This window comes from Mesorhizobium sp. M1169 (genome assembly GCF_040318345.1).
Lineage (GTDB): Bacteria > Pseudomonadota > Alphaproteobacteria > Rhizobiales > Rhizobiaceae > Mesorhizobium.
This window is the reverse complement of record NZ_JAMYME010000006.1, coordinates 165436-253482: the sequence shown is the minus strand read 5'-3', so window position 1 is coordinate 253482 and position 88047 is coordinate 165436. Positions and strand designations below refer to the sequence as shown.

At 63.0% G+C, this 88047-nt stretch carries 87 protein-coding genes, 1 tRNA gene and 2 pseudogenes (1 of these 90 only partly in view); 48 read left to right on the top strand and 42 right to left on the bottom strand.

Annotated features, from left to right (window positions below; all coding sequences use genetic code 11):
- Window positions 1-113 precede the first annotated feature (113 nt).
- The 3 genes and pseudogenes from NKH41_RS09395 to NKH41_RS09385 form a co-directional block, all read right to left on the bottom strand.
- Window positions 114-368 (bottom strand): annotated as a pseudogene (locus NKH41_RS09395) (FAD-dependent oxidoreductase); the annotation flags it as partial.
- Window positions 369-370: 2 nt separating this feature from the next.
- The gene (locus tag NKH41_RS09390; RefSeq protein ID WP_352472320.1) at window positions 371-685 is read right to left on the bottom strand and encodes a MocE family 2Fe-2S type ferredoxin; all 315 of its coding nucleotides are present in this window, start codon (window positions 683-685) and stop codon (window positions 371-373) included.
- Between the two features lie 40 nt (window positions 686-725).
- Entirely contained in the window at window positions 726-1874 is a 1149-nt protein-coding gene (locus tag NKH41_RS09385; protein WP_502895682.1) for a fatty acid desaturase family protein, read from the bottom strand.
- Window positions 1875-1990: 116 nt separating this feature from the next.
- On the opposite strand from NKH41_RS09385, the gene NKH41_RS09380 reads away from it, so the two are divergent.
- The 7 genes from NKH41_RS09380 to NKH41_RS09350 all read left to right on the top strand — a co-directional run bounded on the left by NKH41_RS09380 (window position 1991) and on the right by NKH41_RS09350 (window position 9550).
- On the top strand, window positions 1991-3022 hold the full coding sequence (locus NKH41_RS09380) for a LacI family DNA-binding transcriptional regulator (RefSeq protein WP_023677522.1): 1032 nt from the start codon (window positions 1991-1993) through the stop codon (window positions 3020-3022).
- Between the two features lie 310 nt (window positions 3023-3332).
- Entirely contained in the window at window positions 3333-4274 is a 942-nt protein-coding gene (locus NKH41_RS09375) for a sugar ABC transporter substrate-binding protein (RefSeq protein ID WP_352451673.1), read from the top strand.
- Between the two features lie 114 nt (window positions 4275-4388).
- Complete coding sequence (locus NKH41_RS09370) at window positions 4389-5465, top strand: ABC transporter permease (protein WP_292655972.1); 1077 nt, start codon at window positions 4389-4391, stop codon at window positions 5463-5465.
- A gap of 2 nt (window positions 5466-5467) precedes the next feature.
- The gene (locus tag NKH41_RS09365; RefSeq protein ID WP_352743948.1) at window positions 5468-6235 is read left to right on the top strand and encodes an ATP-binding cassette domain-containing protein; all 768 of its coding nucleotides are present in this window, start codon (window positions 5468-5470) and stop codon (window positions 6233-6235) included.
- Window positions 6236-6299: 64 nt separating this feature from the next.
- On the top strand, window positions 6300-7301 hold the full coding sequence (gene iolG / locus NKH41_RS09360; protein WP_352769686.1) for an inositol 2-dehydrogenase: 1002 nt from the start codon (window positions 6300-6302) through the stop codon (window positions 7299-7301).
- Between the two features lie 23 nt (window positions 7302-7324).
- Window positions 7325-8119, top strand: a complete 795-nt coding sequence (locus tag NKH41_RS09355; RefSeq protein WP_352769683.1) for an SDR family oxidoreductase — start codon at window positions 7325-7327, stop codon at window positions 8117-8119.
- A gap of 339 nt (window positions 8120-8458) precedes the next feature.
- Window positions 8459-9550 (top strand): 3-deoxy-7-phosphoheptulonate synthase, encoded by a 1092-nt coding sequence (locus NKH41_RS09350; protein WP_352769680.1) that lies wholly within the window; start codon window positions 8459-8461, stop codon window positions 9548-9550.
- Between the two features lie 221 nt (window positions 9551-9771).
- On the opposite strand, the gene NKH41_RS09345 is transcribed toward NKH41_RS09350, so the two are convergent.
- Window positions 9772-10881 carry a Gfo/Idh/MocA family protein gene (locus NKH41_RS09345; protein ID WP_352769677.1) on the bottom strand — a complete coding sequence of 370 codons (1110 nt, stop codon included), beginning with the start codon at window positions 10879-10881 and terminating at the stop codon, window positions 9772-9774.
- Between the two features lie 153 nt (window positions 10882-11034).
- On the opposite strand from NKH41_RS09345, the gene NKH41_RS09340 reads away from it, so the two are divergent.
- Window positions 11035-11880: a MurR/RpiR family transcriptional regulator gene (locus NKH41_RS09340; RefSeq protein ID WP_023677514.1), complete on the top strand. Its 846-nt coding sequence runs from the start codon at window positions 11035-11037 to the stop codon at window positions 11878-11880.
- Here the strand turns inward: NKH41_RS09340 and NKH41_RS09335 are convergent.
- Window positions 11877-12767, bottom strand: a complete 891-nt coding sequence (locus NKH41_RS09335) for an AraC family transcriptional regulator (protein WP_352769675.1) — start codon at window positions 12765-12767, stop codon at window positions 11877-11879. The genes NKH41_RS09340 and NKH41_RS09335 overlap by 4 nt on opposite strands.
- A 137-nt stretch (window positions 12768-12904) precedes the next feature.
- Here NKH41_RS09335 and NKH41_RS09330 point away from each other — a divergent pair, with 137 nt between their 5' ends.
- The 9 genes from NKH41_RS09330 (at window position 12905) to phnN (ending at window position 22372) form a co-directional block, all read left to right on the top strand.
- Window positions 12905-13633: an SDR family oxidoreductase gene (locus tag NKH41_RS09330; RefSeq protein ID WP_352769672.1), complete on the top strand. Its 729-nt coding sequence runs from the start codon at window positions 12905-12907 to the stop codon at window positions 13631-13633.
- A gap of 199 nt (window positions 13634-13832) precedes the next feature.
- Complete coding sequence (locus tag NKH41_RS09325; RefSeq protein WP_352472329.1) at window positions 13833-15767, top strand: bifunctional 5-dehydro-2-deoxygluconokinase/5-dehydro-2-deoxyphosphogluconate aldolase; 1935 nt, start codon at window positions 13833-13835, stop codon at window positions 15765-15767.
- A 34-nt stretch (window positions 15768-15801) separates the two neighbouring features.
- A complete protein-coding gene (gene iolD, locus NKH41_RS09320; protein ID WP_352769670.1) occupies window positions 15802-17646 on the top strand; it encodes a 3D-(3,5/4)-trihydroxycyclohexane-1,2-dione acylhydrolase (decyclizing) in 1845 nt (614 codons plus the stop codon).
- A 46-nt stretch (window positions 17647-17692) separates the two neighbouring features.
- A complete protein-coding gene (gene iolE / locus NKH41_RS09315) occupies window positions 17693-18610 on the top strand; it encodes a myo-inosose-2 dehydratase (RefSeq protein ID WP_352769667.1) in 918 nt (305 codons plus the stop codon).
- A 27-nt stretch (window positions 18611-18637) separates the two neighbouring features.
- Entirely contained in the window at window positions 18638-18856 is a 219-nt protein-coding gene (locus NKH41_RS09310; RefSeq protein ID WP_023677508.1) for a hypothetical protein, read from the top strand.
- 2 nt (window positions 18857-18858) lie between these two features.
- Window positions 18859-19671, top strand: a complete 813-nt coding sequence (gene iolB / locus NKH41_RS09305) for a 5-deoxy-glucuronate isomerase (RefSeq protein ID WP_352769665.1) — start codon at window positions 18859-18861, stop codon at window positions 19669-19671.
- A gap of 148 nt (window positions 19672-19819) precedes the next feature.
- The gene (locus NKH41_RS09300) at window positions 19820-20527 is read left to right on the top strand and encodes a DUF1045 domain-containing protein (protein ID WP_352769538.1); all 708 of its coding nucleotides are present in this window, start codon (window positions 19820-19822) and stop codon (window positions 20525-20527) included.
- Window positions 20528-20606: 79 nt separating this feature from the next.
- The gene (locus NKH41_RS09295; protein WP_352769662.1) at window positions 20607-21746 is read left to right on the top strand and encodes an alpha-D-ribose 1-methylphosphonate 5-triphosphate diphosphatase; all 1140 of its coding nucleotides are present in this window, start codon (window positions 20607-20609) and stop codon (window positions 21744-21746) included.
- A complete protein-coding gene (gene phnN, locus NKH41_RS09290; RefSeq protein ID WP_352769659.1) occupies window positions 21743-22372 on the top strand; it encodes a phosphonate metabolism protein/1,5-bisphosphokinase (PRPP-forming) PhnN in 630 nt (209 codons plus the stop codon). Before NKH41_RS09295 ends, phnN begins: the two co-directional genes overlap by 4 nt.
- 92 nt (window positions 22373-22464) lie before the next feature.
- Here phnN and NKH41_RS09285 read toward each other — a convergent pair whose 3' ends face one another.
- From NKH41_RS09285 to NKH41_RS09270, 4 genes are all read right to left on the bottom strand, one after another.
- Complete coding sequence (locus NKH41_RS09285) at window positions 22465-22995, bottom strand: DUF2231 domain-containing protein (protein ID WP_352769656.1); 531 nt, start codon at window positions 22993-22995, stop codon at window positions 22465-22467.
- 153 nt (window positions 22996-23148) lie between these two features.
- The gene (locus tag NKH41_RS09280) at window positions 23149-24144 is read right to left on the bottom strand and encodes an ABC transporter permease (RefSeq protein ID WP_023677502.1); all 996 of its coding nucleotides are present in this window, start codon (window positions 24142-24144) and stop codon (window positions 23149-23151) included.
- A 23-nt stretch (window positions 24145-24167) separates the two neighbouring features.
- On the bottom strand, window positions 24168-25712 hold the full coding sequence (locus NKH41_RS09275; protein ID WP_352769653.1) for a sugar ABC transporter ATP-binding protein: 1545 nt from the start codon (window positions 25710-25712) through the stop codon (window positions 24168-24170).
- A gap of 112 nt (window positions 25713-25824) precedes the next feature.
- Entirely contained in the window at window positions 25825-26787 is a 963-nt protein-coding gene (locus tag NKH41_RS09270) for a sugar-binding protein (protein ID WP_352769650.1), read from the bottom strand.
- A gap of 543 nt (window positions 26788-27330) precedes the next feature.
- Here NKH41_RS09270 and NKH41_RS09265 point away from each other — a divergent pair.
- A complete protein-coding gene (locus NKH41_RS09265) occupies window positions 27331-28353 on the top strand; it encodes a LacI family DNA-binding transcriptional regulator (protein ID WP_352769797.1) in 1023 nt (340 codons plus the stop codon).
- A 69-nt stretch (window positions 28354-28422) separates the two neighbouring features.
- Entirely contained in the window at window positions 28423-29565 is a 1143-nt protein-coding gene (locus NKH41_RS09260) for an alpha-hydroxy acid oxidase (RefSeq protein ID WP_352769648.1), read from the top strand.
- A gap of 46 nt (window positions 29566-29611) precedes the next feature.
- Here the strand turns inward: NKH41_RS09260 and NKH41_RS09255 are convergent, their stop codons facing one another.
- The 3 genes from NKH41_RS09255 to NKH41_RS09245 all read right to left on the bottom strand — a co-directional run bounded on the left by NKH41_RS09255 (window position 29612) and on the right by NKH41_RS09245 (window position 32463).
- The gene (locus NKH41_RS09255) at window positions 29612-29821 is read right to left on the bottom strand and encodes a hypothetical protein (RefSeq protein WP_352769645.1); all 210 of its coding nucleotides are present in this window, start codon (window positions 29819-29821) and stop codon (window positions 29612-29614) included.
- 753 nt (window positions 29822-30574) lie between these two features.
- Window positions 30575-30651 (bottom strand) — tRNA-Arg (locus NKH41_RS09250).
- Between the two features lie 324 nt (window positions 30652-30975).
- Complete coding sequence (locus NKH41_RS09245) at window positions 30976-32463, bottom strand: ATP-binding protein (RefSeq protein WP_352769643.1); 1488 nt, start codon at window positions 32461-32463, stop codon at window positions 30976-30978.
- A gap of 334 nt (window positions 32464-32797) precedes the next feature.
- On the opposite strand from NKH41_RS09245, the gene rpmH reads away from it, so the two are divergent.
- The 5 genes from rpmH (at window position 32798) to yihA (ending at window position 36585) form a co-directional block, all read left to right on the top strand.
- Window positions 32798-32932, top strand: a complete 135-nt coding sequence (rpmH, locus tag NKH41_RS09240) for a 50S ribosomal protein L34 (RefSeq protein WP_008833937.1) — start codon at window positions 32798-32800, stop codon at window positions 32930-32932.
- 23 nt (window positions 32933-32955) lie between these two features.
- Window positions 32956-33309, top strand: coding sequence for a ribonuclease P protein component (gene rnpA / locus NKH41_RS09235; RefSeq protein ID WP_352769640.1), 354 nt, complete (start codon window positions 32956-32958; stop codon window positions 33307-33309).
- Window positions 33310-33322: 13 nt separating this feature from the next.
- Entirely contained in the window at window positions 33323-35146 is a 1824-nt protein-coding gene (gene yidC, locus NKH41_RS09230) for a membrane protein insertase YidC (protein WP_352539959.1), read from the top strand.
- 144 nt (window positions 35147-35290) lie between these two features.
- The gene (locus NKH41_RS09225; protein ID WP_023677492.1) at window positions 35291-35929 is read left to right on the top strand and encodes a CatB-related O-acetyltransferase; all 639 of its coding nucleotides are present in this window, start codon (window positions 35291-35293) and stop codon (window positions 35927-35929) included.
- A complete protein-coding gene (yihA, locus tag NKH41_RS09220) occupies window positions 35926-36585 on the top strand; it encodes a ribosome biogenesis GTP-binding protein YihA/YsxC (protein ID WP_352472343.1) in 660 nt (219 codons plus the stop codon). Before NKH41_RS09225 ends, yihA begins: the two co-directional genes overlap by 4 nt.
- A 21-nt stretch (window positions 36586-36606) precedes the next feature.
- Here yihA and NKH41_RS09215 read toward each other — a convergent pair whose 3' ends face one another.
- Window positions 36607-37356, bottom strand: a complete 750-nt coding sequence (locus NKH41_RS09215) for a TetR/AcrR family transcriptional regulator (RefSeq protein ID WP_352539958.1) — start codon at window positions 37354-37356, stop codon at window positions 36607-36609.
- A 143-nt stretch (window positions 37357-37499) separates the two neighbouring features.
- Between NKH41_RS09215 and NKH41_RS09210 the strand changes: the two genes are divergently transcribed.
- Both NKH41_RS09210 and NKH41_RS09205 read left to right on the top strand, forming a co-directional pair.
- Window positions 37500-38678, top strand: coding sequence for an HlyD family secretion protein (locus NKH41_RS09210; protein WP_352769635.1), 1179 nt, complete (start codon window positions 37500-37502; stop codon window positions 38676-38678).
- Window positions 38679-38745: 67 nt separating this feature from the next.
- A complete protein-coding gene (locus NKH41_RS09205) occupies window positions 38746-40299 on the top strand; it encodes a DHA2 family efflux MFS transporter permease subunit (RefSeq protein WP_245274730.1) in 1554 nt (517 codons plus the stop codon).
- Window positions 40300-40425: 126 nt separating this feature from the next.
- Here NKH41_RS09205 and msrB read toward each other — a convergent pair whose 3' ends face one another.
- The 4 genes from msrB to NKH41_RS09185 form a co-directional block, all read right to left on the bottom strand.
- Window positions 40426-40926, bottom strand: a complete 501-nt coding sequence (gene msrB, locus NKH41_RS09200; protein WP_023677487.1) for a peptide-methionine (R)-S-oxide reductase MsrB — start codon at window positions 40924-40926, stop codon at window positions 40426-40428.
- 174 nt (window positions 40927-41100) lie between these two features.
- Window positions 41101-41658: a fasciclin domain-containing protein gene (locus NKH41_RS09195; protein WP_023677486.1), complete on the bottom strand. Its 558-nt coding sequence runs from the start codon at window positions 41656-41658 to the stop codon at window positions 41101-41103.
- A gap of 205 nt (window positions 41659-41863) precedes the next feature.
- Window positions 41864-42568: an anti-sigma factor gene (locus tag NKH41_RS09190; protein WP_352769632.1), complete on the bottom strand. Its 705-nt coding sequence runs from the start codon at window positions 42566-42568 to the stop codon at window positions 41864-41866.
- The gene (locus NKH41_RS09185; RefSeq protein WP_352769629.1) at window positions 42565-43104 is read right to left on the bottom strand and encodes a sigma-70 family RNA polymerase sigma factor; all 540 of its coding nucleotides are present in this window, start codon (window positions 43102-43104) and stop codon (window positions 42565-42567) included. Before NKH41_RS09185 ends, NKH41_RS09190 begins: the two co-directional genes overlap by 4 nt.
- 126 nt (window positions 43105-43230) lie before the next feature.
- On the opposite strand from NKH41_RS09185, the gene NKH41_RS09180 reads away from it, so the two are divergent.
- Both NKH41_RS09180 and argB read left to right on the top strand, forming a co-directional pair.
- Window positions 43231-44727, top strand: coding sequence for an amidase (locus NKH41_RS09180; protein ID WP_352769626.1), 1497 nt, complete (start codon window positions 43231-43233; stop codon window positions 44725-44727).
- A gap of 96 nt (window positions 44728-44823) precedes the next feature.
- Complete coding sequence (gene argB, locus NKH41_RS09175; RefSeq protein ID WP_352769623.1) at window positions 44824-45717, top strand: acetylglutamate kinase; 894 nt, start codon at window positions 44824-44826, stop codon at window positions 45715-45717.
- A 19-nt stretch (window positions 45718-45736) separates the two neighbouring features.
- Here argB and bchE read toward each other — a convergent pair whose 3' ends face one another.
- Both bchE and NKH41_RS09165 read right to left on the bottom strand, forming a co-directional pair.
- Window positions 45737-47275 (bottom strand): magnesium-protoporphyrin IX monomethyl ester anaerobic oxidative cyclase, encoded by a 1539-nt coding sequence (gene bchE / locus NKH41_RS09170; RefSeq protein WP_352769620.1) that lies wholly within the window; start codon window positions 47273-47275, stop codon window positions 45737-45739.
- Window positions 47276-47377: 102 nt separating this feature from the next.
- On the bottom strand, window positions 47378-47854 hold the full coding sequence (locus NKH41_RS09165; protein ID WP_352769617.1) for an Lrp/AsnC family transcriptional regulator: 477 nt from the start codon (window positions 47852-47854) through the stop codon (window positions 47378-47380).
- Between the two features lie 140 nt (window positions 47855-47994).
- Between NKH41_RS09165 and phhA the strand changes: the two genes are divergently transcribed.
- The gene (gene phhA, locus NKH41_RS09160) at window positions 47995-48828 is read left to right on the top strand and encodes a phenylalanine 4-monooxygenase (protein WP_352472351.1); all 834 of its coding nucleotides are present in this window, start codon (window positions 47995-47997) and stop codon (window positions 48826-48828) included.
- Between the two features lie 8 nt (window positions 48829-48836).
- Here the strand turns inward: phhA and NKH41_RS09155 are convergent, their stop codons facing one another.
- Window positions 48837-49322, bottom strand: a complete 486-nt coding sequence (locus NKH41_RS09155) for a MarR family winged helix-turn-helix transcriptional regulator (RefSeq protein ID WP_352455980.1) — start codon at window positions 49320-49322, stop codon at window positions 48837-48839.
- Between the two features lie 93 nt (window positions 49323-49415).
- Here NKH41_RS09155 and NKH41_RS09150 point away from each other — a divergent pair, with 93 nt between their 5' ends.
- On the top strand, window positions 49416-49583 hold the full coding sequence (locus NKH41_RS09150) for a hypothetical protein (protein WP_352455979.1): 168 nt from the start codon (window positions 49416-49418) through the stop codon (window positions 49581-49583).
- A 49-nt stretch (window positions 49584-49632) separates the two neighbouring features.
- On the opposite strand, the gene NKH41_RS09145 is transcribed toward NKH41_RS09150, so the two are convergent.
- Window positions 49633-50394, bottom strand: coding sequence for a GGDEF domain-containing protein (locus NKH41_RS09145; protein WP_023677477.1), 762 nt, complete (start codon window positions 50392-50394; stop codon window positions 49633-49635).
- A 161-nt stretch (window positions 50395-50555) separates the two neighbouring features.
- On the opposite strand from NKH41_RS09145, the gene NKH41_RS09140 reads away from it, so the two are divergent.
- Window positions 50556-51263 (top strand): pyrimidine 5'-nucleotidase, encoded by a 708-nt coding sequence (locus NKH41_RS09140; protein WP_352455977.1) that lies wholly within the window; start codon window positions 50556-50558, stop codon window positions 51261-51263.
- A 34-nt stretch (window positions 51264-51297) separates the two neighbouring features.
- On the opposite strand, the gene NKH41_RS09135 is transcribed toward NKH41_RS09140, so the two are convergent.
- Complete coding sequence (locus tag NKH41_RS09135; RefSeq protein WP_023718198.1) at window positions 51298-52137, bottom strand: LOG family protein; 840 nt, start codon at window positions 52135-52137, stop codon at window positions 51298-51300.
- 145 nt (window positions 52138-52282) lie between these two features.
- Between NKH41_RS09135 and dapD the strand changes: the two genes are divergently transcribed.
- From dapD to NKH41_RS09115, 4 genes are all read left to right on the top strand, one after another.
- A complete protein-coding gene (gene dapD, locus NKH41_RS09130) occupies window positions 52283-53137 on the top strand; it encodes a 2,3,4,5-tetrahydropyridine-2,6-dicarboxylate N-succinyltransferase (protein ID WP_023677474.1) in 855 nt (284 codons plus the stop codon).
- 30 nt (window positions 53138-53167) lie between these two features.
- Window positions 53168-53545 (top strand): DUF805 domain-containing protein, encoded by a 378-nt coding sequence (locus NKH41_RS09125; protein ID WP_352539950.1) that lies wholly within the window; start codon window positions 53168-53170, stop codon window positions 53543-53545.
- A gap of 21 nt (window positions 53546-53566) precedes the next feature.
- Window positions 53567-54355: a hypothetical protein gene (locus NKH41_RS09120; RefSeq protein ID WP_352769612.1), complete on the top strand. Its 789-nt coding sequence runs from the start codon at window positions 53567-53569 to the stop codon at window positions 54353-54355.
- Between the two features lie 334 nt (window positions 54356-54689).
- Window positions 54690-55790, top strand: coding sequence for a GGDEF domain-containing protein (locus NKH41_RS09115; RefSeq protein WP_352769610.1), 1101 nt, complete (start codon window positions 54690-54692; stop codon window positions 55788-55790).
- On the opposite strand, the gene NKH41_RS09110 is transcribed toward NKH41_RS09115, so the two are convergent.
- Window positions 55780-56811, bottom strand: a complete 1032-nt coding sequence (locus tag NKH41_RS09110; protein WP_352769607.1) for a 2-dehydropantoate 2-reductase — start codon at window positions 56809-56811, stop codon at window positions 55780-55782. The genes NKH41_RS09115 and NKH41_RS09110 overlap by 11 nt on opposite strands.
- Before the next feature lie 130 nt (window positions 56812-56941).
- Here NKH41_RS09110 and dapE point away from each other — a divergent pair, with 130 nt between their 5' ends.
- Window positions 56942-58141, top strand: coding sequence for a succinyl-diaminopimelate desuccinylase (gene dapE, locus NKH41_RS09105; RefSeq protein WP_352769604.1), 1200 nt, complete (start codon window positions 56942-56944; stop codon window positions 58139-58141).
- Between the two features lie 2 nt (window positions 58142-58143).
- Window positions 58144-58752 carry a transporter gene (locus NKH41_RS09100; protein WP_352455970.1) on the top strand — a complete coding sequence of 203 codons (609 nt, stop codon included), beginning with the start codon at window positions 58144-58146 and terminating at the stop codon, window positions 58750-58752.
- Here NKH41_RS09100 and truA read toward each other — a convergent pair.
- The 4 genes from truA to def are packed head-to-tail and all read right to left on the bottom strand — an operon-like array spanning window position 58734 to window position 61490.
- Window positions 58734-59489 carry a tRNA pseudouridine(38-40) synthase TruA gene (truA, locus tag NKH41_RS09095; RefSeq protein WP_352539947.1) on the bottom strand — a complete coding sequence of 252 codons (756 nt, stop codon included), beginning with the start codon at window positions 59487-59489 and terminating at the stop codon, window positions 58734-58736. The two genes, NKH41_RS09100 and truA, sit on opposite strands and share 19 nt — an antisense overlap.
- A gap of 18 nt (window positions 59490-59507) precedes the next feature.
- The gene (locus tag NKH41_RS09090; protein WP_352539946.1) at window positions 59508-60017 is read right to left on the bottom strand and encodes a GNAT family N-acetyltransferase; all 510 of its coding nucleotides are present in this window, start codon (window positions 60015-60017) and stop codon (window positions 59508-59510) included.
- Window positions 60014-60943 carry a methionyl-tRNA formyltransferase gene (gene fmt, locus NKH41_RS09085; RefSeq protein WP_352769676.1) on the bottom strand — a complete coding sequence of 310 codons (930 nt, stop codon included), beginning with the start codon at window positions 60941-60943 and terminating at the stop codon, window positions 60014-60016. Before fmt ends, NKH41_RS09090 begins: the two co-directional genes overlap by 4 nt.
- Window positions 60944-60959: 16 nt before the next feature.
- Window positions 60960-61490 (bottom strand): peptide deformylase, encoded by a 531-nt coding sequence (def, locus tag NKH41_RS09080; RefSeq protein ID WP_352455964.1) that lies wholly within the window; start codon window positions 61488-61490, stop codon window positions 60960-60962.
- Between the two features lie 103 nt (window positions 61491-61593).
- On the opposite strand from def, the gene NKH41_RS09075 reads away from it, so the two are divergent.
- A complete protein-coding gene (locus NKH41_RS09075; RefSeq protein ID WP_352769600.1) occupies window positions 61594-62856 on the top strand; it encodes a DNA recombination protein RmuC in 1263 nt (420 codons plus the stop codon).
- 39 nt (window positions 62857-62895) lie between these two features.
- Here NKH41_RS09075 and NKH41_RS09070 read toward each other — a convergent pair whose 3' ends face one another.
- The 3 genes from NKH41_RS09070 to NKH41_RS09060 all read right to left on the bottom strand — a co-directional run bounded on the left by NKH41_RS09070 (window position 62896) and on the right by NKH41_RS09060 (window position 65263).
- A complete protein-coding gene (locus NKH41_RS09070; protein WP_352769472.1) occupies window positions 62896-63300 on the bottom strand; it encodes a GFA family protein in 405 nt (134 codons plus the stop codon).
- Window positions 63301-63367: 67 nt separating this feature from the next.
- On the bottom strand, window positions 63368-64330 hold the full coding sequence (locus NKH41_RS09065; protein WP_352769597.1) for a cation diffusion facilitator family transporter: 963 nt from the start codon (window positions 64328-64330) through the stop codon (window positions 63368-63370).
- Window positions 64331-64453: 123 nt separating this feature from the next.
- Entirely contained in the window at window positions 64454-65263 is an 810-nt protein-coding gene (locus NKH41_RS09060) for a transglutaminase-like domain-containing protein (protein WP_352769594.1), read from the bottom strand.
- Window positions 65264-65478: 215 nt separating this feature from the next.
- Here NKH41_RS09060 and NKH41_RS09055 point away from each other — a divergent pair, with 215 nt between their 5' ends.
- Complete coding sequence (locus NKH41_RS09055) at window positions 65479-65604, top strand: hypothetical protein (RefSeq protein WP_013528464.1); 126 nt, start codon at window positions 65479-65481, stop codon at window positions 65602-65604.
- A gap of 148 nt (window positions 65605-65752) precedes the next feature.
- A pseudogene (locus tag NKH41_RS09050) lies at window positions 65753-66066 on the top strand (DMT family transporter).
- An 82-nt stretch (window positions 66067-66148) separates the two neighbouring features.
- On the opposite strand, the gene NKH41_RS09045 reads toward NKH41_RS09050, so the two are convergent.
- Window positions 66149-66577, bottom strand: a complete 429-nt coding sequence (locus NKH41_RS09045) for a DUF6481 family protein (RefSeq protein WP_023718183.1) — start codon at window positions 66575-66577, stop codon at window positions 66149-66151.
- Window positions 66578-66805: 228 nt separating this feature from the next.
- Here NKH41_RS09045 and NKH41_RS09040 point away from each other — a divergent pair, with 228 nt between their 5' ends.
- The 3 genes from NKH41_RS09040 to NKH41_RS09030 all read left to right on the top strand — a co-directional run bounded on the left by NKH41_RS09040 (window position 66806) and on the right by NKH41_RS09030 (window position 70319).
- Complete coding sequence (locus tag NKH41_RS09040) at window positions 66806-67867, top strand: LLM class flavin-dependent oxidoreductase (RefSeq protein ID WP_352682292.1); 1062 nt, start codon at window positions 66806-66808, stop codon at window positions 67865-67867.
- Window positions 67868-68000: 133 nt separating this feature from the next.
- Window positions 68001-69161 (top strand): AI-2E family transporter, encoded by a 1161-nt coding sequence (locus NKH41_RS09035; RefSeq protein WP_352472364.1) that lies wholly within the window; start codon window positions 68001-68003, stop codon window positions 69159-69161.
- Window positions 69162-69317: 156 nt separating this feature from the next.
- On the top strand, window positions 69318-70319 hold the full coding sequence (locus NKH41_RS09030) for an LLM class flavin-dependent oxidoreductase (protein WP_352615037.1): 1002 nt from the start codon (window positions 69318-69320) through the stop codon (window positions 70317-70319).
- Window positions 70320-70475: 156 nt separating this feature from the next.
- On the opposite strand, the gene NKH41_RS09025 is transcribed toward NKH41_RS09030, so the two are convergent.
- Together NKH41_RS09025 and NKH41_RS09020 are read right to left on the bottom strand one after the other, a co-directional pair.
- A complete protein-coding gene (locus NKH41_RS09025) occupies window positions 70476-71099 on the bottom strand; it encodes a L,D-transpeptidase (RefSeq protein ID WP_352769591.1) in 624 nt (207 codons plus the stop codon).
- A gap of 252 nt (window positions 71100-71351) precedes the next feature.
- Window positions 71352-72371: a LacI family DNA-binding transcriptional regulator gene (locus tag NKH41_RS09020; protein WP_352449454.1), complete on the bottom strand. Its 1020-nt coding sequence runs from the start codon at window positions 72369-72371 to the stop codon at window positions 71352-71354.
- A 217-nt stretch (window positions 72372-72588) separates the two neighbouring features.
- Here NKH41_RS09020 and NKH41_RS09015 point away from each other — a divergent pair, with 217 nt between their 5' ends.
- The 3 genes from NKH41_RS09015 to NKH41_RS09005 are packed head-to-tail and all read left to right on the top strand — an operon-like array spanning window position 72589 to window position 76444.
- Window positions 72589-74172, top strand: a complete 1584-nt coding sequence (locus NKH41_RS09015) for a sugar ABC transporter ATP-binding protein (protein ID WP_352769588.1) — start codon at window positions 72589-72591, stop codon at window positions 74170-74172.
- Entirely contained in the window at window positions 74169-75482 is a 1314-nt protein-coding gene (locus tag NKH41_RS09010) for an ABC transporter permease (protein WP_023676963.1), read from the top strand. The genes NKH41_RS09015 and NKH41_RS09010 overlap by 4 nt, the downstream gene beginning before the upstream one ends.
- Window positions 75479-76444 carry a substrate-binding domain-containing protein gene (locus NKH41_RS09005; RefSeq protein WP_254815861.1) on the top strand — a complete coding sequence of 322 codons (966 nt, stop codon included), beginning with the start codon at window positions 75479-75481 and terminating at the stop codon, window positions 76442-76444. The genes NKH41_RS09010 and NKH41_RS09005 overlap by 4 nt, the downstream gene beginning before the upstream one ends.
- 68 nt (window positions 76445-76512) lie before the next feature.
- Here NKH41_RS09005 and NKH41_RS09000 read toward each other — a convergent pair whose 3' ends face one another.
- From NKH41_RS09000 to NKH41_RS08975, 6 genes are read right to left on the bottom strand one after another with little or no spacing between them, the layout of a single operon-like run.
- Complete coding sequence (locus tag NKH41_RS09000) at window positions 76513-76974, bottom strand: MarR family winged helix-turn-helix transcriptional regulator (protein ID WP_352540033.1); 462 nt, start codon at window positions 76972-76974, stop codon at window positions 76513-76515.
- Window positions 76971-77555, bottom strand: a complete 585-nt coding sequence (locus NKH41_RS08995) for an amino acid synthesis family protein (protein WP_023676966.1) — start codon at window positions 77553-77555, stop codon at window positions 76971-76973. Before NKH41_RS08995 ends, NKH41_RS09000 begins: the two co-directional genes overlap by 4 nt.
- On the bottom strand, window positions 77548-78423 hold the full coding sequence (locus NKH41_RS08990) for a UPF0280 family protein (RefSeq protein WP_352769585.1): 876 nt from the start codon (window positions 78421-78423) through the stop codon (window positions 77548-77550). Before NKH41_RS08990 ends, NKH41_RS08995 begins: the two co-directional genes overlap by 8 nt.
- Window positions 78420-79964 (bottom strand): 6-hydroxynicotinate reductase, encoded by a 1545-nt coding sequence (locus tag NKH41_RS08985; protein ID WP_352769583.1) that lies wholly within the window; start codon window positions 79962-79964, stop codon window positions 78420-78422. Before NKH41_RS08985 ends, NKH41_RS08990 begins: the two co-directional genes overlap by 4 nt.
- Entirely contained in the window at window positions 79961-82717 is a 2757-nt protein-coding gene (locus tag NKH41_RS08980) for a molybdopterin-dependent oxidoreductase (RefSeq protein ID WP_352769580.1), read from the bottom strand. Before NKH41_RS08980 ends, NKH41_RS08985 begins: the two co-directional genes overlap by 4 nt.
- A complete protein-coding gene (locus NKH41_RS08975) occupies window positions 82717-83577 on the bottom strand; it encodes an FAD binding domain-containing protein (protein WP_352539932.1) in 861 nt (286 codons plus the stop codon). The genes NKH41_RS08980 and NKH41_RS08975 overlap by 1 nt, the downstream gene beginning before the upstream one ends.
- A 272-nt stretch (window positions 83578-83849) precedes the next feature.
- On the opposite strand from NKH41_RS08975, the gene pncA reads away from it, so the two are divergent.
- A complete protein-coding gene (gene pncA / locus NKH41_RS08970) occupies window positions 83850-84449 on the top strand; it encodes a bifunctional nicotinamidase/pyrazinamidase (RefSeq protein ID WP_023676971.1) in 600 nt (199 codons plus the stop codon).
- Window positions 84450-84489: 40 nt separating this feature from the next.
- A complete protein-coding gene (locus NKH41_RS08965) occupies window positions 84490-85917 on the top strand; it encodes a sodium:proton antiporter (RefSeq protein WP_352539931.1) in 1428 nt (475 codons plus the stop codon).
- Here the strand turns inward: NKH41_RS08965 and NKH41_RS08960 are convergent, their stop codons facing one another.
- The 3 genes in view from NKH41_RS08960 to NKH41_RS08950 are tightly spaced (each overlapping or abutting the next) and all read right to left on the bottom strand, a layout consistent with a single transcriptional unit that may run on beyond the window.
- Window positions 85918-86637: an ABC transporter ATP-binding protein gene (locus NKH41_RS08960; RefSeq protein WP_352472376.1), complete on the bottom strand. Its 720-nt coding sequence runs from the start codon at window positions 86635-86637 to the stop codon at window positions 85918-85920. It lies immediately after the preceding gene.
- Entirely contained in the window at window positions 86630-87358 is a 729-nt protein-coding gene (locus NKH41_RS08955) for an ABC transporter ATP-binding protein (protein ID WP_352736693.1), read from the bottom strand. Before NKH41_RS08955 ends, NKH41_RS08960 begins: the two co-directional genes overlap by 8 nt.
- A protein-coding gene (locus tag NKH41_RS08950; protein ID WP_352769578.1) for a branched-chain amino acid ABC transporter permease crosses the window boundary here: on the bottom strand, window positions 87355-88047 show its 3' portion. The gene runs 270 nt beyond the window's last position; the window shows 693 of its 963 coding nt (coding positions 271-963); its start codon lies off the right edge, out of view; the stop codon is at window positions 87355-87357. Before NKH41_RS08950 ends, NKH41_RS08955 begins: the two co-directional genes overlap by 4 nt.

The window sequence follows — 88047 nt, the reverse complement described above, 5'->3', positions numbered from 1 at the left end:
CCCCCCCCCCCCCCTAAAAACAAACATCAATCCCGTCCGCTGCTTGTGTTGTATATCCACCCCTGGCGCGCCCCCGGGCCCCCCCGGCCCCCGCCCCCCACCACCGGCCCGCCGCGCACGATCGCCACCGCCTGGACCGAATGGATATGCCTGATCGATCTTTCGGCCAGAACCGCCTCACTGGCGATCGCCTTGATCAGGGGCGCGTCGGCAACCATCGCGTCTTTCGACAGCGGCGGGCGCTCATAGGGCAGATGCGGCTCGTCGCCGACCAGCGTCACCGGGCCATCATAGCCGAGCTCGCGCAGCGCAAGGGCGGCGCGCCCGCCGCATTCGCCGGCGCCGATGATGACCATTCCCTTCGTCATCATCAACCGATCCGGACAAGGACTTTGCCGGCGTCGACTTTGACCGGATAAGTTCTTAGATCGACGCAGACCGGCGCGCCCCTGGCAGCCCCTGTCTTGTAGTTGAAGCGGCCATTATGCTTCGGGCACTCGATGACGTCGTCCATGACCAGCCCGTCCGCCAGATGCACCTTCTCATGCGTGCAAAGCCCGTCGGTGGCGAAATACCCGTCGTCGGGGCTGCGATAGATGGCAAAGGTGCGGCCGCCATGGTCGAAGCGCATCACGTCTTCTTCGTCGATGTCCTCGGCGTCACAGGCCTCGACCCAGTCGCTCATTTACGGGTCCCTCGATGTTTGGTGCGTTGGCATGGGCTTGTCATTCAGCAGCCACCGCAACAGCAGCGTTATCGCTGTGGAAATCCTCCCGATAGGGCCGCGCCGTCGGCGGCAGTTCGCGCTTGATGAAATAATCCTCATTGCGCAGCTGGCGCAGGAAAGCCGGTATCATCTCGCGGTAGCCGGCCAGGATGGATGGTGTCGGCGCCGGCAGATCGTGCTTGATCAGTTCGTGCAGCCTGGGCAGCGCGTGATAGGGCACCATGGGAAACATGTGATGCTCGACGTGGTAGTTCATGTTCCAGTAGATGAAGCGGCTTATCGGGTTCATGTAGACGGTGCGGCTGTTGAGCCGGTGATCGGTGACGTTTTCAGCCAGGCCGCCATGCTGCAGCAGGCCGACCATGACATGGTGCCAGGCACCGTAAAGCCTGGGCAGACCGACCAGCATCAGCGGCAGGAACGAGCCGGTATAGAGCGCCAGCGCAATGGTCGCGGCATAGATTGTCGTCCAGATGCGGGCAATGCGAATTGCCTTCGGCTGCTCCTGGTCGGGAATGAAGGTTCTTTCGGCCGGACTGACGATACCGGCTGCATTGCGCAGCATGTCGCTCATCGCATGCCAGGCGTCGAGAATGCCGACGAAGTTGAGCACCACGCGCAGCAGATCGGGCGGATGCATCACCGAGATCTCCGGATCGCGGCCGACTATGATGGTATCGGTATGATGTCGCGTGTGGCTCCAGCGCCAGGTCACCGGGTTGCGCATGATCATGAAGCAGGCGACCTGATAGACCACGTCGTTCATCCACTGCGTCCTGAAAGCGGTGCCGTGGCCGCATTCGTGCCAGCGTGAGTCGGTGGAGGAACCGTAGAGGACGCCGTAGACGAAGAAGAACGGCACGCACCACCAGCTGCCCCAGAACCAGGCGGCGCCGGCGCCGCTGAGGATCATGGTGCCGAGCCAGATGATGGTGTCGCGGATCGCCGGGCCGTCGGAGCGCTGCATCAGCTCCTTCATCTGCTTGCGCGGCACGTCGGTGTGATACCACTCGGCCGCCGCCAGCCCGCTCTCGACGGCAAGCTTCGCGTCGCGGCCGATCAGGCTGTAGTCGCGTCGGGACGCTGCTGCGGAGCTCGTATTCCCGGTTCGGAGTCCAATATCCACCATGGCGGAGGCCTCGATCATATTCGGTCAGCGTTCAAAATAACGCCGAGCCCTGATAGGCTCAATATCACAAAGATAGTTTCTATCATTTTCCATCAGAATGGTGTAAAAGGGCCAAACAGTGGAATGAGGCAGCGATGGCGAAACGGCCGACGATCACCGACCTGGCGCGCATTTCGGGGGTCAGCGTTGCCACCGTCGACCGGGTGCTGAACAACCGCTTGCCGGTGCGCGAGGAAACCGCGCGCCGCGTCTATGAGGCCGCGACCAGCATCGGCTATCACGCAGCCGGATTGATCAAGCAGCGGATGCGCCATGAATTGCCCGAATACCGGCTCGGGTTCCTGCTGTTGAGGCGGGAGGACGTCTTCTACAGCGAATTTGCCCGCGAGCTTGAACTGGCGGTATCGCAGTCGCCGCGCTTTCGCGGCGTGGCCACCATCGACTTCGCCGCTTCGCTGGCGCCGGACGAGATCGTCGAGCGGATGCGCAAGCTGGCCGCCAAATCCAGGGCCGTCGCCCTGGTCGGGCCTGATCACCCGACGCTGACGGTCGCCGTCGAGGCTCTCAAAGCCAATGGCGTACCGGTGTTCTCCCTGCTTTCCGACTTTGCGTCCGGTATTCGCGAGGGCTATGTTGGCCTGGACAATCGCAAGGTCGGCCGCACCGCTGCCTGGATGATCTCGAAGGCCGCGAAGAGACCTGGCAAGGTTGCCCTCTTCGTCGGCAGCCATCGCTTCCATGGCCATGAGCTTCGCGAGATCGGTTTTCGCTCCTTCTTTCGAGAGCAGGCGCCGGAATTCACTCTCCTCGAGACGTTGGTCAATCTGGAAGCGAACCAGATCACGCATGATGCAATGATCGAGCTTCTGGCCCGCCACCCTGATCTCGCCGGTTGCTATGTCGCCGGTGGCGGCATGGAAGGCGCGATCTCGGCGCTGAGGGAGGCAAAGCCGGCTGAGATGCCGGCGGTCGTCTGCAACGAGATCACGCCCGACTCCCGCGCGGCGCTGGCGGATAATTTCCTGACCATGGTGATCTCGACGCCACTGGCGGCGCTTTGCCGCGAGCTTGTCGGGCTGATGGCGCATGCCATTGAGACCGGCGCTGCGAATGCGCCGGGCCAGACCTTTCTGCCCTTCGACATTTATCTGCCAGAAAACATCTGATGTCGCGGTCATCGGCGGCAGACATGATGTAATCTATCAGAATGCTTTCAGGCCTCGCTTGCCTGAGCGTCCGTCCAAAAGCGCTCGAAATGCCGAAAATCCATTCCTCATGGCGAAATCTCGCTTGACGCCCACGTGAAATGGAATAAATATTTCACCATCTGAGCATTTTGGTTCTTTCGTTCCGGAAGATCTGTTTCAGGCAAATGCCTCTGGAACCAAAAAATGGCAATCGGGAGAGAATTCCCTGCGAGATCGGGGATTCCGGGTAGATCGGTGCAGCCGGACACCAATGTGGAGGAGAAATAAAATGAAAAAACTGCTTTTGGGCGTCGCGTTCGCGGCGCTGATGAGTTCGTCCGCCTTTGCCGCCAAGATCGGCGTGTCGATGGCGTTGTTCGACGACAATTTTCTCACCGTGCTGCGCAACGGCATGATTGAACAGGCCAAGGGCATGGACGGCGTCGAGCTGCAGGTGGAGGATGCGCAGAACGACGTCGCCAAGCAACTCGACCAGATCAAGAACTTCGCCGCCTCAGGCGTCGACGCCATCATCGTCAACCCGGTCGACACCTCGGCGACCCAGGCAATGTCGGACGCAGCCGCCGCTGCCAAGATTCCACTGGTCTATGTCAATCGCGAGCCGGTCAACGTCGACACGCTGCCCGAAAACCAGGCCTTCGTCGCCTCGAACGAAGCCGATTCCGGCACGCTCGAGACCAAGGAGGTCTGCCGCCTCTTCAAGGAGGCCGGCAAGACTGAAGCCAATGTCTATGTGATCATGGGCGAGCTGTCGAACCAGGCAGCGGTGCAGCGCACCAAGGACATTGATGACGTGATCGCCACACCGGAGTGCAGCTTCATCAAGATCATCGACAAGCAGACGTCGAACTGGAAGCGCGAAGAAGCGCAGAACCTGATGACCAACTGGCTGTCGACCGGCAAGCCGTTCGACGGCGTCATCGCCAATAATGACGAAAGCGCCATCGGCGCCATCCAGGCGATGAAGGCCGCCAACATCGACATGAAGTCGGTTGTCGTCGGCGGGGTCGACGCTACCCAGGATGCGCTTGCCGCGATGCAGGCGGGCGACCTCGATGCGACGGTGTTCCAGGACGCGGCCGGCCAGGGTGCCGGCGCGCTTGACGCAGCGCTCAAGCTGGCGAAGGGCGAGAAGGTCGAGCACAAGGTCTACATCCCGTTCCAGCTGGTCACGCCGGCGAATATCGACAAGTTCCTGAAGAAGAACTGAGGCGGACCTGTCCGATACGGAGCGGCGCGCCAAAGTAAGACAGCGCCGCTCCGCTTTTTCCCTCTCGGCCTGAACAGCGCCGAGTGGAGACCGTGGCTGACGGAGGAAGCACGATTGGCACAGACATCTCACGGCGTCGGCGGGCTCAGCTATGATGCGAAGCGGCGCGCATGGCCGGCCGAATTCAACGTCTTCCTGGCGCTCGTCATCCTGGTCGGCGCTTTCGAGCTGATCGGCCGGGTCTTCCTGGGCGACAGCTTCCTTTTCAATACCCGCGACAATATCGATGCGATCTTCAACGAAGCGCGCCTGCAGATCATCATCCTGCAGGTGTCGATCGTCGGCATTATTGCCATCGGCGTGACGCAGGTGATCATTACCGGCGGCATCGACCTGTCCTCAGGTTCGATCGTCGGCGCCACGGCGATGATAGCCATGAGCTTCGCCCAGGTAGCGACGGTCAACGGCAACCCGAACCCCAAGGCGATGTTCATCGCCCAGGGCTGGACCGACCTGCCGGTGATCGTGCCCGTGCTGGTCGCGATCGGCTGCGGCCTGCTGGCCGGCCTGGTCAACGGCGCTTTGATCGCCTACACGCGCATCCCACCGTTCATCGCCACGCTCGGCATGATGGTCACCGCGCGCGGCATCGCCAAATGGTGGTCAAAGGGGCAGCCGATCTCGTTTCCGACCGAGAGTTTCGCCGCCATCGGCAAGGGGCTGATGCCGGTCATCATTTTCATATCGCTCGCAGTGCTGTTCCAGCTGATCCTGAGTTACACCAAATATGGCAAGCACTGCTATGCGATCGGCTCCAATGAGGACGCCGCGCGCATGTCCGGCATCAACATCGCCAACCACAAGATCCTCGTCTACGTCATTGCCGGCGTCCTCGCCGCGCTCGCCGCCGTGGTGCTGAGCTCCAAGAATCTCACCGCCCAGGCCGGCATGGGTGTAATGTACGAGCTCGACGCGATCGCCATGGCGGTTATCGGCGGCGTCTCTCTGTCGGGCGGCCGCGGTTCGATTATTGGGACGGTGATAGGCTCGCTGATCTTCGGCGTGATCATCTCCGGTTTCACCTTTCTGCGCCTCGACGCCTATTATCAGGAGATGGTCAAAGGCGTGATCATCGTCGGCGCAGTCGTTCTCGACCAGTGGCGCCAACGCCTGCGGGCAATGAGGGCTTGATCATGTCGGACATCGTCCTGAGGACCGAAAACCTGACCAAGTATTATGGCGGCGTCCATGCGCTGGAGGGTGCCAACTTCGAGCTGCGCAAGGGCGAGCATGTCGCCATCATGGGCGACAACGGCGCCGGCAAATCGACCTTCGTACGCCAGATCACCGGCGTCGAGCAGCGCACCAGCGGCAGGATGTGGTTCGACGGCAAGGAAGTGAATTTTGCCGGCCCCATCGAAGCCCGCGAGGCGGGCATCGAGACGGTGTTCCAGAACCTCGCGCTCGCCGACGACCTCGACGTGCCGTCGAACCTGTTCCTCGGCCGCGAGCGGGTGCTGTTCAATCTAGGGCCCTTCTCGATCCTCGATCGCAAGTTCATGCGCAAGGCGACCGAGGCAGCCTTGGTCCGCACGGCGGTCAAGATCCCCAATCTTTCCAATACTATCCGCCATATGTCGGGCGGCCAGCGCCAGTGCGTGGCAATTGCCAGAACAGCAACCTTTGCTTCCAAGCTCATCATCATGGATGAGCCGACGGCGGCACTCGGCGTGCAGGAGACGATGCAGGTCGAAAACATCGTCCGCACGCTGAAGGAAAATGGCGAACCGCTGATCCTGATCTCTCACAACATGCGCCAGGTGTTCGACCTGGTCGACCGCATCGTCGTTTTCCGGCGCGGCCGCATCGTCGCCAATTTGCGCAAGCAGGACACCGACGGCAACGATATCGTCTCCTACATCACCGGCGCCAAGACCGGGCAGGCGGAACTTGCGGCGTAACGGCCAACGCCGAGCCACAGGTGCTGACGCCCCCCTCCGAACCATCTTTAAAGGAAAATTCTTCATGCCTCTTCGCTTTGCTCTTCTCGGTGCCGGCCGTATCGGCAAGGTCCATGCTCGCGCCGTTGGTTCCAATCCGCAGGCCAGGCTGGTTGCGGTTGCCGACGCCTTCGAGAAGGCGGCGACCGATCTGGCCTCTGCCTATGACGCCGAAGTGCGCAGCATCGATGCCATCGAGAAGGCCGGCGATATCGACGCGGTCGTCATCTGCACGCCGACCGACACTCATGCCGACCTGATCGAACGCTTCGCCAAGGCGGGCAAGGCGATTTTCTGCGAAAAGCCGATCGATCTCGACGCCGGCAGAGTGGAACAATGCCTGGCCGTCGTCGACAAGGCCGGCGCCACCCTGATGGTCGGCTTCAACCGCCGCTTCGATCCGCATTTTGCCGCCGTGCGCAAGGCGATCGACGACGGCGCCATCGGCACTGTCGAAATGGTGACAATCACCTCGCGCGATCCCGGCCCGCCGCCGCTCGACTATATCGGCCGCTCGGGCGGCATCTTCCGCGACATGACCATTCATGATTTCGACATGGCGCGCTTCCTGCTCGGCGAGGAGCCGGTGGCGGTCAGCGCGCATGCTTCGGTGCTGGTCGACAAGAAGATCGGCGAGGCCGGCGACTTCGACAGCGTCAGCGTCATCCTCGAAACTGCTTCCGGCAAGCAATGCGTTATCTCCAACTCACGCCGCGCCACCTACGGTTACGACCAGCGCATCGAGGTGCATGGCTCGAAAGGCATGATTGCGGCCGAGAACCAGCGGCCGGTGTCGATCGAACTGGCCAATGAGAAGGGCTATACGCGGCCGCCGCTGCACGATTTCTTCATGACCCGTTATCTCGACGCTTATGCCAACGAGATCGCTGCCTTCATCGCGGCAGCGACGTCAGGCAAGAAGGCGACGCCGAGCGGCAAGGACGGGCTGGTGGCGCTCAGGCTGGCGGATGCGGCGCTGAAATCGGCCAAGGAAGGCAAGACCGTCCGCCTCGACAAAACAATCTGACTATCAAGCACAGGAGCAAGGCGATGAACGGTTCAGCCGGTCGCAATTCCGAAACACGCGCCATCGTCACCGGCGGCGCACAAGGCATCGGCTTTGCCGTCGCCGAAGCGCTGGCCGATGAGGGCTGCCGGGCGCTGGCGCTGATCGGCCGCTCGCAGGAGAAGGGCGACAAGGCTGTCGCCATCCTCAAGGGGGCAGGCGTCGATGCCATCTTCATCAGCGCCGACGTCTCAAAAGTGGCCGACTGCAAGCGTGCGGTCGAAACGGCGATTGGCCATTTTGGTACCGTCAACGCGCTGGTCAACGCCGCTGCCACCTCGGCCCGCGGCTCGCTGGTCGAGACCTCCGAGGATCTGTTCGACCAGATATTCCAGACCAATGTGCGGGGCCCGTTTTTCCTGATGCAGGGCGTGGTGGCGCATTTGCTGGCGCGCCAGGCACCGGGCTCGATCGTCAACGTGCTGTCGATGTCGGCGCATTGCGGCCAGTCGTTCCTGGCGCCTTATTCGTCAAGCAAGGGAGCGCTGGCGACACTCACCAAGAATGTCGCCAATGCCTATCGCGGCAATCGCATCCGCTGCAACGCGGTGCTGCCCGGCTGGATGGACACCGAGGGCGAGGCGATCGTGCAGAAGAAATGGCACGACGCGCCGGACGACTGGCTGGAAAGGGCCGAGGCCGCGCAGCCGATGGGTCAATTGGTGAAGCCGGCACAGCTTGCCCGGTTGATCAGCTATATGATCAGCCCGCAGTCCGGCGTCATGACCGGGTCGCTGGTCGATTACGACCAGAGCGTCGCCGGGTCGTCGCCGGAATAACGCCGGCAAGTCTAGCGGAACGCTTCGTCATCCACGGGCGGAGCAAGGAGCGCAGCGACGCGGCGCAGACCCGAGGATGACGAAGTTCGGGGGGCTTCAGCCAATCGCGAATGGGCTGGAGTAAACCTCCTCCTCACCAGGCACGTGACAAGCGCATCCGCATCGACTATATCAGCCCTCATGATCAACCTGACCGCCACATATTGGTACTTTATGAGCTCGCTGGCGGCGGGAGGATTGCGCTCGATCTGAAGATTGCAGCAACAATATCCGAACAGCCGCCAGACCTGGCGGCTTTTTTGTTTCAGCCGGCAGGTCTCCCAATCAGGAGCATAAGCCGTGTTGACGACCACAGACGATCTTCGGGTCAAAGAAATAAGGGAATTGAGCACGCCGGACGAGGTGATGCGGGAGATACCGCGCACGCTGACGGCGACGCGCACCGTTGCCGCGTCACGCAATGCGATCCACGCGGTGCTGACCGGCACCGACGATCGGCTGGTGGTCGTCGTCGGCCCCTGTTCAATCCACGACCCGGCCGCCGCCGTAGACTATGCCAGCCGTTTGGCATCGCTGCGTGAAAACCTGTCGGACCGGCTGGAGATCGTGATGCGGGTTTATTTCGAGAAGCCGCGCACGACGGTCGGCTGGAAGGGCCTGATCAACGATCCCGACCTCGACGGCAGCTTCAACATTGACAAGGGCCTGAGGATGGCACGCAACGTGCTCTCCGCCGTCAACAATCTCGGCCTGCCGGCGGCGACGGAATTCCTCGACATGGCCACCCCGCAATATATTGCCGACCTCGTCGCCTGGGGAGCGATCGGCGCGCGCACGACCGAGAGCCAGATCCACCGCGAACTCGCATCAGGCCTGTCCTGCCCGGTCGGCTTCAAGAACGGCACCGACGGCAATTTGCGGATCGCGGCCGAGGCCGTGAAATCCGCCGCCCAGCCGCACCATTTCATGGCGGTGACGAAAGGTGGGCGCAGCGCCATCGCGACGACCACCGGCAACGAGGACTGCCACGTCATCCTGCGCGGCGGCATTGTGCCCAACTACGACGCGGCAAGCATAGCTGCTGCCTCCACTGAGCTCGGCCGGATCGGCGTGGCACCTCGGCTGATGATCGATGTCAGTCATGCCAACAGCAACAAGAAGCCGGAAAACCAGCCGCTGGTGGCGGCTGACGTGGCGGGCCAGATCGCGGCAGGCGACGAGCGCATCATCGGCATCATGATCGAGAGCAACCTCGTCGCCGGCCGGCAGGACGTCGTGCCCGGCAAGCCGCTCGTCTATGGCCAGAGCATCACCGACGGCTGTATCGACTGGGAAACCACCGAAACGGTGCTGCACGGCCTTGCCGACGCCGTCGAGCAGCGCCGGTCGGCGCGACGCGCCATGATCGCCGGCCGGCCAGGAGCCGCCTGAGGCAGCCAATGCCGGCCCTGACCCTTCTCCCCTTGTGGGAGAAGATGGATCGGCGCGCAGCGCCGAGCCGAATGAGGGGTGCTGGAAGAAACTCGGCGCAAAAATATTGAGGCATTTTAAGCGTTTATTGCTTCGCTGTAGCGATCCGTCCAACACCCCTCATCCGACCGAGCTTCGCTCGGTCTCCCCTTCTCCCAGAAGGGGAGACCAGCGCGGGCTTACTACCGCACCTCCATCCAGCGCTGTTCCGCGAACGAGCGCGCCATCGCGTGCACCGTGCGCTCGATCTCCAGGCCTTCGTCGAAATCGATGATCCGCGCCGGCTTGCCGGCAAGTCGCGTCAACAGTTCCCGGCATTCGATAATCTTGAGGTCATTAAAGCCAAGGCCGTGGCCGGGCGCCGGCAGGAAGGCGTCATAAGGCTTATGATGCGGCGCCACCAGGATGGTGCGATAGCCTTGCTCGGTCGGCCGGTCGGCCGTCAGATAGAGTTGGAACTCATTCATCCGCTCCTGGTCGTACAGGATCGAGCCCTTCGAGCCAAAAATCTGGATGGCGATCCGGCCTTTGCGGCCCCAGGCCGAACGGTTGACCAGCAGCGTGCCGGCGATGCCGTTTTCGAGATGCATCAGGATGCTCGCGATGTCGTAGGTCTCGACCGCGCGGCGCCCGCCCGAGGCGACGCGGCGGTCGGCATAGGGTCTGGCCATGTCGCACATGACGCGGGCAACGCGGCCGAACAGTACGGCGATGAGCGACAGCGGATGCACGGCGAAATCGTCGAGCGCGCCGTAACCGGACGCCGCCTCGTGCTTCCAGAAGAACAGCGCCTCCGGATCGGCCATGAAGTCCTCGTCCATCTCGATACGCAGATGGTTGACCTCGCCGATGATCTTCTCGTCGAGCAGCGCGCCGATATGGCGGATCGCTGGATTCTGAATATAGTTATAGCCGAGCGCGGCCACCTTGCCGGACTTTTGGGCCGCCGCAGCCATTGCTTGCGCCTCCGCAAAACTTGGCGCCATCGGTTTTTCACACCACAGATGCTTGCCGGCTTCGAGGATGGCGATGGCCATTTCCGGGTGGAACTGGTTCGGCGTGGTCAGCGAGATGACATCGACATCCGGGTCGTCGACGACGGCGCGCCAGTCACCGGAGGCCTTGGCGAAGCCGAATTCGCTGGCACGGCGTTTGGCAAGATCCTCGTTGACCTCGCCCAGATGGACCAGCCTTGGCTTGGCAACTTCGGGAAAGACGGTGCCGACCGCGTTCCAGGCAATGGCGTGGCACTTGCCCATGAAACCCGTGCCGATAAGACCTACCCCGACCATCCGCTTGCCTCCCTGTGTGCAAAATTTGTGTGGATGAATTAGTCCATTTTGTCTGCAGATGGAACGCTTGTCTCATTTTTTATGGTGTTCTTGCACAGGCCCGCTATGATGGGGCACAGAGGGAACCAGACGATGAGCCTGGGCGGAGCGACGATGGACGAACGGGTGCCGCGCGATTTCGAGACGCTGCGGGCGACGATCCTGGAGCGGCGCCACAGCTTGCCGAAACGTATCGCCCAGATCGCCGCCTATGCGCTCGACAACCCAGACGATATCGCCTTCGGCACCGCTGCCAGCATCGCCGCTTCCGCCGGTGTCCAGCCTTCGACCCTGATCCGCTTTGCCCAGCAGCTTGGTTTTGATGGTTTCACCAGCCTGCAGTTGGTGTTTCGCGAGCGCCTGCGCGAGCGCAACTCATCCTATGATGAAAGGCTGGCGGCATTGCGCGCCAAGGCCGAGGAAGGCGCCGGCCACCGCGCGATTTTCGACGGTTTTGTTGCCGCAGCCAGTACCTCGCTCAACGACATTTCGCGCACGCTGAATGAAGACCATTTCGAAGATGCGATCACTGTGTTGGCCAAGGCCGAAACCATTTACGTGCTGGCTAAGCGGCGCTCCTACCCGGTCGCCTCCTATATCGCCTATGCATTGGGCAAGCTCAAGATCCGCAACCAGCTGATCGAATCGGCCGCCGGCCTCAATGCAGAGATGATCGGCTTTGCCTCTCCAAGGGACGCCGTGATCGCCATCAGCTTTTCGCCCTATGCCCCGGCCACCATCGAGGAGGCGCGCGTCATTTCGGAGCAAGGCGTGCCGATCGTGGCGATTACCGACAGCTCCTTTTCGCCACTCGCCCAATTCGCCAGGGTCTGGTTCGAGGTCGCCGAGGCCGATTTCGCCGGCTTCCGCTCGCTGTCGGCGACGATGGCTTTGGCTATGGCGCTGACCGTCGCGGTCGGCGAGAAGCGGCGCGATACTGGCAAGAAGCGCAAGCCTTAGATCACCTCTATTGCCGTTTCGCCTTCTGCCGAAAGCCGCGCTGCGTCGCGGGCAGGCGGCGACCCGAACTGGCGGGCATACTCCCGGCTGAACTGGGAAGCACTCTCATAGCCGACGGCGAAGGCGACACGTGCGACGTTGCCCGGCTGGGCAATCAGCAGATGGCGGGCTTCCAGCAAGCGGATTTGCTTTTGATACTGAATTGGGCTCATGGCCGTCGCCGCCTTGAAGTGACGATAAAACGCAGCACTGCTCATACGGGCAATCTCGGCCAGATCGCCGACCCGGACCGGCTGATGGGGATGCGAACGGATCCAGGCGATCGCCCGGCCAATCCGGGACAGATGGCCATCGGCGCGCGCAAGTTCACGAAGCTTTCCGCCTTGGGGGCCTTGCAGGAGCCGAAACAGCATCTCTCGCTCGATCATGGTCGCGAGCACGGGAATCTCCGCTGGCCGGTCAAGCAGCCGCATCATTCGACGCAACGCGTCGAGCAGGTCGTCATCAGCGGGAGAGGTGGAGAAACTGTCGCCACTGAGGGCCGGCGCGTGCTCGACGAGGAGCGCGGCGACGGCCTGCAGGTCAAGGGTCAAGCCAATGGCCAGGTAAGGACGCGCCGCGCTCGCTTCGATTATCTGGCTGATGGTGGGCGTCTCGACAGTATAGATGAAATAGCTGGCCGGATTGTAACGAAGAGCCCGGTCGCCGATCAGAACCGTCTTCGCGCCCTGCAGTACGAATAAGATCCCCGACCCCCACACCCCTGGTATTGGCGCCGTGGCGACTTCGCTGCGGCCGATCGAAACGCGGGGAATCGCCGTTCTTGTTCTTCGCCCGCGCGCATGGCGGCCGGCGATCTCGATCAACTCCTGCAGCGCTTCGCTCATTGCGCCAGCATCGCGCATTCGCACCAGCTGCGCAACAGCGTGAGAGGATTAGGCAAGAACCGGAGAATTTCCGGCGCGCGGCGCCCGCTGTCTCGCGCCATTTGTGGGTCTTCCACAGCAAACATGGAGACACCGATATGACGACATCGAAAAGCGCGCTGGTGACCGGCGCCAACAAGGGTATAGGCCGTGAAATCGCCCGGCAACTGGCGACCAAGGGCTTCAAGGTCTGGCTCGGCGCCAGGAGCGCCGAACGCGGCATGGCGGCGGCGCAGGCATTGCGCGCCGAAGGCCTCGACGTGGAGTGGCTTGAGCTGGACGTCACGCGGGATGACAGTGTGAAGGCGGCAGCCGAGGCATTCAGGCAGGCCAGCCCCTGCCTCGACGTGCTGGTGAACAACGCCGGCGTCGCCATCAATTACGACCTGCCGCCGAGCCAGCAGCGGATCGCCGACATCCAGGCCACCTACGACGTCAATGTCTTCGGCCCGATCCGCGTGACCCAGGCATTCCTGCCGCTGCTGCTAGCAGCACCTGCTGCCCGGATCGTGATGGTGAGCAGCTCCACCGGGTCCATCGGCCGGGCGCTCGATCCCGCCACTGCGAACCACGCCGTTAACATGATGGGCTACGGCAGCTCCAAGACGGCCTTGAACGCCATCACCGTGGCCTTCGCCAGGGAGCTCGCGCCGCAAGACATCAAGGTCAACGCCGCGGCGCCCGGCTACACTGCCACCGATCTCAACGGGTATAAAGGTCACCGCACGGTGCAGCAGGCGGCCGAGATCGTCATTCACCTGGCGACCTTGGACGCCGATGGCCCGACCGCCGGGTACTTCAACGATGATGGCCCGCTTCCTTGGTAAATCAGCTGGTTTCAGTGGTAGACACTTGACGTTCGTCTGACTTCAAAGTTTCTGAACGCGCGAGCCTTGCACAGCACTTTTCAGCCTTGGGAATGCTCGTTCCATATTGACTATGGATTGGAATTATTATTTCATATTGCCGGCGCCACGCTGCCGCTCGCGCGTGTTACCCAATACAACAAGCCGATGGGAGGTTCGAATGGGCGAAGCCGTGGAAGCGAGACATGCGCCGCTCGACATCATCACCATCGGCCGCGCTTCCGTCGATCTCTACGGCCAGCAGATCGGCTCGCGCCTCGAGGACATTACTTCCTTTGCCAAGTCGGTCGGCGGCTGTCCGGCCAATATCGCGGTCGGTACTGCCAGGCTCGGCCTGCGCTCGGCGCTGCTCACCCGCGTCGGCAATGAGCAGATGGGCCGCTTCATCCGCGAGCAGCTGACCCGCGAGGGCGTTTCGGTCCAAGGTCTCAAGACCGATCCAGAGCGGCTGACCGCCCTGGTGCTGCTGTCGGTCGAGGATGAAGGCGTCTCGCCGATGATCTTCTATCGCAGCGATTGCGCCGACATGGCGCTTTCGAAAGACGATATCGATGAGGCGTTTATCGCTTCGGCACGCGCGGTCGTCGTCACCGGCACGCATTTTTCACGGCCCAACAGCGACGCCGCCCAGCGCAAGGCGATCCGTGTCATGAAAGCCAAGGGCGGCAAGGTGGTGTTCGACATCGACTACCGCCCCAACCTCTGGGGTCTCGCCGGCCACGCCGAAGGCTTCGAGCGCTATGTGAAATCCGACCGCGTCTCGGCGCAGTTGAAGACGGTGCTGCCCGATTGCGATCTCATCGTCGGCACCGAAGAGGAAATCATGATCGCCTCGGGCGCAGACGATTGCCTGAGCGCGCTGAAAACCATCCGCTCGCTGTCGGCGGCAACCATCGTGCTGAAACGCGGCGCCATGGGCTGCATCGTCTATGACGGGCCGATCAGCGACGACCTCGAGGACGGTATCGTCGGCAAGGGATTTCCAATCGAAGTCTACAATGTGCTCGGCGCCGGCGACGCCTTCATGTCGGGCTTCCTGCGCGGCTGGCTCGGCGAGGAAGGCTTGGCGACGGCGGCGACCTGGGCCAATGCCTGCGGCGCCTTTGCCGTGTCGCGGCTCCTCTGCGCACCGGAATACCCGACTTTCGAGGAATTGCAGTTCTTCCTGAAAAACGGCAGCAAGCATCTGGCGCTGCGCAAGGACGAGGCGATCAATCACATCCATTGGGCGACCACGCGCCGGCGCGACATCCCCTCGCTGATGGCGTTCGCCTGCGACCACCGCGTCCAGCTGGAGGATGTCGCGGCAAAAGCCGGCGCCGATCCGTCGCGAATCCCGGCTTTCAAGGTGCTGACGGTCAAGGCTGCGGCCAAGGTCGCGGCTGGCCGCGCCGGCTACGGCATGCTGCTCGACGAAAAATACGGACGCGAGGCGATGTTCGAATTCGCCCACCATTCCTTCGCCTGGCTCGGCCGGCCGGTCGAGTTGCCGGGTTCGCGGCCGCTTCGCTTCGAGTTCTCGCAAGACATAGGTTCGCAACTGACCGAATGGCCGGTCGACCACTGCATCAAGTGCCTGTGCTTCTATCATCCCGACGATCCCGCGGCGCTGAAGAGCGAACAGCAGCAGAAACTGCGCGCTTTGTTCGAGGCCGCGCGGAAAATGGGCAGAGAACTTCTGGTCGAGATCATCGCCGGCAAGCACGGCAGGCTCGACGACATGACCATCCCGCGCGCGCTCGAGGAACTCTACGCACTCGGCATCAAGCCCGATTGGTGGAAGCTCGAACCGCAGGCATCGGCCGGCGCATGGGCAAAGATCGAAGCGGTGATCCTGAAGCACGATCCGTGGTGCCGTGGAATTGTGCTGCTTGGCCTGGAAGCGCCGCAGGACGAGCTGGAAGCGGCCTTCGCCGCCACCGCCAAGGCGCCTATCGTCAAAGGCTTCGCTGTCGGCCGCACCATCTTCATTAACGCGGCCGAACAATGGCTTGCCGGCAAGATGTCGGACGAGGAGGCGGTGGCCGACATGGCATCGCGTTTCGAAAAACTGACCGAGGCATGGCTTGCGGCGCGCGGTCGCAAAGCAGCATAAGAAGGCGCGACATAAGCACTGCGGAGGAACCGACATGACCAAGACAATCCGCCTGACGATGGCGCAGGCGCTGACCCGCTTTCTTGCCCGACAGATGACCGAGATGCACGGCAAGAAAGTGCCGATCTTCGGCGGAGTCTGGGCGATCTTCGGCCACGGCAATGTCGCCGGCGTCGGCGAGGCGCTCTACCAGGTTCGCGACGAACTGCCGACCTTCCGTGCCCATAACGAGCAGGCAATGGCGCATGCGGCGATCGCCTACGCCAAGGCCAATTTCCGCCGCCGCTTCATGGCCGCGACCAGTTCGATCGGCCCCGGCGCGCTCAACATGGTGACCGCTGCGGCACTTGCGCATGTAAACAGGTTGCCTGTCCTGTTTCTGCCTGGCGACGTCTTCGCCAATCGCATTCCCGATCCCGTCCTGCAGCAGGCCGAGGATTTTTCCGATGGCACGGCGACGGTCAATGACTGCCTCCGCCCGGTGTCGCGCTATTTCGACCGCATCACGCGGCCGGAGCAGATCATGCCGGCGCTCAACCGCGCCATGCAGGTGCTGACCGATCCCGCCGAATGCGGCCCGGTGACGCTGGCGCTGTGCCAGGACGTGCAGGCCGAGGCCTATGACTACCCCGAGAGTTTCTTTGCCGAGCGACTCTGGACGCCGCGACGGCAGCGCCCGGACCGCAACGAACTGGCGGCCGCAGTCGCGGTACTCAAAGCAGCGAAAAAGCCGCTGGTGATCGCGGGCGGCGGCGCACTCTATTCGCAGGCGTCCGAGGAGCTGGCAAAACTGGTGCAAGGCGCCGGCATTCCAGTTTGTGAGACGCAAGGCGGCAAATCCTCGCTCCCGGACGATCATCCGTTGAACATGGGCGCGGTCGGCGTTACCGGCACTTCGGCGGCCAACAGGCTGGCCGAAGAGGCCGACGTCGTGCTTGCCGTCGGCACCAGACTGCAGGATTTCACCACCGGCTCCTGGGCATTGTTCAAGCATGCCGGCAGGACCATCATCGGGCTCAACGTGCAGCCTTTTGACGCCGGAAAGCACCAGGCGCTGCCGCTGGTCGCCGATGCGGCGGAAGGGCTCGCCGAACTCGCTGCGGCGCTGAAAGGCTGGAAAGCCCCTTCAGGCTGGACCGACAATGCGATCGCGGGCAAGAAGAACTGGCAAGCGGATGCCGACAAGGTGACGGCGTCGACCAATGCCGCCTATCCGTCCGACGCGCAAGTGATCGGCGCAGTACAGCGCGCCATGGGCTCCGGCGTGGTACTGCTTCATGCCGCCGGCGGCTTGCCCGGCGAATTGCACAAGCTATGGCAGGCGGGCGCGCCCGGCTCCTATCACGCAGAATACGGCTTCTCGACAATGGGCTATGAAATCGCCGGCGGGCTTGGCGTCAAGATGGCCAAGCCGGACGAAGAGGTCGTGGTGATGATCGGCGACGGCTCTTACCTGATGCTCAATTCCGAGATCGCGACCTCGGTGATGCTCGGGCTCAAGCTGACCATCGTGCTGCTCGACAACCGCGGCTATGGCTGCATCAACCGGCTGCAGATGGCGACCGGCGGCGCCAACTTCAACAATCTGCTGAAGGACGCCCGTCACGAAACCTTGCCCGAGATCGACTTCGCCGCGCATGCTGCGAGCATGGGTGCGATTGCCGAAAAAGTGCCATCGATCGCCGGGCTGGAAACGGCGTTGGTGCAAGCGAAGAAGAACACGCGAACGACGGTGCTGGTCATCGACACCGACCCGCTGGTTTCGACCGAGGCCGGTGGAAGCTGGTGGGATGTCGCAGTGCCGGAAGTCTCGGCACGGCCGCAAGTGAATGCGGCGCGCAAGAAATATGAGGAAGCGCTGAGCGGGCGGCGGTTTTAACGCGCCCGCCAACGCCGCCTCGAATGTCAGAAACTGGAGTGACGACTTGAAAGCCAAACTGGGCATGTCCCCCATTGCATGGTGGAACGACGATCTTGCGGAACTCAGCGATGATGTGTCGCTGGAGGAGTGCCTGCGCCAGTCGCGTTCGGCTGGCTTTACCGGCATGGAAATGGGCCGCCGCTTTCCCAACGATCCGGAGATCATGCTGCCGATCCTGAAAGAGGCCGACGTGACGCTTTGCGGCGGCTGGTTCTCGGGGACGCTGGTCGACGAAGACATGGCGAAGAACAAGGATCGTATCCAGCCGATGATCGACCTGTTCAAGGCGGTGAACGCACCATGCATCGTCTATGGTGAAGTCGGCCGCTCCATCCAGGGCGACCGCTCGAAGCCGCTCGCCAGCAAGCCCAGGCTTTCGGACGAGGAAATGAAAGCCTACGCCCGGCGGCTCACGCAGTTCGGCGAATGGTGTGCAGAGCAAGGCATGCCGCTCTCCTACCATCATCATATGGCGGCAGTAGTTGAGACCGAGCCAGAGCTGGATGCCTTCATGCGCTATTCGGGAGAAGGCATTCCATTGCTGCTCGACGCGGGTCACCTGGCCTTTGCCGGCGGCGATGTGCTGCGCGCTATTGATAACCACCACCGGCGCATCAACCACGTGCATGTGAAAGACGTACGCATGGAGGTGATCAACAAGCTGGATCGTAGCAGGCAATCCTTTCTCGATGCGGTGGCGCTTGGTGCCTTCACCGTGCCGGGAGATGGCTCGCTGGATTTTGGCGCGATCGTCCAGAGGCTCGCCGACCATGGCTATGAAGGCTGGTTCGTGGTCGAGGCCGAGCAGGATCCGAAGAAGAACCCGCCGCTCAAGATGGCGCAGGTCGGCTACAAGGAATTGATGCGGGCTATGACGGCGGCCGGCTATACGGTGGAGACACAGGGCTTTCCCAATGCTTGAGAGTTCGCGAGGAAAGGTGTTGATCCGATGAAAGACTCCGAGCACCCGTTTTTCCGGCCGCTGTGGCGGCGCGTCGCCGTTGTCGCGGTCTGCCTGGTCTGGTCGGTAATCGAATTCGCCACCGGCACGCCGTTCTGGGGCGTGATCGCGCTCGGCTTCGCCGGCTATGCCGTCTGGCAGTTTTTCTACCTCTACAAGCCGGCTGACGAGGACGAGCCATCGGCAGACGCCAAACCGAAGGAATGACCATGTCTAAGCTGCTCGTCAAAGCCAATAAGGGCCACGGCCGCATCGCTCATGTGACGCCGCAAAACGCCGGCTGGACCTATGTCGGCTTCGATCTGCATCGGCTCAGGCCCGGCGAGAGCGCTTCCGGGCAAACCGCGGATCGTGAGGTCTGCCTGGTGTTCGTCACCGGCAAGGGCAAGGCCAAGGCCGGCGGCAAGGATCTCGGCTTGCTGGGCGAACGCATGTCGCCGTTCGAAGGCAAGCCTTGGTCGGTCTATGTGCCGCAGGGGTCGGAGTGGTCGGTGAGCGCCGATACCGATCTCGAACTTGCCGTCTGTTCGGCGCCAGGACTGGGCGGCGGTCTGCAGGTCCGTGTCATCGCGCCCGACGATCTCGGCCAGGAGGTTCGCGGCAAAGGCACCAACACGCGCTATGTCACCAACATCCTGCCGGAGGGCAAGCCGGCCGATTCCTTGCTGGTGGTCGAGGTCATCACACCCGGCGGCCACACATCGAGCTATCCGCCGCACAAGCACGACCAGGACAATCTGCCGGCTGAATCCTATCTCGAGGAGACCTATTACCACCGTCTCAACCCGCCACAGGGCTTTGCTTTCCAGCGCGTCTACACCGATGCCGACGAGAACGGTGCTCGTTCGCTCGACGAGGCGATGGCGATCGAGGACGGCGACGTCGTGCTGGTCCCCAAGGGTTATCACCCCTGCGCCGCCTGCCACGGCTATGATCTCTATTATCTCAACGTCATGGCCGGACCGAAGCGGACGTGGAAATTCCACAACGCGCCCGAGCACGAATGGCTGATGAAGGCCTAACCACTTCCCCTTCCCCCCAACCGCTGGTCCAAGCGAAAAATCGTCGGCTAACGACCCGGCTGTGTGGTTTTGTTACCGAAAACGCCGCAAAGCTTCGTCAATTCGTCATGGAAATCACCTATGGCAGCGGGGCTGACGAGGACTTTCGATGCGCTACGCGATCTATTTCACCCCCCGACAAGACGAACCGCTGGCACGGATCGCCGCCAACTGGCTCGGCCGCGACCCATTCGGTGCCGCCACAAAGCCGGTCGAGGCTGCGGGCGAGTTGTCGGCGGCAGAAGTTGCCTTCCATACCGCCTCGGCGCGCCGCTATGGCTTTCATGCGACACTGAAGGCGCCCTTCAGACTGGCCTCCAACGAGACGGAAACGTCGCTTCGTGCAGCACTCGACGATTTTGCCGAGGCGACGCCGGTGGTTACGATCCCGCGCCTCGTCGTCAGCCAGATCGACGGCTTCTTCGCGCTGTTGCCGGAAGCACCGCTGCCGGCGCTCAACCGCTTCGCCGATGACGTGGTGCGCGACTTCGACCGCTTCCGCGCGCCGTTGACGGAAGCCGAGATCGAACGGCGCAGCCCCGATTCGCTGAAGCCCGACGAGTTCCGCAATCTCTGCCAGTGGGGCTATCCCTATGTCTTCGAGACGTTTCGCTTCCATATGACGCTGTCCGGCCGGGTGTCGTCACAGGAAAGCCCTCGTCTTCGCCTAGCAATCGACAGCCTGTTTGCGGACGTGCTGCAACGGCCGGTGGCGGTGGACGCGTTGACGCTGTTTGTGGAAACTGAACCGGGCGCTCCGTTCATGGTGCTGTCGCATCACGCGCTCGGGCGCCGCCCGGCCAGAAGAACCGCCTAAATGACTATTTGCTTTAACCGCATGGTGCGACGCCAATTCATTTTCAATTGGCTGCAAAATGCTGCAAGGACTGCCTGAAATGACTGCCGAGACCGTTCTTGACAATGCCCGTATTGTGCTGGCCGACCAGATCGTCGAAGGGTCGATCGTGCTGCGCGACGGCATGATCGCCGCCATCGATCCCGGCGCTGGCCGCAGCGGCGAGGACATGGGCGGCGACTTCATCATCCCTGGCCTGGTCGAGCTCCATACCGACCATCTCGAAGGCCATTACGCGCCGCGGCCGAAAGTGCGCTGGAACCCGATCGCAGCCGTGCTCGCGCATGACGCCCAGGTGGCGACCGCCGGCATTACCACCGTGCTCGACGCCTTGCGTGTCGGCATGGACGAGGATGCCGACCTGACGGCCGCCGACATACGCAAGCTGGCCGACGCGATCGAGGACAGCGTACAGCAGGACCGGCTCAGGGCCGACCATTTCCTCCATCTGCGTTGCGAGGTTTCGGCGACGGACTGCCTCACGGCCTTCGCCAATTTCGACGGCGACGAGCGGGTCAGGCTGGCGTCGCTGATGGACCATGCGCCCGGACAGCGCCAGTTCGTCAATTTGGAAACCTACGCCTATTACTACCAGCGCAAGCTGAAGCTGACCGATCGCGATTTCCAGAAATTCTGCGAAAAGCGGATGGCGGAATCGGCGAGGAATTCGAGCCCGAACCGCAGCTTCATCGCCGCGGCTTGTCATGAGCGCAGCATCGTGCTCGCCAGCCATGACGACGCGACCGTCGGCCATGTCGACGAAGCGATCGAGCAAGGTGTGCGCGTCGCCGAGTTCCCGACCACCGAGGAGGCAGCACGGGCTTCGAAAAAGGCAGGGCTCGGCGTATTGATGGGCGCGCCGAACGTCATGCGCGGCGCGTCGCATTCGGGCAATGTCTCGGCCCGCACGCTGGCCGGCGATGGCCTGCTCGATATCCTGTCGTCGGACTACATTCCCTTCAGTCTGATCCAGTCAGCCTTCTTCCTCGGCGACGTGGTCGAGGGCATTTCCTTGCCACAGGCGGTGGCGATGGTCTCGAAGAACCCGGCCGAGGCGGTCGGCCTCACCGATCGCGGTGTCATCGAGCCCGGCCGGCGCGCCGATCTGGTTCGCGTGCGCGTCGACGACCATGTCCCGGTCGTCCGCACGGTCTGGCGGCAGGGACGCCGGGTCGCATGATGGTGTCGGCATCGGTCGAGCGTGAATTGTCCGCTATCGGATTTCCGATCCGCGACGGTGTCTTCGTCGCCGTCGTCGGACCGAGCGGTGCCGGCAAGGACACGGTGATCGGCTATGCGCGCGCCGTGTTTGCCGACGAGAGCCGGCTGGAGTTCGTGCGCCGGGTGATCACCCGGCCGAGCGATGCGGCCACCGAGGATCACGATACGCTCGCCGATGCTGCCTTCGTCGAGGCCGAAGCGGATGGTGCCTTCGCCATTTCCTGGGAGGCGCATGGCCTGCGCTACGGCATCCCGGCCGAAGTCGACTGGTCAGTCTCCAACGGCCGTGTCGCGATCGCCAACGTCTCGCGCGCGATCATCCCGGCGCTGCGGGAGCGCTACGCCAATCTGGCTATCGTCGAGATCACGGCTACACCGGAGATCCTGGCCGAGCGGCTGGCATTGCGCGGTCGCGAGTCGCGCGGCGAAGTGCTGGCACGGCTGGCGCGCAGTGCCAATGTGGCGCTGTCCGGACCGGGTGTCACCTCGATCGACAATAGCGGTCTTCGTGAAGCCGCCGGCGAGCGCTTCGCCGAAGTGCTGCGCAAGGCCATGGCCTTCTCCGACATGTCGGGCCTTATCTAAGGCGCGCCCATCCCGATGCATTCGGAATGCGCGCTACTTGTCTAACCGATATCTTTTTTAGAAACCGGTATCCACTTCTCGGGATTATGGCCTCATGCGGCGTGCCGGTCCCGACCAGCGTGACGAGAATCCGTGGCAGTGGTTGTCGACGGCTTCGCTGGCGCATCCGCTGGTGTATCCAGAACTGCAACGTGGTGCCGATACACCATCTCCCAGCCCTTCCAGCCGGTGAACAGCAGTATGCAGACCACTATGAACGACAAGAGCGCACCCCATGGGCGGACCGCGGCTTCGGCGCCTTGCGCATAGCGCAGGTAGAAATTTATCAGTGCCACAACGACCGCGGTCAAGTTGCCCAGCATGTGGTACCAGGCGTCGGACAAGGCGCGAATGCGCGGCTCGTTGAGGAAGTCGATAAAACCGGCTGTCGCAGCGAGAAGGGCCATTACGATGGCTGCCCCGATCAGCCACATCGATGCCCGTGCCCAGAAGGCATCGGCAGTCCCCCAGAAAACCAGGTCGGTGACAAACGCACCGACAAGAAACGCGACAGGAAAAGGTATCAGCATCGGGTGGAGGGGGTGAGTTCCTACTTTGGCGGTACTAACTGGATTCGTGGGCATGGAACGCCTCCGCGTAGCAAAGCTTAAACAAACGCTCAGATACGGGTTTCGTTCCAAATAGAGACCGACCTGAACTGCTGTCGCGAAGTTCCGGCTGACTCTTTCACGCCACCTGCCATGGCAGTCGGCGAATTTCATCCAGCTATTTTTGCGTCACTCAGCGGCAGCACCCGCCACGCCCTTGCGTGTGGCTTCCAGCATCCGCCGCCGCGCCCTGAACACGCCCCATTGCTGGTCGACCAGCACGCCGATGAGGATCACCCCGCCCATGACGGCGAAGTTGAGCGAGGACGGGATGCCGAGCAGGTTGACGAGGTTCTGCAGCTCCTGCAGCAGCACCGTGCCGAGCAGGACGCCGATCAGCGAGCCTTCGCCGCCACGCAGCGAGAAGCCGCCGAGCACCGCTGCCGCGATGGCGTAGAGTTCGTAGAACTGGCCGTGGCTCGCCGGCGAGATCGAGCGTGTGTACATGGCGAAATAGATAGCCGACAGCGCCGTCAGCACGCCGCAGATGACATAGGCGGCCATGACGATGCGGCCGGTGCGGATGCCGGAATATTTTGCCGCTTCCTCGTTCTTGCCGATGGCATAGAGATAGCGACCGAACACCGACCGGTGCAGCACCACCCACATGACGACGGCGATGACGATCAGCGCGATGAAGCTGTTCGGCACGCCCCAGGACCGCCCCGCCGTCAGGAACTCGAGTTCCGGGAAGTTCTGTCCGAAGGCAAAGCCGGCGGTGCCGTCGGCGGTGTAGAAGCGCGCCACGCCGCGATAGATCAACAGGCCGCACAAAGTCACCACGAAAGGCTGCAATTTGAGCCGGGTGATCAGCCAGCCATGCGCCAGCCCGATGATGCCGCCGAGCACCAGGATCAGCGGCAGGGCGACCGGCCAGGCCATGCCGCGCGTGGCGATGAAGTCGATGAACAGCACGCCGAGCAGCGCAACCACCGAGCCGACCGACAATTCGATGCCACCGGTGATGATGACGAAGGCTTGGCCAATCGACAGGATGCCGAACAACCCGATCAGGTTCGAGGTGTTGGCGAGATTGATCGGCAGCAGGAAGCGTGGGTTGATGATTGCCACCACCGCGCCGACCACCAGGATCAGGATCAGCAGGCCGAGATCTTTCTTGCTCATCGTCTTCTCCCAGTGCCTGCGAACTACTTCGGCTGCTTGCCGACCGCCAGCAGCAGCACGTTCTCCTGGCTGAACCGGTCCTTGTCGAGAATGCCCGAGATCTGGCCTTCATGCATGACGGCAATGCGGTCGGAAACGCCGATCACCTCCTCCATGTCGCTGGAGATCATCAGCACGGCGACGCCGGCATCGGCCAGCGCCCGCATCAGCCCGTAGATCTCGGCCTTGGCGCCGATGTCGATACCGCGGGTCGGTTCGTCGAGAATCATCACCTTCGGCTTCATCGCCAGCCATTTGGCCAGCACGACCTTTTGCTGGTTGCCGCCCGACAGCGTACCGGTGCGCGTCTGGACGGAGGGCGCCCTGATGCCGAGATCGGTCTTCTGCTTCTCGGCGGTGGCGGATTCCGCGCCGGCCGAGACCAGCGAGCGCCGCGAATGCGCCGGCAGATTGGGCAGCGAAATGTTCTGGGCAATCGACAGGTCGAGCAGGATGCCGGTCAGCTTGCGATCCTCGGGGACGAGGAAAATACCGTTGGCCACTGCGTCCGCGGCCGAACCAAGAACCAGATCTTTTCCGTCAAGCTGGAACGAGCCGCCAAAGCTTCTGTCGATGCCGAACAGGACGCGCGCCAGCTCCGTCCGGCCGGAGCCGACGAGACCGGCGAGGCCGAGGATCTCGCCATGCCTGACATCGAGGTCGACGGGCCGGTCGGGATAGGCAGCGGTGCGAATGGCCTTGACCGACAGCGCGACAGAGCCCGGTGGGCGCGCCGATTCCGCGGCCTTCTCGCGCTCCTTCAGCATGCGGCCGATCATCAGCTTGACCATCTGGTCGTGATTGATGGCGCTCTTCGGCAAGGTTCCGGCGAGCATGCCGTCCCTGAGCACGACGACGCGGTCGGCGACGCGCTCGACCTCGTGCAGGCGGTGCGAGATGAAAATGACGCTGATGCCGTCTGCCTTCAGCGCCTTGATGACACCGAGCAGCTTGTCGGTTTCGGCGATCGGCAGGCTCGATGTCGGTTCGTCGAGGATGACCAGCCGCGCCTTGATCGACAGCGCCTTGGCGATCTCGACCATTTGCTGCTGGGCCAGCGACAGCGCCGACACCGGCGTATCGGCCGAGAAATTGGCGCCGACGCGTTTGAGCAGCGGCGCCGCCTGCGCTCGCAGCCTGGCGCGGTCGACGAGCTTGAGCGGCCCGGCGCGCAGCGGTTCGCGGCCAAAGAAGATATTGGCGGCCACGTCGAGGTTTTCGAACAGGTTGAGTTCCTGGTGGACGAAAGCGATGCCCGAGCCGATGCTTGCCTCGACAGTCAGCCCGTCATGGGCGACGCCATCGACGGTGATGGTGCCGGTGTCCGGCCTGGTCACGCCCCCGAGAATCTTCATCAGCGTCGATTTGCCGGCGCCGTTTTCGCCGACCAGGCCGATGACCTCGCCGGGCCTTACGTCCATCGAGAATCCGTCCAGCGCGACGACACCGGGATAGGTCTTGCGCACACCGTCGAGGCTCAGGAACGGAGCGGCCGTGGATGCAACGATGGAGGGGTCGGAATAATTCATCACGCCTGACAGCAGCCGGTGAGCCGTTTGGTCTCAGACTGACGGGCCTCGCGAGGCCCGTCAATAGAACGCCGGCTCAAGGCGAACCTTGAGCCGGCGCAACCTAATTTGCTCAGTTTCCAGACATCGCCTTGAGGCTGGCGGCGTAGGCGTCGACATCGTCCTTGCCGATGATCTTGGTCGGGATGATGATCAGGCCATCGGCGGGAATGCCCGACTTATCGCCCTCGAGATAGGCAGCCATCAGCTTCATGCCCTGATATGCCCATTCGAAGGGCTGCTGCACGACGGTGGCGGCGACGGTGCCTTCCTTGACGCCGCCCAGCGTGATCGGATCGTCGTCGAAGCCGACGACGGTGATCTGGCCGAGCTTGCCGGCATCGCGCAGCGCTTCATAGATGCGCGGCGTGTTGTAGGAATAGAAGCCGACCATGCAGGTGACGTCGGGGCTGGCGACCAGCGCGTCCTCGACGTTCTTCTTGGCGCGAGCCTGATCGATGTCGTCGCCACGCACGTCGACCAATTCGATCTTGGTGCCCGCGAGACCGTCCTTCATGCCCTGGATACGTTCCTTGGCATTGTCGGCGCCGAGCAGGCCGACGAAGCCGAGGCACTTGCCGCCGTCAGGCATTGCCTTCTTGGCGATCTCTGCCGCCTGCTTGCCGGCATCGACATTGGAAGAGCCGATATAGGCGACACGCTTGGTCTGCGGTGCGTCGCTGTCGGTGGTGAACAACGCCGTTTCCGAGGCGATCTTGTTCAGCCCGTCGGTCGACGTCTTGGGATCGACGGCCGAGACCATGATCGCCTTCACGCCGGCCGTCACCAGATCGTCCATCAGGCGCTGCTGGATGGCGACCGAGGACTGCTCCGGATATTTGAGCTCCAGATTGTAATTGGGCAGTTCGCCTTGAGCCTTCTTGACGCCGGCTTCGGCCGCCTTCCAGAAATCGGAAGCGCCGTTGACGACGAAGGCCAGAGTCGGCTTGTCGTCGGCCCGCGCAATTGCGCTGGCGGAAAGGCCGAGCAGCAGGGCCGCAGCGGCGACGGACGCATTTCGTATCGCAGATTTCATATTCAACCTCCCATTTTGACTCAGTAATTTTCGCTGATGATGAACGTGCCGGCGCGGCTTGGACGCCCTCCTCCTCAAGGGTTTCCGGCAACGAAGAACGACGCCATTCCAGCCGCTATCGTCGACTTTAGAGACTCATTCGCCGTTCGTAAATAGTCCGATTTGTCTGACATTTCCCGGAGCGGCAGGCAAGCTTCGACTGACGGGAACCGTCCGATACCAGGCTGACTTGCGTTCCGAACATGCGCGGTCTGACGTCGTCCGGGCATGATGGATTGACGTTATAGGGATGCCAGATATTAGTAAAGAGTATTAGTTTGGTCGGGATTCTCGCCACAAACGAGAGAGGCCTCCCCAGTCGCAACCGTTTTGGATCGGGGACTAAATCGCCTAAGAGAGTCGATTATATCTATTAGTATCGCTTCGCCCTATAAATGCGAGATTCGCGGGACCAATGACATGAACGAACCACTGCGTGATCCCGTCCTTGAGGGTACCAGGCGGCGCAAGCTGTCCGGGAAAAACCCCAAGGGCCGCGTTACCATGACCGACATCGCAAGGGCGGCAGGCTGTTCGCAGGCGACGGTTTCGTTCGTGCTCAACAACACGCCGGGCATCAGGCTGTCGCAGCAAACCCGAGAGCGAGTGATTGAGACCGCACGAACGCTGGGCTATTCGCCGCCCGTGTTTTCTGCCTTGCGAGCCCCGGTTGCCGCATTCGACGGGCTGGATGGCGTGATCGGCTTCGCCGTCGACCAGTTGGCGACCAGCCCGGAGGCGGTCGTCGCCATTGAAGGGGCGCGGCAAGCCTCGTGGAACGCCGGCAATGTGCTTTTGGTGGCGCAGACCATGGGCGACGAGGTGATGGAGCCCCGCGCCATCGCGGCACTGACCAAGCGGGGCATTTCGGCGCTGATCTACATGACCATTTTCACCCGCGAGATCGTCGCGCCGGACTATCTCTACGGCCTCGACATTCCGGTCATCCTGCTCAACTGCTACACCGCCGACTATGCCTTCCCCGCCGTGGTGCCGAGCGAGATCGCCGGCGGCCAGAGCTCGACCCGGCACCTGATCAGCCATGGGCACAGACGTATCGCCACCATCACCGGCGAGCCCTGGATGCAAGCGGCGCAGGACCGCCTGAAGGGCTACCGCCGGGCGCTGGCGACGGCCGACATTCCGTTCGACCCGGCGCTGGTCGTCGAAGGCGACTGGTCGGCGAGCGCCGGCTATGCCGCGACCGTCAAGCTCTTGGCGCTGAAGGACCGGCCGACCGCGATCTTCTGCCAGAACGACCGCACCGCAATCGGCTGCTACGAGGCGCTGAAGGAGGCCGGCCTGCACATCCCCCGGGATATTTCGGTGATCGGTTATGACGACGAGGAGATCGCGCGGCATCTGTTCCCGCCGCTGACGACGTCGATCCTGCCGCATATGGCGATGGGACAATGGGCGATCGAGCAGCTCGAAGTCCCCGCTGCTCCCGGTCGTGGCCGCTATCCCATCACAAAGCTTGAATGCCCGCTGGTGGAGCGGGAGTCGGTTGGCGCTCTGGCGGGCTGAGGCGAGAGCGCCGGCGATCGACAATGGCACAGGCTTGACATCGGGCCCGGCATATACCCGATTGATTTCATGAGATTGCAAAGCTGCTATAATTTTCAGGACTTCCGCCGGCTGGCAAAACAGCGCCTGCCGGGTCCGATCTTCAATTATATCGATGGCGGCGCGGACGACGAGACGACGCTGCGGCGCAACACGGCGGCGTTCGAGGACTGCGATCTCGTCCCCAACGTCCTTGCCGGCGTTGGACAGATCGACATGTCGGTCACCGTCATGGGCCAGAAGCTGGCGATGCCGGTCTATTGTTCGCCGACGGCTCTCCAGCGGCTGTTTCACCATAGCGGCGAGCGCGCCGTCGCCGCGGCGGCGGAGAAGTTCGGCACGATGTTCGGCGTCTCGTCGCTCGGCACGATCAGCCTGGAGGAAGTCCGCAAGCACAGGACGCCGCAGGTCTATCAGTTCTATTTTCACAGGGATCGCGGCCTGAACCGCGCCATGATGGAGCGCGCCAAGACGTCCGGCGTCGAGGTGATGATGCTGACGGTCGACAGCGTCACCGGCGGAAACCGCGAGCGTGACCTGCGGACCGGCTTTTCCATCCCCTTTCGGCTTACGCTCGGCGGCATGATGCAGTTCGCGATCAAGCCGAGATGGGCTATCGACTATTTGACGCACGAAAAATTCAGCCTGCCGCAGTTGGACGGCCATATCGATCTCGGTGGCGGAGCGCTTTCCATCAGCCGCTATTTCACCGAGATCCTCGATCCATGGCTGGATTGGAAGGACGTCGAAGACATGGTCCGCTTCTGGAACGGCCAGTTTTGCCTGAAGGGGATCATGAGCGTCGCCGATGCCAGAAAGGCGGTAGACATCGGCTGCACCGGTATCGTTCTGTCAAATCATGGCGGCAGGCAGCTGGACGGCTCGCGCAGCCCCTTCGACCAGCTGTCGGAGATCGTTGACGCGGTGGGCGACAAGATAGACGTCATCATCGACAGCGGCGTCCAGCGCGGCACGCATGTGCTGAAAGCCCTGTCGTTGGGCGCCAAGGCCGTCGGCGTCGGGCGCTACTATCTCTTCCCGCTGGCAGCCGCCGGGCAGGCCGGCGTCGAACGGGCGCTCGGCCTGATGCGAACGGAGATCGAACGCGACATGCGGCTGATGGGATGCAGGTCGGTGGCAGAGCTTTCCAGGGGGAATGTGCGGTTTAGGTGATAGAGCCGGGAAGTGGCGCACGGCATAAGCTTTTCGAAGTGCGAAGCTATACCGACCTGCCGCTGCTGCTGCCGTCCGTTTCGAAGACAGCCTCGCCGGAAACAGCATCCGTATATCCGCCCTCAAGCTGCTGCAACGTATGCCGGAACCGATCAAGATTGCCCAGCATTTTGGGCCTGGCATCGACCATATGCTGAAAAGTGTCCCACTCTCCAATCGAGAAGAAGGCGCCATCTCCCGATTTGATGAGAGCCATTTTTCACAATCCCTCGAAATTGCGCGGAGCGCTGCCGAATAGTTCAACGAATTCGTCTTCACTACCCTGCTTGACCCGGAAGCGGACGCTGTTGAATGCCGTCATCTACGTTCCCCCGTGAAAGAACTGAAGAACCTCGAATTTGCGAAAGCCCTAAGGCACCTCAAACCCTTCGAACAGGTGTAGAGGAAAATCGGAAGGTTGGCTTCAGTCACCTCTGGCCGAAAGCTCCGTTTCTGGCGCTACTTTGCCAGGAAGAGGACGACGCTCGATCTCAATCGGAACGCCCTTCCGACCGGCAATGAAACGCACTGTTAACGCCGTTCGCGGGTGACAGGATGTTGGCCGCAGTTCGAAGGTATATTCTGCGTCTCGCTGTCAGTTGCGGAGGCGAAAATGAATTTGCTTCGGATTGCGCTCTTGTGCACGGCCATGATCGACCTTGGAATGCCGGCCGTTCGCGCTGAGGATCGGCCTGTGCCGCAGAACAATAAAGCCGCAACAGCGCAGCCGCCCGTTCATTGTGAGGGCCAAAATTGTCTCCCGCCGGCGAAAGATCCCGTGCAGGAATGCACTGGCCAGGATTGCACGCCAGGCCCGCCGACTGAACCGGGCCCGGAGATTAAGCAGGCCGACTGAGCAGCATTAGCTGACGATCCCCTTTTGGGCATGGATGGCGCTCAGCCCTCGCGACTTTCCGGCCACCGATAGTAGATTCTGTTACCAAAGTTCCCGGGGTAGGCATGAGTTTAATGGCGCGCCCGAAGAGATTCGAACTCCTGACCCCCAGATTCGTAGTCTGGTGCTCTATCCAGCTGAGCTACGGGCGCGCAACAGGCCATGCTTTGCATAGCCCCGCGATCCGATCCTGGCGACCGGCCGCGATGTGACGTGTTCCCTAGCGACTGAATTTACGAAAAGCAAGCCGATCCTGGCCAAAAGTTTTGCCGTCATGTTTTGCCGTCATGCGCCGGCCGGCGAACGCAAGATCGCGTCACGCGGCGGCCGAGCCAATAGGTCATCGTCTTGGATCAGTCATTTGCCAATCGGAACGGCCCGTAACGGAACACGCCGTTGCACGGCGGCCGAGCCGATGGCTCGTAGTCTCGGACCAACCATTTGCGAATTGAAACGGTCCGTAACGAAACGGTTCGTTACGCCGGGCGGCGCAGACCGTTGCGGGCCTGGTCGAGCCGGACCGGCTGGTCGGGAATGGTGACGGCGAATGTGGTGCGGCCGCCGATCGATTCGACCAGCTCCACCGTGCCGCCATGGGCGCGGATCAATTCATGGGCGATCGCCAGGCCAAGGCCGGTGCCGCCGCTGCGGGCCGAGCCGCGAAATGCCGCGAACAGGTTTTCTCGCGCCTTTGGCGGCAGGCCGGGGCCGGTGTCGGTGACGACGATGCGGCTGACGCTGCCGATGCGCTCGGCCGATATGGTCAAGCGGCGCACCACGGCGCTCTCCGTGTCGGCCGCCATCGCCTGCACGGCGTTGCGGCTAAGATTGGTGAGCACGCGGAACAGCTGGTCGGAATCGGCGTCGACCTCAAGCACCGGATCGACGGCGTTGACGAATTCGATGCCGCATTCGATGTCGAGCAGGCCCTGGACGTCCTCGACCAGCTGGCGCAGCCGCAGCCTGCGGCGCGACGGCGGCGGCTCCTGGGTGCGGCCATAGGCCAGCACGCCCTCCGAGTAGGACACCGCACGGTCGAGCGCGCGCAGCAGTTTTGGTGCGAAGGCCTGCACGGTCGGGTCCTTGACCTGGCGCAGGCGGTCCGACATCAGTTGCGCCGAGGCGAGGATGTTGCGCATGTCGTGGTTGATCTTCGACACGGCCAGGCCGAGATCGGCCAGATGCTTCTGCTCGGTCAGCATCTTCTGCAGCCGCTCCTGCATCTGCGACAGCTCGCGTTCGGCGACGCCGATCTCGTCGGCCCGGGCGGCGGGGTGAATGATCCGACCGGGATCGTCGGGCGCCTCGGAAAAGGACAGCATCGAGCGTGTCATCGTCCTGATCGGGCCGATCATGATCAGGTCTATCGCGGCGTAGACCAGCATGGCGGTGAACAGCGAGATCAGCAGCGAGACGAAGGCGACGTTGCGCGAATAGATCAGCATGGCATTGCGCAGGCGGTGGTCGGGCATGATCAGCTCGAATTCCTTGTCGCTGTCGCCGACCGGCCCGAAAACGCGCAGCATCCGCTTGCCGCCGAAAAACAGCGTGTCCAGCGCGCCGGTCATACCCTTGATCATGCCGACATTGGCGATATCGATATGCTCGTCGACCTGCGGCGGCATTTCGGCCACGACCAGAAGCCGCGAGACGCCGCCGTCGCGCACGGCGATCGCCTTGGCGCCGATCGCCATCAGTACGTCGTTCTGGGCGGCACGCGACAGCGAGGCAGGTTCGCCCTGCACCAGGACGATGGAAACCGCGGCGGCGGTGCTCAGCCTCTCCTTCAGCCAACTCAGCCTGTAGCTGGCGATCCAGGGCACGAAGATGAGGATTTCGGCCAAGAGCACGAAGACGATGGTGAGCAGCAGCAACTTGGTCGACAGGCCGCGCGCCAGCGGCACCCTGCGGGTGGCGGCCTTCGCCTGGGCGATGCTTTCGTCGGTTGGTGGGACTTCACTCATGCTCGTCGTCACGGCTGCCTGTCATCACGGCTGCTTGTCTTAGGGACTGCTCGTCTTCACGATCGCTTGATCGGGTGAGATTAGGCGATTGCGGCTTTTTTGCCAAATTCATCCTTGGTCGAAGCCGGACAAAGGGCCGCAAGACTTCGATGCCGGTCCGACAATGCCGGCCCGACACGCTGGATTGACTTCCAAAACCCTTCTTTCTATAAGCCCGCTCACGCTCGGGCCATTCGTCCCGGCGCGGTTTCGATCGCGCCAAAACCGGCCCGGCAAAGCTCCTGTTACAAAGTGACAGAATCAAGAAGGGCCGCACCCCGCGGTATTTAAACAAATGAAGCGTACTTACCAGCCGTCCAAACTCGTCCGCAAACGCAGGCACGGTTTCCGCGCCCGCATGGCCACCAAAGGTGGCCGCGGCGTCGTCGCAGCCCGCCGCAACCGCGGCCGCAAGCGTCTCAGCGCCTGAGCACCAAGCGAGAGACAAGATCGTTGCCCGCAACCGGCAAGCCAACGGGTGCCCATCCCAAGCGGCTTCTGAAGCGCGCGGAATTCCTGGCTGTCCGCCGCGGCGAAAAGCGCCGCGGGCGGCTTTTCCTCGTCGAGGTCCTGGGCCGCGGCGACAGCGAGGCGCCGCGCGTCGGCTACACCGTCACCAGGAAGGTCGGCAACGCCGTCGTTCGCAACCGCGTCCGGCGGCGGCTGAGAGAAGCCGTGCGCACGCATGCCGCGGATGACATGGCGCCGGGCAATGATTATGTCATCGTCGGGCGCGAAGACGTGCTTACCACTCCGTTCGGCCAGTTGAAGGCCGAACTCTCCCGCAGATTGCGTGGAACACGATAGGCCAAGGGCTTCGATGGAAAACAACCGCAACTTCTTCATCACCATCGCACTGTCGGTGCTGATCCTGGCGCTTTGGCAATATTTCTATGTGATGCCGCGCAGCGAGATGCAGCGCGAAGCCGCCCGCATCGAAGAGCAGCGCGTGGCGGAGCAGAAGAAGGCCGCCCAAGGCACCAGCCCGGGCGCCAGCGAAACACCGGTGCAGCCGGGCGCCATTCCGAACGCGCCTGGCGGCGAAGCCGTCACCGCGGCCGGCCGCGACCAGGCGATTGCCTCGACCAGCCGCGTCAAGATCGACACGCCGAGCCTCGAAGGCTCGATCAACCTCACCGGTGCGCGCCTCGACGACCTCCGGCTCAAGCACTACACGGAGACGGTCGACAAGACTTCGCCCGAGATCGCGTTGCTCAACCCGGCGTCCCTGCCGAACGGCTATTTCGCCGAGATCGGCTTTTCCGGCACGCCGGATGTGGGCAGGCTGCCCGGCCCTGACACGGTCTGGCAGACCGACGGCAATGCGACTCTGACGCCAGCGACGCCGGTCACGCTGACCTTCACCAATGACAAGGGCCTGACCTTCAAGCGCACCTTCTCTGTCGACAGCCAATATATGTTCACCGTGTCCGACACGGTCCAGAATGGGGGCTCGGCACCCGCGACGTTGTCGAACTATGGCCGCGTCACCCGTTTCGACAAGCCGGCTATCGCCAGCACTTATGTGCTGCACGAGGGCCTGATCGGTGTTACCGGCAGCGAAGGCCTACAAGAATACAAATACTCCAAGGTCGAATCGGAGAGAGAATTCAAGCCAGGCAAGTCGACCGACGGCTGGCTCGGCATCACCGATAAATACTGGGCGGTGACCCTGGTGCCGCCGAGCGGCCGCGAATTTCAGCCCAAATTCTCTTATTTCGAGTTCAAGAGCGGGCCCCATCCGCACAGCTACCAGTCCGATTTCCTGTCCGATCCGGTCACGATCGCTCCCGGGCAATCGACGACCGTGGAATCGGAGATATTCGCCGGCGCCAAGGAAGTTTCGACGATCAACGCCTATGAAAAGGACCGTCATATCCGCCAGTTCGACCTGCTGATCGACTGGGGCTGGTTCTATTTCATCACCAAGCCGATGTTCTGGCTGATCGACACGCTCTACAAATTCTTCGGCAATTTCGGCCTGGCGATCCTTGCCACCACCGTCATCGTCAAGGCGCTGTTCTTCCCGCTCGCCAACAAGTCCTATGCGTCGATGGCGAACATGAAGAAGGTGCAGCCCAAGATGCTCGAGATCCGCGAGAAATACGCGGACGACAAGATGAAGCAGCAGCAGGCGATGATGGAGCTCTACAAGACCGAGAAGATCAATCCGCTCGCCGGCTGCTGGCCGGTGGCATTGCAGATCCCGGTGTTCTTCTCGCTCTACAAGGTGCTCTACATCACCATCGAGATGCGGCACGCGCCGTTCTTCGGCTGGATCCAGGATCTGGCGGCGCCGGACCCGACATCGATTTTCAACCTGTTCGGGCTGATCCCCGTTACCTTGCCGCACATGCTGATGATCGGCGTCTGGCCGCTGATCATGGGCGTGACGATGTTCCTGCAGATGCGCATGAACCCGACGCCGCCGGACCCGACGCAGGCGGCGATCTTCACGTGGATGCCCGTGATCTTCACCTTCATGATGGCGGGTTTTCCGGCCGGCCTCGTCATCTACTGGGCCTGGAACAACACGCTGTCGATCCTGCAGCAGGGCGTGATCATGAAGCGGCAAGGCGCCAAGATCGAATTGTGGGACAATCTGGTCGCGCTGTTCCGTAAGAAACCGTCGCCGGCGGAATAGCCGGCACTCCGACGATGCGAGACCAAAAAGCCCCGGTTCGTCCGGGGCTTTTTGCACAAGCTGCCCGCCTGGATTAAGCGATTGGTACTGCCGGACGGATCGCGCTATTTTGACCTGGCTGGCAGTTGCCCGACGGAGCTCGATATGACCGGACCCAATCCATCGATCAAGCATCCGATCCCGTTGCACACGCGCGTCGGCTTTCTGAAGCCGCTGGTGACGGCGCCGAATATCGAGATCGGCGACTTCACCTATTATGACGACCCTGACGGACCCGACAAATTCGCCGAAAAATGCGTGCTGCATCATTATCCGTTCATCGGCGACAGGCTGATCATCGGCAAGTTCTGCGCCATTGCCGAAGGCGCGCGCTTCATCATGAACGGCGCCAATCACGCCATGTCCGGCTTTTCGACCTATCCGTTCAACATCTTTGGTCACGGCTGGGAGGAAGGCTTCGACCCGGCGACATGGTCGAAGGAGGTGCGTGGCGACACAATCGTCGGCAACGACGTCTGGATCGGCATGGAAGCGGTTATGCTGCCGGGCGTGAAGATCGGCGACGGCGCCATCGTCGCGGCAAAGTCGGTGGTGACGCACGATGTGCCGGCCTATGCGATCGTCGCCGGCAATCCGGCCAAAGTGGTGAAGATGCGCTTCGATGACAGGACCATCCGGCGGCTGCTGGCGCTGGCGTGGTGGCACTGGCCAGTGGAAAAGATCAGCCGCAATCTCGATGCTATTCGTGGCAGCAACATTTTTCTTCTGGAGGCGGCGGTTTGAACGCGTTGAACAAGACCACGATCGGCATCGAATTGTTCACGCGAGCCTGGATCTTCATCCGCGGCGTGCCGGCGATGAAATTCCTGCCGCCGGAGGGACCGCCCGAGATCGCCTTTGCCGGCCGCTCCAATGTCGGCAAATCGTCGCTGATCAACGCGCTGGTCAACCAGAAGGGGCTGGCGCGCACCTCCAACACACCGGGCAGGACGCAAGAGCTCAACTATTTCGTGCCTGGCGGATTTTCGGGAGAAGGCGCCGATCTGCCGCCGATGGCGCTGGTCGACATGCCAGGCTATGGCTACGCCACGGCACCGAAGGAAAAGGTCGACGAGTGGACGAAGCTCGTGTTCGACTATCTGAAGGGCCGGGTGACGCTGAAGCGCGTCTACGTGCTGATCGATGCCCGCCATGGCATCAAGGCCAAGGACGACGAGGTGCTGTCGCTGCTCGACAAGGCGGCGGTGTCGTATCAGATCGTGCTGACCAAGACCGACAAGATCAAGGCGGCGGGGGTACCGCGACTGGTCGAGGAAACGCTCCAGAAGATCAAGAAACGACCGGCGGCCTTCCCCTTCGTGCTCGCCACGTCGTCGGAAAAGAGCGAGGGTCTCGAGGAACTGCGTGCGGCGATCGTGCTCGCCGCCAATGGCGGATAGGCCACCGACCCTGGCAGCCTGTCAGGCGGGGCTGGAGGCCCGTTCCTGCTCTGCAAGCTGTTCGGTGCCGTAGGCCTTCAGGAACACATCGACGCCCGACCTGACGATGTGTTCGATCTCGGCCACACTTGGCGCCTTGGTGCGATAGGCGAAAATGCACTGGCGGAAAAGACCGGCCAGACACAGCTCGGTGAACTGATAGGCGGCAAGCTCGACGTCGTCGATCTTCAGCAGGCCGCGTTCGATAGCCATGTTGAGGAAAACGACGACCCTGTCATGGCCACGCTTCGGGCCGCGTTCGTAGAACCGGGCACCAAGCTCCGGGATGCGTTCCGACGCGCCGATCACCGTCCGCTGCGCCAGGATGACCCTCGCCGAAGTGATCTTCATGGACAGCACGATGCCGAACTTCACCAGCGTCTGGCGAAGGTCGCCGATCTGGTCGAGCACCTCATACATGTTCTTGAAAATCGTGCCGCGCTCTTCCTCGATCAGCGCTTCGAAGAGCTCTTCCTTGTTGGCGAAGTAGACATAGATGGTGCCCTTGGACACGCCGGCCTCGCGCGTAATGTCGTTCATCGACGCGGCTTCGAAGCCCTTTTCGATGAAGACACGGCGCGCACCGTCGATGATCTGGCTGCGCTTGACCGGGTCTTGACCCGCGGCCGGGCGGCCGCGCGGCAGGCTGTCCAGCAGATCGCACTGGTCCTTGCCAGCGCTGGGCAATGGGCCTGAATCAGGCAAAGGAGCGGCCTTGGGGGCTTCGGCCATAATGTCACACCTCGTAAAATAATTCGAACCATCCGGTTCGATTGCTCTTGATATGGTCCTCTTTAAGCGCTAAGTCAACGTCGAGATCGAACCGAACGGTTCAGTCTGACAAAATTCAGCGCCAGTTAATTTAGAGAGATATCATGTCCTCGAACGCGCCCACCAGTGCCGAAGTCCGCCCCTTCCCCAGTGCCAAGGTCCAGCCTGCGATCGAAGCGCCGGAAACCCCTCTCAAGCCCGCCGACGTCACCCCGCTGGCTCCCGCCAAGAAGAAGCGCTCGATGCGCTCGATGTTGTTGCCCATCATCGGCCTGGCCCTGCTGGGCGCCGGCGCCTGGTATGGCTATGATTACTGGACCAACGGGCGCTTCATGATCACGACTGACGATGCCTATGTCCAGGCCGACACCGCGTTCATCTCGCCAAAAATCTCGGGTTATGTCGATCAGGTCAAAGTGACCGAGAACCAGCAGGTGAAGGCCGGCGACCCGCTGCTGATCGTCGATGACGGTGACTACAAGATAGCCGTTGCTCAGGCCGAGGCGCAGATCGCCACGTTGAGCAAGACGCTCGACCGCATCGATGCCCAGACCGAGGCGGCGCGCGCCTCGCTCAAGCAGGCGCAGGCGCAGAAGACCGCCGACCAGGCCGCGGCCGATAATGCGAAGCGAGCTCAGGTTCGTGCCGCCCAGTTGCTCAAGACCCGCGTCGGTACCCAGGCCCAGTTGGACGATGCCCAGACGGCGGTCGAGCAAGCCAATGCCGCACTAGCCGGCGCCGACGCGCAGATCGCGGCGGCTCAGGCGAATATCGGCGTGCTCCAGGCGCAGCGGGCGGAATCGGCAAGCACGCTGGGCTCGCTGCAGCTTGCCCACGACAAGGCGGTGCGGGATCTGTCCTTCACCGTGCTGCGCGCACCCTATGACGGCGTGGTCGGCAACCGCTCGGTCGAGCAGGGCGACCTGATCAGCCCCGGACAGAAGCTCGCCGTCATCGTGCCAATGGACAAGCTCTACATCGTCGCCAACTTCAAGGAGACCCAGCTTGCCCGGCTGGTGCCTGGTGAAAAGGTCAGAGTGTCGGTCGACGCGATCGACGGTCAGGACATCGAGGGTACCGTGTCGTCGCTGGCCCCGGCTTCGGGAGCAGTGTTCTCGCTGCTGCCGCCGGAAAACGCCACAGGCAATTTCACCAAGGTGGTGCAGCGCGTTCCGGTTCGCATAGACGTGCCCGCGGATGTGTTGAAGACGGGCAAGCTGCGCGCCGGCCTGAGCGTCGTCGTCGCCGTCGACAGCCGCACCGCGCCTTCGGCATCGAAGTAAAGCGGAACCGGGAGCAAGGGTCATGGCGACCGCAACCCTAACTGCAGGATCGGCGCCGGCGCCAGCCATGCCGGTGCCGGTCGACCACATCTCGACGCGCCGCGTCATCGCCTTCCTGGCAATGGTGTTCGGCATGTTCATGGCCATCCTGGACATCCAGATCGTCTCGGCCTCGCTGGCCGAGATCCAGGCGGGCCTGAGCGCCAGTTCGGACGAGATTCCGTGGGTGCAGACGGCGTATCTGATTGCCGAGGTGGTGATGATCCCGCTGTCGGGCTTCCTCAGCCGGATGCTGTCGACGCGGGTGCTGTTCACTATCTCGGCGGCAGGTTTCACCGCGGCCAGCGCGCTGGCGGCGACCGCAACCAATATCGACCAGATGATCGTCTACCGCGCCGTGCAGGGCTTCATCGGCGGCGGCATGATCCCGAGCGTCTTTGCAGCCGCCTTCACCATCTTCCCGCCGTCGCGTCGCGCCATCGTCTCGCCGATGATCGGTCTGGTGGCGACGCTGGCGCCAACCATCGGCCCGACCGTCGGCGGCTATATCAGCCATGCCATGTCCTGGCACTGGCTGTTCCTGGTCAACGTCGTGCCCGGCATTCTGGTGACGACGGCCGCCTGGTCGCTGATCGACTTCGACAAACCCAATCTCAAGCTGTTCAGCAAGTTCGACTGGTGGGGGCTTGCCGGCATGGCCGCCTTCCTGGGCTGCATGGAATATGTGCTGGAGGAAGGTCCCAACAACGACTGGCTGCAGGATCAGGCGGTGTTCATCTGCGCCGTCATCATGACCTTCGGCGCGGTGCTGTTCTTCTGGCGCGTGTTCACCGCCGAGGAGCCGATTGTCGATCTGAGGGCTTTCAGCAATATCAATTTTGCCTTCGGCTCGTTGTTCTCCTTCGTCGTCGGCATCGGCCTCTACGGTCTGACCTATCTTTATCCGGTGTTCCTGGGGCGGATCCGCGGCTACGATTCGATGATGATCGGCGAGGCGCTGTTCGTCAGCGGCCTGGCCATGTTCTTCACTGCGCCCATCTCCGGCATCCTGTCGAACAAGATGGACCCGCGCATCATGATGATGATCGGCTTCTTCGGCTTCGCCACGGGGACCTGGTGGATGACCCATCTTACCGCCGACTGGGATTTCTATGAACTGCTTATCCCGCAGATCCTGCGCGGCTGCTCGATGATGCTTTGCATGGTGCCGATCAACAACATTGCGCTCGGAACCTTGCCGCCTGAGCGGCTGAAGAATGCGTCTGGCCTGTTCAACCTGACCCGCAATCTCGGCGGCGCCGTCGGCCTGGCAGTCATCAACACCGTGCTGATCGACCGCAATGCCTTCCACTACGCCAGGCTCTCCGAGCACGTGCAATGGGGAAGTGCCGCTGCGCAGCAGAAGCTGCAGAACATGACGCTCAACTTCGAGCAGACCGCCGGGCTCGACGCCTCCAAGGCGGCCATCTCCAAACTGTCAGGCATGGTCCAGCAGCAGGCGTCGCTGCTGTCGTTCATGGACGTATTCTTCATGCTGACGGTTTTGTTCGCGACGCTTGGGCTATTCACCCTGGTGATCCGCAAGCCAGCCGCTCAGGGCGGCGGTGGCGGAGGCCATTGAGGCGCGCTGGATCCCCCGCCTGGCGCCCTCGCGCATGACCCCGAAAAGCGATTTTCGGGGTCATGCGCAAAATCAACCATTACGAAGTCCTCTCGCGCTCCGACAAAGTCAGGGTCGCAGCCGTCCTCACGCCGTCGCCGGCTTGAAGGTCAAGGCAACGCCATTGATGCAGTGTCGCAACCCGGTCGGCGGCGGACCGTCGTCGAATACGTGGCCGAGATGGCCGCCGCAGCGGCGACAATGGACCTCCGTGCGGGTCATGCCCAAAGACCTGTCCACGGTCTTGCCGACGGAATTCGGGATTTCCTGCCAGAAGCTCGGCCAGCCTGTGCCGGAATCGAACTTGGTCTCTGACGAATAGACCGGCAGGCCGCAGCCGGCGCAAGCGAAGATGCCTTTGCGGTGCTCGTTGAGCAGCGGACTGGTGCCCGGGTATTCCGTGCCCTCCTTGCGCAGCACATTGAAGGCCGCGTCGGACAGGATGGCGCGCCACTCGGCTTCGGTCTTGGTAACCTCGAAAGTCTCAGCCGCGCGTGCATCCTGGGCTCCGCCCATGCGCAGCGCGGTGGCGCCTGCGACAACGCCAATGGCTGCCGCACCACTCAAAAGAAGCTCGCGACGGTTCATGGCCATTCCTCCTGTCATTGCTTGTGCCAAATTCGACCGCCACACGGAAATCAAAAGCCGGTGACGATCGCTGTCCTCAAAGCGGGACTCCGCGCCTATCCACATCTTGCGTGAACGGCGCGGAGCGTGCGCAGGGAGGCCCTTAGCGATATCTTCGCCGGCAGCGTGCGTTTGTTACATCTTCGGCAGGAGAACCTTGTCGACGACGTGGATGACGCCGTTGGACTGCTCGACATCGGCGATCGTCACATTGGCGACGTTGCCGTTCTCGTCGGTCACGGTGACCTTGCCGCCGTCGGCCTTGAGCGACAGTTCGCAACCACCGACCGTCTTCACCTTGTGGGTGCCGCCGTCGTTCTTGACCATCTTGGCGACGTCGGCGGCCATCGCTTTGGCGCCGATGACATGGCAAGTCAGGATCTTGACGAGCTTGTCCTTGTTTTCAGGCCTGAGCAGCGTCTCCACCGTGCCGGCTGGAAGTGCCGCAAAGGCCTCGTTGGTCGGCGCGAACACAGTGAAGGGGCCAGCGCTTTGCAGTGTATCGACCAGGCCGCCTGCCTTGACGGCAGCGACCAGCGTCGTGTGGTCCTTCGAGTTGACAGCATTTTCGACGATGTTTTTCTGGGCATACATGGCGGCGCCGCCGACCATCGGATTTTGAGCATAGGCAATGGTGGCGAGCGCGGAAATGGCGACCGTGCCGGCAAGCAAAAGGGTGGCGAATTTACGCATGATTTCAATCTCCTCTGGTTATCGTTCCCCTCATTTGGGAACGCAAGGAGATACGCGATAGAAATGCTGGAGTTTCGCCCTCTCCGCAAAAAAATATTTGCCGCTGCAATTTGCCTGGCTCGGATCGACAGCCGCCAACAAGCTTTTGCAGGCGTCTACATCGCGGGAGATAGATTTCAGGTCTGCTTCCAGAGATGAGAAGTGGTCAGATGCTCTTCAGATCGCCCGCTGCGACCACCGGTCCAGTCGGCGCGCCGGTCGGTGAACCGCCGGCAGGCTCAACGCTGACCGCAAGCACGGCGCCTTGCGCCAATTTCTCCTGGACGGCGGGCGGGATGGCCAAATGCGCGGTCGCACCGGCCGGGATGACGCCCATCGACACCGGCGCCTTCTTGCCTTCTATCATCCACAGTTCGAAGTCCTTGCCGGCGGCCCGCTCGCCGGAAACGTGAGAAAGACCGACCTCGTGACGGGCGGCATCGTAGACGACGAGATATTTGACGTCGCTGCCTTCGGCCGCCAGCGAGGCGACAAGCCGCGCCTGCGGCGGTTCGGTGGACGGGCGGAGGTAAGGCACGGCGATGTAGATCGCCAGCGCCGCAATGGCGGCGGCGGCAAGACCGCGCCAGAAGCCAAGGCTCGACCACAGGCCGGCGCGCGGCTCTGCAGCGAAAAGCCGGCGGTCCAATGCTTCCTTGACCCTGATCGGAGGCTCTGTCTCCGGATAGGCGGCGGCCATCGGCGAAAGATGCGCCTCCCAGGCATCGACAAGGCGCGCGAAGGCGGCGTCCGCATCGATGCGGCGCGACGCGATCTCGCGTTCATCGGCGGCCAGAACGCCAAGAACGTATTCGGCGGCGAACAGGTCGTCGCCCCCACGTTCCGGTCCATTGTCGTCAGCCAGCGTCATCTTTCCAGGCAACCTCTCAGTTTCAACAGGCTGCGCCGCAGCCAGGTCCGCATCGTGTTCAGCGGTACGCCATAGCGCTCCGCCAGTTCGGCATAGCTTTTGCCATCCAGATAGGCGCCCCGGACGGCCGCCGCCCGGTCCTTCTCCAATTCCTCGAGACAATGGTAGATGCGTTCGGACTCACCGCCCGCCACGGCCATGGCCTCCGGCCCCGGCGCCGGATCGGCCACGTCGAGCGCGGCATCGATATAGGCGGCAGGCTCTCGCCGCGCCCTGATCCGATCGATCGCATGATTGCGCGCAATGGCCACCAGCCAGGAGATCGGGCTCAGATCCGAAACGGCGAAACGGTCCGCCTTCGTCCATATCTTGACGAAGACCTCTTGAAGCGCCTCTTCTGCATCTCCCCGATCCTTCAATACACGAAGGCAGACGCCGAAAAGTTTCGCGCTGGTCTGCCGGTAGAGCAGATCGAACGCAGCCCGGTCCTTCATCGAAGTCCGGACAATCAGGTTGCTGATGTCCTGCGGCGTCATCCGCCGCCAAATTAGGCGATTGCAATGCATTTGCAACGACTGAAATGGTCTTGCGCACCGGCAGCGCCAGCGTCGATTGCCAATGAAATCGCCGCCCGCTAGCTTGCAATGAGCGGGAGGGCGACCATGTCGATCGAGCGGGTTCTGTGGGAGCATGACGCAACCGGCCAGGCCGCACTCGTGCACAAGGGAGAGATCACACCGCAAGATCTCGTCGATGCGGCGATCGCCCGGGCCGAGGCCACCCTGCCGGAGATCAACGCCATCGCCGAACCGCTTTTTGAGGCGGCGCGGGCGCGAGCGAAAACCGTCGACCACAAGCTGCCGCTTGCCGGAGTGCCCTTTGCGCTGAAGGACCTCGGCATCGCCATGAAAGGCGTGCCGACGCATGGCGGCAGCCGCATCCCAGCTTTCACCCCCGATTTCAGCTCGGTGATGACGGAACGCTATCTGGCCGCCGGCCTGATCCCTATCGCCACCAGCACCGCACCCGAACACGGGCTGAGGCTGGTGACCGAGTCGGTGGCTTACGGCGTCACCCGCAATCCATGGAACACCGCGCACACGACCGGCGGTTCCTCGGGCGGTGCGGCTGCGCTGGTCGCGGCCGGCGTCGTGCCGGTGGCGCATGCCTCGGATGGCGGCGGCTCGATCAGGGTGCCTGCCGCTTGCACCGGGCTGGTCGGGCTGAAAACCTCGCGCGGCCGCGTACCCTTGACGCCGCTCGTCACCGAAAGCTGGTACGGCTTCGTCGTCGACCATGCGTTGGCCCGCTCGGTGCGCGATACGGCCCTGCTGCTCGACCTGACCCACGGGCCCGACCCGCTGTCGCCCTACGCGGCACCCTCGCCGAACGGCAGTTTCACTGCGGCCGCCGGGCGCGATCCGGGCAAGCTCAAGCTCGCCTTCTATCGAAAATCGCCGCTCGGCTTGCCGATATCGGAAGAGACGTTGAAAGCTCTGGATGCGGCGATCGGGCTGGCGCGCGAAGGCGGACACAGCGTCGAGGAGATCGACCTGCCCTATATCGATCGCGATTTCATCGCCGATTTCGCCAGAACCGTCGCTGCGGCGGTGGCCGGCACGATGCGTGGCGAGGCGTTGCGCGTCGGCCGCTCCATCTCAGGCGACATCGAACGCGCCACGCGCGTGATGAGCCGGTTCGGTGAAATTCTCTCGGCCGGCGAAATCTATGCCGGCCTGCAGCGGCTGCACGCAACCTCGCGCCGGCTTATCACCGAAACCGCGCATTATGATGCAGTGCTGATGCCTGTCATCGCGCACCCGCCGCTCGCCTGCGGCACCATGGACCCGAAAGGCGCCGACGAATTCATCGAGAATGTTCTGGACAGACTGCGCCTCGCCGGCCTGCTGAAGTTCAAGCCGCTATTCGGCCAGCTGATGGACAAGAGCCTGTGGTTCACCCACTGGCCGGCGATCCAGAACGTCAGCGGGCAACCGTCGATCACGCTTCCGGTTTACGTCACCGATGCCGGCCTGCCGCTCGGCGTCCAGGCCGCCGGCCGCCCCGGCGACGAGGAAACGCTTTTGTCGTTCGCCGCGCAGATGGAAAGGATCTCGGGCTGGCTGGGCCGACGGGCGCCGCTGCAGCGGCCGGCATAGGCGGTGATTTGATCGATCGTGACAGCAAAGCCGTTTGCCCCCTCGTCCAATTCCCGCTAAGACGCCGCCGTTCATGCCAAGCTGGGAACCACGCCGATGACGGATATCGCCGCCACCGCCGAAATGCAGGCCGCGCTGCTTTCAAGGGCGCTGCCCTATATGCAGCGCTACGAGAACAAGACGGTCGTGGTGAAATATGGCGGCCACGCGATGGGCGACATCGCGCTCGGCAAGGCTTTCGCCCGCGACATCGCACTTTTGAAACAATCCGGCGTCAACCCGATCGTCGTGCATGGCGGCGGGCCGCAGATCGGCGCCATGCTCAGCAAGATGGGCATCGAATCCAAATTCGAGGGCGGCTTGCGCGTCACCGACCAGAAGACCGTCGAGATTGTCGAGATGGTGCTGGCCGGGTCGATCAACAAGGAGATCGTCGCGCTGATCAATGCCGAGGGCGAGTGGGCGATCGGCCTGTGCGGCAAGGACGGCAACATGGTGTTTGCCGAAAAGGCACGAAAGACCATGATCGATCCGGATTCCAACATCGAACGGGTGCTCGACCTGGGCTTCGTTGGTGAGCCTGTCGAGGTCGACCGCACATTGCTCGACCTCCTGGCGCGGTCCGAAATGATCCCGGTGCTGGCGCCGGTGGCGCCCGGCCGCGACGGCCATACCTACAACATCAACGCCGACACTTTTGCCGGCGCCATCGCCGGCGCCTGCCAGGCGACGCGCCTGCTGTTCCTTACCGACGTGCCCGGCGTGCTCGACAAGGACAAGAAGCTGATCGACGAGTTGACCGTGGCCGAGGCCAAGGCCCTGATCAAGGACGGCACTGTCTCGGGCGGCATGATCCCCAAAGTCGAGACCTGCATCGAGGCAATCGAGCGCGGCGTCGCAGGCGTCGTCATCCTCAACGGCAAGACGCCGCATGCGGTGCTGCTCGAGCTGTTCACCGAACACGGCGCCGGCACGCTGATCGTGCCGTGAGGCCGGGTGTCTGAGAGGCTCAAGCGTTTGGCGAAATAGCGGTCACGGACTTACGCGGCAGGCGTTCGACAACCATCGATTCCTCGTCCTCGTCTTGCGGCGCGCCCCAGAATTCGGCGAGCGTCGGGCCATTTTTGAGGCGGCGGTCGCGGACCAGAAAGCCCCAGACTTCGCGAAACCAGACGCGGCGGCCCATTCTGGTGTACCAGCGCATCGAATGTCGTTGCTCCGGATCCTTGTGGAACAGGATGCGCGCCAAGGCCTTGGGCCGCGACTGCACCGCCAGTTCGATCAGCTTGACGGCGAAGAACAGCATCCACGGCTTGAGGCGGGTCATCCGCAGGACCTGGTGCTTGTAGTCCCACAGGCGGGCGTCCAGCTGGATCACCTTGCGGTCCCTGGCAATCCTGAAGAACGGCGTCCAGCGATGCGGCGTCACATAGAGCGCCTGGATCTGGTCGGGGTCATAAGCGATCAGCTGGCGGAAGCCGCGCCAGAGGTCGCGCAAACTTTCGTCCTCGAAACCGGCCACCCAGGTCGCCATTGACAAGATACCGTTGAGGCGCAGCAGCCGTATCGCCTCGCGGTCGGACGAGGTGCTGCCGCCCTTGCGGATCAATGCAAGCGTCTGCTCGTCGGTATTTTCCATGCCAAGCAGCCAGCGGATGACGCCGGCCTGGCGATAGAGATGCAGGCTGTCGGCGTCGCGGACGATGTCATCGGCGCGGGTGGAGCCGACGATCAGCACCGGCACATTCTCGGCGATCATCGCATCGAGAAAGGCGCGCCAGGCTTTTTTGGACGACGTCGGGTTCTCGTCCGCAAGGTTGATCAGTTCGACGCCATGCTCGCGGTATAGCCAGGCAATCTCCCGCGCGAACTTCCCGGGGTCGCGGTGCCGCCAGCGCGTCCAGAAGCCGCGCTGGCCGCAATAGTTGCACAGATGCGGACAGCCTCGCGAGAACTGCATGACCACCGCGCGCTTGCCTCCCCAATAGCTGTAGCGACTGAAATCGATCAGTTCCCAGCCGATGCGGTAGTCGTCCAGGTTGGCGATCGTTCTTGCCGGCTTGGTGGCAAAGGGCTGGCGCAAATCGTCAGGAAAGGCGATGCCCGCCACATCCGACAGCGGCTTGCGTTTCTCCAGCGCTTCGGCAAGCGCCACTATGGTCGCCTCGCCCTCGCCACGACCGATGACATCGAAGGCATCCGTTTCGGCCAGTATGTCGCGCCAGTGATAGGTCGGAAACACGCCGCCATAAATCAGGATTGCCGCCGGATCGATGTGCTTGACCATGCCGGCGATCAGCAGGGCTGTCGGATGCGCAGACGTCGAGCCGGAATGGCCGATCAGAATGCAGTGGGGATGATCGCTCAACGCGTCCCGGACCAGCGTGGCAAGCGCCATCGGCCCGAATTCGGCGTCCACAAGCCGCACTTGATGTCCCGCGTCGATCAGCGGACCGCCCAGTGCCAGCAAACCGAGCGGCGGCAGATGGTCGTCCGGGACGCGGCTGCCGATAGCTGTATGTGGCGGATTGATCAGGACGATTTTCATGGCGGACCTTATGCAATGGCGGTCCGCATGTCGTAGTCGGCGATCTAGCTCTGGAGATTGGCTCGATTCAGCAGTTCGTGTGCAGCTTTTCCGCAGAAATGCCTATCGTCTGAGATGTGCAAGCGGGACATGGCCTGGCCCCTTGATGTTCTGCAGCACAAGCTGCGTGTGTACGTCGCGCACGCCTTCGAGCCGCATCAGCCGGTGCATGACGAAGGCATTGAGTTCGTCGACCGACGGCACCATGACATGCAGCAGGAAATCGTAGTCTCCAGTCATCGTCCAGCACGACGACACCTCGTCCATGCGCTGCACGGCGGCGATAAAGTTTTCGGGCGAGCCGTCGCTGTGGGTTACGAGGCGCACCTGGATGAACACCTCGACCATCAGACCGACGGCGCGGCGGCTGAGCACCGCAGCGAAGCCCTTTATGATGCCCGCCTGCTGAAGGGCGTCGAAGCGCCGCGCGCAAGGTGTCGTCGACAGGCCGATCTCCTGCGCCAATTCGGAGACCGGCTTGCGCCCGTCGCGCTGCAGGATGTCGAGCATCTTGATCTCGAATTCGTCAAACTGAGGCATTTTCACTCTCCCAAAGCTCGATCGTGCAGCCTTTTACCTCCAACCCTGCGTTTGAGCCACCATCAAAGCTGATTTGCCTCGCGCGATCCGGCTAGAATTTCCGGCAATTGGCTGGTCATGATTTCCAGGGAGAGCAAGCCATGACAATGAACGTTGCCGACTATGCCCGCGAATGCGCGGCGCGAGGCCTTCGCGGCGATTATTCGGTCTGCCGTGCCGATTTCACCGTGGCGCAGGGCTACAATTATAGCGACGAAGAACAGGCGGTGTGGCGCACGCTGTGCGACCGCCAGACGAAGCTGACCAGGAAGCTCGCCCACCATTCCTATCTCGATGGCGTTGCGGCGCTCGGCCTTCTCGACAAGATCCCGGATTTCGGTGCGGTCAGCGAGAAGCTGCGCAAGCTCACCGGCTGGGAGATCGTCGCTGTGCCGGGGCTCATCCCCGCCCAGCCGTTCTTCGACCACCTCGCCAACCGCCGCTTCCCGGTCACCAACTGGCTGCGAACCCAAAAGGAGCTCGACTACATTGTCGAGCCCGACATGTTCCACGATTTCTTCGGTCACGTGCCGATCCTGACGCAGCCGGTCTTTGCCGACTTCATGCAGATGTATGGCAAAAAGGCCGATAACGTGATTGCGCTCGGCGGCGACGAGATGATCACCAGGCTTTACTGGTACACCGTCGAATACGGGCTGATACGCGAGCCGGGCCAGCCGCTGAAGGCTTTCGGCGCCGGGCTGATGTCATCCTTCACGGAGCTTCAGTTCGCGGTCGAAGGCGGCGAGGCGCACCATGTCCCCTTCGACCTGGAAACCGTAATGCGCACCGGCTACGAGATCGACAAGTTCCAGCGTGCCTATTTCGTGCTGCCGTCGTTCGACGCCCTGCGTGATGCTTTCGAGACCGCCGATCTTGCGGCGATCGTGGCGCGCCGCAAAGGCGAGCCAGCGCTCGACCCGGCGAGCCTATAGGCTGTCGGTTATTCCAACGCCTCGGCCTTCAGCCGGGCCAGCTGGTCGCGCTGAAGGTCGAGGGACGCCGTAACGAAGCGCAGGATCGTGGCGAGCTCAGTGTCGCTGAATGTGGCGATCACCTTTTCCCCCTCCTGCGCGATCGCGCCATAATAGCGCGTCGATAGTTCTCGTGTGAGTTCCGTCGCCTCTATGACCACCTTGCGCCTGTCCTCAAGGCTGCGCGTTCGTGTCAGCAGGCCGCGTGCCTCCAGCCGGTCGATCAGCGCGGTGACCGCGGCCGGCGTCAACCCTGTTGCGGCCGCGACCTCGCCAGCCGATCGCGGGCCGCCATAGAGCAGCGCCAGGCAATGGCGTTCCGCCATACTCAGCCCAAGCCTATCGCCCACTGCCTCGTCATAAGCCTGCGTCGCGTCCTGCCAGCCCATAATGGCAAGGCTGATGGCGGTCTTCATGTCGGCCCGATTCATGCTTGACGAATTTATTTCGATCATCTAACTATCAAACTGCCTAACATTATGGCTATTATAGTAATATGCTGCATCAGGCGCAAGGTAAGGCCTGTCGCAGCCTGCAAGGAGTGAAACATGAATCAGACCCCGACGCGCGGCCCACTCACACCGGCCGAGGAGTTCAAATATGCCAAGCTGGCGATGGAGTGGTATGGCTGGGGCTCTCCCATTGGCCTTGGCATCGCTCTGGTGGCGGTGGCGGCGGCCGCCCTGCTGTTCCGCATCGCCATCTTCGGATTTTGACAGTCTGGCAGCGGCGCGGTTGAATGCAGCAGAAGGCTTAGGGCCGAGCTCAGGCGGCTTCGGAAATATCGCGGTCGATGATCGACAGATTACGGCCGCGATGCTTGGCCTCGTAGAGCCGCTGGTCGGCGGCGCGCATTAGCTCCGACACTGCGGCGTCTCTGCCGCAGGTGATGCCGCCAATACTGACTGTCAGCGGAACCGTTCGTTCGTCGACGGGCCGGAAACGGATACGCTCGACTTCACGGCGGATGCGCTCGGCGATGCGCCTGGCCTCGTGTTCGGTGGCACCAATCAGAAGGGCGCAGAATTCCTCGCCGCCGATGCGGCCAAGCACGTCGCCGCTGCGCACGCCACGCTCTATCGCGTTTGCAATCAGGAGCAGCGCATCGTCGCCGATCAGATGGCCGTAGCTGTCGTTGATGGTCTTGAAATGATCGGCATCGACGATCAGCAATGCCCCGCGATCGGATTTGCGCCGGGAGCCGTCGAGAGCGGCAAAGAAACTTTCGCGGTTGAGCATGCCGGTCATGTCGTCGCGGCTCGCCTTTTCCGCCAAGCGCCTGTGCGCGGCGGCGAGTTGGGCATGGGCGCGGGCGAGCTCGCGATGCGCGGTCTGCAACCTTTCGCCCTGCCAGAACGTATAGGCGCCGACGCTCCAGGCCAGCGCGAGCGGGCACACGGTGGATGTCAGCCAGATGGTGCGATTGATCGGAAACCCCATTGCCGGCACGACGATCAGCGTCAGCAAAAGCGAGACCGCGACGGAGGCGAAAGCGATGGCGGCAGACTTTAGAAATATGCGATTCATCGCTTGCTCCCACTGGTCCGTCTTGGTTCCAGCAAAGCGCTGAATGTCACCTTTCGGCGATGCTTAAGATTTTAATCATGGCGCCATTTTTACCACCCAGGGCGCGCATAGGTTGTGGATAAACCTCCTGATAGAAAGATCGTTTCGTGCCATAAGGACGTATGACGACACTTCCCGACCCCGCCCGCTTTGCCCATGTCACCGACTGGGTGTTCGATCTCGACAACACGCTTTATCCGCATCATTCGAATCTGTTCTCGCAGATCGATGTGAAGATGACCGCCTACGTCGGAGAATTGCTGACGCTGCCGCGCGAGGAAGCACGCAAGCTGCAAAAGGAACTCTACCGCGAATATGGCACGACGCTGAACGGATTGATGACGCGCCACGGCATCGACCCCGACGATTTTCTCGAGAAAGTGCACGACATCGATTATTCCTGGCTGGTTCCAGATCCCGTCCTAGGCACCGCCATTCGCCAGCTTCCCGGCCGTAAATTCATCTTCACCAACGGGGATCGCCGGCATGCCGAACGCACCGCGCGGCAGTTGGGCATTCTCGAGCATTTCGATGATATTTTCGATATCGTCGCAGCCGGACTGAACCCGAAGCCGGCGCGGCAATCCTATGAGAAATTTGCCGAACTCCACGCCGTTACCGGACAAAATGCGGTGATGTTCGAAGATCTTGCCCGCAACCTGTCGGTGCCGAAATCGCTGGGCATGACTACGGTGCTGGTGGTGCCGCGCAATTTCGAGCCGACCTTCTCGGAAATCTGGGAACGCGACCCGGCCAACGAGGACGATGTGGACTTCGTCACCGACGACCTCGCCAGCTTTCTCACGGCGATCGTGGAAGTCCCTGCTTGAGGCAGCCGGCGCGCTTCAAGTCCTTGCTTGCATGTCAAAGTTTATAGAAGCGGCTGACGATCCCCCAGGCCTCGTCGGCAGTGTCGACGAAATCGATGATATCCTGGTCGCCGGGCGTGATCGTGCCTTGCTCGGCGAGGAAATCGAGGTCGATCGCCCTTGCCCAGAAAGCCTTGCCGAACAGAATGACCGGCACGCGTTCCATGCGGCCGGTCTGGATCAGGGTCAGCGTTTCGAAGAACTCGTCCATCGTGCCGAAGCCGCCTGGAAACACCGCAACAGCCTTGGCACGCATGACGAAATGCATCTTGCGGACCGCGAAATAGTGGAAGTTGAAGCAGAGTTCCGGCGTCACGTAGGCGTTTGGCGCCTGCTCGTGCGGCAGCACGATGTTGAGACCGATCGATGGCGCGCCGACATCGTCGGCGCCACGATTGCCGGCCTCCATGACGCCCGGCCCGCCACCGGTCACCACGACGAATTCGCGATAGTACGAGGTGGCCGACTGCTGTGAGCAGAGGCGGGCGAATTTGCGCGCCTCCTCGTAATATTTGCTGTTTTGCTCGAGGTTCTTCTTCTGCGTCTCGTTCTTGGCCGCCCAGGCTTCGCCGCCGGGCTCGGGAATGCGCGCGCCGCCGAACAGGATGACGGTCGATTGGATGCCGCGCTCGGCCAGGATCATCTCCGGCTTCAGCAGTTCGAGTTGCAGCCTGACCGCGCGCAACTCGCGCCGCGTCATGAAATCGGGGTCGTTCCAGGCCAGCCGATATGTCTCCGCGCGCGTTTGCGGCGTGTCCGGCACGCTTTTCGATCGCTCCAGATCCTCGTCCGAATGCGGCAGCGGCGTCCATCCCGCCTTTTCCATGGGAGTCATATTTGCTTTACCCGTCCAATCATTCACCTGCGCCGTCCCGTGACGCTGCCGCGATTGACCCTCCCCAAGCCTTCACATAGGGTCCGCGCGACTTTCAAACAGGTTAAGGCGCCGGCCCTTAACAGCTTGGTAATGGAGCGAATTCATGTCGAAGCCCGATCTCGCGAGCCTCGAGGAGATCATCGAGAACGCCTTCGAGGAACGCGACACGATTTCGACCGCAACCCGCGGCGAGACGCGCGAGGCCATCCAATCGGCGCTCGACCTGCTCGACCGGGGCGTCGCCCGCGTCGCCGAGCGGCAGGCCGACGGCAAATGGCACGTCAACCAGTGGCTGAAAAAAGCGGTGCTGCTGTCGTTCCGGCTCACCCCGATGGAGATCATAAAGGGTGGTCCCGGTCAGGCGGTATGGTGGGACAAGGTGCCCTCAAAATTCGACGGCTGGAGCGCCGTCGATTTTGAGAAGGCGGGCTTCCGCGCCGTGCCGTCGTCGATCGTGCGCCGCTCCGCCTACGTCGCGCCCGGCGCCGTGCTGATGCCGTCCTTCGTCAATGTCGGCGCCTATGTCGACAGCGGCACCATGGTCGACACCTGGGCTTCGGTCGGCTCCTGTGCCCAGATCGGCAAGAATGTGCATCTGTCGGGCGGCGTCGGCATCGGCGGTGTGCTGGAGCCGATGCAGGCCGGCCCAACCATCATCGAGGACAATTGCTTCATCGGCGCCCGTTCCGAAGTGGTCGAAGGCTGCATCGTTCGCGAAGGCTCGGTGCTCGGCATGGGCGTCTTCATCGGCCAGTCGACCAAGATCGTCGACCGTGCCACCGGCGAGATCTTCTACGGCGAGGTGCCGCCTAATTCCGTCGTCGTCGCGGGCTCGCTGCCGGGCAAGCCTTTTCCAAACAACGAGCCCGGCCCCAGCCTCTACTGCGCCGTCATCGTCAAGCGGGTCGACGCCAGGACCCGGTCCAAGACCTCGATCAACGAATTGCTTCGCGATTGATCTTTCTCAACGAATACGGACGGAATTCGCTTGCCTGAAAGATCCGACCTCATCTGGCTTTTCTTCAAAGCTTCGGGCCGCGTCAGCCGCGCGGCCTATTTTCTTGGAGGACTGCTGGTGGCCATCATACAGGCCTTCCCGCTCTACCGTTTCACGCTGGTGCCGGAGGGCACCACCGAGAGCAACATGTGGTCGTTCATTTTCTTCATCGCCTTCATTGCCTCGCTTTGGTCGAACGTGGTGCTGGCGGTCAAGCGGTTGCACGACCTCGACAAGCCGGGCGTTGCGGCGCTGGTGCTGTTCGTGCCGGTTGTCTCGATCATCGCTTTCCTCGTGCTTTGCCTGTTTCCAGGGCAACCCGGCCCCAACCGCTACGGCAAGCGCACCAACGCCCCGGCCGAACCCTGAGCACCGATCGGACATTTCGTCATGCGCTACCGCTCGCTTGATCCGAAACTGATCCTCGAAACCGCCGAACGGCTGGAAGGGCGCGTCGCCGAGCGCTTTCCCGATGCAGGCTTGCGCGGCGTCGCCGCCGAGCTCGTGTCGCTGTCGCGCGATCTGGCAAAGGCAGCCAAGGCGCTGGAGGCGCCGATCTGGTGGCTGCGCGGCCTCATCATCGCCGCCTTCGTCGTCGGAGCGCTGATGTTCCTGTTCGTCGGCACAATCCTACCGCTCGGCCGCATCTCGGGAAACCACGATGCCTTCCAGTCGGTGCAAGGCATCGAAGCCTCCCTCAACATGATCATCCTCGCGGTGCTGGGCTTTCTGGCCTTGATCCGCTCCGAGGAGCGGATCAAGCGCAAGCGGGTGTTTCGCCAGCTCCACGGATTGCGTTCGCTGATCCACGTCATCGACATGCACCAGCTGACCAAGGATCCCGCCGCACTTTCAGCCAGTTTCAAGCCGACTGCGCATTCGCCAGCCCGCATCACCAACGCCGCCGACCTTGCCCGCTATCTCGACTACTGCTCCGAAATGCTGTCGATCACCGGCAAGATCGCCGCGCTGTTCGCGCAGTCGGTGAATGACGCCGTGGTCATCGACGGCGTCAACGACATCGAGAACCTGGCTTCGAACCTCTCGCGAAAGATCTGGCAGAAGATCACGCTGATCGAAACCCCTCATGGGCAGCCGGCACGTGCGGCGAAGACCGATCCCGAGCCGGGTCCGCCGCGTCGGCCTGCAGTCCGCAGACGACCGGGGCCGGCAAGCTAAAACCGGCGACCCGGCGGAAGATCGGCTAGAACGGTTCATCGTTTCGCAGAAACGCCGAACCGCTGTATCTTTTTGTTTTGACGCAATTCCGGACGGAAAACCGCTTCACACTTTTCCTGGAATTGCTCCAGAGCGGCGGAGCGGGGAGTTCCGAAAGCCCGGTTTGCGCCGGATGCTCTAAGCGAATGTTAATCACCCTGGCCCAGCATGCCGGCGAAGACTGTGTCGACCGGCACGGAGCGCTCGACTGGCAAGCGACCTATCCCTGATCACCAAGGAGCCGCGCAAAACGTGGAGCGCCGCCGCTCGCCTCTTTGCCTGGTTCTCTTCGCCGATGAAATTGGAACCGGAAGCTGTCCGCGCCCGGCTTCTCGACACCACCTTCGACCGCAAATTCGCAGTCCTGTTCGGCACCATCAGCGTTCTGTTGGTTGCAGTCAGCGCCGCTCTTGCCACCGGGGATTGGTGGCCCTACGCTTGGATTGCCGCCGACCTGATGCTTTTCACCGTCCGCGTTCTGCTGATGCGGGAATGCGAGCAGGCCCGCAGGCGCGGCTCGAAAGGGCCGCTGGCGGGCCTGATGGCAGCCAGCGGCGTCTGGTCGGTCGTTTTCGGCCTCGGCTGCTATGGCTGTGTTGCCAGCGGGAATATGGCGCTTTCCGTACTTGCCGCCTTGAATGTCGCAGGCGTCGTCGGCGTGGTGTCGTCACGCAATGCGGCGACCCCGCGCTTCGCCATATTCGTCATGTTGGCCGTAAGCCTGCCTTACGTGGTCGGTGCATTGTTTTCTGCGGCGCCCGGAATGCCGATCGTCGGAATTCAAACGCCGTTCTATGTGGCCGGCGTCATCGTCGTGCTGCTTCAGAACCACGCAATCAATGCCCGCATGATCCGCGCCGAACTGGACAATCGCGACCTGGCCATCAAGGACGCGCTGACCGGCCTGCCAAACCGCATCTTCCTGCAGGAGAAATTGCGCGACATGTGCCGCGACCTTGCGGCGCCGGCCGCTAATGGCGGCAAGCCGTTTGCAGTGCTCAGCATGGATCTCGACGGTTTCAAACAGGTCAACGACCGTTTTGGCCACGCCGTCGGCGACGTGCTGCTGCGCAAGGTGGCCGAACGATTGAAGCGCGGCTTCCGTCCGGGGGACGTGGTCTTCCGCATTGGCGGCGATGAATTTGTCATCCTTTTGCCCGCAACCTCGGAGATCGAGGCCACCTACCTGGCAAAGCGGGCCATCGAAAAGGTCTCGGTGCCTTTCGACCTCGGGGTCGGTTCCGCCATCCATGTCGGCTTGAGCGTCGGCAGCGCCTTCGCACCTGCCGACGGCGGCGATCCGGAAATCCTGCTCACCTGTTCCGACCATGCGCTGTACGAAGCCAAGCGCACCGGCAAGGGCCGTTACTGGGCGCCTGTGCGGGCTACGATCTGACGGTCGCGACAACGGCTTCCGGCGACAGGCAGGGCGATCCGCTTCTCTCCTGCTCGGCCGCGCGCACCAGTGCCGTCACGCGCTTCAGCAAAGGTGCCGGCGTGCCGGCCTTTTCGGCCAAACGCAGGACCGCGCCTTGCAGTTCGCCGATCTCCGTCGGCCGGCGGCGCTGAAGGTCATCCCACATCGACGAACGCGCGGCCGGATCGATGGCAAGCATCCGCCGCGCCAAGAACTTGAACAGCCAGTCGGGCAGGCGAAGCACTTTCGGCAGCAGCGCGGGACGCAGGCCGGCGATGCGAGCGGGTTCGATGCCTGTCGCCGTCATTGCCGCCAATGCTTCGTCGATCTGGCCGGCCAGGATCAGCCGCCAGCGGCGATCGGCAAGCTCTGCCGCCAGCGGCAGGCCGGAAAGCGCCACCAGCGCGTTGTTGAGGTTGAGCAGCAGCTTGCCCCATAGCACCGCTTCGATGTCGCCATGCGTGGCGACGGCAAAGCCCTCGACGTCGAGCAGTTCGTCAAGGCCTGTCGCGCCCTGTTCGATCATCACCTTGCCGCCGCTGGCGCGGTGCAGGCGAAGCGGCAATTCGCCCTCCGCCGATTGGACCACGTTGAACGGCACCATGCCCGCGAGCACCCGCCGGGCGGTGAGATGGGCTCGCAATTTATCGGCATTGTCAACGCCGTTCTGGAGACTGAGTATCACCGCATCCGGTCGGGCGTGGGCCGCAATAAGCCCGGCCATGTCCTGCGTCGCGCCGCTCTTGACCGTTAGCAGGATGACATCGGCACCGGGGAATGCTGCGGCCGGATCGGCGGTGACCGACAATGCCTCCGGCTTGACGGATCGGTCGCGGCCATCACGGTCGGTGATGCACAATCCGCCTTTTTGCAGCGCCTTCTCGATGCGAGGCCGCGCCAGCAGAACCACCTTTCGCCCGGCAAGTATCAGGCAGCCGCCGGCGTAGCATCCGATACTGCCGGCACCTGCGATTACGATTGTCTTGCCACGCGTGACCATGCGATGGCCCTGCGTTGGTCGAGAGGCCTTTGCCGCAATCATACGGCATGAAAACCATAATGTCGGCGGCATGGCTGGCCCTTATGTCTGGCCGTGACAGGCCTTGCGCTTTCGACTATCGCTTTTGCCCATGACGCTGCCTACCGATCCGACCAGAAATCTGGCTGCTCTCATCCGCTGCGCTTCCGTGACGCCCGCCGAAGGCGGTGCGCTGAGCGCGCTGGAAGAAATGTTGAAGCCGCTCGGCTTTGCCGTCGAGCGCCCGGTGTTTTCCGAATCCGGCACACCTGACATAGAGAACCTTTACGCGCGGCGTTCCGGCAACGGCCCGCATCTGATGTTTGCCGGTCATACCGATGTGGTGCCGGTGGGCGATGAAACAGCCTGGACGCACCCACCCTTTGGCGCCGAGATCGCCAATGGCGAGATGTTCGGCCGCGGCGCCGTCGACATGAAGGGCGGCATTGCTTGTTTCGTCGCGGCGGTAGCGCGACATATCGCGCAGAAGGGCGGCCCGAAGGGGTCGGTCTCGCTGCTGATCACCGGCGACGAGGAAGGGCCGGCGATCAACGGCACGACGAAACTGCTCGAATGGGCGGCTGCCAAGGGCGAGAAATGGCATGCTGCGATCGTCGGCGAGCCGACCAATCCCGATGCGCTCGGCGATATGATCAAGATCGGCCGGCGCGGCTCGCTCTCCGGCACGGTCGTCGTCAACGGCCGCCAGGGCCACGCCGCCTATCCGCAGCTAGCCGACAACCCGGTGCGCGGCCTGATGACGCTGGTCGACGCCTTGCTGCACCCCGTCTTCGACAACGGAACAAGGGATTTCCAGCCGACCAATCTTGAAGTGACCTCCATCGATGTCGGCAATCCTGCCACCAACGTCATCCCGGCGAAGGCGGCGGCTACCTTCAATATCCGCTTCAACGACACTTGGACTGCCGAGACGATCCAGGCTGAGATCCACAACCGCCTCGACCGGGCGGCGAAACGCAAGAAATACCGCGCCGGCAAGAAGACACCGGTCGACTACGAGATCGTCTGGCGCGACGGGCCGAGCCATGTTTTCCTGACACGCGACGACAGGTTGATCGAGACGCTTGGCGGTTCGGTCAAGGCGGTGACCGGCAGGAAGCCGGCGCTCTCCACCTCCGGCGGCACCTCCGATGCCCGCTTCATCAAGGATTATTGTCCGGTGGTCGAATTCGGCCTGGTCGGCAAGACCATGCACATGGTCGACGAACGCGTGGCGATTGCCGACCTCGAGACGCTGACGCAGATTTATCTGCGCTTCGTTGAAGACTGGTTTGCGCAGGACATATCCTAGTGATGCTTTCAGCGGATGAAACCTACGCTTCGCTTGCCGGTGCCTGGCGGCTGATGCTCGGCAAGGCCGACGGATTTCGCCTGCTCGACCTTTCGGCGGACGGTTTCTGGAACTCCTTTTTTGCCATCGTCGTCGCGGCGCCGGCACTGATCGTCGGCTGGGTCGGTATTGCCAACGAAATCGGCGATCCCAACGCATTCGTCGGCCGTTTCAGCATGTTGATCCGCCTGGCAACCGTCGATATCGGCGCCTGGGTGCTGCCGCTCATAGGCCTCGCCCTGGTGGCGCCGCGGGTCGGCGTCGGCGGCCGTTTCGTCCATTATGTCGTGGCCAGCAATTGGGCCTCGGCGATCATCGCCTGGATGATGCTGCCATCGGCGTTGATCCGGCTTTTCCTGACATCGGCCAACGAAGTCTCCGGACTGGTGTCGCTGCTGTTGTTCGCGCTGTCGATGGTCTTGACCTGGCGGATGACCAACGTTGCGATCGGCAGGGGTGCGGCCACCGGCAGCGCCGTTTTTGCCGGCATGTTCGTGGCGTCGCTGATCGTCCTGTTCGGCCTGCAGGCGCTGCTCGGGATCAGCGTTCCGGATCAGCCAGGCGTCGGATAATCGACGCCGACGAGAAACAGCCCGTCGGGCGGCGCCACCTGACCGCAGGCCGCACGGTCGCGCGCCTCAAGCGCCGCCTTGAGGTCGGCAACAGTCCAGCCGCCTTCGCCGACACGTTTGAGCGAGCCGACCATCGAGCGCACCTGGTTGTGCAGGAATGACCGCGCCGAAGCGCGGACCTCAATGAAATCGCCCGCCCGGCTGACATCCAGCCGGTCGAGCGTGCGGATGGGGCTGGTGGCTTGGCACTGGGTCGAGCGGAAGGTGGTGAAATCATGCCGGCCAACCAGCACCTTTGCCGCCTCGTGCATGGCACCGGCATCGAGCTGCTTCGGTACCCACCAGATCTTGCCCTTGTCGAGCGCCGCCGGCGCGCGGCGATTGACGATGCGGTAGAGGTAATGGCGGCCGATCGCCGAGAAACGCGCATCGAAGCCATCCGGCACGACTGCGGCCTTCAGGATGGCGATGCGCACCTTGGCCGCTTGCAGATGCGCGTTGACTGCGTCGCGCACCTTGTCGCCGGGCCATGCCTTGATCAGATCGACATGCGCCACCTGAGCGGTCGCATGGACGCCAGCATCGGTGCGGCCGGCGGCGCGCAGCGAAACCTGCTCGCCACAGAACTTCTCGATCGCCCGCTCGATCGCCTGCTGCACCGAAGGCTGGTTGGCCTGGCGCTGCCAGCCGGCGAAGAGACTGCCGTCATATTCGATGTCGAGGCGAAAACGCGGCATTCCCGGATCGAGGCGAAATCAGGCGGCGAGGGCTGAGCCGAAGGCCGAGGCGTAGACCAGCATGCCGGTCTCCGGCGCCTCGCCCCAGGCAAGCGCCTGCAAAGCCTCGCTTTGGTACTCGCTCTCGAATTTTGCTGCACGGGCGCGGCTGTAGCCGAAACGGCCATAGTAAGCCGGATCGCCGAGCACCACGGCGAGCGTCTCGCCAGCAGCCTTCAGGCGGATATGCGCCTCGCGGACCAGCGCACCTCCGATGCCGGTGCCGTGGAACGACGGCTCGACCGCCAAAGGAGCCAAAGCCACCGCCGGGAAGCTCTTGCCGCCATTCTGCACGAAAAGCCGTGAAAACAGGATATGGCCGACCACTTGCCCGTCTTCGTCCGCCACCAGTTCGACGACGGCATCACCGCCTGTGACCAGCGCGTCGACCAGTCCGGCCTCCGCCTGCTGGCCGAATGCGTGTTCTTCGACAAGGCGGATCGCCTCGCGGTCCCGCGGCGTCGCCGCGCGTATGGACATCATGCTCATGACAATTTCATTCCTTTTTCGAGCTTGGCGCCGCGCAGAAACTCCTGCGCGGCAATGGGCCTTGCGCCCGCACGTTGAACTTCGACCGGCCTGATCGCGCCTGACCCGCAGGCGACTGTCAGCCGGTCATCGAGAATTCCTCCCGGTTCGCCGGCGCCTTGCGAGAGCGTCGAGCGAAGCAGTTTCAGCCGTTCCACGCGGCCGCCGATTTCGGCCTCGCACCATGCACCGGGAAAGGGCGACAGACCGCGAATCTGGTTGTGCACGTCGCCGGCAGGTCGCAGCCAGTCTATGCGAGTCTCCGATTTATCGATTTTCTTGGCGTAGGTCACCCCCACCTCCGCCTGTGTGGTAAATGTCAGCGTATTCCGCTCCAGCCGTTCGAGCGCTTGCACTATCAGCGAAGCACCCAAGACCATCAGCCGATCGTGCAGATCGCCGGCCGTCATGTCGGGTCCAATGGCGCATTTTTCAACCATTGCCACCGGGCCGGTGTCGAGGCCTTCCTCCATCCGCATCACCATCATGCCCGTTTCGGTATCGCCGGCCATGATGGCGCGCTGGATAGGGGCAGCGCCGCGCCAGCGCGGCAGCAGCGATGCATGGCCGTTGAGGCAACCGAGCCGCGGCGCCTCGAGAATGGGTTTGGGCAGAAGCAGCCCGTAGGCGACCACCACGGCGACGTCGGCACGCAACGCGCGGAACGCCTCCTGCTCCGCCTCGCCCTTCAGCGACACCGGCGACCGCACCTCGATGCCAAGCCGCTCCGCCTCGCGCTGCACCGGCGACGGCGTCAGTTCGAGCCCGCGCCGGCCGCCGGCGCGCGGCGGCTGCGTGTAGACGGCTGCCAACTCGTGCCCGGCCCCGGCAATCGCCCGCAGCGTCGGCACGGAGAATTCGGGCGTACCCATGAAGATGACACGCAGGGGCATTCGTCGACGCCTACCCCACCATCTTGCCCGGCGCCTTGTCCCTGGCGAGCTTCTTGAATTTCTTGACCACCATGTCGCGCTTCAGCTTGGAGATGTAATCGATGAACAGCACGCCGTTGAGGTGGTCGATTTCATGCTGCAGGCAGGTCGCCATCAGCCCCTCGGCCTCGATCTCCTGCAGCTTGCCATCGCGATCGAGATATTTCACCCGTACCGCGGCGGGGCGCTCGACTTCCGCATAGTAATCGGGGATCGACAGGCAGCCTTCCTCATAGACCGAACGCTGGTCGGAGCTTTCAAGGATTTCGGGATTGATGAAGACGTGCGGCGCCGGCGTCTCGTCCTCCTTGGCGAGGTCGATCACCAGCATGCGCAAGGGTTCGCCGACCTGGATCGCTGCGAGGCCGATGCCGGGCGCGTCATACATGGTGTCCAGCATGTCGCCGGCCAGTTTGCGCAAATCGCCATCGACACGCTCGACCGGTTTTGAAACCTGGCGCAGGACGGGATCGGGGAGGATGATAAGCGGCTTGATCGACATGGCGTCTCACCTAAGACCTCGCAGGAAAAGCGTCAACCGGGACGCCTTCGGGTCGTTCACGTTTTGATCTGTGCCGGCAGACCGAATCATCTATGCTGTCGGCATGAACGATCTGGCCACCATCCTGTCCGAACCTGTCGCCCGCCTCGGCGCCACCACGCTCACGCTCGGCCATGCCCTGGGTTTCGGCGCAATGCTGTTCCTTGGACTGTTCGTCGCGCTCGTCGTTGCGCTGTGGCGATCGGCCAAGGCGCGTGCAGTGGCGGCCGCCGAAGCCGCCGACCACGCCCGCGACGCCGAGGCGCGGATGGCCGGCATTCTGCAATCCCAAGCGGAAATGCAGGGCCGCATGGGCGCCATCGCCGAAGTGTTCGGGGCGCGCCAGGCGGAACTGACACAGTCGATCGGCCAGCGTCTCGATGCCATGACCGGCCGCCTGGGCCAGACCATGACCGAGCAGACGAGATCGACGCATGAGAGCCTCGCCAAGCTGCAGGAACGGCTGGCGGTCATCGATATTGCGCAAGGCAACATCCAGTCGCTGGCCGGCCAGGTCGTGCAATTGCAGGCGATCCTTTCCAACAAGCAGACGCGCGGCGCCTTCGGCCAGTCGCGTATGGAAGCCATCGTCGCCGACGGATTGCCGCACGGCGCTTATGAATTCCAGGCGACCTTGTCGAATGGCAGCCGGCCCGACTGCCTGGTAAAGATGCCGAACGGCGCGCCGTCGCTTGCCATCGACGCAAAGTTTCCGCTCGAGGCGTGGAATGCCATCCGTGCCGCCGAAGGCGCCGACCTGCAGAAGTCCGCCGCACAGGCTTTCCGCCGCGACATCGAGGTGCATGTCCGGGATATTTCCGAAAAATACCTGATCCAGGGCGAGACGCAGGACACCGCCTTCATGTTCGTGCCTTCGGAATCGGTGTTCGCCGAAATCCACGAGAATTTCGAGGCCGTTGTCCAGAAGGCGCATCGATCGCGGATCGTCATCGTCTCGCCATCGCTTTTGATGCTGTCGATCCAGGTCATCCAGGCGATCCTCAAGGATGCGCGCATGCGCGAGCAGGCGCACTTGATCCAGGGCGAGGTCATCCGGCTGATGGAAGACGTCTCCCGGCTCGACGAGCGGGTGCGCAAATTGCAGACGCATTTCGGTCAATCGGCCAAGGATATCGAGGACATCCTGGTCTCGACATCGAAGGTGACCAGGCGCGGACAAAAGATCGAGGCGCTGGAGTTTGGCGTGCAGCCGGCGGAGGACACCGCTGGTTCGAATGGCAGCGGAGCAAAAGCGGAAAGCAGCCCGCGCGTCGCCGATTCGAAAACCGGGCAGTTGAGGCTAAGGGTCGTCGAAGGCGACGATTGAGAGCTGCGCCGGAACCGGAGGCTTCGCCCCGGTCTGGCGCTACTGCTCCTCGATGATGGTTGTGCCTTCGAATTCCGGCAGCCAATGCAGCGCCGAGCGGTGCCAGATCTGCTTTCTCGGCACCAGTTGCTCGCGCTGCCGTGCCGTGCCGACCCTGATACCGTAAACCTTCGGTCCCTCGCCCGCCGACGTGGCGTAGAGATGCGAGCCGCACTCACCGCAAAATGCCTGGGCGCGCTTGGCGCCGCTCGAACCGGTCTTGATGTAGATCTTCGGCGTGCCCTTGGTGATCCTGTAATTGTCCTCGGACGCCGGCACGGTGACGCGAAAGGCCGTTCCGGTTAGCTTCTGACAATCGATGCAGTGACAAATGGTGGTCTTTTCCGGATCGATCTCGGCCTCGTAAGTAATGGCGCCGCAATGACACCCGCCGTCGATTTTCATCTTCGTTCCTCCTGGAGCTTTTGCCCGCAATCATAACCGGGACTGCCCGATGGCGCAGCCATTTTCCTCAGGCTGGTTCCCCTCCGGACGCCGCCAAGGCCTTGCTCCGGCGTTCCCAGGTGCCGGTGGTCTGCGGTTTGACGAAGAGCCGCGTCACCTCCGGCATCTCCGCCTTCAGCCGCGTCTCCAGGCGCTCGACACAGGTCTCTATCTCCGGCGCCGACAAATGATCCTCGAACTCGATGCTCAAAGCGGCGACGATCTCCTGCGGACCCATATGCAGCGTCAGCGCGCCATTCGCCCGCTGCACCGCCGGGTCCTGCTGGACGATGGCCAGCACCTCTGTTTGCACCTCGGGCGAAGCCGGCTCGCCGAGCAGCAGGCTCTTGCTTTCGCGCGCCAGGAAGATCGCGGTCCCGCCCAGGATCAGCGCGATGCCGATCGACGCGGCGCCGTCGAGCTTCGGCATGTCCAGCAGTTCCGCCGCCGATATCCCGGCGAAGGCGACAACGAGGCCGAGAAGTGCCGCGCTGTCCTCGAAGAGTACGGTGTAGACACTCGGATCCTTGCTGAGCTGCACCGCCTCGAGCCAGCCGTGGCTGCCTTTTTGGTGGCGGAACTCCTTCAGCGCCACCAGCCAAGAGGTGCCTTCGAAGAGAAAGGAAAGGCCAAGGACAGCGTAGTTCACCTTGGCGTTGGCAATCGGCTCCGGCGCCATGATGTGCGTCACGCCTTCGTAGAACGATATGCCGGCACCCAGTGCAAAGACGAGGAGCGCGACGATGAAGCTCCAGAAGTACAGCTCGCGGCCATGGCCGAGCGGATGCGTGCGGTCGGCCGGCCGAGCGGCACGGTGCATGCCGTAAAGCAGCAGGCTGCCATTGCCGGTATCGACGAGCGAGTGGACGCCTTCCGAGAGCATTGCCGAGCTGCCCGTGAACAAGGCAGCGGCAAATTTGGTCACTGCGATCGCAAGATTTCCGGCGAGCGCCGCATAGATCACTTTTTTTGACCCGCCATGCGCCGCCATGGTGTGCTGCCTTGGTTGATGCACCGAGATTGGCGGAGCGCCCGCCCACGCTCCACAGTCCCCCACAACGCCCGAAGTGCCCAGTTGTTCACAAGGTCAGTTGTTCAAAAGGGCGGCGCGGGGCTATTCGACGACCTCGTCCGTCCAGACCTTGAAGCCAGCCAGCGCGCCCGGCCCAAAAATGTGGGTCAGCGGCACATCGGCGGCATCGCGTCCGGAGGCAATCAGGATGCGGCCGATGCGCGGCGCGTTGTTGCGCGGGTCGAACGCTTGCCAGCGGCCGCCGAGATAGACTTCCATCCAGGCGGCGAAATCCATGTCCGACCACGGCTTTGGCAGGCCGATATCACTGATATAGCCGGTGCAGTAGCGGGTCGGAATGTTCAGGGCGCGGCAGAAGGCGACAGCGAGATGAGCAAAGTCGCGGCATACACCACTCTGCTCGCGATAGACCTCGGCGGCGGTGCGCGTCGGCCGCGCATTGTAATAGTTGAAGACGATGTGGTTATGGACGAAGTCGCAGACCGCCTGGACGCGCGGAATGCCGAGCGGGGTGCTGCCGAACAGCCGCCACGCTTCATTCGACAGCACGTCGCTCTCGCAATAGCGGCTGGGCAGCAGGAACAGCAGCGTCTCCGACGGCAGATCGCGCACCTCGTGCTGCCACGCCGTCAGCTCGCGCGTCTCGAAGGAGCCGGGGTCGCGGATCACCGCGTCCGTGCCGAACGCAAAGCGCCCGGCCGGCGCAACGAAACGGTTGCACCAATTGCCGAAACTGTCGCGGTAGCTCTCGATCGGCACCGGCGGGTTCGACGTCAGGAAGTCCGGCCGCTCAAGATCGGATGCGCGCGAATAATGGACATTTAGCATCGCGATCAGCGGTGTTTCCTGCGGGAAGTCGAAGCTCATCTGGCAACCGATGTGGATCCGCATTGTCGTCCTGACCGGCCTGCCTGATCATCAGCCGGCGAAACGCGAGGGCTGATGCTGCAGTGCGAAGAAGACCATGGCACGGACCGCTGCGGTTTACGAGGGAATTAGAAACCGGTTGACAGCCCATCGGCCAGGCGACTGCACGGCAGCGGCCTCTTGCAGTCGAACGTTTTCTCTTGTTTCACTTCGCCAGATATCAACTGGAGGAACGAATCATGGCTAAGGGTGCGATGAAGGCAGGCAAGGAGGCCCGCAAGCCGAAGAAGGACGCGAAGAAACCGGCTCCGGCGCCGGCCCTGAAGGCACCGCCGGTGAAGGCGATGAAGCTGAAGGACAAGTAGAGCCGCAGCTACCGGCTTATTTCGACCGGCCGCAAACGCGGCCGGTATGATTGTTCATTAAGCTCACGCGCATCCCCTTGGATGCGGCGAAGGCAATTTTTGCGCTTTTCAAGAAATCGGCCGAAAGCCATCGAAACGGAGCGTTCCGATGTCGTCGGTTTTCCTGTTCCTCGCCGGCCTGTTCGAGATCGGCTGGGCGATCGGCCTCAAATACACCGACGGATTCTCGAAGCCGCTGCCAACCGTCCTGACGGTTGCCTCGATGATCGTCAGCCTGACCTTGCTCGGCCTGGCGCTGAAGGCGTTGGCGGTCGGCACCGCTTACGCGGTGTGGACCGGCGTCGGCACGGCGCTGTTGGGGATATGGCTGCTCGGCTGCTCGGCGACCCAGCGACGGCGATCAGGCTGGCCTGCATCGCGCTAATCGTCTGCGGCATCATGGGACTGAAGCTCGCGGCTTAGCCGATTCTGACAGACGAACGCGTTCGGGGCCGCTGCAAGGCGGCCCTGATTCTTGAATTCGGCTGATCAGTGCCGGAAGGCGCTATCGCGCGGAGAAGCCGGGCGGCGTCCTGCCGGTGCGCTGCTTGCGCGCGGCATAGCGTGCGTCACGCTTGGCCTTGCGTTCGGCCTCGTCGGCAAGAAAACGGGCGATGCGCTCGTTCTCTTCAGCTTCCCGGATCTTCGCTTCGGCCTGTGCGGCTTCTTCCGCGGCGATGCGTGCCGCTTCGGCAGCTGCCTCGCGCTCGGCCTTTTCGGCCGCTTCGCGCGCCAGCTTTTCCTGCTTCAGCCTGGCCTTTTCGGCCTCACGTATAGCGCGGGCCTCGAGGATTGCCTTGCGCTCGGCCTGTCGTGCCAGCACCGCTGGATCATCTGCCGCCGGCTTTGCCTTGAAGCGCTCCAGAAGCGCCTTCTTTGCCTCGTTTGCGGCATTGCGCCGCTCGAAAACGTCTTTTTCCCTATAGATAGCCAAGTCCACTTCCCTGAAGTCAATTTGCGACGCTTACATACGCGCGAAAACCGAGAGTTCAAGCGCCAAAACGGTATGCCAGCCATGAAATTCTGATCTGTTGCAGCCGGGAGACGCCATTTCGATTGAATTCGGCTGAAAGGCACCCGCACTGTTCACCATCCAGGCATCTGGCGGGGCGGCGGACTGATCGCTACGTGTAGCGCCAAGACAAAACGCTGAGATGACAGTATGGAACTCGGTCTCTACACCTTCGCCGACGTCAGCCCGGAACCGGGTCCCGGTGCGATCGGTGCGCATGAGCGGTTGCGCAATTTGATCGAGGAGATCGAGCTCGCCGACCAGGTCGGGCTGGACGTCTTTGGTCTCGGCGAGCACCACCGTCCCGACTATGCTGCCTCGGCTCCGGCGGTGGCGCTGGCGGCGGCGGCCGAACGGACCAAGCGCATAAGGCTGACCAGCGCTGTCACCGTGCTGTCCTCCGACGATCCGGTGCGCGTCTTCCAGCAGTTTGCCACCCTCGATCTTCTGTCCGGCGGCCGTGCCGAGATCATGGCCGGGCGCGGCTCGTTCATCGAGTCCTTTCCGCTGTTCGGCTACAATCTCGAAGATTATGACGAGCTCTTCGCCGAGAAGCTCGACCTGCTGCTCGCCATCCGCGATCATGTCAAGGTGACCTGGTCGGGCAGTCTGCGCGCGCCGATCAACGACCGCGGCGTCTACCCGCGGCCCTTGCAGGACAAATTGCCGATCTGGATCGCCGTCGGTGGAACACCGCAATCCGTCGCCCGCGCGGGCGTGCTCGGGTTGCCGCTGGCACTGGCGATCATCGGTGGCGAGCCGGCGCGGTTCGCACCACTGTTCGACATCTACAGGGATGCAGCCAGGCGCGCCGGCAACGATCCGGCAAGCCTTGCCACCAGTCTCAACGTGCACGGCTTCATTGCCGACAGCACGGACCAGGCAGCCGACGATTTTTACGGGCCGCAGGCCGAGGTGATGAACCGCATCGGCCGCGAGCGCGGCTGGGGGCCGACATCGCGGGCGCATTTCGACCAATCGCGCGGTCCAAACGGCGCGCTGTTCGTCGGCAATCCAGAACAGGTGGCCGAGAAGATCATTGCCCAGCACAGGATATTCGGCAACGACCGCTTCCTGCTGCAAATGGCGATCGGCACCATGCCGCACGCCAAGGTGATGAAGGCCATCGAACTCTACGGAACCAAAGTGGCGCCGATCGTGCGCCGGGAAACTGCGAAGGCCGTTCCCGCCGTGGCGGCGCCGGTTGCCTGATTCCCAGTCACCTGATTCACCGGCAAGGCCGCGAGGCGGCCTGGCCGGTGACGCCGGCTAACGGAACCTTGAAGCGACAGAGGCGTTTTCGCCAACGGTCTGCACCAATCGCGGTGTGCCGCCGAGGGTCAGAATGAAAGCCGAACCCGACGCTTCGGGCGCAAGCGCTGCCGAAAGCCCGGATCCGCGCGTCGAGGCGCGGGCGGATGCGCATCTGATGCGTTCGCTGCTCGTCGGCATCTTCATCCTCATGGCGATCTACGCGCTTTACTTCGCCCGCGCCTTCTTCATGCCGGTCATTCTGGCTTTCCTGCTGGCGCTGACGCTGACGCCGATCGTTCGCTTCCTGCGCAAGCATGGCATGCCCGATGTCATTTCGGCGACACTGCTGGTGCTGCTTTCGTTCTGCCTCGTCGCCGTCGCGGGATATCTGCTCAGCGGCCCGGTCATCGATCTCATCAACAACACCTCGACGATCGGCCAGCAGCTTACCGAACGTCTGGCACAACTGCGCCGTCCGTTCGAAAGGATCGTGGAGGTTTCGCGTCAGATAGAGGGACTGACGCAGACATCCCAGGAGCCGGGCGTTCAGAGGGTGGCGATGGCGCCATCCGGTATTCTCTCGCAGGCCGCCGGCAATGTACTGTCGGCCGGCACCAGCGTCACCATCGTCTTCGTCCTGTCGCTGTTCCTGCTCGCCTCCGGCACGATGTTCTATGAAAAGATCGTCCAATCCTTCCCCAGTCTCAGCGAAAAGAAGCGGGCACTGCGTGTCGTCTACGACGTCGAACGTGAAATCTCGCACTATCTGCTTACCGTCACGATCATAAATACATGTCTCGGCGTGGTCATCGGGCTCGGCCTGTGGGCACTCGGCGTGCCAAACGCGCAGGTCTGGGGCGCGGCAGCGGCTCTGCTCAATTTCCTGCCCTATATCGGAGCGTTAATCACCATCACGCTGGTCACGATCATTGCGCTGATAAGCTTCGACACGATTTCCTACGCGCTGCTGGCGCCGGCCTTCGTCGTTCTATGCTACATCGTCGAAGGCCAGTTCGTGACGCCGACGGTGGTCGGCCGCCGTCTCGAAATCAACGCAGTGGCGATCCTCATCGCCATCGCCTTCTGGTCGTGGCTATGGGGTTTTGTCGGCGCGCTGCTGGCGGTGCCGCTGCTGGTCGTCATCAAGGTGTTCTGCGATCATTTCGACGGTCTCAGCCATGTCGGCAATTTCCTGGCGGCGCAACACACGGCAGCGATCGAGGACGAAGAGATTTCCGAGGTGAACAAGTAGCGGCTTAAAGGGTCAAAAGCGTCCCCCCGATGGTGCAGATCACGACCTTGCATCGGTCGCACGTCCGTTGTGCCCTCAGCGCTCCATCAACATTTTGAATTTGCCGCCTCGGCAACGGCTTCCTACATCCCTTCGGCCCACAGGAAACCCGCGCCGATGACCGTTCTTTCCGTTCTCGACCTGTCGCCGATCGTCGAAGGCAGCAACGCTTCACAGTCACTCGCCAATTCGCTCGATCTCGCCCGTCATGCCGAGCGGCTGGGTTACCGGCGCTATTGGCTGGCAGAGCACCACAATATGCCGGGCATCGCCAGCGCTGCCACCTCGGTGGTCATTGCCCATGTGGCCGGCGGCACCGATACGATACGCGTCGGCGCCGGCGGCGTCATGCTGCCCAATCATTCCCCGCTGGTCATCGCCGAGCAGTTCGGTACGCTCAACGCTCTGCATCCTGGCCGCATCGATCTCGGCCTCGGCCGGGCGCCCGGCACCGACATGGCCACGGCACGGGCGCTGCGCCGTAACCTCGACGCTGGCGCCGACAATTTCCCGCAGGACGTCGTCGAGCTGATGGGTTACTTGCAGCCGGCCGAAGACGGCCAACGCATCCGCGCAGTGCCCGGCGAAGGCGAAAAGGTGCCGATCTGGATTCTCGGTTCCAGCCTCTACGGCGCGCAGCTTGCCGCCATGCTCGGCCTGCCCTACGCCTTCGCTTCGCATTTTGCGCCGGCCGAGCTCGACCATGCTCTGGAGATCTACCGCTCGCGTTTCCAGCCTTCGGAGCAGCTCGACAAGCCTTATGTGATGCTCGGCCTCAACGTCTTCGCCGCTCCTTCCGATTCCGAGGCGCGGCTGTTGTTCACCTCGCTGCAGCAGGCCTTCGTCAATCTGCGCACCGGCCGGCCCGGCCGATTGCCGCCGCCGGTCGAAGGATATGAGCGCGAGCTCGATCCAATGGCCAAGACCATGCTCGGCCAAGCGCTTTCCTGCGCCGTCGTCGGCTCCCCGGAAACGGTCAGGCAAGGCATCGAGGCGTTTGTGCGCCGCACAGGGGCCGACGAGCTGATGGTCACAGCGCAGATTTTCGACCATGCGGCGCGGGTGCGCTCGTTCGAGATCCTGGCCGACGCTCACAAATCGCTGTCGGAAGCTGCCTGAGAGTTGGTTCGCCACTTGCCACTGTTGCGGGCAAGGCCGGCCTTAGGCAGGGACATCGCGAACGGGTGTGCGAAGACATAGCGAACAATTTCGCGCGTTTTGCGCGAAGGTTTTCGATCCGTCATGCTCGTCCGTTAGCGGGAAACGCGGCGTCCACTAAATGACGATCACCTTGGTGCCGATTGTGGCGCGGTCATAGAGATCGATGATGTCCTGGTTCATGAGGCGAATGCAGCCCGCCGACACAGCTTTGCCGATGGACCACCATTCAGGGCTACCGTGCAGGCGATATCCAGTGTCACCTTTCTCGTTAAAAAGATAGAGCGCCCGCGCCCCGAGCGGGTTCATGAGTCCGCCCTCCATATGGGCCGGTATGATGCGGCCTCGCTTCTGCTCGCGCACGATCATCGCAGACGGCGCGCTCCAATCCGGCCATTCGCGCTTCCTCGCAACGTGAGCAGTGCCATGCCACTCGAAGCCCGCCTTGCCGACGCCGATTCCGTAGCGCAGCGCTTGACCGTCTCCCAACACGTAGTAGAGGAACTTCGCTCCTGTATCGACAATGATGGTGCCCGGCGCCTCTTCAGTCGCATAAGGCACTGTCTGCCGATGGAACTTTTGGTCAACCTTGTAGATCGGAACCGACGGAACGCGAAAACCGGCGTCGGTGAGGCCGCCATAGGCCGAGGGGAAAGTCTTAAATGCGCCGCCGGTGGTGCAGCCGAAGAATGCGGCCATCCCAGCAAGTACCAGCCCGATTAGGATCGATTTCACGCGCATGACTCAAGCCGGCGCCCGTGTGGGCGATCAGCCGCATCTCGTCATATTCCTAAACCGACATGCTTCGATTGCCAAGATTTTCCTGACTGTCGGCTGGCTGATTGTTGGCCACTTGGCTCGATCGGCGCCCGTCCTTCAATTGCTCGGTTTTCGAAAGACGAACGCCCGTAGTGGCTGCGAAGGCCGGGGTCGGCAGGACAGAGGGAGCGCTGTCCGTCCGGCATTGCAAAGTTTCTGAACAGAGCCCAAGCGCTACGCGCTGACGCTCTGCGCAGTCGCACCTAGCGGACGGCATGAATTGCGGATCATCAAGCGTCCCTTGAGCGTCAGCTTGCGCGGCGGCGCATCCCTGTTTCCGGCGAGCCGGTCGAGCAGCAGATTGGCCGCCTGTTCGCCAATCGCCTGCACCGGCTGTGCGACCGTGGTCAATTGCGGCCGGAACACATCCGACCACGGAAAGTCGTCGAAGCAGGCGACCGAAATATCCTCCGGACAGGACAGGCCGATATCGCGAATGGCCTTCATGGTGCCGATCACCATCGGGTTGTTGGCCGAAAAGATGGCGCTCGGCCGGTCGTGCAGCGAAAGCAGCTGCATGGTGGCGTTGTAGCCGTCGACTTCATGGAAGTTGCCGAAGCGGACGAGTTCGGCCTCGGCCGGCAGGCCGGCGGCCTGGAGGGCCTCGCGGTATCCCGCCATGCGGTCATGCATCGGCGAGATATCGAACGAGCCGGAGATGTAGCCGATGCGCCGATGGCCGAGATCGATCAGGTAAGTGATGGCGTCGAACACCGCGCGCTGATTGTCGAGAACGACGGCATCGGTGTCGACACCCTGGCAAACACGGTCGAGCAGCACGACCGGCACATTGGCGTCGTCGACAATCCGTTTGAGGATCGCGCCGTCACCGACACGCGCGACGATCAGTCCGTCGACCATGCGGTCGAGCAACAGCCTGATCTGGTCGTCCTGCGTGTTCAGGTGCTCGTCGGTGCAGCACAGCATGACGGCGTAGCCGGCCCGGTCGAAAGCCTGCTGGATAACCGAAACCACGTCGGTAAAGAACGGATTGGTGATGTGTGGGACGGTGAGCCCGATGGTGCGTGTGGTGCCCATCTTGAGGCTGCGGGCGATAGCGTTGCGCTTATAACCGATGTCGCGGATCGCCTGTTCGATCCGCTGGCTGAGCTCGGGGCTGACGGTCGCGGTGCCATTGATCAGCGCCGATACGGTGGCCACGGAAACACGCGCGGCCTCGGCCACATGAAGCATAGTCGGGGCAGTGAATTTGCGCTGCTTTTTTCGTCCTGACGCTGTCATTTTCGAAACGTTTCACCACTCCACGGTAGCAATACGTACGGAATCTTATGATTTTGCGCAAGAATTGAAATGGAACAATCTCAGGCTCCAGATATTGCCTTGACATGATCGAAACGTTTAGATTAGCGTTTGAGGTGTTCGGTGACGACGGAGGGAGGCCGTCCTTATCATGCAGCACGGCAATTCCATCCCTGCGCAAGGCGTTGTGGCGGACGGCTCGGCGATCGTGCTGAGCGCCGAGCACATCTCCAAGTCCTTCGGCGGTATCGCCGCGCTTGTCGATGTCGGCTTCGAACTGCGGCGCGGCGAGGTCCATGCGCTGATGGGCGAGAACGGCGCCGGCAAGTCGACGCTGATGAAGATCCTGTCCGGCGTCTATACGGACTATAACGGAACGGTCAGTATCGATGGCCATCCGGTGCGCTTTGCCGGCGTCCGCGAAGCCGAGCGCGCCGGCATCGCCATCATCCACCAGGAGCTGAACCTCGTTCCCGAACTTAGCGTCGCCGACAATATCTTTCTCGGCCGCGAGAAGCTGATCGCCGGGCTGATCGTCGACCGCAAGGCGAGCAGCCGCGCTGCCGGCGCGCTCTTGCAAAGGCTCGGCATCGAGCTCGACCCGGATGCGCGCGTCGGTGCCTTGCGCGTCGGCGAACAGCAGCTGGTCGAGATCGCCAAGGCGCTGTCGATGTCGGCGCGCATTCTGATCATGGACGAGCCGACCTCGGCGCTTTCGCCGGCCGAATGCCAGCGGCTGTTCCGCATCATCCGCCAGCTCGCCGACAGCGGCGTGGCGATCGTCTACATTTCGCACCGCATCGACGAGGTCATGCATCTGGCCAGCCGCGTCACCGTGTTTCGCGATGGACGCCACGTCCTGACGCGGGTGATGGACAAGCTCGACGAAGACGCCATAATTTCGGCGATGGTCGGGCGAAACCTGCTTGCTTCCTCCCAGGAGCACCGCATCCCCGGTGGCAACACGGTCCTGTCCGTAAGCGAGCTGTCGTTGTCGAAGCCCAATCGCCATGGTTGGCGCACCGTGCTCGACGGCGTCAGCTTCGATCTTGCCGCAGGAGAAATCCTCGGTATCGGCGGGCTGCTGGGCTCGGGCCGTACCGAAATCCTGGAAACCATCTTCGGGTCCAGCGGCGGACGTGCCGGCGGTGAGATCAGGCTCGATGGCGAGGCAGTAGAAATCCGTTCGCCGCGCGATGCGCGCCGGCTCGGCATCGCCCTGGTCACGGAAGACCGCAAGACGCAAGGCCTGCATCTCGAGGCCTCGATCACCGACAATGTCGCGCTGCCGCTGGTCGGCGCGCTGGCGCGGTTCGGCGTGCGCTCGCTGGCCGGTGAGCAAGGGCTGGCACGGGACGCCGTCAAGGCGCTCGGCATTCGCTGCGAGACCGTCGAGCAGCCGGCCGGCACGCTGTCCGGCGGCAACCAGCAGAAGGTCGTCATCGGCAAATGGCTAGCGACGAGGCCGCGGGTGCTGCTGCTTGACGAGCCGACACGCGGCATCGATGTCGGTGCCAAGCGGGAAATCTACGATCTCATCTTCAAGCTGGCGCGAGACGGGCTGGCAATCGCCGTCATCAGCTCGGAATTGCCGGAGCTGCTGCATCTCTCCGACCGTATTCTGGTCATGGCCGACGGCCGCCAGACGGGAACCCTGTCCCGCGCGCAAGCCAGCGAGGAGGCCATCATGTGGCTTGCGGCGCCGCGACGGACGATGACGAGGCCTGCCGCATGAGCATTTTGCATATCCTGTCCCGGACGAAGCTCTATTGGGGCCTGATCGCCATCTTCCTGATCGGCGTGCTCGGCTCGCCGATCAGCTCCAAGGGCAACAACATCTTCCTGTCCTACGGCAACCTGCTCGATGTGCTGCGCCAGGTGTCGACCACCGGGCTGATTGCCACCGGCATGACTGCGGTGATCATCACCGGCGGTATCGACCTTTCCGTCGGCTCGCTGATGGCTATCTGCACGGTCGTCTGTGCCATGCTGCTGACGGTCCCCGGCGTGACGCCGGCGGTGGTGCTGGGGGTGCCGACAGTTGCCCTGGCAGCCCTTTGCCTCGGCATTCTCGTCACTCGTTTCATCCTGCTGAACATCGAAAAATCCCGCGCCGGCGCGCAGGCCACGCACGATATCAGGTTGGACAGCGTTCGCGGGCTGGTGACGCCCGGCATTGTCGGGGTGATCCTGTGCAGTCTGGTGCTGTGGTTCCTGCTGCCGCAGGTGGGCTCAAAATTCGGCGTGCTCGGCGTGTTGCTGGTGGCGCCTTGCGTCGGCCTGCTGTTCGGCGCGCTCAACGGCTTCATCATCGTCGCCGGGCGGCTGCAGCCCTTCATCGTGACGCTGGCGATGATGGTCACTGCGCTCGGCATCGCCCGGCTGACAGCCGGCCAGAACAATGCGGTGCTGCCGGTCTACACCGGCTCGAATGCCACCGCCGATTTCGAAATGCTGCGCTCGCTGGTATTCGGCGTGATCCCGATGCCGGGCCTGTTCTTCCTCGGCGCCATCCTGATCTACGGCGCCGTGCTGCGCTTCACCCCGTTCGGCCGCTATGTCTATGCGATCGGCGGCAATGAGGAGGCGGCGCGGCTGTCGGGCATCGCCGCAGGCCGCGTGAAGATCGCCACCTATGCCGTGTCAGGGCTGCTGGCCGGCATCGCGGCGGTGCTCTATGTCGCGCAATACCGGCAAGGCAAGCCTGATGCCGGCGCCGGCCTGGAGCTCGACGCGATCGCCGCCGTGGTCATCGGCGGCACCAGCCTGATGGGCGGACGCGGCAGCCTCACCGGGACGTTCTGCGGCGTGCTGATCTTCGGGCTGCTCTCCAACATCCTGCAGCTGCACAACATCAATTCGAACCTTCAGTTGGTGCTGAAGGGGATGATCATCATCGGTACCGTGCTCGTACAGGAGCGCAGTGCCGGTGATCTTCTCTTCTATCTGCGACTGCCCGGTGGGCAAGCGCACAAGGAAACGGCCGCGGCAAAGCGGCCGTCGCAAGAGACCGCGTCTCTGAATATTGGAGGAAACAAGAAATGAAACGACGTGAATTGTTGAAGCTCGCCGGGCTGACAGCGGCACTCCTGACCACGACCGCCATGCTTGCCGGCGGCGCCCATGCGCAGGACAAGAAGTGGAAGATCGGCTTCTCGCAGGTGACGACCATCGAACCCTGGCGCGCCCAGTTCAACAAGGACATCCTGGCCGAAGCGGCCAAGCATCCGGAAGTCGAGCTGATCATCACCGACGGCGAGGACAAGACCGAGAAGCAGGTTGCCGATGTCGAAAACCTTATCCGTCAGGAGGTCGATGCGCTCTTGGTATCACCGAAAGAATCCGCCGGCCTGACCGGTGTCGTGCAGCAGGCGATCGATGCCAAGATCCCGGTCTTCGTGCTCGACCGCAACGTCGAAACCAACGACTACACGCAGTTCGTCGGCGGCGACAACAAGCTGATCGGCCGGGCTGCCGGTGAATATGCCGTCGAGCTGCTTGGCGGCAAGGGCAAGGCCGCCGGCAACGTCGTCGAGATCTGGGGCGGCATGGGCACCCAGCCGGCACACGACCGCCATGACGGCTTCCATGAATTCACCGACAAGGAGCCAGGCATAAAATACCTGCTCGACCAGCAGTCGGGCGACTGGAAGCAGGACCAGGCCTACAACATCATGGCGACGGCGTTGCGCAACAACGAGAAAATCGATCTTGTCTACGGCCACAATGATCCGATGGCCTATGGCGCCTATCTTGCCGCCAAGGACGTCGGACGTGAGAAGGACATCAAGTTCATCGGCATCGACGGCCTGCCCAATGAAGGCGTGCAGCTGGTCGCCAATGGCGAGCTGACGGCGACGTTCACTTATGTGACGCCGGGCGCCGAAGGGCTGCGGCAGGCGATCAAGTTCCTGAACGGGGAGAAGGTGGAAAAGACTATCACCCTGCCGACGCAGAAGATCACCAAGGAAAATGCCGCCCAGATCCTGAAGGACAACGGCCTCTGAGACGAGGCTTTCCTGCCGGGCGTTCAGCGCCCGGCAGGAACAACAACCAAACGCCGGCAGGCAGCAGATTAAGCCAGCTTGGCCAGCAGCTTCATGAAAATGGCCGCTTCCTTGGCGGAAAGCGGCGCCAGCGTTTCCTGCGTAATCTCACGGGCAAGCGGAATCAGCCGCTCGATCGCGTCGCGCCCCTCGGCGGTCAGATTGACCTGCAGGCGCCGTTTGTCGACTTCGTGTTTGCTAAGTTCGACAAAGCCACGCGCTTTCAGCCGGTCGATGACGCCCTTCACGGTCGCCGCATCCATGGCGATCAGGCTGCCAAGCTGGTTCTGCGAGGTCTCGCCGACGTCGCGCAATTTGGCCAAAGCGGCAAATTGCGGCGGCGTCAGATCGGCGATGTGTGCGGCGAAGATCGAGACATGGCGCTGATGCGCCTTGCGCAGGATGAAGCCGACCTGCTCCTGCAAGCGATAGTCGTTTTCGTCAGGCTCCTCGGCCTCGACCAGCTTGAGCAGATTGTCCTCGGCGCTCACCGCAGCCCATCCCATGCCTTAATGTCCTTGGCCGCCAGCCCACCCATGCGGTCGTGCACGCGCGGGCCGCAGGTCATGGCGAGGCAAAACAGGATCTCGTCGGGACGGGGGCCATCGCTGATGCCGATTTCCATGGCATCGAAATGGCTGCGCACATAGGCGGCGTTGATGTGGCCGAGCGGCACATCGAGCCGCGCCCCGAAGCCGCCGACCTTCTTCGCCGAGGGCACGATCGCCTTGGCGTCGCCGAGCCGTTCGCGCATGGCATAGCCGCCCGGCACATGCCACAGCGCGCCATGCTCCAGCTCGCCCGCCATGCCGACGATGGCGCCCTTGCCGTAACCGTCGATCTGTTTGACGTCGCCGCCCAATGCGGCAATAAGCCTGTCGGAGAGCAGCAGCCCGAGCGGCTTCAAATCCTCCATGGCGCTCTGCAGTTCCTCGACGTAACGGCCGGCGAACGGGTTCTTGACCACAGCCATGGCCGCCGCGCGGCGCCGCGGCACCTTCGCCACCGGCCCGCCTTCGTGAAAAATCTCTTCGGTCAGCACGGCGATCTTGCGGATCGGAAACTCAGGCATGAGCAATTTCCCTCTCTAAAACTTTATTGGCGAGCGCCATCGGACCTGCGATGCGCGCCTGACCGCCGAGGAAAAGCGCCGCGGCGGCAATCAGGCCGCGCCGCCGAAACTCCTCGGCAACGGCAAATCCGCCTTCCAGTGCAATATCGATTTCAGCGGCGGAAAGCAGCCCCACGCCCTGCGTCACCAAACGGTCGCCGAGGTCGCTGTCAGGTGCGAGATCGCGCGCCCGTACGCGCCTAACGGCCGGATGACCGGGCAGGTCGACGGCGTTGGCGATCAAGGTCGCGGCGGCATCGGCTTCAGCACCCGTTCGCGCCAGCACCGTGACCGCGTCGGCGATGCCCAGCGAAAAGGAGCGGCCGCGCCAGCCGCTTGTCGCGACACCGCGGATCCCGTCTTCGGGGCGGATCGTGAGACGATCTGCCAACCCATGACCTGTCCCGGCAATGGCAAGCATCATCGACTGCCCGTGGCCGAGATAGATCGCGCTGTCGCCGCCATTATTGACATAGGCGCGCTCGAGCCGGCGGCCGGCAAGCAGCGCGCCAAGCACTTCGTCGGCTACCGAGCCGGCGACGGCCGCCATCGGCGTGATGAATTGTTTCGCTAGCGGAACGACCGCCACTTCCATGCGGCGCGCCGTCGGGCCAGCGAAAGCACGTGGCCGCGAGGCGGCCGGGCGCCGCAGTTCGGGCAACTCTTCGACCAGTTCAACCAGGATTGTCTGGAAGCGCGCCACTGCCTGGCGATATGCGGCGCTGCATTCACTCGCCTCGCCGAATGCCTCGACGATCAGATCGATCGGCCCATGATTGAGGTGAAGCCTCCGGCCGTCCTCGAGCCAATGCGCCTGCGGGCCGTTCATCGCCCGGCCCCGTTTGCGGTCGCGCGACGCAACTGCGCCAGCGGCGGCCAGGGATTGTGACGGGGTGCGGCCGTGCCGCGGCGCGGATTGAGATATTCGCCGCCCTTGGCCAGGATATCGTCGACGCTGCGGATTTCGCCTTCGTAGCCGCCAAGCCTGACATAATCGTCGCGGCGCATGGTGAACTCGATCGGCGCCACCAGCGCCGGCGTCGGCACATAGCCGAAGGCGCCTTCCGGGACGCGGGTGACGTCGACCATCAGCGTGATGCCGCCGCCCGGCCAGACATAGACCGGCGCGCCGCCGACCGTCACGTAGGTCGTCAAGCCCTGCACCGAGCGGGTCAGATTGACCGGGTTCTCGGTGACGCCGGCGCGCAGCGAGCCGCCGGCGCCGCCGACGAAAAGCACGGTGCAGAGCGCCGGCTCGCAATTGTCCTCGATCAGTTCGACCGACTTCCGCAGCCGCTCCGGGAACGGTTTCTGGACCGGCTTCAATTCGTCGTCGAGCTCGTAATAGGCGAATTGCTCACCGGTGGTCGAGACCATCAGCAGCGACATGCCGGGGCGCGCACCCTTTTTGGCGTTCCATTCACCAAGGATCGACAGCGGGTCGGAAATGCTGGTGCCGCCCCAGCCGATGCCGGGCTCCGACACCTTGAAATAACGGCCCGGCGTCGAACGGCGGCCGATGATCTTGATGCCGGTATCCTGCCAGCCAAGCACCTTGCCGGCCTGATGCTCGGAGACGACGCCGGTGATGTGGTCATCGACCACCACCACCTCGTCGACAAGGCCGCGCCATTGGGTCGCGAACATGCCTATGGTAGCCGAACCGCAGCCGACGCGCATGCGCTGCTCGAGCTTGCCGTCGATGACCGGCGGCTTGCCGGCTTCGACGATGACGGTGGCGCCGCCGTCGATGACGAGTTCAACCGGTTTGCGGTTGCACAGGGCGAGCATGGCGTCGCAGGTGGCGCGCCCTTCAGCCTTCGAGCCGCCGGTCAGATGATGTACGCCGCCCAGCGACAGCATCTGCGAGCCGTATTCGCCGGTCGTGACATGGCCGATCGCCTCGCCTTGGGCACGGACCGTAGCCGTTTCGGGGCCGATATGACGGTCGGTGTCGATCTTCACCTTGACGCCGCAATACGAGAAGATGCCCTCGGTGACGACGGTGACCAGATCGACGCCCTCGACCTCCTGGCTGACGATGAAGGGCGCCGGCTTGTAATCGGGATAGGTGGTGCCGGCGCCGATGGCGGTGACGAAGCGGCGGCCGGTGTTGACCAGTTCGCCGTCCCATGCCTCGCCTTCTTCGGCAAAGGGTACGATTGCGGCGCCGGTCTCGGCCGCGTGGTCGAGGATGGTCAGTGGATCCATCCGCACGATCCTGCCGCCAACATTGCCGTAGCGGTCGCAGGCGCCGGTGCGGCCATCGGCGATGTAGCACATGACTGGACAGGCATCGCAGCGGATCTTCTCGGCCACCAGCTTCTCGCCGGGATCGTGGGTCTCGAAGCGTTCGGCAAGCTCGCTCATCGGCGCGCCTCCTTGTCGAGGATGGCGGCGCGGATGCGGGTCGGCGTCGCCGGAATTTTGGTGACCAGCACACCGGTGGCGTGGCGGATGGCGTTGAGGATCGCCGGCGCCGTCGGGATCAGCACATGCTCGCCCAAACCCTTGGCGCCGAAGGGTCCTTCCGGATCCGGAACTTCTATCAGGATGGTCTCGATCGGTGGCACGTCGCCGATCGTCGGGATCAGATAGTCGTGCAGGTTTTCGGTGCGCCCGGGGATGAATTCCTCCATCAGCGCCATGCCGATGCCCTGGGCGATGCCACCCTCGATCTGGCCCTCTGCCAGTAAAGGGTTGATGGCCTTGCCGACATCGTGAGCGGCGGTGATTTTTATAAGCTTCACGGTGCCGAGCCTGAGGTCGACCTCCAGTTCGGCGATCTGCGCGCCATAGCCATAGACGGCATAAGGCTTGCCCTGGCCCTTGGCATCGAGCGGCAGCGTCGGCGGGTCGTAGCTTTCCTCGGCGCGAAAGACAAAGCCTTCGGGGTCTGCCTTCAGCGAGGAAAGATCGACGCGGCGGGTCGCTTCGCCTTCCCTGATGCTCAGGCTTGTGCCGTCCAGCGCAATCGCCGCCTTTTCCGAGACATTGGCGAAACGCAAGATCTCCTCGCGCAAGGCGCGGCCGGCCTTTTCGGCGGCCTTGCCGGTGACGAAGGTCTGGCGCGAGGCCGAGGTCTTGCCGGCGTCGGGGGTGATCGCCGTGTCGGCGCCTTTCAGCATGAATTTTTCGAGCGGAAGACCCAACGCATCGGCGCAGATCTGCGCGATGACAGTGTTCGAGCCTTGCCCGATATCGACCGCACCCTGATGCAGGACGACTTCGCCCGATGCCAAGATGCCGACCTTGATGGTCGACGGATTGGGCAGCGAGGTGTTGCCGCAGCCGTACCAGCAAGAGGCGACGCCGACGCCGCGTTTTCTTTCGCTGCTGCTACGGGCGTTGAACGCGTCGGCGTCAGTTAGGGCACGCTGCCAATGTGAACGGAGGGCCTCGAGGCAGTCGGCGATGCCGACGCCCGACTCGAGCCGCTGCCCGGTGACTGTTTCGGATCCGTTCCGAAGGCAGTTCTTCAGGCGAAAGTCGAGCCGATCCATGCCGAGCTTGTCGGCCAGGTCGTCATAGAGGGTCTCCTGCATGATCGTCGCCTGCGGCACGCCGAAACCGCGAAAGGCGCCGGCAATCGGGCCGTTGGTGTGGATGGCGCGGCCTTCGGCACGATAGTTCGGCGTCGCATAGGGGCCGGAGGCGTGCACCGGCACGCGGTTGGCGACCGTCGGCCCCCAGCTGGCATAGGCGCCGGTGTTGAAATCGCCGGCGAAGACCATGCCGGTGACGCGGCCGCCGGCATCGGCGCCGATGCTCGCTCTCATCAGAGCCGGATGGCGCTTGGTGGTCGAGATCATCGATTCGGTGCGGCTGTAGGCGAGCGCCGCCGGCCGGCCGGTTTTCATGGCGACGAGGCCGATGAGCGGTTGCAGCGAGACGTCGAGTTTGGAGCCGAAGCCGCCGCCGGTGGCGGTCGGCACGATGCGCACCTTTTCCGGGGCAAGGCCGAGCACTTTTGCCGTGTCGTCACGGTCCATATAGGGCGCCTGCGTGCAGGCGACGACGACCAGCGTGTCGCCGTCCATGAAGGCATAGCCGGCTTCCGGTTCGATATAGGCGTGCTCGACATAGGAGGTGTCGATGGCGCCGGAAACGACGAAAGCCGCACCGGCAAGCGCGGCTTCCGGGTCGCCACGCTCGACGAAGCCGGAGGTGAGCAGGTTCGAGGGCCGGTTTTCATGGACCAGTTGCGCACCGCCGGCCTGCGCTTCGCCAGTTTCCAGAAAATGCGGCAACTCTGTCCAACTGACAGGAAAATCGGCAAGGTCGAGATCGAGGATAGCCTCGCGTTCGCCGGCAACCAGCGCCACCGCCTCACCGCGAAAGCGCGAAACCCCTTCGGCCAGCGCCGGCTGGTCGGCGAAGGGCGCGATGACGCCGAAACAATTCTTTCCCGGAATGTCGGCGGCGGTGAAGACGCCGGCAATGCCGGGACGGGATTTCACCCAGCTGCCGAGATCGCCGAAGCTGAAGGCGGCATGATAGTGCGGTGAGCGGACCACCAGCACCGACAGCGCATCGGCGGGGAAGGAATCGCCGCCGAATTTTTCGCCGCCAGTGACTTTCGGTAGGCCATCGAGGCGGATCGGCGAGGAGCCGACGGCATGGCCAGAGGATGGCATGCGCTGATCGGGGCCGTCGGCGTGGCGCCAAGCATCCATCACCGCGGCGACGATCTTGCGGTAGCCGGTACAGCGGCAGAGCACGCCGCCCAGTGCATCCTGCGTTTCGGCCTCGCTCGGGCAAGGCGTCCTGTCCAGGAGTGCCGTTGCCGCGACCAGCAGGCCGGGCGTGCAGGCGCCGCATTGCGCTGCGCCATGGCTGAGGAACGAAGCCTGCAGCGCCGACAACCGGCCATTGGCGAGGCCTTCGACGGTCGTCACCACGGTGCCGGAGGCGGAAGCCGCGGGCATCAGGCAGGCGCAGACCGGCTCGCCGTCGACCAGCACCGTGCAGGCGCCGCAATCGCCGGCATCACAGCCGATCTTGGTGCCGGTCAGCCGCAACTCGTCGCGCAGCACCGCGGACAGCCGCCGCACCGGCGGCACACAAACGCTGACGGCGGCGCCGTTGACTTCGAAGGCGATGTCGGCGCGCTCCATGCCCATCAGGCCGCCGCCCTTTCGTCGGGAACAGCGCCCATCGCACCAAGCACGGCGCGGGCGACGATCTCGCGCGCAGCGTCCAGTCGATATTCGGCGCTGCCGCGCACGTCGCCGATCGGCGACAGCTCGTCCATCGGTGCGGATTGGATCGCGGTGGCCAGCGCGTGGCCGACGGGCCGGCCGCGTAGCGCCGCCTCGACACCCGCCAGGCGCCTGGCGACAACCGAGCAGGAACCGACGGCGACGGCCGCGTTCCTGACCATACCATCTTCGACGGCCAGGCGTGCGGCGGCCATGGCGATGGAGATGACGAGATAACGCCGCGCGCCGAGTTTCACGAAGGCGGAGCTGCCGGCGGTCGCGGGTTTGGGAATGCGGATTGCCGTGACCATTTCGCCGGGCTGCAGTGCGGTGCGACGGTTGCCGAGGATGAATTCCGCAAGGGGCAGATGCCGGGTCGCCACAGCGGAACGCAGTTCGACTTCGGCATCGAGCACCAGCAGCGCCGGCACGCCGTCGGCGGCCGGCGAGGCGTTGCAGAGATTGCCGGCAATCGAGGCAACGTTCTGGATCTGCACCGAGCCGACTTCCCGCGCCGCCTGCTTCAGCGCGTCGAAAGCCGCCGGCAGAGGATGGCGGACGAGATCGGTCCAGGTGGTGCGCGCGCCGACGAGCCAATGGTTTTCGGCTTCGGCAATGCCGCGCAATGCCACCAGGCCATTGATATCGAGGACATTGTCGCGGAAAGGCTTGCTGCCCTGTGCCGGATAGAAGTCGGTGCCGCCGGCGAGGATGCGCCATTGCCCTTCGCCCAGCAAAGCGAGGGCGTCGTCGACCGTGGTGGGTTTTGCGTAACGGATCACGCTTTGCCTTCCCAGAATGGGCTTCCCGAGAGGGGATCCTGCCGAAAGATTTTCCCGAGCATTCAAGGCAGGAAATTCATTCGTATGCAAATGATATCAAGCCGGCAGGAATTGTCAAAGCCAGAGTTTGCACGGCTGTTGGCCCCGGTGCACCCGGAACGCATTTGTTATGCCATGAGAGGTTGACGCAGCCGGCCATCTGGTCAAGTTTCTGCGTCCGGTCGCGTTTTCATTGGAGCCTAAGCTCAAGACCAAGAAAATAAGGAGGCTCCATGGCCGACGAAGCGCTTGTCGTTATCGACCTGCAGAACGATTTCTGCCCGGGTGGCGCCCTTGAAGTGGCCGGTGGCGACGAAATCGTGCCGTTGGTCAATGACCTAATCCGGCGGACCGAGCACGTCCTGCTGACGCAGGACTGGCACCCTGCCGGCCATTCGAGCTTTGCCTCCAGCCACCCCGGCAAGCACCCGTTCGAAACGATCGACGTGCCTTATGGCCACCAGACGCTGTGGCCGGATCACTGCATCCAGGGCAGCCTGGGATCGGATTTCCATTCGGGCCTCGCCTGGAGCAAGGCCGAGTTGGTGATCCGCAAGGGGTTCCGTCCTGCGATCGACAGCTATTCCGCATTCTTCGAGAACGACCGGACGACGCCGACCGGCCTTGCCGGCTATCTCCGGGATCGGAACATCGAGACGCTGACCCTGGTCGGCCTGGCGACGGATTTCTGCGTCGCCTTTTCGGCGCTCGACGCGGTCAAGCTCGGTTTTGAGACGTCCGTGCGGCTCGACGCCTGCCGCGGCATCGATCTCAACGGCTCCGTGGAGAGGATGCTGGGCCGGATGCGCGATGCCGGCGTGACACTGATTTGAACGTCATCCAGCCGAACCTGACAGACTTTTGAGGGGCTTCATGCGGTTTGCGGCGTTGACGGCAAGTGCTGCACTTATTGCAGCAATCTTTTCTCCGAATGCGGTTCTCGCGGCCGAAGCGCACGAATTGCCGGGCGCCGCCATGTCGCTTTGGTGGGTGCTGCCGTTTGCCGGGCTATTGCTTTGCATCGCGACCGGCCCGCTGCTGTTCCATCATGCTTGGGAGCACCATTACGGCAAGATCGCTGCCTTCTGGGCAGCGTTGGTGATCGGGCCGCTGGCCATCGCCTTCGGCATCCCGTCCGCCACGCAGGCAGTGCTGCATGCGCTGCTCACCGAATACATGTCGTTCATCATCCTGCTGTTTGCGCTGTTCACCATTTCGGGCGGTATCTTCGTTGCCGGCAACATACACGGCACGCCGCTGGTCAATGCCGGGCTGTTGCTGGGAGGGGCGCTGCTTGCCTCGATCATTGGCACAACCGGCGCCTCGATGATCCTGATCCGGCCGCTCATCCGCGCCAACGACAACCGGCGCTTCAACGCCCATGTCGTCATCTTTTTCATCTTCCTGGTGTCCAACATCGGCGGGTCGCTAACGCCGCTGGGCGATCCGCCGCTGTTCGTCGGCTTTCTGCGCGGCGTCGATTTCTTCTGGACGACAGTTCACCTGCTGCCCGAGACGCTGTTCGTCGCCGGCGTGGTGCTGGCTGTTTTCCTGGCGATCGACATCATCATGCATCGCCGGGAGGAAGGCGCGCCGAAGATCAAGGATCCGACGCCCGACAGCAAGGTGCGCATTCGCGGCCTGGCCAACATCCCGCTGCTGGCCGGCGTAATCGCCGCGATCCTGATTTCCGCTGCCTGGAAGCCGGGAGTGAGTTTCTCATTTCAGGGTGTCAGCCTCGAGCTGCAGAATCTGGTGCGGGACGCCGCCATCCTGATACTGGCCTTCACTTCGCTTGTCGTCTCGCCGAAGGAGTTTCGCGGCGCAAACGCCTTCAACTGGGGGCCGATTGCCGAGGTGGCGAAGCTGTTCGCCAGCATCTTCATCTGCATCGTGCCGGTCGTCGCCATATTGCGGGCCGGGCTCGATGGCGCGCTGGCGCCGTTGGTACTGCTGGTCAGTTCGCCGACCGGCGCGCCGGACAACCTTGCCTATTTCTGGCTGACCGGAGCGCTGTCGTCCTTCCTCGACAATGCGCCGACCTATCTGGTGTTCTTCGAGCTGGCTGGCGGCGATGCGCAGCATCTGATGACCGAGCTCGCCTCGACGCTGGCGGCGATCTCGGCAGGCGCGGTGTTCATGGGCGCCAACACCTATGTCGGCAATGCGCCGAATTTCATGGTCTATGCCATTGCCAGGCATCGCGGCATCAAGATGCCGAGCTTCTTTGGCTATATGGCATGGTCGGGCGCGGTACTGATCCCGACATTCCTGCTTGCCGGCTTGCTGTTCTTTGCCTGATCATCCGACGCCGACATAGCGACGGACCGCGGAGGGATCGGAACGCAGTTCCTCGACATCGACCGTCTCGCGGTTGCGGCCGTTTTCGATGAAACAAACGCGGTCTGCGACCGACAGCACGGCATCGACGCGCTGCTCGACAAGAATTGTCGACACGCCAAGCGCACGCAGCTTCGACACGGTTTCGCGGATCTTGGCGATCATCGACGGCATCAGCCCTTCGGTCGGCTCGTCGAGCAGGAGCACCTGCGGTTCCAGACACAGGGCGCGGGCCATGGCCAGCATCTGCTGCTCGCCGCCGGATAGCGTGCCCGAACGCTGCCTGAGGCGCTGGCGCAACAGCGGGAAGAGATCGAGCACGTTCTCGCGCGTCGCCTTGCCCTTGTTGCGGGCCATCAGGCCGATCTCGATGTTTTCCGCCACCGTCATCTCGGCGAACAGCCGCCGGCCCTGCGGCACGTAGGCGACGCCGGCCTTGGGCACCTCGTGCGCCGGCAAGCCGCTCAATTCCCGCCCTTCGAGCCGAATCGACCCGGAGCTTACCGGCACCAGGCCCATGATTGCCTTCAGCGTCGTCGTCTTGCCGGCGCCGTTGCGGCCGAACAGGCAGAGCACTTCGCCCTCGTTCAAGACAAGATCGAGACCATAGAGCACCTGGACCTCGCCATAGAAGCAGTCGACCCCGGAGATCGTCAGTGCCTTGGACTGGGCCTCAGCCATGGGTCGTCCCCAGATAGGCGTCCTGCACCGCGGCATTGGCGCGGATCTGCTCGGGCGTGCCTTCAGCCAAGATCCTGCCGGCGTTGAAGACGGTGATGCGGTCGGCGAGCCGCATGACCACCGGCATGTTGTGCTCGATCAAAAGCACGGTGGCGCTATCGGCGATCTCGCGCACCAGCTCGATGAAATTGTCGATCTCGCTGTCGGCAAGCCCTTGCGTCGGTTCGTCGAGGATCAGCAGCCGCGGCTTCAGTGCCAGTCCCATTGCCACTTCCAGCAACCGCTGGTGACCGTAGGACAATTGCCCGGCAGGCATTTGCGCCCGGTCGGCAAGGCCGGTGCGCTCGAGAGCCGCCATGACGCCGGTGTGAACCGCGCCCTTCGAGCGGCCGTCGGTCAGCGTGCGCTGCACCGGCAGGGCAACATTGTCGTAGGCGCTGAGATTGGCAAAGACGCTGGTGATCTGGAACGTATAGGCGATGCCGAGGCGAACCCGGGCGTAGGCAGGCAGGCTGGTGATGTCGGCGCCGTCGAAGACGATCATGCCCGACGAGGGCTGGATGCGGCCGCTGACCAGGCTGACGAAGGTGGTCTTGCCGGCACCGTTGGGGCCGATAATGGCGCGAATCTCGCCCGGTATCAGCGCGAAGTCGACGCCGTCGACGGCACGCAAGCCGCCGAAACTGCGCGACAGGCCTTTGGTGGTGAGCAGCGGCATCATGGCAACCACCCGAGCCAGCGCTGGCGGATGCTGCCGAGAATGCCTCTCGGGAAGAACAGCACCAGCAGGATGAGCGCTATGCCGACGACCAGCAGATAGGCCGAGGTGTAGCCGCTGGCGACGTCGATGACATAATACATGAACAGCGTGCCGATCAGCGGACCGAGCGTGGTGGCGGCACCGCCCAGCAGCACCCAGAGCAGCGGCAGGATGGAGTATTGCACCGAGGCGAAGCTCGAGCCGACATAGCCGAACAGCAGCGCATAGGCCGCGCCGGAAGCCGCGCAGATGCTGCCGGAGATGACGACGGCGGCAAGCTTGCTGGAGAACGTGTCGTAGCCAAGCATCTTGGTCCGCTCCTCGTTCTCGCGGATGGCGACCAGCACGCGACCGTAGCCGGAGCGGACTATCGCCAGGCTTATGAGCAGCACGATCGAGAACAGTGCCAGCGCGCTCATATAGCGCACGGTCGGGTTGGTGAGGTCGAGTGACGTGCTGCCCAGGACAAGGACACGCATCGGCTGCGGCACGACCATGCCCTGGTCGCCACTGGTCCAGGCAGCGAAATAAAGAATGACGAGATAAAATACCTGAGCGAACATCATGGTGACGATCATGAAGGCGACGCCGGAGGTGCGCAGCGCCAGCAGCCCGATCACCAGCGAAAGCAGCGCGCCGCAGGCAAGCCC

Coding starts and splice junctions, on each gene's coding strand:
- phnN (WP_352769659.1), top strand. CDS start 21,743: ATGATGGTGTCGGCATCGGTCGAGCGTGAATTGTCCGCTATCGGATTT.
- NKH41_RS08990 (WP_352769585.1), bottom strand. CDS start 78,423: ATGAACGGCCCGCAGGCGCATTGGCTCGAGGACGGCCGGAGGCTTCAC.
- rpmH (WP_008833937.1), top strand. CDS start 32,798: ATGAAGCGTACTTACCAGCCGTCCAAACTCGTCCGCAAACGCAGGCAC.
- truA (WP_352539947.1), bottom strand. CDS start 59,489: ATGCCGCGTTTTCGCCTCGACATCGAATATGACGGCAGTCTCTTCGCC.
- NKH41_RS09325 (WP_352472329.1), top strand. CDS start 13,833: ATGGGCGAAGCCGTGGAAGCGAGACATGCGCCGCTCGACATCATCACC.
- NKH41_RS09065 (WP_352769597.1), bottom strand. CDS start 64,330: ATGGCGGCGCATGGCGGGTCAAAAAAAGTGATCTATGCGGCGCTCGCC.
- NKH41_RS08980 (WP_352769580.1), bottom strand. CDS start 82,717: ATGGGCATGGAGCGCGCCGACATCGCCTTCGAAGTCAACGGCGCCGCC.
- NKH41_RS09340 (WP_023677514.1), top strand. CDS start 11,035: ATGGACGAACGGGTGCCGCGCGATTTCGAGACGCTGCGGGCGACGATC.
- NKH41_RS09330 (WP_352769672.1), top strand. CDS start 12,905: ATGACGACATCGAAAAGCGCGCTGGTGACCGGCGCCAACAAGGGTATA.
- NKH41_RS09265 (WP_352769797.1), top strand. CDS start 27,331: ATGACCGACATCGCAAGGGCGGCAGGCTGTTCGCAGGCGACGGTTTCG.
- NKH41_RS09210 (WP_352769635.1), top strand. CDS start 37,500: ATGTCCTCGAACGCGCCCACCAGTGCCGAAGTCCGCCCCTTCCCCAGT.
- NKH41_RS09150 (WP_352455979.1), top strand. CDS start 49,416: ATGAATCAGACCCCGACGCGCGGCCCACTCACACCGGCCGAGGAGTTC.
- NKH41_RS09040 (WP_352682292.1), top strand. CDS start 66,806: ATGGAACTCGGTCTCTACACCTTCGCCGACGTCAGCCCGGAACCGGGT.
- NKH41_RS09205 (WP_245274730.1), top strand. CDS start 38,746: ATGCCGGTGCCGGTCGACCACATCTCGACGCGCCGCGTCATCGCCTTC.
- iolB (WP_352769665.1), top strand. CDS start 18,859: ATGTCTAAGCTGCTCGTCAAAGCCAATAAGGGCCACGGCCGCATCGCT.
- NKH41_RS08995 (WP_023676966.1), bottom strand. CDS start 77,555: ATGCCTGAGTTTCCGATCCGCAAGATCGCCGTGCTGACCGAAGAGATT.
- NKH41_RS09270 (WP_352769650.1), bottom strand. CDS start 26,787: ATGAAATCTGCGATACGAAATGCGTCCGTCGCCGCTGCGGCCCTGCTG.
- NKH41_RS09295 (WP_352769662.1), top strand. CDS start 20,607: ATGACTGCCGAGACCGTTCTTGACAATGCCCGTATTGTGCTGGCCGAC.
- NKH41_RS09355 (WP_352769683.1), top strand. CDS start 7,325: ATGAACGGTTCAGCCGGTCGCAATTCCGAAACACGCGCCATCGTCACC.
- NKH41_RS09280 (WP_023677502.1), bottom strand. CDS start 24,144: ATGAGCAAGAAAGATCTCGGCCTGCTGATCCTGATCCTGGTGGTCGGC.
- dapE (WP_352769604.1), top strand. CDS start 56,942: ATGACGCTGCCTACCGATCCGACCAGAAATCTGGCTGCTCTCATCCGC.
- NKH41_RS09310 (WP_023677508.1), top strand. CDS start 18,638: ATGAAAGACTCCGAGCACCCGTTTTTCCGGCCGCTGTGGCGGCGCGTC.
- NKH41_RS09135 (WP_023718198.1), bottom strand. CDS start 52,137: ATGACTCCCATGGAAAAGGCGGGATGGACGCCGCTGCCGCATTCGGAC.
- NKH41_RS09070 (WP_352769472.1), bottom strand. CDS start 63,300: ATGAAAATCGACGGCGGGTGTCATTGCGGCGCCATTACTTACGAGGCC.
- NKH41_RS08960 (WP_352472376.1), bottom strand. CDS start 86,637: ATGGCTGAGGCCCAGTCCAAGGCACTGACGATCTCCGGGGTCGACTGC.
- NKH41_RS09060 (WP_352769594.1), bottom strand. CDS start 65,263: ATGCGGATCCACATCGGTTGCCAGATGAGCTTCGACTTCCCGCAGGAA.
- pncA (WP_023676971.1), top strand. CDS start 83,850: ATGGCCGACGAAGCGCTTGTCGTTATCGACCTGCAGAACGATTTCTGC.
- NKH41_RS09075 (WP_352769600.1), top strand. CDS start 61,594: ATGAACGATCTGGCCACCATCCTGTCCGAACCTGTCGCCCGCCTCGGC.
- NKH41_RS09145 (WP_023677477.1), bottom strand. CDS start 50,394: ATGAATCGCATATTTCTAAAGTCTGCCGCCATCGCTTTCGCCTCCGTC.
- NKH41_RS09260 (WP_352769648.1), top strand. CDS start 28,423: ATGAGATTGCAAAGCTGCTATAATTTTCAGGACTTCCGCCGGCTGGCA.
- NKH41_RS09020 (WP_352449454.1), bottom strand. CDS start 72,371: ATGCTTCATGTGGCCGAGGCCGCGCGTGTTTCCGTGGCCACCGTATCG.
- NKH41_RS09110 (WP_352769607.1), bottom strand. CDS start 56,811: ATGGTCACGCGTGGCAAGACAATCGTAATCGCAGGTGCCGGCAGTATC.
- NKH41_RS09275 (WP_352769653.1), bottom strand. CDS start 25,712: ATGAATTATTCCGACCCCTCCATCGTTGCATCCACGGCCGCTCCGTTC.
- dapD (WP_023677474.1), top strand. CDS start 52,283: ATGTCGAAGCCCGATCTCGCGAGCCTCGAGGAGATCATCGAGAACGCC.
- NKH41_RS09390 (WP_352472320.1), bottom strand. CDS start 685: ATGAGCGACTGGGTCGAGGCCTGTGACGCCGAGGACATCGACGAAGAA.
- NKH41_RS09380 (WP_023677522.1), top strand. CDS start 1,991: ATGGCGAAACGGCCGACGATCACCGACCTGGCGCGCATTTCGGGGGTC.
- NKH41_RS09055 (WP_013528464.1), top strand. CDS start 65,479: ATGGCTAAGGGTGCGATGAAGGCAGGCAAGGAGGCCCGCAAGCCGAAG.
- NKH41_RS09300 (WP_352769538.1), top strand. CDS start 19,820: ATGCGCTACGCGATCTATTTCACCCCCCGACAAGACGAACCGCTGGCA.
- NKH41_RS09335 (WP_352769675.1), bottom strand. CDS start 12,767: ATGAGCGAAGCGCTGCAGGAGTTGATCGAGATCGCCGGCCGCCATGCG.
- NKH41_RS09185 (WP_352769629.1), bottom strand. CDS start 43,104: ATGACGCCGCAGGACATCAGCAACCTGATTGTCCGGACTTCGATGAAG.
- NKH41_RS09365 (WP_352743948.1), top strand. CDS start 5,468: ATGTCGGACATCGTCCTGAGGACCGAAAACCTGACCAAGTATTATGGC.
- NKH41_RS09015 (WP_352769588.1), top strand. CDS start 72,589: ATGCAGCACGGCAATTCCATCCCTGCGCAAGGCGTTGTGGCGGACGGC.
- NKH41_RS09030 (WP_352615037.1), top strand. CDS start 69,318: ATGACCGTTCTTTCCGTTCTCGACCTGTCGCCGATCGTCGAAGGCAGC.
- NKH41_RS09035 (WP_352472364.1), top strand. CDS start 68,001: ATGAAAGCCGAACCCGACGCTTCGGGCGCAAGCGCTGCCGAAAGCCCG.
- NKH41_RS09285 (WP_352769656.1), bottom strand. CDS start 22,995: ATGCCCACGAATCCAGTTAGTACCGCCAAAGTAGGAACTCACCCCCTC.
- NKH41_RS09385 (WP_502895682.1), bottom strand. CDS start 1,874: ATGATCGAGGCCTCCGCCATGGTGGATATTGGACTCCGAACCGGGAAT.
- iolD (WP_352769670.1), top strand. CDS start 15,802: ATGACCAAGACAATCCGCCTGACGATGGCGCAGGCGCTGACCCGCTTT.
- NKH41_RS09215 (WP_352539958.1), bottom strand. CDS start 37,356: ATGGCCGAAGCCCCCAAGGCCGCTCCTTTGCCTGATTCAGGCCCATTG.
- NKH41_RS09255 (WP_352769645.1), bottom strand. CDS start 29,821: ATGGCTCTCATCAAATCGGGAGATGGCGCCTTCTTCTCGATTGGAGAG.
- NKH41_RS09025 (WP_352769591.1), bottom strand. CDS start 71,099: ATGCGCGTGAAATCGATCCTAATCGGGCTGGTACTTGCTGGGATGGCC.
- NKH41_RS09345 (WP_352769677.1), bottom strand. CDS start 10,881: ATGGTCGGGGTAGGTCTTATCGGCACGGGTTTCATGGGCAAGTGCCAC.
- argB (WP_352769623.1), top strand. CDS start 44,824: ATGACGGATATCGCCGCCACCGCCGAAATGCAGGCCGCGCTGCTTTCA.
- NKH41_RS09195 (WP_023677486.1), bottom strand. CDS start 41,658: ATGCGTAAATTCGCCACCCTTTTGCTTGCCGGCACGGTCGCCATTTCC.
- NKH41_RS09140 (WP_352455977.1), top strand. CDS start 50,556: ATGACGACACTTCCCGACCCCGCCCGCTTTGCCCATGTCACCGACTGG.
- def (WP_352455964.1), bottom strand. CDS start 61,490: ATGTCGATCAAGCCGCTTATCATCCTCCCCGATCCCGTCCTGCGCCAG.
- NKH41_RS09115 (WP_352769610.1), top strand. CDS start 54,690: ATGAAATTGGAACCGGAAGCTGTCCGCGCCCGGCTTCTCGACACCACC.
- NKH41_RS09225 (WP_023677492.1), top strand. CDS start 35,291: ATGACCGGACCCAATCCATCGATCAAGCATCCGATCCCGTTGCACACG.
- yidC (WP_352539959.1), top strand. CDS start 33,323: ATGGAAAACAACCGCAACTTCTTCATCACCATCGCACTGTCGGTGCTG.
- NKH41_RS09180 (WP_352769626.1), top strand. CDS start 43,231: ATGTCGATCGAGCGGGTTCTGTGGGAGCATGACGCAACCGGCCAGGCC.
- iolG (WP_352769686.1), top strand. CDS start 6,300: ATGCCTCTTCGCTTTGCTCTTCTCGGTGCCGGCCGTATCGGCAAGGTC.
- bchE (WP_352769620.1), bottom strand. CDS start 47,275: ATGAAAATCGTCCTGATCAATCCGCCACATACAGCTATCGGCAGCCGC.
- NKH41_RS09155 (WP_352455980.1), bottom strand. CDS start 49,322: ATGATCGAAATAAATTCGTCAAGCATGAATCGGGCCGACATGAAGACC.
- NKH41_RS09100 (WP_352455970.1), top strand. CDS start 58,144: ATGCTTTCAGCGGATGAAACCTACGCTTCGCTTGCCGGTGCCTGGCGG.
- NKH41_RS09005 (WP_254815861.1), top strand. CDS start 75,479: ATGAAACGACGTGAATTGTTGAAGCTCGCCGGGCTGACAGCGGCACTC.
- NKH41_RS09165 (WP_352769617.1), bottom strand. CDS start 47,854: ATGCCTCAGTTTGACGAATTCGAGATCAAGATGCTCGACATCCTGCAG.
- phhA (WP_352472351.1), top strand. CDS start 47,995: ATGACAATGAACGTTGCCGACTATGCCCGCGAATGCGCGGCGCGAGGC.
- NKH41_RS08965 (WP_352539931.1), top strand. CDS start 84,490: ATGCGGTTTGCGGCGTTGACGGCAAGTGCTGCACTTATTGCAGCAATC.
- NKH41_RS09120 (WP_352769612.1), top strand. CDS start 53,567: ATGCGCTACCGCTCGCTTGATCCGAAACTGATCCTCGAAACCGCCGAA.
- msrB (WP_023677487.1), bottom strand. CDS start 40,926: ATGAACCGTCGCGAGCTTCTTTTGAGTGGTGCGGCAGCCATTGGCGTT.
- NKH41_RS09245 (WP_352769643.1), bottom strand. CDS start 32,463: ATGAGTGAAGTCCCACCAACCGACGAAAGCATCGCCCAGGCGAAGGCC.
- NKH41_RS08955 (WP_352736693.1), bottom strand. CDS start 87,358: ATGATGCCGCTGCTCACCACCAAAGGCCTGTCGCGCAGTTTCGGCGGC.
- NKH41_RS09375 (WP_352451673.1), top strand. CDS start 3,333: ATGAAAAAACTGCTTTTGGGCGTCGCGTTCGCGGCGCTGATGAGTTCG.
- NKH41_RS09190 (WP_352769632.1), bottom strand. CDS start 42,568: ATGACGCTGGCTGACGACAATGGACCGGAACGTGGGGGCGACGACCTG.
- NKH41_RS08985 (WP_352769583.1), bottom strand. CDS start 79,964: ATGAGCGAGCTTGCCGAACGCTTCGAGACCCACGATCCCGGCGAGAAG.
- NKH41_RS09090 (WP_352539946.1), bottom strand. CDS start 60,017: ATGAGCATGATGTCCATACGCGCGGCGACGCCGCGGGACCGCGAGGCG.
- NKH41_RS09010 (WP_023676963.1), top strand. CDS start 74,169: ATGAGCATTTTGCATATCCTGTCCCGGACGAAGCTCTATTGGGGCCTG.